We start from the raw sequence: 111,124 nt of genomic DNA, 5'->3' as shown, positions 1-111,124 counted from the left end.
GGCCCAGTATTGCTGGAGGGCGAGGATCAAGTCTTGGAAGGTACGCACGGCTGGCGTAGGCTGGCTCACGAAATTCACCTGTTTCTTGGGCTGCGATTTAAAGAGCGGGAGTATACCCGATTCATTGCTGCGCACGCCCCCTGGAGCCTTATGCCACGCTGCTTTTGGTGTTCCGAAGATCCGCTGTACATGGCTTATCACGATCAGGAGTGGGGCACGCCGCTACGCGATGCGCAGGGATTGTTCGAGTTGCTTTTGCTCGAAGGGTTCCAGGCCGGGCTTTCCTGGATCACTGTGCTGCGCAAACGCGAGCATTATCGTCAGGTGATGTTTGGTTTTGATGTCCAGCGCGTGGCGCAGATGAGCGATGCCGAAATCGACGAATTGATGCTCGATCCGGGCATCATCCGCAACCGCCTCAAGCTCAACGCGGCCCGGCGCAATGCCCAGGCCTGGCTGGCGCTGGAGGATCCGGTGGAATTTCTCTGGTCGTTCGTCGGTGGCACGCCGGTGATCAATCATTTCAGGGATCGCAGCGAAGTGCCGGCCGTCACGCCGATCGCTGTGGAAATGAGCAAAGGCCTGAAAAAAGCCGGTTTCACCTTCGTCGGGCCGACCATTTGCTACGCGCTGATGCAGGCCTCGGGCATGGTCATGGATCACACCCGGGACTGCGACCGCTACGCGCAGTTGGCGAACGGCGGTTAGAATGGCCGCCTCGCGCACAGCACAAGATCAGGAGTGACCTGTGGATAAGTTGAAAGGCGCCTTGCTGGTAGGCGCTCTGCGGCTGTTTGCCCTGCTTCCGTGGCGGGCCGTGCAGGCCGTGGGCTCGGCAATTGGCTGGGTCATGTGGAAAACCCCGAACCGTTCCCGCGACGTGGTACGGATCAACCTGTCCAAGTGCTTTCCGGACATGGACCCCGCCGAGCGCGAACGTTTAGTCGGACAGAGCCTTAAGGACATCGGCAAGTCCCTGACCGAAAGCGCCTGCGCCTGGATCTGGCCGGCCCAGCGTTCCATCGACCTGGTGCGCGAGGTCGAAGGCCTCGACATTTTGAAGGACGCCCTCGCCTCCGGCAAAGGCGTGGTTGGCATCACCAGCCATCTGGGCAATTGGGAAGTGCTCAATCACTTCTATTGCAGCCAGTGCAAACCGATCATTTTCTACCGCCCGCCAAAATTGAAGGCGGTGGACGAGTTGCTGCAAAAGCAACGGGTGCAACTGGGTAACAAGGTCGCTGCTTCCACCAAGGAAGGCATCCTCAGCGTCATCAAGGAAGTGCGCAAAGGTGGTGCAGTGGGCATTCCCGCCGACCCGGAACCGGCCGAATCCGCCGGGATCTTCGTGCCGTTCTTCGCCACCCAGGCACTGACCAGTAAATTCGTACCCAACATGCTCGCCGGCGGCAAAGCGGTCGGCGTGTTCCTGCATGCGCTGCGCCTGCCCGACGGTTCCGGCTACAAAGTGATCCTCGAAGCCGCGCCAGAGGCCATGTACAGCACCGATACGGCGGAATCCTGTGCGGCCATGAGTAAAGTGGTCGAGCGTTATGTCGGGGCCTACCCGAGCCAGTACATGTGGAGCATGAAGCGCTTCAAGAAGCGGCCACCGGGTGAAGAGCGCTGGTACTGACTGACTTGGCACACTCTGTGGATAACCTTGTAGGAGCGAGCTTGCTCGCGATGGACGTTAACGATGATGCGGGCTGCCTGGCTGAACGCGGCGCCCTTGCATCCATCGCGAGCAAGCTCGCTCCTACACGTATCCACCATCCGTTCTCAAGGGCGCAGAAGATGTCCGAACACCGCAAGTCATTCCGCATCAAGATCAGTCACGAAAACATCGGCGAATGCCTGGGTCAGACGCGCAACCTGTCGACCACCGGGGTTTACGTCAAGCATCCGAAACTGTCGGCGTTGCCCCGGGGTGCAGTGGTCTACGGGCAGGTGCAAGACTTACCCACAGGCGCACCGCGGGTACGCATGGAAGTGGTGTTGGTGGATGCCGAAGGGATTGGCTTGCGCTATCTCTGAACGTTGCGGTCCAGCTTTTTCAGAAACACCGTCATTTCCTTTTCTGCCTGCTTGTCGCCATGGTTGCGAGCGGCTTCCAGGCCTTGTTCCCAGGCCTGCCGCGCGGCCGTAAGGTCCGCCAGCGCCAGATGGGCCTTGCCCAGCAGTTTCCACGCCGCCGAATACTTCGGATCGAATTCGACGCAGCGTTGAAAATGCTCCGCCGCCTTGGCGTTCTCCCCCAGATCCAGATAACCCTTGCCCAGGCCGAAGCGCAGCAAAGCGTTATCCACACCCTTGGCGAGCATTTTTTCCAGGGATTCGATCATCGGTGGATTCCTTTTCTGCGGGTATCAGGGGATGTTTTTTTCGCCTTTGACACCGCCATCGCTGGCAAGCCAGCTCCCACAGGGTTCTCTGGTGTACATCATATTTGTAAACAACCAAAAAACTGTGGGAGCTGGCTTGCCAGCGATAGGGCCAATGCAGGCACTGAAAAAATCCGGATCAGAAGAAGCTCAACCCCACATGGAACAACTTCTCCACATCGCGAATATGCTTTTTATCCACAAGGAACAGAATCACATGGTCGCCCGCTTCGATCACGGTGTCATCGTGGGCGATGATCACTTCTTCGTCGCGGATAATCGCACCGATGGTAGTGCCCGGCGGCAGGCCGATGTTCTCGATGGCTTTGCCGATCACCTTGCTTGATTTCGCATCGCCATGGGCAATCGCCTCGATGGCTTCCGCCGCGCCACGGCGCAGCGAGTGCACGCTGACGATGTCGCCCCGGCGCACGTGGGCCAGCAAGGTGCCGATGGTCGCCAGTTGCGGGCTGATGGCGATGTCGATGTCGCCGCCCTGGATCAGATCGACATAGGCCGGGTTGTTGATGATGGTCATCACCTTCTTCGCACCGAGGCGCTTGGCCAGCAGCGACGACATGATATTGGCTTCGTCGTCGTTGGTCAGGGCGAGGAACAGGTCCGCGTCGGCGATGTTCTCTTCCATCAGCAGGTCGCGGTCCGAGGCGCTGCCCTGCAACACCACGGTGCTGTCGAGGTGGTCCGAGAGGTGACGGCAGCGTGCCGGGTTCATCTCGATGATCTTGACCTGATAACGGCTTTCGATGGCCTCGGCCAGACGCTCGCCGATCTGCCCGCCACCGGCGATGACAATGCGTTTATAGGTCTCGTCGAGACGGCGCATTTCGCTCATGACCGCGCGAATGTTCGCTTTGGCGGCGATGAAAAACACCTCGTCGTCGGCCTCGATCACGGTATCGCCCTGGGGCAGGATCGGCCGGTCGCGGCGGAAAATGGCGGCCACGCGGGTTTCGACGTTCGGCATGTGCTCACGCAACTGTCGCAGTTGCTGGCCCACCAGCGGCCCGCCGTAATAGGCACGAACCGCGACCAGTTGCGCCTTGCCTTCGGCGAAGTCGATCACTTGCAAGGCGCCTGGATGCTGGATCAGACGCTTGATGTAGTTGGTGACCACTTGTTCCGGGCTGATCAGCACGTCCACCGGAATCGCTTCGTTCTGGAACAACTGCTCTTCGCGGGTCAGATACGCGGCTTCGCGAACCCGGGCGATCTTGGTCGGGGTGTGGAACAGGGTGTGGGCGACCTGGCAGGCGACCATGTTGGTTTCGTCGCTGTTGGTCACGGCGACCAGCATGTCGGCGTCGTCGGCGCCGGCCTGGCGCAGCACGGTCGGAAACGAACCGCGGCCCTGCACCGTGCGGATGTCCAGGCGGTCGCCAAGGTCGCGCAGGCGTTCGCCATCGGTGTCGACCACGGTGATGTCGTTGGCTTCGCTGGCCAGGTGTTCCGCCAGCGAACCGCCGACCTGCCCTGCGCCGAGGATGATGATTTTCATCCGGTCACTCCATTGAATCCGTTTAACCGCGCGCGGCGGCGATCTTGATCAGCTTGGCGTAGTAGAACCCGTCGTGGCCGCCTTCCTGGGCGAGCAGCTGGCGACCATGGGGCTGCTTGATGCCGGCCGCCGTGGCGAGGTCCAGTTCGCGGGCGCCCGGCGTGCGGGCGAGGAACGCTTCGATGACTTCGGTGTTCTCGGTCGGCAGCGTCGAGCAGGTGGCGTATAGCAGAATGCCGCCGACTTCCAGGGTGTTCCACATGGCGTCGAGCAGCTCGCCTTGCAGCAGCGCCAGCGCGGCGATGTCGTCGGGCTGGCGGGTCAGCTTGATGTCCGGATGACGACGGATCACGCCCGTCGCCGAGCATGGCGCGTCCAGCAGGATGCGCTGGAACGGCTTGCCGTCCCACCACGCCTGAGTGTCGCGGCCGTCGGCGGCAATCAGTTCGGCGCTCAGTTTCAGGCGTTCGAGGTTTTCCCGCACCCGCACCAGACGCTTGGCTTCCAGGTCTACCGCCACCACCCCGGCCAGTTTTGGCTCGGCTTCGAGAATATGGCAGGTCTTGCCGCCGGGTGCGCAGCAGGCGTCCAGTACCCGTTGGCCCGGTGCCAGGTCGAGCAGATCAGCGGCCAGTTGCGCCGCTTCGTCCTGCACGCTGATCCAGCCCTCGGCGAAACCCGGCAGGCTGCGTACGTCGGCGGCGGTTTCGAGCACGATACCGTCACGGCTGTAGACACAGGGTGTGGCGGCAATACCGGCATCGGTCAGCAAACCGAGGTAGGCATCCCGGCTGTGATGGCGACGGTTGACCCGCAGGATCATTGGCGGATGCGCGTTGTTGGCGGCGCAGATGGCTTCCCATTGCTCTGGCCAGAACGCCTTCAGGGATTTCTGCAGCCACCGCGGGTGGGCCGTGCGCACCACCGGATCGCGTTCCAATTCCGCGAAAATCGTTTCGCTTTCGCGCTGAGCGTTACGCAGGACTGCGTTGAGCAAGGCCTTGGCCCATGGCTTTTTCAACTTGTCGGCGCAACCGACCGTCTCGCCAATCGCGGCATGGGCCGGGACGCGGGTGTAGAGCAACTGATAGAGGCCGACCAGCAGCAGCGCCTCAACATCGGCATCGGCAGCCTTGAACGGCTTTTGCAGCAACTTGGCCGCCAGTGCCGACAACCGTGGCTGCCAGCGTGCGGTGCCGAACGCCAGGTCCTGGGTGAAGCCGCGATCACGGTCCTCGACCTTGTCCAACTGCGTTGGCAGCGAACTGTTGAGCGAGGCTTTTCCGCTCAGGACGGCGGCAAGTGCCTTGGCGGCGGCCAGACGCGGATTCATTGAGCGTCCGCCGCTTGACCGAGGACAGTGCCGGTGGCGAATTTCTCACGGCGGCTGTTGAACAGGTCGCTGAAGTTCAGCGCCTTGCCGCCGGGCAATTGCAAACGGGTCAGGCACAACGCCTGCTCGCCGCACGCGACGATCAGGCCGTCCTTGCTGGCGCCGAGGATTTCACCGGGTGCACCTTTGCCTTCGGCCAGGTTCGCGGCCAGCACTTTCAGGGCTTCGCCATTCAAGGTGCTGTGGGTGATCGGCCATGGGTTGAAGGCACGGACCAGACGCTCCAGTTCAACCGCCGGACGAGTCCAGTCGATGCGAGCTTCGTCCTTGTTCAATTTGTGCGCGTAGGTGGCCAGGCTGTCGTCCTGCACTTCGCCTTCCAGCGTACCCGCGGCGAGGCCGGCAATCGCCTGAACCACGGCCGGAGGCCCCATTTCGGCCAGACGGTCGTGAAGGCTGCCGCCAGTGTCTTCGGCGCTGATCGGCGTAGTGACTTTAAGCAGCATCGGCCCGGTGTCGAGGCCGGCTTCCATGCGCATCACGGTCACGCCGCTTTCGGCATCACCTGCTTGCACGGCACGCTGGATCGGCGCCGCACCGCGCCAGCGCGGCAACAGCGAAGCGTGGCTGTTGATGCAGCCCAGGCGCGGAATATCCAGCACCACTTGCGGCAGGATCAGGCCGTAGGCGACCACCACCATCAAGTCCGGTTTCAGCGCGGCCAGTTCGGCTTGCGCGTCTTCGTTGCGCAGGGTTGGCGGCTGCAACACCGGGATGTTGTTCTCCAGCGCAAGCTGCTTGACCGGGCTCGGCATCAGTTTTTGCCCGCGACCGGCCGGACGATCCGGTTGGGTGTAGACCGCGACGATCTCGTAAGGGCTGCTCAGCAGGGCCTTGAGATGTTCGGCGGCGAATTCCGGGGTGCCGGCAAAGACAATGCGCAGTGGCTCAGTCATGGGTGACGTCTCTTGAAAAGAAAAAGGCTTGCCGCAGCAAGCCTTTGAAGATGGGCATCAGGCGTTCTGGCGATGAAGCTTTTCCAGTTTCTTCTTGATGCGGTCGCGTTTGAGCGTGGACAGGTAATCGACGAACAATTTGCCATTGAGGTGGTCGCATTCGTGCTGGATGCACACCGCGAGCAAATCTTCGGCGATCAGTTCGTATGGCTTGCCGTCGCGGTCCAGTGCCTTGACCTTGACCCGTTGCGGGCGATCGACGTTTTCGTAGAAGCCCGGCACCGACAGGCAGCCTTCCTGGTACTGGCCCATGTCGTCGGTCAGCGGTTCGAGCTCGGGGTTGATGAACACTCGCGGCTCGGTGCGGTCTTCGGAGAGGTCCATCACGACGATACGTTTGTGCACGTTGACCTGGGTAGCGGCGAGGCCGATGCCAGGCGCTTCATACATTGTTTCAAACATGTCGTCGACCAACTGACGCACTTCGTCGTCCACTACGGCCACTGGCTTGGCGATAGTGCGCAGACGCGGATCAGGGAATTCGAGGATGTTTAAAATGGCCATAAGCTTGATCAGTGCACGTGTGAAGTAAGGTCGGGTCGATGGCCTGGCGGGTCCGAAGAAATGCAGGCTACCGTTGTAAAACGTAGCTCCCTTCTGTTGACAAGCAAGTTTTGACAAGCAAGCCGGGAGCGAGCCACTGACGGCTCTGGCGTTTTACGCGAATGCACATAATAAAGGGATTCACCGCATGAGGAAATCACTACTCGCCCTGCTGCTCCTGGCTTCGGCAGGCTGGGCGTACGGGCAGGGGCAACTTCGGGAAGATATTCCCACCATAAAGCTGTCGCCTCAGGTTCGCAGCAGCCCGGTGGCCGAGGTTATCCCCGGCATTGCGCTCAAATCGATCAACAGCTTTCTGCTGAGCAACCGCATCGTCGACAAGGCCGAGGATTTCACCAAGGCGCCTTACATCGTCGCTGGTGATTCCGAACGGGTGCTCAGCGGCGCGGGTGACCGCATCTTTGCCCGCGGCCAATTCGATCCGGCGCAACCGGCGTACGGTATCTTCCGCCAAGGCAAGGTCTACACCGATCCGCAGAGCAAGGAAATCCTGGGGATCAACGCCGACGACATCGGCGGCGGCGATGTCGTCGCCATCGAAGGTGACGTCGCTACCCTGGAGTTGCAACGCACGACCCAGGAGGTCCGCCTCGGCGATCGCTTGTTCAGCGGTGAAGAGCAGGCGATCAACTCGACCTTCACGCCCAGGGCACCGAGCCACGAAATCAACGGTTTGATCATCGATGTTCCGCGCGGGGTCACGCAGATCGGCGAGTTGGACGTGGTTACCCTGAACAAGGGGCTGCGCGACGGTCTGGTCGAAGGCAATCTGCTGGCAGTGATGAAAACCGGCGAAACAGTGCGGGACCGGATCACCGGTCAGCCGTTGAAAATTCCCGATGAGCGCGCCGGTCTGCTGATGGTTTTCCGTACCTACGACAAACTCAGTTATGGGCTGGTGCTCAGCGCTTCACGCTCGCTGTCGGTGATGGACAAGGTACGAAATCCGTAAGAGTGCTTCACAAGTTACCAACAGAGTTATCCACAGCTTATTCCCGTTTGTATGGGTGCTCATAACGATCAAGGATGATCCATGTCGCTGTCTGCCGTTACACCGGTTTCCCCCGCGGAACTGGAAGCTCGTTTACGTCTGCACCGTTTGCCGGAACTCGGCCCGGCGCGTTTCAAGAAGTTGCTCGAAGCCTTCGGCTCGGCATCCAAAGCCCTCAGTGCACCCGCCAGTGCCTGGCGCGCGCTGGGTTTGCCGCTGGCCTGTTCCGAGGCCAGGCGTAGCGCTGAGATCCGTGACGGCGCCAGTCATGCATTGGCTTGGCTGGAGCATCCGGCCCAGCATTTACTGATGTGGGACCAACCGGACTACCCGGCGCTGCTGGCACAAATCAGTGATGCACCACCGCTGTTATTTGTCGCCGGCGATCCGGGCATTCTAGAAAAACCACAACTGGCGATGGTCGGCAGCCGTCGTGCGTCCCGACCAGGGATGGACACCGCTGCCGCGTTTTCCCGCAGCCTGGCGGGTGCCGGTTTTGTCATTACCAGCGGCCTGGCCCTGGGCATTGACGCCGCCGCACATCAGGCCGCATTGGATGTCGGCGGGCAAACGGTGGGTGTGCTCGGCACGGGGCTCGAGAAGTTTTATCCACAGCGAAATAGACGCCTGGCGGACGCCATGATCGCCTCGGGCAGCGCGGTACTTTCGGAGTTTCCACTGGATGCCGGCCCCAGCGCCGGCAATTTCCCCCGGCGCAACCGGATCATCAGTGGTCTGTCCCTCGGGGTGCTGGTGGTCGAAGCCAGTGTCGCCAGCGGTTCACTGATCACCGCGAGGCTGGCGGCGGAACAGGGGCGCGAGGTGTTTGCGATGCCCGGGTCGATCCATCATCCCGGTGCCCGCGGCTGCCATCAGTTGATTCGCGACGGTGCGGTGCTGGTGGAAACCATCGAACATATCCTCGAAGCCTTGCGCGGCTGGCAACGACTGCCGTTATCCACAGAATCCTTTACCCCTGAAACGACTCACCCCCTGTTGAAGTTGCTGCATGCCGCACCTCTGACCAGTGAAGCATTGGCCGATGCAAGCGGCTGGACCTTGCCGAAAGTGCTGGCGGCGTTGACTGAACTTGAAATGGACGGTCGCGCTATTTGCGAAAGCGGGCGTTGGTTTGCACGGGTGAGCTAGGTTTTATAAACAAGATCGGTAAACTGCGCAGAGCCTTATTCTGGAGAGTTTTTCATGGTCAACAGTTGGCGTGTGCAACAAGCCGCGCAAGCAATTCGCGCCGGGGCGGTGATTGCCTACCCAACCGAAGCAGTCTGGGGCCTGGGTTGCGACCCGTGGGACGAGGAAGCGGTAGAGCGTCTGCTGCTGATCAAGGGGCGGTCCGAGGATAAAGGGCTGATCCTGGTCGCGGACAACATCCGACAGTTCGATTTCCTCTTCGATGACTTCCCCGAGTTGTGGATGGACCGCATGGCCAGTACCTGGCCAGGTCCGAACACTTGGCTGGTGCCGCACCAGAACCTGCTGCCGCAATGGATTACCGGCGTGCATGAAACCGTGGCGCTGCGGGTCAGTGATCACCCTCTGGTGCGGGACTTGTGCGCACTGGTCGGGCCGCTGGTGTCGACGTCGGCCAACCCGCAGGGACGCCCGGCGGCACGCACGCGGCTTCGCGTCGAGCAGTACTTCCGTGGTCAGTTGGATCTGGTACTGGGTGGCAATCTGGGCGGGCGCAAGAACCCGAGCGTGATTCGCGATCTGGCGACCGGCAAGGTTGTGCGCCCGGATTAAGACCGGGTTGACCTCCTTCGCGAGCAAGCCCGCTCCCACACTGGATCTGTGAACGACACAGATCCAGTGTGGGAGCGGGCTTGCTCGCGAAGGGGCCCTACCAGTCAACGACCCATTCAGGGCAACAGAACAACCGAACCCGTCGTACGCCGTGCCGACAACTCGGTCTGCGCCTTCGCCGCGTCAGCCAGTGGAAAACGCTGACTGATGTCCACGGTCAGCTTGCCGCTGATGATCATCTCGAACAACTCGTCGGCCATGCGTTGCAGGTTCTCGGCGTTGTTCGCATAAGTGCCCAGGGTTGGCCGGGTCACGTACAGCGAGCCTTTCCCCGCCAGGATCCCCAGGTTCACGCCGTCGACCGCACCGGACGCATTGCCGAAACTCACCACCAGGCCACGCGGTGCGGCGCTGTCGAGTGATGTCAGCCAGGTGTCCTTGCCAACGCCGTCGTACACCACCGGGACTTTTTTGCCGTCGGTCAATTCCAGCACGCGCTGGGTGACGTTTTCATGGCTGTAGTCGATGGTCGCCCAAGCGCCGTTGGCCTTGGCCAGTGCGGCTTTCTCGGCCGAACTGACCGTACCGATCAGCTTCACGCCCAAAGCCCTGGCCCATTGGCAAGCCAGGGAACCGACACCACCGGCTGCAGCGTGGAACAGGATGGTTTCGCCACCCTTGAGTTCATAAGTCTGACGCAGCAGGTACTGCACGGTCAGGCCCTTGAGCATCACGCCTGCGGCCTGTTCGAAGCTGATGGCGTCCGGCAGTTTTACCAGATTGGCCTCGGGCAACACATGAACTTCGCTGTAGGCGCCCAGAGGGCCGCTGCCATAGGCCACGCGATCGCCGATCTTGAAGCGGGTCACGTCGCCGCCGACCGCCTCGACCACGCCCGCACCCTCCGCGCCGAGGCCCGATGGCAGGGATGGCGGCGGGTACAGGCCGCTACGGTAATAGGTGTCGATGAAGTTCAGGCCGATGGCCTTGTTGGTCACGCGCACTTCCTTCGGACCTGGCTCGGCGGGTTGGTAATCCACATACTCGAGCACTTCGGGACCGCCATGGGCGCGAAACTGGATACGCTTTGCCATCAGAACTCTCCATAGGTCGTTTTGCCAAGCGCCCTATCGGACTCCTAAGCTTGATTTTCGTCAACTGCGAAGGGGTAACTTGCGATGTTATGCTACGCGCCCATTTGCGCAGGCTGAGCTCCAATGGAGCGCCGCGTTGTTTTGCCCGATTCAAGGTGATGACATGACGACCCGCACCGAGGCCGTAAAAGCCTACCTGCTCGACCTGCAAGACCGTATCTGCGCCGCCCTGGAAGCCGAAGACGGTGGCACGCCATTCGTCGAAGACGCCTGGACCAGGCCGGCCGGCGGTGGCGGTCGCACCCGCGTGATTGAAAACGGCACGGTGATTGAAAAGGGTGGCGTGAACTTTTCCCACGTCTTCGGCAGCGGTCTCCCACCCTCAGCCAGCGCCCACCGGCCGGAACTGGCGGGCCGTGGCTTTGAAGCCTTGGGCGTGTCGCTGGTGATTCACCCGCACAACCCCCATGTGCCGACTTCCCACGCCAACGTGCGCTTTTTCATCGCTGAAAAAGAAGGTGAAGAACCGGTCTGGTGGTTTGGCGGCGGCTTCGACCTGACCCCGTATTACGGCAATGAAGAAGACTGCATCCACTGGCATCGCATCGCCGAGCAGGCCTGTGCACCGTTCGGCCCGGACGTCTACTCGCGTTACAAGGCCTGGTGCGACAGCTACTTCCACATCAAGCATCGTCACGAGCCGCGTGGCATCGGCGGGTTGTTTTTCGACGACCTGAACGAGTGGGATTTCGACACCAGCTTCGCCTTCATGCGTGCCATCGGCGACGCGTACATCGATGCGTACCTGCCGATCGTGCAGCGCCGCAAGAATGACGCGTTCACGGCCAAGCAGCGCGAGTTCCAGGAGTTCCGCCGTGGCCGCTACGTTGAATTCAACCTGGTCTACGACCGCGGCACATTGTTCGGCCTGCAATCGGGCGGGCGTACCGAGTCGATCTTGATGTCGCTGCCACCGCAAGTGCGCTGGGGCTACGACTGGAAGGCCGAGCCTGGCAGCGAAGAAGCGCGCCTGACCGAGTACTTCCTGCAGGACCGCGATTGGTTGGCCGAAGCTTGAACGAGGAATCCTGATGGACCGTTATGTCGTATTCGGTAACCCGATTGGCCACAGCAAGTCACCGTTGATCCACCGCCTGTTCGCCGAGCAGACCGCGCAAAAGCTGGACTACAGCACAATGCTGGTGCCACTCGACGACTTTTCCACCTGTGCCCGGACGTTTTTCCTTGAAGGACGCGGCGCCAATGTGACGGTGCCGTTCAAGGAAGAGGCCTACCGACTGGCGAACAGCCTGACGGCGCGGGCGCAGCGCGCCGGTGCGGTCAATACCTTGAGTAAACTGGCCGATGGCAGCCTGCTGGGCGACAACACCGACGGTGCCGGGCTGGTGCGGGACCTGACGGTCAACGCCGGATTCAGCCTCAAGGGCAAACGCATCCTGCTGCTTGGCGCTGGCGGCGCAGTGCGCGGCGCCCTGGAGCCGTTGCTGGCCGAGCAACCGGCTTCGGTGATCATCGCCAACCGCACGGTGGACAAGGCCGAGCTGCTGGCGGAGCTGTTCTGCGATCTGGGGCCGGTCTCGGCCAGTGGCTATGACTGGTTGCAGGAGTCGGTGGACCTGATCATCAACGCGACTTCCGCGAGCCTCACGGGCGATGTGCCGCCGATTGCGCCCAGCCTGATCGAACCGGGCAAAACGGTGTGCTACGACATGATGTACGGCAAGGAGCCGACCTCGTTCTGCCGCTGGGCCAGCGAGCACGGGGCTGCGGTGGCGATGGATGGCTTGGGGATGCTGGCCGAGCAGGCCGCGGAGGCGTTTTTCCTGTGGCGCGGCGTGCGACCGGATACAGCGCCGGTGTTGGCTGAACTTCGCCGGCAATTGGCCCTATAACCAACTGTAGGAGCGAGCTTGCTCGCGAAAAACCCGAGGGCACCCTGGGCATCTGGTTTTGCGCGTTATCGTTCACGACCTTCGCGAGCAAGCTCGCTCCTACAGGGGGCGATCTGTTTAATCCTCAAACCGGATCGGGCATTTCTCGGCCCCTTCCAGCTTCCTCAGTTCTTCCACCACCTGCGGCCGGGCCCGGCGCAAGGTCAGGCTGCGGTCCTGGCGCAGCAATCGTCGCGCCTCTTGGTGCAGCATTTCCACCCCTGAGTAATCGATGAAGTTGATCTGCTGTGCCTCGATCACCACGCGCGCGCCGTGCATGCGTTGCAGGCGTACTTGCAGGTAGTGGCTGGCACCGAAAAAGATCGAACCGCCAACCCGCAGAATGTCCTCCTCGCCATCACGTACATGCTGCACCCGTGGCTGCGATGTGCGTTTGAGATAGAAAAAAAGCGAGGCCAATACGCCGGCGTAGATTGCCGTTTGCAATTCCAGCAGCAGCGTGGCGACGCAGGTCAGCGCCATGACCACGAACTCGGCGCGGCTGACCCGCAACAACGCGCGAATGCCGCGATGGTCCACCAGTCCCCAGGCGATCAACAGAATGCTGCCGGCCATGGCCGGAATCGGGATTTGTTCGATCAACCGCGCGCCGAATAGGGCGAACATCGCCACCCACAGTGCCGAAAAAATCCCTGCCAGCGGTGAGCAGGCGCCGGCCTCGTAGCTGAGACCCGAGCGGGTGAAGGAGCCAGCGGACAGCGATCCGGAAAAAAACGCGCCGACCATGTTCGACAAGCCCTGGGCGCGAACTTCCTGGTTGGCGTCGAGTAATTGCTGCGAACGTGCAGAGATCGAGCGGGCAATCGACAGACTGGTGACCAGTCCGAGCATGCCAACCGCCACGGCGCTGGGCAGCAAGCGCAGGATCAGGTCGAGGTCCAGTAGCAACGGACTGAAAGGCGGCAGCTTGCCGGTGAAGGCGCTGACCAGTTGCACGTGCCCGAATATCGACGGCCAAAGCCAGACGAGCAATCCACCAAGAATCAGGGTGATCAAGAGCGTCGGCCAGCGTGGCAGCAACAGCTTGAGGATCACGCCGACCACCACAGTCGCCGCGCCCAGCGCCAGCGAAGGTTTGTCCATTTCGCCGAGATGGCGCAACAACGTGATGAAACTGTCCAGCGCGGTGGCTTGGCTGGGCAGGTCCAGTCCCAGCAGGTTAGGCAATTGACCGATGGCAATCACCACGGCAGCCCCAAGGGTGAAGCCGAGCACCACCGAGTGCGAGACGAAATTCACCAGCGCGCCAAACCGCAGCAAACCCAGCAGCCACTGGAAGATGCCGGCAAGAAACGTCAGCAACAGGATCAACATGACGTAGTCCTGCGAGGCCGGAACGGCCAGAGGACTGACGCTGGCGTACAGGACAATCGAGATGGCCGCCGTAGGACCACAGATCAAATGCCACGACGAGCCCCAGAGGCAGGCGATCAGCACGGGGATGATTGCGGCATAGAGGCCGTATTCCGGAGGGAGGCCGGCAATCAGCGCGTAGGCAATGGATTGCGGCAACGCCAGAATCGCGCCGCTGAGGCCGACGACCAGGTCGCGCCCGACACTGGCACGGGTTTGCTTGGGCAGCCAACTGAGGAATGGAAAGAGTGAATGGCGGCTTGGCAGGGCCATGGGGCCTCTCGGTTGGGGTTTTACGAAAGAGTATCAGGACCAGGCAAACATTGTGGCGAGGGGGCTTGCTGTGGCGAGGGGGCTTGCCCCCGATCGATTGCGAAGCAATCGTAAACCATTGCATGCGGTTTACCTGATAAACCACAGTTGCTGGCTTTGGGACGGCTGGGCCGTCCAACGGGGGCAAGCCCCCTCTCCACACAAATCCAAATCGACTCTGGTTAGAGTTTGGCTTTGACCGCCGGCAGCGCGTCCTTGCCATCCACGGTCTTCACACCATCAAGCCACTTGTCCAACACCGCCGGGTTGGCCTTGATCCACGCCCTGGCGGCGTCGGCGTTGCTGACCTTGTTGTTCACCACCTCGGCCATGATGCTGTTCTCCATGTCCTGGGTGAAGCTCAGGTTGGTCAGCAGCTTGCCGACGTTCGGGCAGGCCTGTGCATAACCTTTGCGGGTCAGTGTGTGCACGCTGCCGGTGTCACCGAAGTACTTCTCGCCGCCCTTGAGGTAATGCATTTTCAGCTGCACGTTCATCGGGTGCGGGGTCCAGCCGAGGAAGGTCACGAATTTCTGCTTTTTCACCGCGCGGGACACTTCCGCCAGCATGGCTTGCTCGCTGGACTCGACCAGTTTCCACTGGCCCATGTCGAAATCGTTTTTCTTGATGATCTCTTGCAGCGAGATGTTCGCCGGTGCACCGGAGCCGATGCCGTAGATCTTGCGGTCGAACTTGTCGGCATATTTGTTCAGGTCGGCAAAGTTATGCACACCCGCGTCCCACACATAGTCTGGAACGGCAAGGGTGAATTCGGTGCCGTCGAGGTTCTTCGCCAGTTGCGTGACATCGCCGTTGGCGACGAATTTGTCATAGAAACCCTGCTGCGCTGGCATCCAGTTACCCAGGAACACATCGACCTGGCCATCCTTGAGCCCGCCAAAAGTGATCGGCACCGCGAGGGTGTCGACCTTGGCCTTGTAGCCCATGCCGTCCAGCAGGAACCCGGTGATGGCGTTGGTCGCGGCGATGTCGCTCCAACCCGGGTCGGCCATCTTCACGGTCTCGCAACTCTGATCGGCAAACGCCGATGCGCTGCCCAGAGCCAGGAGCCCGACCGTCAGTACTGTGGATAACCTTTGCATGGACTTCCCCTTAACGTTATTGGTTTTGGCAGGGTTGTGGATAACGTGCTTTACGTTCCAGATCGTCGAGGTCGATGTGGTTGCGCATGTATTGCTGACTGGCGTCCACCAGCGGCTGGTGATCCCAGCTCTTCAGCTTGCCGAGGGTCAACGCCTCGGCCACGAAACGCCGGCGTCGCTGGCTGGCGAGCACCTGCTGGTGGATGGCTGGAATATTCCACTTCGCCCGCGCCTCAGCGAGAAAGTCGTCGAACAGCTGACGATGTTGCGGCGAATGGCTGAGTTCTTCCAGTTCGCGAGGGTCATTGTGTACGTCGAAGAGCAGGCAAGGGTCGTCTTCGCTGTAGATGAATTTATAGGCACCGCGGCGGATCATCATCAGCGGGCTGATGGTGCCTTCGGCCATGTATTCGCCGAACACTTCATCGTGACCACCCTGCCCTTGCAGGTGCGGCACCAACGAACGGCCATCCAGCGGCAAGCCCGGTTCCAGCGAGCCGCCGGCCAGTTCGACGAATGTCGGCAACAGGTCCGCCGTGGAAACACTGGCGTTGACCCGGCCAGCGCCATACTGCCCCGGTGCGCTGATCAGCAGCGGCACCCGTGCGGCCATTTCATACCAGTGCATTTTGTACCAGAGGCCGCGCTCGCCGAGCATGTCGCCGTGGTCACCGGAAAACACGATGATGGTGTCATCGATCAGCCCTGTATCCTCGAGGGTTTGCAGGAGTTTGCCGACGTTGCTGTCGACATAGCTGCACGCGCCGAAATAGGCACGGCGGGCATCGCGGATCTTATCCACAGGCAGTGGCTTGTCCCACAGGTCATAGACCTTGAGCAATCGCTGCGAGTGCGGATCGAGGTCATGCGGGTCCGGGGTTGCAGGCAGTGGGATATCGGCGTCGTCGTACAAATCCCAGAAAGCCTTGGGAATCGTGTACGGATCGTGTGGGTGAGTCATGGAAACGGTCAGGCAGAACGGCTGGTCGCCCTCCTCGCGGATATGGTCGAACAGGTACTGCTGGGCCTTGAATACCACCTCTTCGTCGAAATCCAGTTGGTTAGTGCGCACGCACGGGCCGGCTTGCAGAACCGAGGACATATTGTGGTACCAGGTCGGACGCACGTCCGGCTCATCCCAGTTCACTGCCCAGCCGTAGTCGGCCGGGTAGATGTCACTGGTCAGGCGCTCTTCGTAGCCGTGCAACTGGTCCGGCCCGCAGAAATGCATCTTGCCCGACAGGGCGGTGCGGTAACCGAGGCGGCGCAGGTAATGGGCATAGGTCGGTACGTCGGCGGGGAAGTCGGCGGCGTTGTCGTAGGCGCCGATCTTGCTCGGCAATTGGCCGCTGACCAGGGTGAAACGCGACGGTGCGCACAGTGGGCTGTTGCAATAAGCCGAGTCGAACACCACGCCTTGTGCGGCGAGGCGGCTGAGATGGGGCAACTTGATGGGCGACGGGCCGTAGAACGGCAACATTGGCGCGGCCATTTGATCGGCCATGAGGAAAAGAATGTTCTTGCGCTTCATGTGATCGCGGCATTCCATAGTGGATGTTTATGCGAGAGTGCTGGCTTCGAGAATGAAACCCAAGCTCTTCGCGGTAAAGCCCATGCACGGCAATGACTAGGATAAGCACAGCTTATGTATGACGCCCTGGGTGACCTGTCACTGGATCTGCTTCGTGCCTTCGAAGCGGCAGCCCGCCAGCGTAGCTTTACCGCAGCGGCGGTTGAGCTGGGCACCACGCAGCCGGCCATCAGCCAGCAGATCAAGCGCCTTGAAGAACAACTGGCGACCCGATTGTTCGACCGCATTTATCGCGGTATCGAACTGACTGAGGCCGGGCTGATACTTTTTCAGCAGGTTCAACTCGGATTGCAGAATATCGACGCAGGATTGAGCGCAATCAGCGCACAGCAACAGCATGAGGTGCTGCAGGTGGCCACGGATTTTGCCTTCGCCGCCTATTGGTTGATGCCGCGTCTGCACCGCTTTCACGCGGCCAATCCGCAGGTGGATGTCAGCCTGGTCACCAGTGAACGCAGCCATAACATGCTACGTACCGATATCGATGTGGCGGTACTGTTCGGCGATGGCCGCTTCAAGCAGGGTGAAAGCCATTGGCTGTTCAGTGAGGAAGTGTTTCCGGTGTGCAGCCCGCAGTTGCTGGGCGAGCGTTCCCTGCCCTTGCCCCCCCAGGCCTTGCTCGAGTTTCCGTTGCTGCATCTGCGGGGGGAAAACAGCAGTAACTGGTTCGACTGGAGCGGTGTATTCCGCGAGTTGGGCATCACCTCGCCCCCGGCGCCCGGTCAACTGCGTTTCGACAACTACACCTTGCTGATTCAGGCGGCGATTGGTGGTCAGGGTGTGGCCATCGGTTGGCGCCACCTTGTGGATAACTTGCTGGCGCAAGGACTGTTGTGCCGACCGATCGGCGAAACGGTGATGTCCCGACTGGGCTATTACGTGGTTTTGCCCCAGCGTAAACGGCGCGGGGTGTTGATCCAGCAGTTTGTGGATTGGTTGATGGCTGAACAGGCGGGCAGCGCGGAGTCATTGACGGGGTTGGCGTTTCCTTCGATTGCGGTTTGAGGGTCACAAGATCGCAGCCTTCGGCAGCTCCTACAGGGGCAGCCCGATTCAAGGTTCCGAGGTTGCGATGAAACTGACGTGTTCGCCGATGTGCAGTTTCAGGTGCAATTCATCGGTAATACCCACGGCGGTGCGGGCCAATCTCCCGAGCGGTTCGGCCAGCCCCGGCTCGAGGTTGCCGCCGGGGTTGGCGAAATGTTCGATGGTCAGCCCCGGTACCCCGCGCGGTTCGTTGACCAGCGTCCACTGCAAAGGACTGCTTTGCAGCGCCTCGCGGATTTCCTCTGCGGCGTGACGTTGCAGGCTGTCCTCGAGCTCCGGCTCGTCCAGCACCCCGAAATCCCCCACCAGAAACAGCCGGGCAACGCCTGCCCCCTGGAGGCCTTCAATCAAGGCGTCAACTGCCAGCACTTGCTCGACCGGACCCGGTACGATGGTTTTTTCCACGTGTTCGCTGTTGAACGGTAAGCCTGGAGCGTCCAGTAAACAGATGACCACGGAGCTGCCGGCCACACTCTGCTTGACCCGTTGCGCGTCGAACAGGTCGCCAGTCTTGGTGCGCAGCCCCGGACGGGGTGCCAGCGCATTGAGGTCATCGAGAATCGCGATCACTTCATGCTGGCGCCTTAGCATTTCAGCCATCAGCGCACTGCCCAGGCTACTCATGGCACCATAAAGCACCACTTTCACAACGGGGGTTTCGGCATTTTTCATGGCTGAACCCTTTTCCCAGCGTCTATATGACGTGTGACCCGCAGGAAAGGGTGAGGGTTCGAACAGCTTTCAGAGGGATTGCAATGCAGCAGATCACGGGCTATCACGCCCATGTTTACTTCGATGCCGACTCGATCGGGCAGGCGCGGGCGCTGTGTGAGCAGGCGGCGCAATTGTTTCCAGTGAAAATGGGCCGTGTGCACGAGCGCCCGGTCGGCCCGCACCCGGACTGGAGCTGTCAGTTGGCATTCGAGCCGCAGGTGCTGGGCGACGTGCTGCCGTGGCTGGCGCTCAACCGCAAGGGCCTGGTGGTGTTTTTACACCCGGACACCGGCGACGATCTGCGCGACCACACCGAGCATGCGATCTGGATGGGTGCGATTCGACCGCTGGACCTGTCTATTTTTTGATCAGAGTGTTTCTTCAGCCTCGCCGGGCAAGTGTTCGTCCAGATGCAGCCACGGCAGGCGGCTGTCGGTCCAGATGTGCCGCTGCGCCGGTGCCTGCTCGGGGTGGTCGAGGGTGGCGATGGTCAGGTCGATGCTGTCCGGGCTCAGGTGCGTTACCACCGCCAGCTGCGCCCCGCAGTGACCGCAAAAATAACGTGCGCAGGTGGATGAAGAGTCGTACCGCGACGGCGTCCCGGCCAGCCATTGAAAGGCGGATGCCGGCACGGTGATCCAGGTGGTCACGATGCCGCCGCTGACCCGTCGGCAAATCGAACAATGACAGTGGACGATATCGTGAAGTGGCCCGCTGAATTGATAGCGCAGCTGCCCGCAGTGGCAACCGCCGGTGTGAACATTGTTCATGACATTCCTCCTGCTGCGTAATGACTGACGCCTTCGCGAGCAAGCCCGCTCCCACATTGGCTTTGTGGGAGCGGGCTTGCTCGCGAAGGCCGTAACCCGGTTCACCTCCCTGCCCTGGTCCGACGACCGGTCATGCATCCGGTCAAAGCTTTCAATTGCGAAAGCTGGCTGAAAGCTTCCCCGATTAGGATCGCCGCCACTACCGGCAAAAGACCGGTGGCCAATGCGAGTGTTCGATTGCTCGCCAGGCCCATTTAACAACAACAATGGTGATTCTGATGTCCTCTTCTACCCGCCACTTCGCTGTGCCTCCGTCCGTACCTCTCGTGCTTCCCGTTCTGCGCTGATCCCGCCCGATCCGCCCATTCCTTAGCCGCGCTACGCCTGGAGTACTCCCATGCTGACTTTCCTTGGCTTCGCCATGGTCATCACGTTTATGTTCCTGATCATGACCAAGCGCCTGTCCGCGCTGATCGCCCTGATCCTCATTCCAATCATCTTCGCCCTGTTCGGCGGCTTCGGTCCCAAAATCGGCCCGATGATGCTCGAAGGCATCACCAAGCTCGCGCCGACCGGTGTGATGCTGATGTTCGCTATTTTGTATTTCGCCCTGATGATCGACTCCGGCCTGTTCGACCCGGCCGTGCGCAAGATCCTCAAAATGGTCAAGGGTGACCCGCTGAAGGTTTCGGTCGGCACCGCTGTACTGGCGCTGGTCGTTTCCCTCGATGGTGACGGCGCGACCACCTACATGATCTGCGTGGCCGCCATGCTGCCGCTCTACAGCCGCATCGGCATGAGCCCGCGGATCATGGCCGGCCTGATCATCCTCGCCGGTGGCGTGATGAACATGACCCCATGGGGCGGCCCGACCGCCCGTGCCGCCAGCGCACTGCACGTGGACCCGTCGGCTATTTTCGTCCCGATGATCCCGGCGATGCTGGCCGGTGTGGTGGCGATCCTGGCCATCGCTTACTTCTACGGCAAACGTGAGCGTGCGCGCCTGGGCGAACTGCACTTGGTGGGCGATGAAATCGACCACAGCGAAATCAGTGTTTCGCAGTTCCCGGATGCCCGTCGTCCGAAGCTGATCTGGTTCAACGGCGCCCTGACGCTGGGTCTGATGTGCACCCTGATCGCCGGCCTGTTGCCGTTGCCGGTGTTGTTCATGGTGGCGTTCAGTATCGCCATGATCGTCAACTATCCTTGCCTGCAACAGCAGAAGGATCGCGTCGCGGCTCACGCTGGTAGCGTACTGGCCGTGGTCGGGCTGATCTTTGCGGCCGGCATCTTCACCGGTATCCTGTCGGGCACCGGCATGGTCGATGCCATGTCGAAAAGCCTGTTGTCGGTGATTCCGGATTTCCTCGGCCCGTACCTGGCGGTGATCACGGCGTTGGTAAGCATGCCGTTCACCTTCTTCATGTCGAACGATGCATTTTATTACGGCGTGTTACCGGTACTTGCCGAAGCCGCCAGTCACTACGGTATAACCGCGGTGGAAATGGCACGTGCCTCGATCGTCGGTCAGCCCGTCCACCTGTTGAGCCCGCTGGTTCCATCGACCTATCTGTTGGTGGCCCTGGCCGGTATCGATTTCGGTGACCACCAGCGCTTCACCCTGAAGTGGGCAGTGCTGGTTTGTATCTGCATACTGATTGCTGCACTGCTGTTGGGGACTTTCCCGATGTTCAGCACTCTATAAGCCCAAGACTCACCACGTCGGGTCCAGGCTTCGCTGTTTGAAGCCCGGGCCCTTTGTGGTTTAACAATCGCTCAAAGGAATACACATGGAATGGCTGACCAACCCTGAAATCTGGGTTGCCTTCTTTACCCTGACCGCCCTGGAAATCGTTCTGGGCATCGATAACATCATCATGATTTCGATCCTGGTCAGCCGCATGCCCAAACATATGCAGGCGCGCACCCGGATTTTCGGTCTGGCGCTGGCCATGATCACGCGAATCCTGCTCCTGCTGTCGATCACCTGGGTCATGCGCCTCACCGCCGACCTGTTCGTCGTGTTCGGCCAGGGCATCTCCGGACGTGACCTGATCCTGTTCTTCGGTGGTCTGTTCCTGCTGTGGAAGAGCTCGCAAGAGATGTACCACGCCCTGGAAGGTGAAGACGAAACCAACGAAGAGCCTTCGGGCAAGGGCGGCAACTTCCTCTACACCATCATCCAGATCGCGATCATCGACATCGTGTTCTCGCTGGACTCGGTCATCACCGCGGTCGGCATGGTCTCCCACGTACCGGTCATGGTCGCGGCGATCATCGTGGCGGTGTTGGTGATGATGTGGGCTTCCGGCACCATCAGCGAGTTCATCGACAAGCACCCGTCGCTGAAGATGCTGGCGCTGTCGTTCCTGTTGATCGTCGGTACCGTGCTGATTGCCGAATCCCTGGACGTGCACGTGCCAAAAGGCTACGTCTACTTCGCCATGGCGTTCTCGCTGGCGGTGGAAGCGATCAACATCAAGATGCGCACGGCCATCGCGAAAAAGAAGAAACAGCAGGATCCGGTAAAGCTGCGCAAGGACATTCCGGGTCAGTAACCCTGTAGGAGCGAGCTTGCTCGCGATGGACTCGAGCGCGCCGCGTTAACCTCGTAAACACGCGTTTTCGTTAACGACCATCGCGAGCAAGCTTGCTCCTACATAAAATCGGGGCCTTCGGGCCCCTTTTTCATGCCTGCATGAATCGGATTTCATGACAGTTTTGTTTCAATCCCTTCTTTGGCTGTGCGATGCTGGCGCGCAGACCGTTAGCCAACTACAGCTTAAGTACAGAACGTAGAACGTCGCGCGGTACCGTCAATTTGCTCCTTTGGGGCGCTACACCACAGGGGGTCATTATGCTCACCCTGCTCAATTTGCTTTCCGCCGTGGCCCTGCTGATCTGGGGCACGCACATCGTCCGAACCGGCATCCTGCGGGTCTACGGCACCAATTTGCGCCATGTCATCAGCCATAACATGGCCAACCGCTGGCTGGCTTTCGCCTCCGGGATCGCCGTTACGGCGATGGTCCAGAGCAGCAACGCCACTGCCATGCTTGTCACCTCCTTTGTCGGCCAGGGCCTGATGGCGCTGACCCCGGCGCTGGCCACCATGCTTGGTGCGGACGTCGGTACGGCGCTGATGGCACGGGTGCTGACGTTCGATCTGTCGTGGCTGTCGCCATTGCTGATTTTTGTCGGGGTGATTTTCTTTCTGTCGCGCAAACAGACCCGGCTCGGGCAGTTGGGCCGTGTTGCCATTGGCTTGGGGTTGATCATTCTGGCGTTGCAACTGATTGTCGAGGCAGCGCATCCGATTACCCACGCCAAAGGAGTGAAGGTGATTTTCGCCTCGCTCACCGGCGACATCCTGCTCGATGCCCTGGTCGGGGCGCTGTTCGCGATGATTTCCTATTCCAGCCTGGCCGCCGTGCTGCTGACCGCGACCCTGGCGGGTGCCAGTGTGATCAGCCTGCCGGTGGCCATCGGGCTGGTGATCGGCGCCAATATCGGCAGCGGCATACTCGCCTTCCTCAGCACCAGCATGCAGAACGCCGCCGGACGCCAAGTGGCGCTGGGCAGCCTGCTGTACAAACTGGTTGGTCTGTTATTGATCATTCCGGTGCTCGACCCGTTGGTGCACTGGCTCGATGGCCTGGATTTCAGCCCTCAGGAAATGGTCATTGGTTTTCACCTGCTCTACAACACCGTGCGCTGCCTGATCCTGTTGCCCAGCCTCAAACCGATGGCCAGGTTTTGCGCCTGGGTGCTGCCGGAGCGCCCGCTGGCCAACGGCACTGCCAAGCCCCGGCATCTTGACCCCACGGCCTTGGTCACACCGGGTCTGGCGCTGGCCAACGCAGCCCGGGAAACCTTGCGCATGGGCGACCTGATCGACAACATGCTCGAAGCCATGCTCGACGTGTTGCGTGGCAAGCAAACCGCCGTCACCCAGGAAGTCCGCCGCCTGTGCGACGATGTCGAAGCGCTCTACAGCGCGATCAAGTTGTACCTGGCGCAAATGCCCCGGGAAGACCTCAGCGATCAGGACAGCCGGCGCTGGGCGGAAATCATTGAGCTGGCGATCAACCTGAAACTCGCCAGCGACTTGATCGAACGTATGCTGCGCAAGATTCAGCAGCAGAAAACCTCGCAACGCCGGTCGTTTTCCGAAGTCGGGCTGGACGAACTGACCGGACTGCACACGCAGTTGATTTCCAGCCTGCGGCTCGGGATGTCGGTGTTTCTCAGTGGTGACCCGGAAAGTGCGCGCCAACTGGTGCGTGAAAAACGTCGTTTCCGCGCACAGGAACGGCGCCTGGCCCACGCTCATGTCAGCCGCTTGCAACGTAAAATCGTGCAAAGTATCGAAACCAGCTCGTTGCACCTGGAGCTGATCGCTGACATGAAGCGTCTGAATTCGCTGTTTTGCAGCAGTGCCTACGTGGTGCTGGAAACATCGGACACCGGTGCGCTGGTGGTCGACGATTTGAGCGACACCACTCATTCACCCTGAACGTCCACAGTCGCCTGAAGTCTGTTGAACTTACGCTGGTCGTATGGAAGCTTGTTATGCGTTGTCTGTTGTTCGCCTGCCTGTTGCTTGGTTCACTCCCGTCATTCGCCCTGGATCGCTTTCAGGTCGAGGGCTACACGCTGCGCAATGGTTTGCAGTTGCTGCTCAAACCCGGCACTGATCGCGGGCATGTGGCAATCCGGCTGGTGGTCGGCGTTGGCCTGGACGATTTCGGCTGCGAAGAAAAGGAACTGCCGCATCTGCTGGAGCACCTGCTGTTCAGCGGGATCGACGCCAGTGGCGAAGGTGGCCTGGAGGAGCGCATGCAGGCCTTGGGCGGTGAGTGGAATGCCTTCACCAGCAATGCCGATACGACTTTCGTCATCGAGGCTCCGGCGAAAAACCAGCGCAAGGTACTCGACCTGTTGCTGGCGCTGTTGACCCAGACCCGCTTCGACGACAGCGCCATCAACGCGGCCAAGCAAGTGGTCGAGCGTGAAGATGGCGGTCACTACTCGCACCTGCAGCGCTGGCTCGATCGCCAGGACCTCGGCCACACGGCCAGCAACCAGCTGGCCGTCGAGTTGGGCCTCAAATGCCCGGAGCGTGCGCAAGTCGATGACTTGACCCGTGAACAACTGGAGCAGGTGCGCAAGGACTGGTATGCGCCGAACAACATGACCCTGATTGTGGTCGGCGACCTCGACAAGTTGCTGCCAGCCTATCTGGAACGGGCCTATGGCGCGTTGGAAGCGATCACCCCCGGCGAGCATCCGCCGCTGCCGCAAATCCAGGCCAGCGCCGCCCATGAGCGCACCTTGCCCCACGGTCTGGTCGGCAACGGCGCCAAGTTGCACTGGTTGGTGCCGGAGCCGGTGCTGGAAGATGGGCACGACCAAACCTTCGATTTACTCAAGGACTATCTGGATTGGGCGCTCTATCGCCAGCTGCGCCTGGCTCATGGTTTGTCTTACGGCCCGTGGGCGGAACGCGAAGTGTTCGGCGGCGTGGGTTTCATGAGCCTCAATGCCGACCTTGAACGCGACGACGTGCCCGAGGCCGAACAAATGCTCGATGACTTGAAGGCCGGACTGCTCAGGGACGGCCTCAATGCCGACACCTTCAACCGCCTGAAGCAGGCCGCGATTGCCCGCCAGGCCTGGGCCGTACAAGGCAACAGTGCGTTGGCCGACTACTACTGGAGCGCCATCGGCGACTACGAGGACGGCCGTTTCACCAACCCGGCCAGGGAGCTGCAGGGGGTGACGCTGGAAGAGGCGAACAAGGCGGTGCGTGAACTGCTGTTGCAGCCGGGGTATTTGCGGATCGAGAAGCCGTTGTTCAGTTATGACCAGTTGATGTGGTTGGTGGTTGGTGGGGCGGGCTTGATCGTGTTGATGCTGGTGGGCTGGCGTTTGCATCGCAGGAAGTAATCATTCTGTTTGGCAAGAAAACTCCCTGTGGGAAACACAATCCCCCTGTGGGAGCGAGCTTGCTCGCGATGAGGCCATGTCATTCAACATCAAAGTTGACTGATCCGCCGCCATCGCGAGCAAGCTCGCTCCCACAGGTTGCGTGGTGCAACTGACCCCAAACTCTCGCCACAGGGCCGCACCAGCGGTACCCTGTCGAGGTTTTTTCCTACAACCACTGTGAACCCGCCGAATGCAAAACCTGACCCGTTTCGTACAGCGCATCCTCGAATTGATGAAGCGCTACCCTGGGGTCATTGCGCTCGCAGGTTTCATCTCCGGGGTAGGCAGTTTCATCCTGGTCGATCGCCAGCAAGGCCTGGCGAGCTGGATCACCACCATCATGCTGATCAGCTGGATCTGGTTGATGCTGGAGAACAGCCTGACCAAGCTGTTCGCGCGCATCTTCAAGCGCGAAATCCCGGAACCCTTGCTGCGTTACGCAACGCAGATGATCCATCAGGAAAGCCTGTTTTTTGTCCTGCCGTTCTTCTTCATCACCACGACGTGGAACAGCGGCCAGTTGTTTTTCACGGGACTGCTGGGCATCGCGGCACTGATTTCGATCATCGACCCGCTGTACTACAAGTGGCTGGCGCCACGGCGCTGGGCATTTCTGGCCCTGCACACCCTGACCCTGTTCGCTGCGCTGCTCACCGCGTTGCCGGTGATCATGCACCTGACCACCGCGCAAAGTTTCAAATGGGCACTGGGTATCTCGGTACTGCTGTCGTTCCCGAGCCTGGCGTCGATCTTCCCGATTCGCACCCTGCGCAGTGCGCTGGCGATTTTGAGTATCACTCTGGGCATTGGCGCCGTCGGGTGGGAGCTGCGCTCGTGGGTGCCGCCGGCGACGCTGTGGATGACCGATGTGGCCATCAGTACGCAAATGCAGGACCGCACGCCTGGCGCCAGCCTCGAGGAAGTCAGCGCCGAGCAGATCCGCAATGGCGGGCTTTATGCCTACACCGCGATCAATGCCCCGCGTGGCCTGGACGAGCGGATTTATCATGTCTGGCAGTTCAACGGTAAAGAGGTCGACCGCATTCCGCTGGATATTCACGGCGGGCGCAAGGAAGGCTACCGGGCCTGGACCCACAAGGAGAATTTCCCGGGCAACCCGGCCGGTAAATGGCAGGTCCGGGTGTTGACCGAAGATGGCCAGGTCATCGGCGTGCTGCGTTTCAACGTCAAGGACAGCACAGCGATCAAAGAAAAGTAGTGCGGTTCGTGCTATTACGTAGAGCTGCCTAATCACTGAACAAGCACGGAGCTTATGATCAGCAGCACGATGGCCGGCAACGCCCGATTGGACACGTCGCTCACCCCTGCACGGTTGCGGGTGACGGGCGACTGGACGCTCGCCCATTACGCGGATCTCAAGCTGTTGAGCGAAAAACTCCACGGCCAATACGACGCCAACACCCCCATCGACCTCAATGGTCTCGGCGCCCTCGACACCGCCGGCGCCTCGCTGTTGGTCGAGCTGCTCGGCTCCGAGCGCCTCGGTCGCTCCGCCGAACATCCTGATTGCACACTCTCCGCCGCCGATCGGGCGTTGCTGCAAACCGTCTACTGCTCGTTGACCGATTTCTGCGTACCGATCAAGGAACCGGAAGTCAGCGTTTCCATTCAGTTGCTGACCCGCATTGGTCGGGCGGTGGACACCGTCTGGCAGGACACCCTGCAACTGCTGGGTTTCGTTGGCCTGATCATCGAAACCATCGTCCGCGGCCTGTTCCGTCCCAAGCGCTGGCGCGTCACGCCGATGATCGCCCACATCGAACAGACCGGTCTCGACGCCGCGCCCATCGTTGCGTTGCTGACTTTTCTGGTAGGCGCCGTCGTGGCGTTCCTCGGGTCGACGGTGTTGGCCACCTTCGGCGCCACGGTCTTCACCGTGGACCTGGTGGGGTTTGCCTTCCTGCGCGAATTCGGTGTGTTGCTGACCGCAATCCTGATGGCCGGGCGCACCGCCAGTGCGTTCACGGCGCAAATCGGTTCGATGAAGGCCAACGAGGAAATCGACGCCATCCGCACCCTGGGCCTCGACCCCGTGGAGTTGCTGGTGGTGCCGCGGGTCCTGGCGTTGCTGATCGCACTGCCGATGCTGACCTTCCTGGCGATGCTGTCGGGGATTATCGGCGGTGCCGTAGTCTGCGCGGTGGCACTGGATATCTCGCCGGCGATGTTCCTGTCGCTGCTGCAAACGGACATCGGCGTTCAGCACTTTCTGGTGGGGATCGTCAAAGCGCCAGTGTTCGCCTTCCTCATCGCCGCCATCGGTTGCCTTGAAGGCTTCAAGGTCAGTGGTAGCGCCGAGTCTGTGGGCGCGCACACCACGTCGAGTGTGGTGCAGTCGATTTTCGTGGTGATCGTGATGGATGCGGTCGCCGCGATGTTTTTCATGGAGATGGGTTGGTGAGTCGTATCCCCAGAGCGCCCTCCGAGGCGGTGATTGAAGTCCGTGGACTGTGCAACCGCTTTGGAAGCCAGAGCGTGCACGAGAACCTCGACCTGGACTTGTACAAGGGCGAGATTCTCGCCGTGGTCGGCGGCTCCGGCAGCGGCAAATCGGTGTTGCTGCGCAGCATTGTCGGGCTGCGCGAGCCCAGCGAAGGGGTGGTGAAAGTCTTCGGCAAGAACCTGCCAACCCTGTCCGAGCACGAGCGCTCGCTGGTGGAACGGCGATTCGGCGTGCTGTTTCAGAAAGGCGCGCTGTTCTCTTCGCTGACCGTGACCGAGAATGTTGCCCTGCCGCTGATCGAGCACGCCGGCTTGAGCCGCAGCGACGCCGAGCATCTGGCGGCGGTGAAAATGGCCCTGGCCGGGTTGCCGCTGTCGGCGGCGGAGAAGTACCCCGCGTCGCTGTCCGGCGGCATGATCAAGCGTGCCGCGCTGGCCCGGGCATTGGCGCTGGACCCGGATATCCTGTTTCTCGACGAGCCCACCGCCGGTCTCGACCCGATCGGCGCTGCCGCGTTCGACCAATTGATCCTGACCCTGCGCGATGCCTTGGGCCTGAGTGTCTTTCTGGTGACCCACGACCTCGACACGCTCTACACCATCACCGACCGGGTGGCGGTGCTGGCGCAGAAAAAGGTGCTGGTGGCGGACGCCATCGACAAGGTCTCGGAAACCAACGATCCGTGGATTCACGAATACTTCCATGGCCCTCGCGGCCGCGCGGCGTTGACGGCCGCCCAACAGCTCAACGAGGTCTGACATGGAAACCCGAGCCCATCATGTATTGATCGGCCTGTTCACCGTGATTGTGGTGACGGCCGCGCTGTTGTTCGGCCTGTGGCTGGCCAAGTCCAGTGTCGACACCGAGTTCAAGGACTACGAGGTCGTATTCAACGAGGCGGTCAGCGGTTTGTCCAAGGGCAGTTCGGTGCAGTACAGCGGGATCAAGGTCGGCGATGTGATCTCGCTGCGCCTGGACCCGAAAGACCCGCGCCGAGTGTTGGCACGAATTCGCCTGGCCGGCGATACCCCGGTCAAGGAAGACACCCAGGCCAAACTGGCCCTGACCGGCGTCACCGGAACCTCGATCATCCAGCTCAGCGGCGGTACGCCACAGAGTCCGACGCTCAAGGGCAAGGACGGTAACTTGCCGACCATTGTCGCCTCGCCCTCGCCTATCGCCCGCCTGCTCAATGACAGCGAAGACCTGATGGCCGGGGTGAGCACGCTGATGCACAACGCCAACCTGATGTTCTCCACGGAAAACATCGAGCGCATCAGCAACACCCTGGAGCATCTGGAGCAAACCACCGGCACCATCGCCGATCAGCGCGGTGATATCCGCCAGGCCATGCAGCAACTGGCCTCGGTGGGCAAGCAGGCCAACAACATGCTGGAGCAGACCACGACGCTGATGCGCAATGCCAACGGGCTGCTCAACGAGCATGGCAAGGAAGCGCTGGGCAGCGCCGAGCAGGCGATGAAGTCGCTGCAGGAAAGCAGCGCCACCCTCAACACACTGATCAGCGCCAATCAGGCTTCGCTCAACAGTGGCATGCAAGGCCTCAATGGCCTGGGCCCGGCTGTGCGCGAGATGCGCGAAACCCTGTCCTCATTGCGCGTCATTACCAAACGTCTGGAGGCCGACCCCAGCGGTTACCTGCTGGGCAGTGACAAGACCAAGGAATTCACGCCATGAAGCTGATTCGGATTGCCCTCCTCGCTGGCTTCACGCTGATCGGTTCGTGCTCGATCCTGCCCAAGCCAGAGATTTTCGAGGTCTATCGATTGCCCTCAGCCCAGAGCAGCACGCCGGCCAGCCATGGCACGCCGCAGCATTGGTCGCTGCGCCTGACCAAGTTCCAGTCCAGTGAAGCGTTGAACAGTCCGAACATTGCAGTCATTCCTCAGGGCGACGTGATCAGCCACTACAAGGGCTCGCGCTGGAGCGACCCGGCACCGGTGCTGGTGCGCAATCGCCTGCTGCAAGGTTTCCAGCATGACGGACGGGTGATACTGCTGAGCACCGATGACAGCATTTTCCAGACCGATCTTGAATTGGGCGGCAGCCTGCAGGCGTTCCAGACTGAGTACCAGGGTCCGAATGCCAGCGTGGTCGTACGTCTGGATGCATTGCTGGTGCGCAGTTACGACCAGCGCATCCTCGCCAGCCGCCGCTTTGAAGTGCGCCAGCCGGTGAGCAATGTGCAGGTCCCGGCGGTGGTGGTCGGGTTCGGTCAGGCGAATGATCAGTTGACCACGCAAGTGGTGGATTGGGCGGTGGAGCAAGGACAGAAACTCGCGCCGCCACCTCGACCATGAAGGCCTGCGCAATTCCTTTGTAGGAGCGAGCCTGCTCGCGAAAAACCTGAGAGCGCCGCGGGGCATCAGGCTTCCAGCGTTATCGTTCACGACCATCGCGAGCAGGGAGACGTCGTATCAGTGCAAAAACGCCTGATGCAACTCAGCCAGCGTTTCAAAGTGATACGCCGGCGCTTCGGCGCTCAGTTCTTCGTGGCTGCCGAACCCGTAACCCACCGCTGCTGCGTCCAGGCCGTTGCTGCGCGCGCCGATGAGGTCGTGCTTGCGGTCGCCGATCATCAGGGTATTGGTCGGGTCCAGCTTTTCTTCGGCCATCAGGTGAGCAATTAGCTCGACCTTGTTGGTCCGGGTGCCATCCAGTTCGCTGCCGTAAATCACCTTGAAGTGTTTGGCAAAGTCGAAATGCCGGGCGATTTCACGGGCGAACACCCAGGGTTTCGAGGTCGCGATGTACAGCTGCCGGCCTTGTCCGCTCAGGGTTTCCAGTAGCGGCGTGACGCCGTCAAACACACGGTTCTCGTAGAGTCCGGTGACCTTGAAGCGCTCGCGGTAGAAATTCACCGCCTCCCACGCCCTGGCTTCATCGAAGTCGTAGAACTGCATGAAGGCCTGCAACAGTGGCGGGCCGATGAAGTGTTCGAGTTTGCCCAGATCCGGCTCATCGATACCCAGTTTGCCCAGGGCGAACTGGATCGAACGGGTGATGCCCTCGCGCGGGTCGGTCAGGGTGCCATCGAGGTCGAACAAAACGGTTTGGTAATGCATGTTGAGTCCTGAATAAGGGGGCCGGGTCAAAGCTGGTCGTAACCTTCGGCCAGATGCAGGTCCTTGAGCTTCACGTAGTTCGCCGCGCTGTAGGTGAAAAAGGCGCGTTCCTTGTCCGTCAGCGGGCGGATCTGCTTCACCGGGCTGCCCACATACAGGAAGCCGCTTTGCAGATGCTTGCCCGGTGGCACCAGGCTGCCGGCACCGATGATCACGTCATCGTCGACCACCGCACCGTCCATGACGATGCTGCCCATGCCGATCAACACCCGACTGCCCACCGAACAGCCATGCAGCATGACCTTGTGGGCGATGGTCACGTCATCGCCGATCAGCAACGGAAAGCCATCAGGGTTGAACGGGCCGGCGTGAGTGATGTGCAACACACAACCATCCTGCACGCTGGTGCGCGCGCCGATGCGGATGCGGTGCATGTCGCCACGGATCACCGTCAGCGGCCAGACCGAGCTGTCTTCGCCGATTTCGACGTCGCCGATCACCACCGCCGAGCCATCGACAAAAGCGCCTTTACCCAGCAGCGGCGTGTGGTTCTGATACTTGCGAAGGTTCACGATAGGGTTTCTCTCTGTTGCTGATAGCTGCGGTGAACGTCGATTGTAATTAAGATGGCTACATGTTTCTCCAGCCAAGGTATCAACCGTGAGCGTGAACAACCCTCTTTTGCAGTCCTATGACCTGCCGCCGTTCTCCGCCATCCGCGCCGAACACGTACGACCGGCCATTGAACAGATCCTGGCTGACAACCGCGCCGCCATCGTCGAGATCCTCAAGACCCAGGCCAAGCAGCCAACGTGGGCCGGCCTGGTGCTGGCGATGGACGAACTCAACGACCGCCTGGGTGCCGCCTGGAGCCCGGTCAGCCACCTCAATGCCGTGTGCAACAGCGCCGAACTGCGTGAAGCCTACGAGTCGTGCCTGCCTGCCCTGAGCGCCTACTCCACCGAAATGGGCCAGAACCGCGAGCTGTTCCAGGCCTTCGAAGCTCTGTCCAGCAGTCCTGAAGCCGCCGGTTTCGACGTGGCGCAGAAAACTATCCTGGAACACTCCCTGCGTGACTTCCGTCTGTCGGGTATCGACCTGCCGGAAGCCGAGCAGAAACGTTACGCCGAAGTGCAGAGCAAGCTGTCGGAACTGGGCAGTCGTTTCTCCAACCAGTTGCTCGATGCCACTCAGGCGTGGACCAAGCACGTCACCGATGAAGCCGCCCTCGCCGGCCTGACCGATTCGGCCAAGGCGCAAATGGCTGCCGCGGCACAGGCCAAGGACCTGGACGGCTGGCTGATCACCCTGGAATTCCCGAGCTATTACGCGGTGATGACCTATGCCCAGGACCGTGCACTGCGCGAAGAAGTCTACGCGGCTTACTGCACCCGTGCGTCGGACCAGGGGCCGAATGCTGGCCAGAACGACAACGGCCCGGTCATGGAAGAAATCCTCGACCTGCGCCAGGAGTTGGCAAAGCTGTTGGGTTTCAGCAGTTTCTCCGAGCTGAGCCTGGCGACCAAAATGGCTGAGTCCAGCGATCAGGTGCTGAGCTTCCTGCGCGACCTGGCCAAGCGCAGCAAGCCGTTCGCCGCTCAGGATCTGGAACAGCTCAAGGCCTACGCTGCCGAGCAAGGTTGCCCGGACCTGCAAAGCTGGGACAGCGGTTTCTACGGCGAAAAACTCCGTGAACAACGTTACAGCGTTGCTCAGGAAGCCCTGCGTGCCTACTTCCCGATCGACAAGGTGCTCAGCGGCCTGTTCGCCATCGTCCAGCGCCTGTACGGCATCGAGATTACCGAACTCAAAGGCTTCGACACCTGGCACCCGGATGTGCGCCTGTTCGAAATCAAGGAAAACGGCCAGCACGTCGGCCGCTTCTTCTTCGACCTCTATGCTCGCGCCAACAAGCGCGGTGGTGCCTGGATGGATGGCGCCCGCGACCGTCGCCGCACGGCTGGCGGCGTGCTGCAAAGCCCGGTGGCGAACCTGGTGTGCAACTTCACCCCGGCTGACAGCGGTAAACCTGCGCTGCTGACCCACGATGAAGTCACTACCCTGTTCCATGAATTCGGTCACGGCCTGCATCACCTGCTGACCCGCGTCGAGCATGCTGGTGTGTCCGGCATCAACGGTGTGGCCTGGGATGCTGTCGAACTGCCAAGTCAGTTCATGGAAAACTGGTGCTGGGAGCCGGAAGGCCTGGCGCTGATTTCCGGTCATTACGAAACCGGCGAGCCACTGCCTCAGGACTTGCTCGGGAAAATGCTCGCGGCGAAAAACTTCCAGTCCGGCCTGATGATGGTCCGCCAACTGGAGTTCTCGCTGTTCGACTTCGAACTGCACGCGACTCATGGCGACGGCCGCAGTGTGCTGCAAGTGCTCGAAGGCGTGCGGGACGAGGTCTCGGTGATGCGTCCGCCGGCCTACAACCGCTTCCCCAATAGTTTTGCGCACATCTTCGCTGGCGGTTATGCCGCGGGTTACTACAGCTACAAATGGGCTGAAGTGCTCTCGGCCGATGCGTTCTCGAAGTTCGAAGAAGAAGGCGTGCTCAACGCCGACACCGGCCGTGCCTTCCGCGAAGCGATCCTGGCCCGTGGCGGTTCCCAGGAGCCGATGGTGCTGTTCGTCGACTTCCGTGGCCGTGAGCCATCGATTGACGCACTCTTGCGCCACAGCGGCCTGAGTGAGGACGCGGCAGCATGAGTGAGGGACCTGTGATTACGAAAAAACGCTTTATCGCCGGGGCAGTCTGCCCGGCATGCAGCGAGCCGGACAAGTTGATGATGTGGAACGAAGACCAGGTCCCGCACCGGGAGTGCGTGGCCTGCGGTTACTCCGACACACTCAATGAGCAAGGACTGTCGGTACCCAAGGAGCTTGGCACGCGGGTCAACACCACCGCACCCAAAGCCCCGGACACCAAGGTTCAGGCGGTTCAGTTCTTCCCGAATCCGAAGCTGAAGAAAAAGCCCGACGAGCAGCACTGAGTGAAAAAGCCCCCATTGCGTCATGCAACGGGGGCTTTTTTGGGTTCTTTCACTGGTTTGGACTCGGACGCGGTCTTTTGTAGGAGCTGGCTTGCCAGCGATGGTCGCTAACGGTAACGCGTGTGAACTGGATAAACGCGGCGCACTTGAGCCCATCGCCGGCAATCGAGCGTCGACCGGCTGCTCCTACAGTTTCCCGGGATTGCGTGAAGAACTTTTTATTCGATATGAGCGGACTTGAACCAGCTCTTCATCGAGCACGCGGCGAACGGGCTGGTGCTGCAATCGCCATTGGCCAGCGCAGTGCGGAGCTTGTCGACATCCGCCTGCATCATGTAACGAATGCCATCCTTGAAGTGGGTGCTGTCACCAAAGCCACCACGAGTCATTTCGCTCAGCGCATCTTCCTTGCTCCATCCTTGCACCACCACCCGGTACATCGCCGCCATCAGCCCGGTGCGGTCAGAGCCGTGCTTGCAGTGCATCAACACCGGACCTTGGACTTCGGCGGTTTGAATGGTACGCAGGGCCTTGATGACATCCGCGTCATCGACATGATTGGTGCGATAGGGCAACTGCACCTGCACAATACCGGGCTTGGTTAACCAACTGGCGTCAGATTCAGGCAGGAAACTGATCACCGTCCCGACCTTGAGTTTTTCCAGCAACGGCACCACTCCGCTGTCGGGCAGCGCGCTGCGATAGAGTGTCGGGGACATTTGAAAGAGGTTGTATTGCACCTCGACCGGTTGAGCCCACTCTGCCGGACGGGACGACGCAGTGTCGTCAGCGAAGACCGGTGTCAGGTTGAGAAGTGCGACCACCGACAGGCACATCGCAGGGATAAAGCGCGGTAGGGACATGCTTGAGTGACCGTTCAGGGAGAGGGCTGGCAATTGGCATCCAGAATCGCCGTTGAGCGGTCAAAGCAGCGTGAGGGGGGTGTCAATGAATTGTGAAACGAGAATGGCAGCTGCATCACGTCGTCTCCCCGTCTTCGGCTTATACCGGCTTACAACTTCAATCTTAGAAATGCCTTGGCCAATTCTTCCAGTTCGGGAGTGTCACCGTAACTGGGAGCTGAAGATGGATAAATCCTCGTGATGACAAAATTCATACCTTGATCAAAAGATCTGGCGTTGATTAAGTAATTGAATGTCGGTCCCTCATCATCTTCTATATCCAGTACCTCCATCCGCACCCAGATTGTCTGAGGCGGAATAGGTGGAGTCGGTTTATCCGGATCAAAGATATCCACGAGGTCTTCTGGCCCCGAATACATGAAAATTCCATGATCAAAACCAATTATCGGTTGTCGAAAAAAGGCCAGGCCAAGTTGGGTTATGAGTTCTATGTCTTTCTCGTCGATATTGTTATCCGGCGTGACATTCATATTCGACCAAGGATCGAAGTCGAGATTGTATTCGTCAGCATCAGTACTAATATGCAATGTAAAGTTTGTGAAATTAACGCCAGCAGCACTCACTCTAACTATCTTTATAATTATTTCATTACTTTCTGAAGTTTCCACTCTTTGCAGATAAATACCCGTATGGCCTGGTATCCACATATCATTCCCCCGTTATACCTGAGCAGCGCATGGATACCATGCGCTGCAGTTTGTAGCCCGGTCATCAACACGTCGAAACCTTGGCGGTCACTTCCATCAAGGCTTGACGATATTTGCATACGCTTTGGCCAGCGCCAACAACTTTGCCTTGTCGTTGTGGTCGATGTCGCCATCGCCATCCACGTCTCGGGCAGTACCAATACTGAAAGATTGGCCACCGTCATAAGACGACGCGGTGTAAATCGTAGAGTCCAAAAGTTTCTCAGAAGGAGTGCCACTAGCATCCAGACTTGATTCTTTTAGAGCGAATTGCATGGAAACCAAGACTTCATCGGGGTCAACAATGGTAGGCCCAAGTTTTTGCAGAAAAATGCCACGACGATTGAAGTACGACATAATTAAATCCTTTTAAATGATATCCATATTTATTTTTTCAGCGACTCAGACAATACAGAACAATTTAACTTTCAGACTATTACTAATATGTAACCCCCAGTTGCGAAAGCTTTGAAGGTATTGAGCTTATCCACCCATGAATGGCTACATGTTGTTTAAGGAAAAAGGTGCCGAACGGCACTGGCACACCGATCTGTCTCGATATACTGTATGTGCATACAGCAATAAGGATTTCCCCATGCACACGCCATTGCCCCCGCGTGGCCGCGGCACCGCAACCAACCCGCACAACCGCTTTGCCCCCAGCCATTCGGTGGCGGAGGACGATGGCTGGTATCAGGAAGTGCCCGTCACCCAGGGCACCGAGGTGCGCATTGAAACGGCGAAAACCATCATTACCCGTAACACGTCGCCGGATTTGCCCTTCGATCGCTCGATCAATCCCTATCGCGGCTGCGAGCACGGTTGCATTTATTGCTATGCGCGCCCCAGCCATGCCTATTGGGACATGTCGCCCGGGCTGGATTTCGAGACAAAACTGATCGCCAAGACCAACGCCGTGGATGTGCTGGAGGAGCAGTTGTCCAAACGTGGCTATCAATGTGCACCGATCAACCTCGGCTCCAATACCGACCCGTATCAGCCGATCGAGCGCGAATACCAGATTACCCGCAAGACCCTTGAAGTGCTGCTGCGCTATCGGCACCCGGTGACCATCGTGACCAAGGGCTCGCTGATTCTTCGTGACCTGGACCTGCTGACCGAGCTCGCCAGCAAAAGACTGGTCGCGGTCATGATCAGCCTGACCACTCTGGACGACGAACTCAAGCGCATCCTTGAACCCCGCGCCGCAGCGCCCAAGGCGCGGTTGCGGGCCATCCGGGTGATGCGCGAGGCGGGTATCCCGGTTGGCGTTCTGTGTTCACCGATGATCCCGATGATCAATGACAGTGAACTCGAAAGTCTGCTAACCGAGGCCCATGCGGCCGGGGCGCAGAGTGCTGCTTACATGATGCTGCGCTTGCCGCTTGAAGTGGCGCCTCTGTTCGAGGAATGGTTGGCGACCCACTACCCTCAACGGGCGGCGCATGTGCTGAGCCTGATTCGCCAGAGCCGTGGCGGTGAACTCTACGACAGCCGCTTTGGTGCTCGAATGCGCGGCGAAGGTCCCTTCGCCGACCTGCTGGCACAGCGCTTTGCCAAAACCATCAAGCGCCTGGGGCTCAATCATCGGGAAGGCTTCGACCTGGACTGCAATGCCTTTTGTCCGCCCGGTCGCCAAATGTCGTTGATTTGAGGACAATTGGCCTATGGTTGAGTACTGAAGATCGCGCTCGTGCCTTAGGCTGGTCACGTTTTTTGTGACCTGGAACACGCATTCTAGAGCGTTTTATTCAGTTTCAATTAAGATTCGGCCGCTACCTTGTTCATCGAGTGACTGATGGGTCGAGATGTTTGGCCTGGATGTTTTTTAACCAGCCACTGGCTTCGCACCGGACCGCATGGGATGACTCCCTGAGCCCGCCAATGAGGATGAATTGATGAGTGACAAGGATAAACAGCCGTTGGCTGCGTCGGCTTCAGCCCAACCCGAGGCCGAAACCGCCGATGCAGCGTTGCAGCATATCGTTGACGGTTTTTTGCATTTTCATCATGAGATCTTTCCTCAGCAGGAAGAGCTCTTCAAGAAACTCGCCACGGCCCAGCGGCCACGAGCGATGTTTATCGCCTGCGCCGATTCGCGCATCGTTCCTGAATTAATCACACAAAGCTCCCCGGGCGATCTGTTCGTGACCCGTAACGTCGGCAACGTTGTGCCGCCTTACGGGCAAATGAACGGTGGTGTTTCCACGGCCATCGAGTACGCCGTACTGGCCCTGGGGGTGCATCACATCATCATCTGCGGGCATTCCGACTGCGGCGCCATGCGCGCGGTACTCAACCCGGACAGTCTGGAGAAAATGCCCACGGTCAAAGCCTGGCTGCGTCATGCCGAAGTGGCCAAGACCATGGTGCAGGAGAACTGCAACTGCTCTAACGAAAGCGAAAGCATGCACATCCTCACCGAGGAAAATGTGATCGCCCAATTGCAGCACCTGCGTACTCATCCGTCGGTTGCCTCGCGCATGGCCAACGGTCAGCTGTTTATCCACGGCTGGGTCTACAACATCGAAACCAGCGAAATCAAAGCGTACGACGCCGATCAAGGCTGTTTCCTGCCGCTCAATGGCAGCCTGCCAATTCCCGTGGCGACGCCCAAAGCGCGCTTCTAACTCCTCCTAAATCGTTGTGTGGTTTAGCCGAGGCTGCCGTTCAGGCAGCCTGGCTTTGCCATGCCTGAAGAAAACTTCGGGAGACTCACCATGCGTGCTGCTCGACTCAAAGCTGTTCTGCCACGGGAGCTGTTGGCTTCGGTGGTCGTGTTTCTTGTCGCCCTGCCCCTGTGCATGGGCATCGCCATTGCCTCGGGGCTGCCACCCGCCAAAGGCTTGATCACCGGGATCATCGGCGGTCTGGTGGTCGGCTGGTTGGCCGGCTCGCCGTTGCAAGTCAGTGGCCCGGCGGCGGGGCTGGCCGTTCTGGTCTTCGAACTGGTCCGCCAACACGGTATCGCCATGCTTGGGCCCATCCTGTTACTGGCGGGTTTGCTGCAACTGGTGGCGGGTCGATTGAAGCTGGGATGCTGGTTTCGAGTGACGGCGCCTGCGGTGGTGTACGGCATGCTGGCCGGGATTGGTGTGCTGATCGTCCTGTCTCAAGTGCATGTAATGCTGGATGCCGTACCCAAACCCTCGGGCCTGGATAACCTGGCAGCCTTCCCGGCGGCGCTGGCTCAGGCATTGCCCACGTTTGGCTGGCAAGCCGGTTTGCTCGGGCTGTCGACGATTGCTGTCATGTGGCTGTGGGAAAAATTCCGTCCGCAATCCCTGCGCTTCATTCCCGGGGCGCTACTGGGTGTCGGTCTGGCCACGCTTGCCAGCCTGGCGCTGGCGTTGCAGGTCAAACGGGTTGAGGTACCGGCCAACCTGACGGAGGCCATCGATTGGCTGAAGCCGGTGGACCTGCTCAACCTGGCCGATCCGACATTGCTGATCGCGGCGTTTGCCGTGGCCTTTATCGCCAGCGCCGAAACCTTGCTCTCAGCCGCGGCAGTTGATCGGATGCACAGTGGTCAGCGCTCGGACTTTGACCGGGAATTGTCGGCGCAAGGTATCGGCAACATGCTGTGTGGCCTGCTTGGGGCGTTGCCGATGACCGGCGTTATCGTGCGCAGTTCGGCGAATGTTCAGGCCGGAGCAACCACCCGGTTTTCGACCATATTCCACGGCCTGTGGCTGCTGGCGTTCGTACTGTTGCTGTCCAGCGTCCTGCAACGCATTCCGGTGGCAAGCCTGGCGGGTGTGCTGGTGTACACCGGTTTCAAACTGGTGGATCTCAAGGTCTTTCGGGGTTTGGGACGGTATGGTCGGGCGCCGATGTTCACTTACGCGGCAACCGCGTTGGCCATCGTTTTTACCGACCTGCTGACGGGCGTGTTGATAGGCTTTGGCCTGACCCTGGTGAAACTGGCGCTGAAAGCTTCGCGCTTGAAGATCAGCCTGATCGACCTGCCTCGGGAAGGGGAAATGGAGTTGCGTCTGACGGGCGCGGCGACTTTCCTCAAAGTACCGGCGCTGACCCGGGTGTTGGGCAGCATTCCGGTGGGTACGACGGTGCATGTGCCGCTCAATAACCTGAGCTACATCGATCACTCGTGTCTGGAATTGCTGGAGGAATGGGGACGAGCCAATGCGGGCAAGGGTTCGAAGCTGTTGATTGAGTCGCGGGGGCTGAAGCGTCGGCTCGAGGGGCGGGTGCGGACGAATACCGGCGTCGGTGCGGCTGGCTGAACTTTTGTGGGAGCGGGCTTGCTCGTGAAAGCGGCATGTCAGTCGACATCAACGTTGACTGATTGACCGCATTCGCGAGCAAGCCCGCTCCCACAGGTTTCAGGGATCAAGCCGCCGGCTGATCCAGCTCCAGACCTACGCCCAGGCGGCGGGACATGCACGGCCAGCGTTTCCATGCGGCGCCGGTGTCCGGGCTACTGAGCTTTTCGCGGTAGGTTTCCACCGACTCCAGGGCAAAACTCTCTTCGTTGAGCATCTCGTCGATGGCGTGATGCACCGCCTCATCCAGTTGGTTGGCGAACTCCTCACCGATCAATTGGTGAGCAATCAGGTTGGCGACAGTCATGTCCAAGGGGATCAGTGGCTGGCCGAAATGCTTGATGTACAGATCGTTGACCTCTTCGACAAACCGGTGCGCCAGATAGGCTTCATCCAGCAGGCTGTCGAGCCCGACATGGCCGGCCATGATGGCTGGCGGCTGGAGGAAGTACTGTTCGGCGATTGTCAGGACCGGTTTGATCTGTGACTCAATGCCCGCTTCCCTGGCGACTTCATTGGCTGCATCCAGCAGATCGGGTACTTCTTCGATGTAGGCGGTGACAAATCGCGTCAGCACGCCATTGGCGTCCGCTTCCGGCAATTGGATGGCCGGGTGTAGATGAGGCAATTTACTTTCCAGCTGACGCGTCAGCAGGCCGGTCTCGGCTTCGTGTTGTTGGGCTTTTTGGATCTGCTCGCGCAATGCGGCGGTGTTCATGAAAACTCCAGGAAACAAGGCAATGAAATAGGGAAGACATAACTTAGCTGGCTTACGAAAAATGCTAAGACGCATTTGTCATAATTATTTCATCCTTGAGACGACCCCGTTATATCGGTTTGCCACCATTCGTCTGCATCCTTCTCCATTCGTGCCCTGCAATGCAAGTTAATGCTGTTTCAGATGATTTACGCCTTCGCATTGCGAGGTCGGAGGTGCTGTCTATACTCGGGGTGGAATGGAGTTAGCTGATGACGCCCGACTGCATATGCAGCAAGGCCCGGTGCTCAAGTTCGTAGTCTGATGCAGCCGCTCCCTTGCCGCAGGTGAAAGCCGGCGGGATAACAAGAACGATAAGGGGAACCCGCAATGATGCGACATCCACATGTCTGGATGGGCCTCCTGTTGTGGTCGATTTTCAGTCAGGCACAAGCGGCCTGGACTGTGAATATGGCGCCTGGAGCGACTGAAATCAGTCACGCAGTATTCGACCTGCACATGACCATTTTCTGGATCTGTGTGGTGATCGGCATCATCGTTTTTGGTGCCATGTTCTGGTCGATGATTCTCCACCGGCGCTCGACCGGGCAGGTGGCCGCCAAATTTCATGAAAGCACCACCGTCGAAATCCTCTGGACCATCGTGCCCTTCCTGATCCTGGTGGCCATGGCGGTTCCCGCTACCGCGACCCTGATCAAGATGTACGACGCCAGCGAGCCGGAGATCGATATCCAGGTCACCGGCTACCAGTGGAAGTGGCACTACAAATACCTGGGCCAGGACGTCGAGTTCTTCAGCAACCTGACCACTCCCCAGGATCAAATCCACAACAAGGAAGCCAAGGGCGAGCACTACCTGCTCGAGGTCGACAAGCCATTGGTGCTGCCGGTCGGCACCAAAGTGCGCTTCCTGGTGACTTCCGCCGACGTGATCCACTCCTGGTGGGTGCCGGCTTTCGCGGTCAAGCGCGATGCGATACCCGGGTTCGTCAATGAAGCCTGGACCCGCATCGACAAGCCCGGCATCTACCGTGGCCAGTGCGCCGAGTTGTGCGGCAAGGATCACGGCTTCATGCCGACCGTGGTCGAGGTCAAGGAAAAGGCCGACTACGAAAAATGGCTGGCCGATCGCAAGGTCGAGGCCGCGCAGCTCAAAGAGCTGACCAGCAAGGAATGGACCCTCGACGAGCTCAAGGAGCGCGGTGACAAGGTCTATCACACGACCTGCGTGGCCTGTCACCAGGCCGAAGGTCAGGGCCTGCCGCCGATGTTCCCGGCACTCAAGGGCTCGAAAATCGCCACCGGACCGAAAGAAGGTCACCTGAGCATTGTCTTCCACGGCAAGCCTGGCACCGCCATGGCCGCGTTCGGCAAACAGCTCTCGGAAGTCGATATCGCAGCGGTCGTGACCTATGAACGTAACGCCTGGGGCAACAACAAGGGCGACATGGTCACGCCAAAAGAAGTGCTGGAGCTGAAACAGGCGGAAAGCAAATGACCCGGTCTATTGCGCACGTAAGGAACCGGTCGGGGCTACGCATCCCGACCTGCCCAGCCCATCTGTTTGCAGGAGACAGGACATGACTGCTGTAATCGATGAACATGTTCATACCGCCACCGACCACGCCCACGGCCCCGCCAAAGGCCTGATGCGATGGGTGCTGACCACCAACCACAAGGACATCGGCACCCTGTACCTGTGGTTTGCGTTTTCCATGTTCCTGCTCGGCGGCTCGTTCGCGATGGTGATTCGCGCCGAGTTGTTCCAGCCGGGGCTGCAGATCGTCCAGCCGGAATTCTTCAACCAGATGACCACCATGCACGGTCTGGTGATGGTCTTCGGCGCGGTGATGCCGGCCTTCGTCGGCCTCGCCAACTGGATGATCCCGCTGATGATCGGCGCGCCGGACATGGCCCTGCCGCGAATGAACAACTTCAGCTTCTGGCTGTTGCCGGCGGCGTTCCTGCTACTGGTTTCGACGCTGTTCACCCCCGGTGGCGGACCGAACTTTGGCTGGACGTTCTACGCGCCGCTGTCGACGACCTACGCACCGGAAAGCGTGACCTTCTTCATCTTCGCCATTCACTTGATGGGGATCAGCTCGATCATGGGGGCGATCAACGTGATCGCCACCATCCTCAACCTGCGCGCCCCCGGCATGACGTTGATGAAAATGCCGCTGTTCGTCTGGACCTGGCTGATCACCGCGTTCCTGCTGATCGCGGTGATGCCGGTGCTGGCCGGTTGCGTGACGATGATGCTGATGGACATCCACTTCGGCACCAGCTTCTTCAGCGCCGCCGGTGGCGGAGACCCGGTGCTGTTCCAGCACGTGTTCTGGTTTTTCGGCCACCCCGAGGTGTACATCATGATCCTGCCGGCCTTCGGTGCCGTCAGCTCGATCATTCCGGCCTTCTCGCGCAAGCCGCTGTTCGGCTACACCTCGATGGTCTACGCCACGGCGAGTATCGCGTTCCTGTCGTTCATCGTCTGGGCGCACCACATGTTCGTGGTCGGCATTCCGCTGGTGGGCGAGCTGTTCTTCATGTACGCCACCCTGCTGATTGCGGTGCCAACGGGCGTGAAGGTGTTCAACTGGGCCAGCACCATGTGGCAGGGTTCGCTGACGTTCGAGACACCGATGCTGTTTGCCGTGGCGTTCGTGATCCTGTTCTCCATCGGCGGTTTCTCCGGATTGATGCTGGCCATCGCCCCGGCGGACTTCCAGTACCAGGACACCTACTTCGTGGTCGCGCACTTCCATTACGTGCTGGTACCGGGGGCGATCTTCGGGATCTTCGCCTCAGCCTACTACTGGTTGCCGAAATGGACCGGCCACATGTACGACGAAACCCTCGGCAAGCTGCATTTCTGGTTGTCGTTCATCGGCATGAACCTGGCTTTCTTCCCTATGCACTTCGTGGGGCTGGCGGGCATGCCGCGACGGATTCCGGACTACAACCTGCAGTTCGCCGACTTCAACATGGTGTCGTCGATCGGCGCATTCATGTTCGGGGCCACGCAGATCTTCTTCCTGTTCATCGTGATCAAGACCATTCGCGGCGGCCCGCCGGCACCAGCCAAACCGTGGGATGGGGCTGAAGGCCTGGAGTGGAGCATCCCGTCGCCGGCGCCGTATCACACCTTCACCACGCCGCCGGAAGTGAAATGAACACCTGGCCCTTTGTAGGAGCGAGCTTGCTCGCGATGGTCGTCAACGATAACGCTGGAAGCCTGATACCCCGCGGCGTTCTCCGGTTTTTCGCGAGCGGGCTCGCTCCTACAGGGGTTGGTGTAGAGGTTTGCAATCATGGCTGACTCGATTTCGCTGAAGAAACTGGTCACCCGTCTATTGCTGGTCGTGGGGGCAATGTTTGTGTTCGGGTTTGCGCTGGTGCCGATCTACGACGTGATGTGCAAGGCCTTCGGCATCAATGGCAAGACCGCCGGGCAGTACGAGGGGGAGCAGACGGTCGACACCTCGCGGCAGGTGCGTGTGCAGTTTCTGTCGACCAATTCCGCCGATATGCCGTGGGATTTTTACCCCAAGCATGACGAACTGACGGCTAACCCGGGGGCGGTGAACGAGATGATCTTCATCGCCCACAACCCTACCGATAAGCCGATGAGTGCCCAGGCCGTGCCGAGCATTGCGCCAAGCTCCGCGGCGGCGTATTTCCACAAGACCGAATGTTTCTGCTTTACCCAGCAAGTGCTGCAGCCCGGTCAACGGATCGAGATGCCGGTACGTTTCATCGTTGACCGTGACATGCCCAAGGATGTGAAGCACCTGACGCTGTCTTACACGCTGTTCGATATCACCGCCCGACATCCACCGGTAGCTGTAAACACTGGCGGCTGAGCGTGCCCGATAAGGAGAACAATAAATGGCAACTCATGAGCATTATTACGTACCGGCCCAGAGCAAATGGCCAATCATCGCCACGGTCGGCATGTTCGTCACGGTGTTTGGCCTGGCCACCTGGTTCAACGATCTGAAAGCGGCGCGCCCGGAATCCCACGGGCCTCTGATCTTTTTCGTCGGCGGGTTGCTGCTGGCCTACATGCTGTTCGGTTGGTTCGGCACGGTGATCAAGGAAAGTCGCGGCGGTTTGTACAGCGCGCAAATGGATCGTTCGTTCCGCTGGGGCATGAGCTGGTTCATTTTCTCGGAGGTGATGTTCTTCATCGCCTTTTTCGGCGCACTGTTTTATGTGCGTCACGTCTCCGGGCCGGCGCTTGGCGGTGAAGGCACCAAAGGCATCGCGCATATGCTGTGGCCGAGCTTCCAGTTCACCTGGCCGCTGCTGGACAACCCCGACTCGAAACTGTTTCCGCCGCCCAAGGAGGTCATCAGCCCCTGGGGCCTGCCGCTGCTCAACACCGTGTTGCTGGTGAGCTCCAGCGTGACCGTGACCATCGCCCACCACGCCTTGAAAAAGGGCCATCGCGGCGCACTGAAACTCTGGCTGGCGCTCACCGTAGTGTTGGGTTGTGCATTCCTCACCTTCCAGGCCGAAGAGTACATGCACGCCTACCGCGAACTGGGTCTGACCCTGGGTTCGGGCATCTACGGCGCGACGTTCTTCATGCTCACCGGGTTCCACGGCGCCCACGTGACCATCGGCACCATCATCCTGTTCGTGATGCTGATGCGGGTGATGCGCGGGCACTTCGACAGCGAGCACCAGTTCGGCTTCGAAGCGGCGAGCTGGTACTGGCACTTCGTGGATGTGGTGTGGATCGGGTTATTCGTTTTCGTCTACGTACTGTAGGAGCGAGCTTGCTCGCGAAGGTATGTCAGTCGAAATCAACGTGTCTGACACACCATCGCCAGCAAGCTGGCTCCTACACGGCTACCAGGGGGCATGAGAAACCAGCTGGCCGCTGAAAAAACCCCAGGTGATCAGACCGAGGGTAATGGCGGCCAGCGTGACACGCACACTCAAGGCAATGACGAGGCGGTTTGAGCGGCTGTCGTCCTTGACCAGAAAAAACAGGCCGCTGAACAGGCTGACAACCGTGGCAATCAGCATCAGGACGATGGCTTCTTTGAGCATGGTGGGACTCCGGGGGACAGGCGATGCACTTGAGTATAGCTATCGCGATGACCGACTTTCTGGCGATGCCATGAAGCGCTTTCGGCCGGGTATCGTGCCAACGCTGGTGGTCGCGCTGTTGCTGCCGCTACTGGTGTCCCTGGGGTTCTGGCAATTGAGCCGGGGCGCGGAGAAAAGCGCGCTGCTGCAAACCTACGCCGAGCGCCGGGCCTCCGAGCCGATGGCCAGCACCGAACTGCAATACACCGCTGACCCGGCTTTCCGTCGGATTCGCCTGCACGGCCGCTTCGATGCCGAACACAGCCTGTTGCTCGACAACAGTCAACGTAATGGCAGGGTCGGCGTCGAGCTGTTGCAACCCTTTCATGATCAGGCCAGGGGGCTCTGGCTGCTGGTCAATCGCGGCTGGCTGCCATGGCCGGAACGCCGCACACCCGTGCAATTCAAGACACCTGCTGAGGCCGTCAGCCTCGACGCGTGGGTCTACGTGTCCCCCGGTGCGCCGTTTCAGTTGCATGCAGACCCGGCAACAGCGACGTGGCCGAAGCTGATTACGGCCGTTGAACCGGCCAGTCTCTGGAAGTCGCTGAACCGCGAAGGCTTTGCCTTTGAGCTACGCGCCGAAACCGGTCCGGCCACCTATCAGGCCGACTGGCCGGTGGTCGCCATGGGCCCTGAAAAACATATCGCTTATGCCGTGCAGTGGTTCGCCATGGCGATCGCCCTGTTCGGTCTTTATCTCTATCTCGGCTGGCACAACGCAAAGGAGAAACACCATGGGAGCGGCCATGAATCCACCCAGCATGTCTGAGGCGAAACCTTCGGTGAACCGGCGCAAGGGCCGTATGCAACTGCTGCTGATTTTGCTCGGGGTGATCGGTCCGATGATCCTTGCCACCGGCATGTACAAGCTGAATTTCTGGGTGCCCGAGGGCCGCAGTTATCACGGCGAACTGATCGGCAACGGTCAGACCCGCGCGGACATTGGCGTGCAGGCCCAGGAAGAGCGTTGGCAGATCCTGGTGACCGCGCCCAAGGATTGCGCGGTGGACTGCCAGCAACTGGTGTACCTGGCGCGGCAGATCCAGATCGGCCTCGGCCGCGATGCGTCCCGCGCCAGCCATGCATTGGCCTGCGCGCAGACGCTGAACAGCGATTACGAGACTAAACTTCAACGCGAGTACCCGCAGTTGCAACGCTATCCACTGGACTTGCCTGCCTACACAAAAGGCGCTCAGGGCAATGACGCGCCGCACCTGTGGATCATCGACCCCCACGGCAATCTGGTGCTGCGCTACGACCCGTCGGTGAAGGGCAAGGACCTGCTGAACGATCTGCGCCACCTGCTGAAACTGTCGAACATCGGATAAGGGCATCGTCATGGCCAAGCCTGGATTTCGCCTCGCGTTGTTTGCCACCTTGCTGGCACTGATCGTGGTATTGCTCGGCGCCTACACCCGCCTGACCCACGCCGGCCTCGGCTGTCCGGACTGGCCTGGCTGCTACGGTTTCATCAGCGTGCCGAAAAGCGAAGCCCAGCTGGCTCATGCCGAATTGCATTTCCCGGACGCTCCGGTCGAGGCCCACAAGGGCTGGAACGAGATGATCCACCGCTACTTCGCTGGCACGCTGGGCGTGTTGATCGCGGTGTTGGCCGGTCGTGCGTGGTTGCATCGCCGTCATCCGGGGCAACCGGTGAAGTTGCCATTGTTTCTGTTGGCGGTGGTCTTTGGCCAGGCCGCGTTCGGCATGTGGACGGTAACGCTCAAGCTCTGGCCGCAGGTGGTCACCGGGCATTTGCTTGGTGGCTTCGCGACCTTGAGCCTGTTGTTTCTGCTGACCTTGCGCCTGTCCGGCGTACTGCCGGCGCTGACCGTGCCACGACGTTTGCAGCACTGGGCGACGGCGGGGCTGTTGCTGGTGATCGGGCAAATCGCCCTCGGTGGCTGGGTCAGTTCCAACTACGCCGCCGTGGCCTGCATCGACTTTCCCACCTGTCACGGCCAATGGCTGCCGCCTGCCGATTTTGCCAATGGCTTTCATCTGACCCAACACATCGGTCCGAATTACCTCGGCGGGCAACTGGACAGCGACGCCCGTACGGCCATCCACCTGACCCATCGCATCGGCGCCTTGCTGGTCACCCTGGTGTTGCTCGGTCTGGCATGGCAATTGAGGGCGGTCGGCATGACACGCCTGGCAGGCCTGGTGCTTATCGCCCTTGGCGCACAAATCACCCTGGGCATCAGCAACGTGCTGTTCCATCTGCCGCTGCCGCTGGCCGTCGCGCATAACGCCGGCGGCGCGGCGCTGTTGCTGACCATGGTGCTGGTCAATTACCACGCCCGAACCAGTCTGGTCCGGGTCAAGCAGCCAACGCGCTGGCGCTTCAGCCTGCGTAAACACTCAGCCGGGCCCATAACAATAAAAGGAGAGATGCCATGGCGATTCTGATCGGCGAACGTCCCAGTCAGGCGATCTGGCGTGACTACCTGGAACTGACAAAACCCAAAGTCGTGGTGCTGATGCTCATCACTTCACTGGTGGGGATGTTCCTCGCGACCCGTGCCGGGGTGCCGTGGACGGTGCTGGTATTCGGCAACCTGGGCATCGCCCTGTGTGCCGGTGGCGCCGCGGCGGTCAATCATGTGGTGGACCGGCGCATCGACGCGGTGATGGCGCGCACCCACAAACGGCCGCTCGCCGAAGGCCGGATCTCTCCGACTGCTGCGCTGACGTTCGCGCTGGTATTGGCGGCCCTCGGGCAAGCCATGCTGCTGGCGTTTACCAACCCGCTGACCGCGTGGCTGACCCTCGCCTCGCTGCTTGGCTATGCGGTGATCTACACCGGATTCCTCAAGCGTGCGACCCCGCAGAACATTGTCATCGGCGGTCTGGCCGGTGCCGCGCCGCCCTTGCTCGGCTGGACCGCCGCCACCGGTCACGTCAGCGCCGAACCGCTGCTGCTGGTGCTGATCATCTTCGCCTGGACCCCGCCGCACTTCTGGGCGCTGGCGATCCATCGCAAGGAGGAATACGCCAAGGCCGACATCCCGATGCTGCCGGTCACCCATGGCGAGCACTACACCAAGATTCATATCCTGCTGTATACCTTTGCGCTGCTCGCCGTCAGCCTGATGCCCTACGTGATCCACATGAGCGGTATGCTCTACCTGGTCTGCGCGCTCGGGCTGGGGGCGCGGTTTCTGCAATGGGCCGTGGTGTTGTACCGTGGCACTCGGCCGCACGCGGCGATCAACACGTTCAAGTACTCTATTTACTACTTGTTCCTGCTGTTTATCGCCCTGCTCGTAGACCACTACCTACTGTTGAACCTATGACTCGAACCCAGAAAACCGTCTTCATCCTCGTCGCCCTGGTCGCACTGATCCTGGGCCTGACCGTCAACAAGGTACTGTCCGGAAAAAACCAGGGCGATCCGACGGCGCTGATCGACGCCGGTATCATTTTGCTGCCGCAGAGCCGCAATCTGCCGGACGTGACGATGACCAATCAGGACGGCCAGCCGGTCGCGGTCAATGAATTGAAGGGTAAGTGGAGCCTGTTGTTCTTCGGCTACACCTTCTGCCCGGACGTCTGCCCGACCACCCTCGCCCAGCTGCGACAGATCAAGAGCGAGTTGCCGCCCGAGGCGGTGGACAAGCTGCAGATCGTACTGGTCAGCGTCGATCCCCATCGCGACACGCCTCAGCAGCTCAAGCAGTACCTGAGCTACTTTGACCCGCAGTTTGTCGGCCTCGCGCCAAAGTCGATCGATGAGCTGCAAAAGGTCGCCAACGCGGTGAGCATTCCGTTCATTCCGGCGGACACCAACAAGCCAAACTACACCGTCGACCACAGTGGCAACCTCGCGGTGATCGGGCCGGACGGCACGCAGCGTGGCTTCATCCGGGCGCCGTTGAACAACGCGAAGCTGGTGGCGCAGTTGCCGGTGATGCTCAAGCGTAATTAAGCGACTCTCCCTCTGTAGGAGCCGGCTTGCCGGCGATGGCGTCGCTGAGATCGCCATCGCCGGCAAGCCGGCTCCTACAGAGGCGGGGTTTCAGGCATAAAAAATGGGGCGCATTCAATGCGCCCCATTTTTTGTTCAAGCTTCAGATCAGAACGCCGGCACCACCGCGCCTTTGTACTTCTCGAGGATGAAGGCCTTCACTTCCGGGCTGTGCAAAGCGGCAACCAGCTTCTTCATCGCTTCGCTGTCCTTGTCATCCGGGCGAGCCACCAGGATGTTCACGTACGGCGAGTCGCTGCCTTCGATGACCAGCGCGTCCTTGGCCGGATCGAGCTTGGCTTCCAGCGCGTAGTTGGTGTTGATCAGCGCCAGGTCGACCTGGGTCAGCACGCGCGGGATGGTCGCGGCTTCCAGTTCGCGGATTTTCAGGTCCTTGGTGTTCTCGGTGATGTCCTTCACGGTCGACAGGATGTTGTTCGAATCCTTCAACTTGATCAGCCCGGCCTTGGCCATCAGCAACAGTGCACGGCCGCCGTTGGTGGCGTCGTTCGGGATCACCACGTTGGCGCCGCCAGGCAGTTCAGCGAGGGTCTTGTACTTGCTGGAGTAAGCGCCCAGGGGTTCCAGGTGCACGCCGGCGACGGAGACCAGGTTTGTGCCCTTGGCCTTGTTGAACTCATCCAGGTACGGCTGGTGCTGGAAGAAGTTGGCGTCCAGGCGCTTTTCCGCAACCTGCACGTTTGGCTGGATGTAGTCGGTGAAGACCTTGACCTTCAGGTCAACGCCTTCCTTGGCCAGGGTCGGCTTCACGAACTCGAGGATCTCGGCGTGTGGCACCGGGGTGGCCGCGACGGTCAGGGTGTCAGCCGCGTGGGCCGAGAAGGCGGCAACGGCGGCGAAGGCGACGAGTAGTTTTTTCATTCAGCTAACTCCTTGTGAGGCGCCCGCTTGGCGCCTGCCAGCGAATGGCCGGCTCATGTCTTACTTACGGGAAAAGTGGACGACCAACTTGTCGCCAACGGTTTGTAGTACCTGGACCAGGACCAGCAGCAACACCACCGTCACGACCATCACATCGGTCTGGAAACGCTGGTAACCGAAGCGGATCGCCAGGTCACCCAGACCACCGGCGCCGACGACACCCGCCATCGCCGTGTAGGACACCAGTGTAATTGCGGTCACCGTAATCGCCGCGAAGATGCCCGGACGAGCCTCAGGCAGCAACGCATTGGTGATGATCTGTCGCGTGGTCGCACCCATGGCCTGGGTGGCTTCGATGATGCCGCGGTCCACTTCACGCAGGGCGGTTTCCACCAGCCGCGCGAAAAACGGCGTGGCACCCACCACCAGCGGCGGGATCGCACCGGCAACACCGAGGGATGTACCGGTGATCAACACGGTGAACGGAATCATCACGATCAACAGGATGATGAACGGCAGTGAACGCAGAACGTTCACCACCAGCGACAACATCGCGTAGACACCTTTGGCTTCCAGCAACTGGCGCGGGCTGCAGAGGAACAGCAGCACGCCCAGCGGCAAGCCGAGCAGCACGGTGAACAATAGCGAACCGCCGAGCATCAGCAGGGTGTCGCCAGTGGCCAGCCAGATTTCGAGCCAGTCGATATTGGCGAAGAAACTTGTCAGGGCTTCCATTAGCGCAGCACCTCCATGTGGACGTCAGCTGCGGTGAAGCGGGCGAACGCCGCTTCCATGTCACCGCCGGTCACGGCCAGGGTCAGTTGCCCGTAAGGGATGTCTTTGATGCGGTCGATACGACCGGCCAGGATGCTGTAGTCCACACCGGTTTCCCGGGCGACGGTGCCCAGCAACGGCGCGTAGGTCGCTTCGCCCTGGAAGGTCAGACGCACGATGCGACCCGGTACGTGAGCGAAGTCGTCACGCTGTTCGCTTTCGTCGATCTGCTCGTCTTCCTGCACAAAGCGTTTGGTCGTCGGGTGCTTCGGATGCAGGAACACCTCGGCCACCGAGCCTTGCTCGACGATCACGCCGGCGTCCATCACGGCAACCTGGTCGCAGACCCGGCGGATCACGTCCATTTCGTGGGTGATCAACACGATGGTCAGTTTCAGCTCGCGATTGATCTCGGCCAGCAATTGCAGGACCGATGCAGTGGTTTGCGGGTCGAGGGCGCTGGTGGCTTCATCGCACAGCAGGATTTTTGGCTTGGTCGCCAGGGCGCGGGCAATGCCGACACGCTGCTTTTGCCCGCCGGACAATTGCGCCGGGTACTTTTTCGCGTGGTCGGACAAACCGACCCGCGCCAGCAACTCGGCCACGCGCGAATCGATCTCGCTGCGCGACAGTTCGCCGGCCAGGGTCAGTGGCAGTGCGACGTTGTCGGCGACGGTCTTGGAGGCCAGCAGGTTGAAGTGCTGGAAAATCATCCCGACCTGCTGACGGAAGCGGCGCAGGCCGTTGGCGTCGAGTGCGGTGACTTCTTCACCGTCGACGGTGATCTTGCCGCCACTGGCGTTTTCCAGGCGATTGATCAGACGCAGCAGGGTACTTTTTCCTGCGCCGGAATGACCGATCAAGCCGAAAACCTGTCCGTTCTCAATCGTCAGACTGGTCGGATGCAGCGCGGGGATTTCCTTACCGGCGACGCGGTAGGTTTTATGGACGTTTTGAAACTCGATCACGTAGCGAACCTTGTGGGGCGCGTTGGAAAAGGGTCAGCGGTTAGCCGGGCGCGCATTTTAGCCTGTCCGTATAGAGGTTCTTAGCATTTATTTCGCATTTGTCCTGTCATTTGGCAATAACGCGATCAAAGGTCAGAAAAAAGGAACGGCTGAATAAGCTCGTCAGTCACTACTTAGGCCATTGGAATATGCCTGAGGAGTTCACGCCCGATGAATACCAAGAAGCCTGCCGCCACCAAGAGCGTCCTGGCCGGGACCGATACCCCGGACCGCCACAACACCAACGCCAAGCTCGACAGCCTGGAAACATTTCGCTCCGATGCCACTGAGCAGGCCTTGCGCACCAATCAGGGCGTGAAGGTGGCGGACAACCAGAACACCCTGAAGGCCGGGGCTCGCGGACCGTCGCTGCTGGAAGACTTCATCATGCGTGAAAAGATCACGCATTTTGATCACGAGCGCATTCCCGAACGCATCGTTCACGCTCGCGGCACCGGCGCCCATGGTTATTTCCAGAGCTATGAAAACCACTCGGTGCTGACCAAGGCCGGTTTCCTGCAGGACCCCGCAAAGAAAACCCCGGTGTTCGTGCGCTTTTCCACGGTACAGGGGCCGCGAGGGTCGGGCGATACCGTGCGTGATGTGCGGGGTTTCGCCGTGAAGTTCTTCACCGACGAAGGCAACTTCGACCTGGTGGGCAACAACATGCCGGTGTTCTTCATACAGGATGCGATCAAGTTTCCCGACTTCGTGCACGCGGTCAAACCCGAGCCGCATAACGAGATCCCTACCGGTGGCTCGGCCCACGACACGTTCTGGGACTTCGTTTCGCTGGTGCCGGAGTCGGCGCACATGGTGATGTGGGCAATGTCCGACCGGGCGATCCCGAAAAGCCTGCGCAGCATGCAGGGCTTCGGCGTGCACACCTTTCGCCTGATCAATGCCGAGGGCAAGTCGCGCTTCGTTAAATTCCACTGGCGCCCTACGGCCGGCACTTGCTCCCTGGTGTGGGACGAAGCGCAGAAGCTTGCGGGAAAGGACGCCGACTACCATCGGCGTGATCTGTGGGAGTCGATTGAGATCGGCGACTACCCGGAATGGGAGTTGGGGGTGCAGGTCATCGAAGAGGAAAATGAACACGCCTTCGATTTCGACATTCTCGACCCGACCAAGCTGATCCCCGAAGAACTCGTACCCATCACGCCGCTGGGCAAGATGGTGCTGAACCGCAACCCGGACAACTTCTTCGCCGAAACCGAGCAGGTCGCCTTCTGCCCCGGGCATATCGTTCCGGGGATCGATTTCTCCAACGACCCCCTGCTGCAAGGTCGATTGTTTTCCTACACCGACACGCAAATCAGCCGACTCGGCGGGCCGAACTTTCACGAGATCCCGATCAACCGTCCGGTGTCGCCGTTCCACAACGGTCAGCGGGATGCGCAGCACCGCACCACCATCGACAAGGGACGTGCGTCTTATGAGCCGAACTCCATCGATGGCGGCTGGCCAAAGGAAACACCTGTTTCGGCGCAGGATGGGGGATTCGAGAGTTATCCGGAGCGCATCGACGCCAACAAGATTCGCCAGCGCAGCGAGTCGTTCGCCGACCACTTCTCCCAGGCTCGCTTGTTTTTCCACAGCATGAGTGAGCATGAGCGGGAGCACATCATCTCGGCCTACAGCTTTGAGTTGGGCAAGGTTGAGCGTGAGGCGATCCGCGCCCGGGAAGTGAACGAAATTCTCGCCAACATCGATCTGGAGTTGGCCAAGCGCGTGGCGCAGAACCTTGGATTGCCTGCGCCGGCTCGAGGAACCGTCGAGGTGCGTAAAACCGCACCGGATCACTCTCCGGCATTGAGCCAGGCCAATCTGTTGCCGGAGAACATCAAGACGCGAAAAGTCGCGATTCTGGCGGCCAATGGCGTTGATAGCGCTGCGATTGATGCGATGAAGAAAGCGCTTGCAGCAGAGGGGGCTCACGCGAAATTACTGGGGCCGACCTCTGCACCCGTGAAAACCGTCGATGGCAAAACTCTGCCTGTCGATGCTTCGATGGAGGGCTCGCCGTCGGTGGCATTCGACGCGGTGTTCGTGCCGGGCGGAGCCGCCTCGATCAAGGCGCTGAGTACGGACGGCGTGGCGTTGCATTACCTGCTGGAGGCATACAAACATCTCAAGGCTATCGCCTTGCAGGGTGAAGCGAAGCAGTTGCTGGATGTATTGAAGCTGGAGGCTGATGCGGGATTGATCGTGGGAACGGATGCGAAGTTGATCAAAGGGTTTTTCGCCGCGATCGGGCAGCATCGGGTCTGGGACAGGGAGGCGAAGGCCAGGGCGATTCCGGCCTGAATACGTTTATGGCCAGAAAGGCCGCCTTCGCGAGCAAGCCCGCTCCCACATTGGATCTGTGCCCGCCACAGAACTCCTGTGGGAGCGGGCTTGCTCGCGAAGCTTTTTAGGGTTTACGCGGACTCAGAACCATCTGCGCCGGAACACTGCGCAAAATCTGCCGCTCCAGCTTCAGGTCAAACTCGGGATCGAGTTTTTTCACCCGTTTTGTCAGCAATGTCGCCAGCCAAGGGTAATCATTGGTGCGTGGAGCCTGAATACTCACGTCGCACTGAAAATTCACCACATCGGCGGCGATGGCATCCAGTTGGCGACGCAGTTTGCCCATATCGTTGATATTCAGCGAGACCGTAGTGCTTTCAGCCGTCAGATCGATGACCTTGGCTTTTGGCTTGGCTTCGGCAGCCTTCAGGGCCGCTTCGGCTTTTTCCAGCTCGGCCTTGCGCGCCTGGGCTATCGAGCCGTTGACTCCGCCGGTCAGTGCCGGAGCCTTGGGCATCAACGCGCGGGCACGGCTCAGGGCGGTCGCAGCGGCATCCACATCACCCTTTTGCAGCACGATCTGGCTGCGGCGCAGATAGGCTTCGGCCAGCTGCCGCTGGTACTGCTCAAGAGACGCATCGTTGGGCGATTCGGTCTGCAAGGCCGCCAATTGGTCTTCGGCGGTGGCCAGTTCATCGCTGGCGATGTTTTGTTCCAGCTGTACGATGGCCGTGGCCCGCGCATTGGCGGCCTCGGTGGCCGCCGGTGGCGTGCTTTGGCAGGCGCCCAGCAGCAAAGAAAATGCGACAAGGAGCAGATAACGGGAGGCGAACGACTTCATTCCTGCGACTCTCTATTTGCGCAAAAAACGAGCAAGTCTACACCCCTCGACGGGGCAGAACAAAACTCAGCAGAAACAGCGCGGCGGCTGCCACCACAATCGATGGACCGGCCGGGGTGTCCTTGAACCAGGACAACGCCAGCCCGCCACACACGGCGAGTATGCCCAGCAGGCTCGCACCCAGTGCCATCTGCTCCGGCGAGCGGGCGTGACGTTGTGCCGCAGCCGCCGGGATGATCAGCAGCGAAGTGATCAGTAACACGCCGACGATTTTCATCGCCACGGCAATCACCACGGCGATCAGCAGCATCAGCGCCAGGCGCAATCCGGCCACCGGAAGGCCTTCGACCCTGGCCAGTTCTTCATGCACCGTGATCGCCAGCAATGGCCGCCACAATGCAACCAGCAAGGCCAGCACGGCTGCGCTGCCGCCAAGAATCCAGGCCAGATCGGTTGGACTGATTGCCAGCAGGTCACCAAACAGATAGGCCATCAGGTCGATCCGCACTTCGTGCATGAAGCTTAGTACCACCAGGCCCAGAGAGAGCGTGCTGGGTGCGAGAATTCCCAAAAGCGTGTCGGATGCCAAGGGCTGGCGTTGTTGCAAGGTCACCAGTAACACCGCCAGCAGCAGGCAGCCAACGGTGACGGCAACCGTCGGGCTGACATCCAGCAGGAAGCCCAGGGCCACGCCGAGCAATGCCGCGTGGGACAGGGTGTCGCCAAAATAAGCCATGCGCCGCCAGACCACGAAAGACCCCAGCGGTCCTGCGACAACGGCCAGGGCCAGGCCTGCAAGCAGGGCGTAGAGCAGAAAATCAGCCATGCTTGCAGCCATCTCCGTGAACATGGGGTTGGCCCGATGCGGGCGCCTTGACCACCGAGCCATGCAAGTCGTGGGCGTGGTCGTGATGGTGGTGATAAATCGCCAGGCTTTGTGCGTTTTTTCCGAACAGCTCGACGAACGCCGGATCGCCGCTGACCTGCTCGGGATGGCCTGAGCAGCAGACGTGACGATTGAGGCAAACCACCTGATCCGTGGTACTCATCACCAGATGCAAATCGTGGGAGACCATCAGCACACCGCAACCGTGACGGTCGCGCAGGCGGGTGATCAGGCTGTACAGCTCAGCCTGGCCGGCCACGTCGACACCCTGTACCGGTTCGTCGAGTACCAGCAGTTCCGGTTCGCGCAACAAGGCCCGGGCCAGCAATACGCGTTGCATTTCGCCACCGGAAACGCTTTGCACCGGGCTGTCGATGACCTGTTCGGCGCCCACTTCCTTGAGTGCCGCCAAGGCCATCGCGCGGTCTACGCCCGGCACCAGGCGCAGGAAGCGCAATACCGACAGCGGCAGGGTCGGGTCGACATGGAGTTTTTGCGGCATGTAGCCGACCCGCAGTTTCGGCTTGCGCCAGACGTTGCCGCTGTCGGGTTTCAACAGACCGAGTACGGCACGTACCAGTGTGGTTTTGCCGGCGCCATTGGGGCCGATCAGGGTCACGATCTGCCCCGGCTCGACACTCAGCTCAATGTTGTCCAGCACCGGTTGCCCGGCGAACGTGACGGCAACCTGCTCTAGACGGATCAGCGCGTTGCTCATCAAGCCCCCTGGCAACCCGAGCACAAACCGACCACTTCGACGGTCTGGCCTTCGACGATAAACCCGACATCCCTGGCGCTGGCGATGATCGCGTCGCTGATGGACTTCTGCTCGAGCTCGATGGCGGCGTGGCACACACGGCAGATCAGGAACTGACCCTGGTGTGCATGTTCCGGATGATTGCAGCCGACGAAGGCGTTGAGCGAGGAAATCCGATGGACCAGGCCGTTTTCCAGCAGGAAGTCCAGCGCGCGGTAAACCGTCGGCGGCGCGGCGCGGCGACCGTCCTGTTCACTGAGGACCGCAAGAATGTCATAGGCCCCCAGCGGCTTGTGGCTTTGCCACACCAGTTCCAGCACCCGCCGGCGCAATGCGGTCAGGCGCAGGCCTTGACGAGCGCACAGGGCATCGGCCTCGGACAAAGCGCTGTGAACGCAATGCGAGTGGTCGTGGGGGCGGCTGGCAATCGGTGTTTTTAGCATGAGCGGCGACGAGTTTTGTGAGAGACGTTATTATGTTACCCGTTCTCGCCTCTTCGAGTGGTCATCGTGTCCCGTCTTTTTTCTATCTTTGTCGCATTTTTCGCAAGTTTTCTGCTGATCGGTCCGGCGCAGGCCGATGTCAAGGTCCTCACCAGCATCAAGCCACTGCAGTTGATCGCCGCAGCGGTGCAGGACGGCGTGGCGATTCCTGAGGTCTTGCTGCCACCGGGTGCCTCGCCGCACAACTATGCGCTGCGCCCTTCCGACGTACGCAAGGTGCAATCGGTGGACCTGCTGTACTGGATCGGCGCGGACATGGAAGGTTTCCTGCCTCGCGTGCTCAATGGTCGTACGCTGCCCAGCGTCGCCGTGCAGGATTTGCCAGGCATGAAACTGCGCCGTTTTGCCGAAGATAGCCACTCCCACGCCGAAGAAGCCGACGATCACGACCACGATCATCGCCCAGGCAGCCTGGATGCACATTTGTGGCTGTCGCCAGTCAACGCCCGGGTCATCGCCACGAAAATGGCGACTGACCTGAGTGCCGCCGACCCTGACAATGCCGTGCGCTATCAGGCCAACCTGAAAGCCTTCGACGAGCGTCTCGAGGCGTTGGATGCGCGCCTGAAGAAGCGCCTGGCCGATGTTCAGGGCAAGCCTTACTTCGTGTTCCACGAAGCGTTCGATTACTTCGAAGACGCCTACGGCCTCAAGCACGTGGGTGTGTTCAGCGTTGCGGCCGAAGTGCAACCCGGTGCCCAGCATGTCGCGGCGATGCGCGCGCGCTTGCAGGAAGTCGGCAAGACCTGCGTGTTCAGCGAACCACCGCTGCGTCCGCGCCTGGCGGAAACCCTGGTGGCGGGTTTGCCGGTGAAGCTGGCGGAACTGGATGCGTTGGGCGGGTACACGCCGGCGACGGCCCAGGGCTATGAGCAGGTGCTGGAGAAATTGGGGAATGATCTGGCGGGGTGCCTGGAGTCGTTGTAGCCCCGTACCCGTAGGAGCCGGCTTGCCGGCGATAGCGTCCTGAAGTGCGCCCTCGCCGGCAAGCCGGCTCCTACAAATGTGATTCACATTAAAGGGCGAAAGGCAACGGCGTATTGACCGTCTGCCGCTGTGCCAGGCGCAGCTGGAACTCCATCGGATCGTGAATCAACACGTCCTGCCCGGCGAACGACTCCGCCGCGATCAAGCGTGACAACCAGAACCGTACGCAAGCCACCCGCAGCATGGTTGGCCACAACTCGGCTTCGGCAGCGGTGAACGGTCGCAAGGCCGCATAAGCGCCCAGCAAGGCCCGTGCTCGTGGTCCATCGATCACGCCCTCGTCGTCCGAGCACCAGTCGTTCAAGGCAATCGCCACGTCGTAGAGCATCGGCCCGGAGCAGGCGTTGTAGAAGTCGATCAGTCCGGTCAGGTGTGTGCCTTCGAACATCGCGTTGTCGCGGAACAGGTCGGCGTGAATGTTCGCCCGCGGCAGAGCGAGGATTTTTTCTTTCTGTTGGGTGATTTCTTCCAGCGCCCGTTGCAGCAGGTCTTTCTGTTCGGCACCGAGGTGCGACAGGAACTGCGTGCCCTCCTCCAGCATCCAGTCCAGGCCGCGATCGGTTTTGCGCTTGATCATGTTGGCCTGGGTCGCCAGGTGCAGATGACCGAGCAACTCACCGACCTGCGCGCAATGTTGCGCATTGGCTTGCTTGATGTGCTTGCCGGCCAGGCGTGGTTGCAGCAACGCAGGTTTGCCCGCCAGTTCGCGCAAGGCCACGCCGTCCGTGGTGCGCAGGGCATAAGGCACTGGCAGGTCGGCGCCGTGCAGCACGTCGAGCAGCTCGATGAAGAACGGCATTTCCTGAACCGGACCGCGCTCGACCAGGGTCAGGACAAATTCGCCCTGCTCCAGGCTGATAAAGAAATTGGTGTTTTCGCTACCGGCGGCAATCCCCTGGAAATCAAGCAGGCGGCCGAGGCCATAAGGGGCGAGAAAAGCTTCCAGCTCGGGCCGAGCCAGGGGGGTGAACACAGACATGTTTAAACTGCCAGTACGGGCGCCGCTGTTGAGCCAGCGCCGATTAAAGTTAAGGACGACTTACCACTTAAAAATTTCCCACGCCGGAATCAGCATATCCGGGTAATCAGAGCGGATGAAGTTACCTTCTGATCCGTCGGCACGTACCAGGAAATACGGCTTGCCGCCCTTGGGCGTGACTTTGATCGCATACAGAAAACCGTTTTGGCGGTATTCCTGGATGAGCTTGTCCCCTTCCGTGCGGATCGTGACATCTGGCTCCGGTGTCGGCGCATCGTCCGCCGCCATGACGGCCAATGGGGCGATTGCAAACAAGCCAGCCAGCAACAGGCGATTTAGTGTGCGCATGATAACCTTGTCCCTTTGTCGTCAACGGTCCCGCTATTCTAGCGCCGGACCCGCCGAAAAGGTTGATCCTGCTCATGAGCCAAGCCCCCCTCGTCCTGGTGGACGGTTCTTCTTACCTGTACCGCGCCTTTCACGCGCTGCCACCGCTGACCACGTCCAAAGGCCTGCCGACCGGTGCGGTCAAGGGCGTGTTGAACATGCTCAAGAGCCTGCGCAAGCAATATCCGAACAGTCCGTTCGCCGTGGTGTTCGACGCCAAGGGTGGGACTTTTCGCGATGACATGTACGCCGAATACAAGGCCAACCGTCCGAGTATGCCTGACGACATGCGCGTGCAGATCGAGCCGCTGCACCAGAGCGTGATCGCCCTGGGCTTCCCGCTGCTGTGCGTCGAAGGCGTCGAGGCTGATGACGTGATCGGCACCCTGGCCCGCAGCAGCGCGGCGGCGGATCGTCCGGTGATCATCTCCACGGGCGACAAGGATATGGCGCAACTGGTCGATGGTCACATTACCTTGGTCAACACCATGACCGGAAGCAGCATGGACGTGGAGGGCGTGAAGGAGAAATTCGGCGTCGCTCCGGAGCAGATCATCGATTATCTGGCGCTCATGGGCGATTCTTCCGACAACATTCCGGGTGTTCCGGGGATTGGCCCGAAGACAGCTTCAGGCCTGCTGGTCGGTGTGAACGGCGGTCTGACCGAGCTCTATGCGCAGCTCGACATCGTGCCGACACTGCCGATTCGTGGTGCCAAGACTCTGCCGGCCAAGCTCGAAGAGCACAAGGAAATGGCTTTCCTGTCCTATCAGTTGGCGACCATCAAGGTCGACGTGCCGCTGGACATTGGCCTCGACGACTTGCAAATGGGCGCGGAAGATCCGGCGAAACTCTACGAGTTGTACAGCCTGCTGGAGTTCAAGAGCTGGCTGAACGACCTTGATCGCGACGCCAAACGCCTGGAACTGAGCGCTGCCGCCGAGCCTGCACCGGCCGCGGATCTGTTCAGCGAACCAGAGGCCGAAGCACCGGTCGCCGCTGCTGAAGCCGCCTACGAAACCATCCTCGATCAGGCGCGTTTCGATGCCTGGCTGGAAAAGCTGAACAACGCCAAGCTGTTGGCCTTCGACACTGAAACCACCGGCATTGACGCGCAGCAGGCGCAACTGGTGGGTCTGTCGTTCGCGGTTCAGGCTAACGAAGCGGCCTACATCCCGTTGACCCATTCCTACATCGGCGTGCCGCAGCAGCTGGACCGCGACACGGTCCTGCGCGCGCTCAAGCCGATTCTGGAAGACCCGAACAAGCTCAAGGTCGGCCAGCACGCCAAGTTCGACATGAACATCCTGGCCAACTGCGCCATCGGCGGCGTACAGGACAACGGCATCACCGTACGCGGCATCGCCTTCGACACCATGCTCGAGTCCTACGTGCTCAACTCAACGGCCACGCGCCATGACATGGACAGCCTGGCGCAGAAGTATCTGGACCACACCACGGTGAGTTTCCAGGACATCGCCGGCAAGGGCGTGAAACAGCTGACGTTCGATCAGATCGCCCTTGAGCAGGCCGGGCCTTACGCCGCCGAAGATGCGGACATCACCCTGCGTCTGCACCAGGCCCTGTTCGAAAAACTCTCGGCCATTCCGAGCCTGGCCAGCGTGCTGACCGACATCGAAATCCCGTTGGTGCCGGTGCTGGCGCGCATCGAGCGCCAGGGCGCATTCGTCGACGCCGCCCTGCTGGGTGTGCAAAGCATCGAACTGGGCGACAAGATGGTCGCACTTGAACGCGAAGCCTTCGAGATTGCCGGCGAGGAATTCAACCTCGGTTCGCCCAAGCAGCTCGGCGTGATCCTGTACGAGAAACTCGGCCTGCCGGTGCTGAAAAAAACTGCCAAGGGTCAGCCGTCCACCGCCGAAGAAGTGCTGGCCAAGCTGGCGGAAGACGACTACCGATTGCCGAAAGTGCTCATGGAATATCGCTCCATGAGCAAGCTGAAAAGCACCTACACCGATCGTTTGCCGGAGCAGATCAACCCGCGCACCGGTCGGATCCATACGTCGTACCACCAGGCTGTCGCCTCCACCGGGCGCCTGTCCTCCAGCGATCCGAACCTGCAGAACATCCCGGTGCGCACCGCCGAAGGGCGCCGTATCCGCCAGGCCTTCGTGGCCCCGGCCGGCTACAAGCTATTGGCGGCGGACTACTCGCAGATCGAGTTGCGGATCATGGCGCACCTGTCACGGGATGAAGGGCTGATGAACGCCTTCCGCCACAATCTGGACGTGCACACCGCGACCGCCGCCGAAGTGTTCAAGGTCGAACTGGCCGACGTGACCTCCGACCAGCGCCGCAGCGCCAAGGCGATCAACTTCGGCCTGATCTACGGCATGGGGGCGCAGAAGCTCGGCAAGGACATCGGCGTCGACACCAAGACCGCCAAGGCCTACATCGATACCTACTTCGCCCGATACCCTGGCGTTCGCCAGTACATGGACCGCACGCGGGCCCAAGCCGCCGAGCAAGGTTATGTCGAGACGTTCTTCGGTCGTCGCCTGTACCTGCCGGACATCAACTCCAACAAGCCGCAAGAACGCGCCGCCGCCGAACGCACGGCGATCAACGCACCGATGCAAGGCACCGCGGCGGACATCATCAAGAAAGCCATGGTCGCGGTGGATAACTGGCTGACCGCGTCCGGCCTCGACGCCAAAGTCATCTTGCAGGTGCACGATGAACTGGTGCTGGAGGTGCGTGAAGACCTGGTCGACCAGGTTCGCGAGGAAATTCGCGTACACATGAGCGAAGCCGCGAAACTGGATGTGCCGTTGCTGGTCGAAGTGGGTGTTGGAAATAACTGGGATGAGGCTCACTGAGCCTTCCTGTAGGAGCGAGCTCGCTCGCGATGGAGTGTCAGGCACATCGATTTCGACTGAAATTCCGTCGCGAGCAAGCTGCTTCCTACGCAAAAATGTCGTGTGCTGCTGCGGCATGGTGCCGCGGCAGAAGAGCGCAAACAGCTTAGTCCGGAAGGCTATCGGAATTATTTCAAAGCTATTTGAAAAAAATCTGAACTAATCTTGCGAAGTACCACTCAGAGGTACTGAATGGCTGGTGAAGCCCTTCGATGCTCCTATGTTGTGTTAAGTGTTGGCAGATATCTGGACTCCGCCCTAGCGGTCTAGAGCTTGAACCCCGGAACTTCTCCCTCCCCATATGAAGTCCGGGGTTTTTTTTGCCTGAAAACTGCCTGTGGCACGCTCATGCTGCGTTAAAAGCGCGGCTGAGCGCACCACAAACAGTTTTTGATTTTTATTGGGCTGCTACCTCGGCGCCCTTGTCCGCCAGCTCCATCCAGCCTGCCAGTACGGTATAGGCTTCTTCCAGGCCCATGCGTTTCGGGGCCGAGAACAGCTGAATCGTCACCAGATCGCCCCAGCCCTTGCGGATTTCCGCCTGAACCTTGAGCAGCGTGTTCTTGGCCGCGCCATAGGTCAGCTTGTCCGCTTTGGTCAGCAGAATGTGCATCGGCATGCCGGCAGCCACGGCCCAATCGAGCATCAGCAGGTCGAAATCGGTCATCGGATGGCGGATGTCCATCATCAGGATCAGGCCTTTCAAACTCTCTCGACCACCCAGGTACGCTTCCAGGTGACGCTGCCAGTGTTGCTTGAGCGGGATCGGTACTTTTGCATAACCGTAGCCCGGCAGGTCGACCAGACGGCGTTCATCGTCTAGCTTGAAGAAATTCAACAGTTGCGTGCGCCCCGGGGTTTTCGAGGTGCGCGCCAGGCTGGCGTGGGTCAGGGTGTTCAAGGCACTCGACTTGCCGGCGTTGGAACGCCCGGCGAAGGCGACTTCGAAGCCCTCGTCATCCGGACATTGGTCGACTTTGGCGGCGCTGAGCATGAAGGTGGACTGTTGGCACAGACCGAGTATGGGATTCTTGAGTTGCATGGGATTTCCGATGTGGGCGGCGCCAGGAATGGGTGCGGCAAGCAGTGTCGCTTCCGTTTCAGTGACGCCAGTATATAATGCCGCAGATTTTGTGTGCGCTTTGTCCCAGCGTAGGATGAAGTTCACGAGAGCGACAGACCTTGATTGCGCACTAGAACGCAGCACGCTCTCAACCCTGAAAAGGTCGTTTTATGACGAAATGGCTGCTAGCTGCCGGTGTCTTGATGCCGCTTTACAGCGCTCAGGCTACACAGGATCCGGAAGCTGTGTACAACCGTGTTTGTGGTGCCTGTCATTCCGGCCAATTACCCATGGCGCCGAAAAAAGGCGATCAGGATGCTTGGACGCCGAGGTTGGCGAAAGGTATGGAGACGCTGGTGCAACACGTGACCCAGGGTTTCAAGGCGATGCCGCCGCGTGGTTTGTGCATGGACTGCAGTGCCGAGGATTACCAAGCCATCATCCATTGGATGAGCGAGTAAGCCCGGTCCATAACTCTTAACCCTTAGCCGTAGTTGGATTAGCTGATGAAGAAATTGATCGTGAGTCTGCTGTTGACCGTGGGCATCTCCGGCATGGCCCATGCTGCAGGTGAGGCAGTACAACCGGGTGATGCAAAAGCCGGTCAGGCCAAAGCCGCCGTCTGTGGCGCCTGCCACGGCCCGGATGGCAACAGCATGGCGCCAAACTTTCCAAAACTGGCGGGTCAGGGTGAACGCTACCTGACCAAGCAATTGCACGACATCAAGTCGGGCAAGCGCACCGTTCTGGAAATGACCGGCCTGCTGACCAACCTGAGCGATCAGGACCTGGCGGATATCGCCGCCTACTTCGCCAGCCAGAAAGGCAGCGTCGGTGCCGCCGATCCTAAAGTCGTCGCTCGCGGTGAAGCCCTGTTCCGTGGTGGTGACCTGGCCAAGGGCCTGCCAGCCTGCACCGGCTGCCACTCGCCAAATGGCGCAGGTAACGCACCAGCGGGCTTCCCGCACCTGGGTGGCCAGCACGCTCAATATGTCGCCAAGCAACTGACCGATTTCCGCAAGGAAGAAGGCGGCCGCACCAACGACGGCGATACCAAACCTATGCAGAGTATTGCCAAGAAGCTGAGCGACGAAGACATCGCCGCGGTTTCCAGCTACATCCAGGGCCTGCACTAAGGCCGGCGGATCGGGCGTTGAACGGGGTACATATCGCCTGCAACGTTAACGCTCGATTAATCCGTTGCAACGAGTATAAAAAGGGTGGCCTTGGCCGCCCTTTTTTGTGGCCGCTGCCGTTACACTACAGAACTCAAGCCCGCCAGGACCTGTCTGAAAACACGTCGCGCGAGGCGAAAAATTTGTCCAGGAGTGAAGCATGCGTAATCTGATCATCAGCGCCGTTTTTGCCGCTGCCAGCCTGTTCGGCATGACTGCCCAGGCCGCTGAAGCCCCCGCCGCACCTTATGTCGAACTGAGCAATCCGGTTCCGGTCGCCGTGCCTGGCAAGATCGAAGTGGTAGAGCTGTTCTGGTACGGCTGCCCGCATTGCTATGCCTTCGAACCCGTGATCAATCCCTGGGTCGAGAAGCTGCCTTCGGACGTGAACTTCGTGCGCATTCCAGCCATGTTCGGTGGCCCGTGGGACGCTCACGGCCAGATGTTCCTGACCCTTGAAGCCATGGGTGTCGAGCACAACGTTCACGCTGCGGTGTTCAACGCGATTCAGAAAGAGCACAAGAAACTGACCGACAAGAATGATATGGCCGACTTCCTCGCTACCCAAGGCGTGGACAAGGACAAGTTTCTTGCGACTTTCGACTCTTTCGCTATCAAGGGCCAGATCGTCAAGGCTCGCGAGCTGGCCAAGAAGTATGAAATCTCCGGCGTTCCAACCATGGTCGTCAACGGCAAGTACCGCTTTGACGTAGGCTCCGCCGGCGGTGCCGAACAGGCCCTGCAACTGGCCGACAAACTGATCGACAAAGAGCGAGCGGCTAACAAGGCTGCCGCCAACTAAGGGCAGTCACTGCCATGCGCCGATGGGGTACTGAACGCATTGTTGGCCTGCATGATCCGCGGGTCAATGAGCATCATCTGGAGTCCACGGGCCTGCCCGCAGACAGTCGTCTGCGCTTGCTCAGTTTCAATATCCAGGTAGGCATCAGCACCGAGCGCTACCGGCATTACCTGACGCGGGGCTGGCAGCATCTGCTGCCGCACACCGGGCGTGCCGACAACCTGCAGAAGATCGGCAATCTGCTGGGCGACTTCGATCTGGTCGCCTTGCAGGAGGCCGATGGTGGCAGCCTGCGTTCAGGCTACGTCAATCAGGTTGAGCATTTGGCCCAGCTCGGCGCCTTCCCCTATTGGTATCAACAACTCAATCGCAATCTCGGCCGCCTGGCCCAGCACAGCAATGGCGTGCTCAGCCGATTGCGCCCGTGGGCCATTGAAGATCATCCGCTGCCGGGCCCAAAGGGGCGCGGAGCCATCCTGGTACGCTTCGGCGAAGGCCCGGAAGCACTGGTGGTCGTCATGATGCACCTGGCGCTGGGCGCCCGTGCGCGCAGCCTGCAACTGGCGTACATCCGCGATCTGATTGGCGACTACAAACACCAGGTACTGATGGGCGACATGAACACCCATGCCAGTGACCTGCTGCAAAATTCCGCGTTGCGCGATCTCGGCCTGCTCGCGCCGCAGATGGAAGCAACGTTCCCCAGCTGGCGTCCACAGCGCTGCCTGGACCATATCCTGCTGAGTCCGAGCCTGACCCTGGAAAAGGTCGAGGTGCTGGCACAGCCCATTTCCGATCACCTGCCGGTCGCGGTAGAGATTCGTCTGCCGGGTTCGCTCACGGCCGATGCATTGCCCGCATTGAGTCCTGCCCTTCGCGGAACCCATGAATGAGCGACGAAACACAGCGCTGGAAAGAGAAATACCTCAAAAGCATCGAACAACAGGAAAAGCTCGAACGTCGCTGGGACGCGCGGCTCGACTTGCTGCGCCGTGGACTGGTGCGCAGCACCCTGGCGGCGGAAGGTACTGACCGCGCGGTTGACCAATGCATGAAGGAAATGCGCGAGGTCGTGCGTACCGACGACATGGACGCCGGCCTGGCCGCGCTGATTCCACGTCTGGAAAAAGCCGTGCTCGACTCCGAACAGCGTCGGGAAACCCGGATCAACCAGACCAGCGCCGCCCTGACCGCACTGGTCACTCAACTGCAAACATTGCCGCTGCCACGGGATGTGAGCCGGCCACTCAAGAGCTTCGCCAAGCAATTGGATGCGCGGGTCAGTCAGGCGCGTGAGATACCCTTGTTGCTCAGCGAGCTGAGCGGCTTGCAAGGCAAGGCCCTGAGCCAGCTGGAAGCCCCGGCGGAGCCTGGTCGGCCGGGCTTGCTCCAGCGGTTGTTCGGCGGTCGTGAAGCAGAAGGGGCGGTGGCATCAACGACGGCTTCTCCTGCGCCGACGGCCCCCGCAGCCGAGAGCCCTGCGGCGGTTATCGAGTCGGCCCCGGTTGCGATTGAGACGGCAACGGCTGAGCGAGTTGCAGAGGGGGCTGCGGCGACCGAGCCAGTCGAGGCTTCCTCTGCTCCGGCGGTCGTGGCCCTGGCACCTGCGGCCGCGCAGCCTCAACCCGCCATGGCAGGCGCGGCAGAAACCGAGTCAGCCGAGAAGCCGACTCCGGAAACACCTCTTGAGTCGCTAGTGAATCCCGACGAGCTGACCGCGCCAGCATCGCCGGATAGCCTGGCCGTGCTTGCGAATCCGACAGCGGAGGTGGTCGCCGCGGATCAGCCTCTACCCGGGCACGACACTTTCTACGCACTCCCGGACTCCCCTGAGCCCTCCTACAGCTCGGTGGCCAGCCACATCGAAGACACGCTGCTGGGGCTGCTCGAAGACCTGACATTGCCCGAGCGTCATCGCCCGCAAGCCGAATCGATGCGCGATCGTCTGAAAAACGGTCTGAACTGGTACGAATTACTCCCGATCCTCGACGACTTCGCCACGTTGATGCTGGCTATTACCGACAGCGGCCAGCATGAGTTCGAAGCCTACCTGCAACGACTGAACGAGCGCCTCGAATCGTTCCAGAGCAACTTGCAGGCCGCCACCGCAGGACACGCCGACAACCGTTCGGCTGCGCGGCAGATGGACACACAGATCCGCGAACAGGTTGATGGCTTGCAAAGCAGCATGCAGGAAGCCGCAGACCTGGAAGATCTCAAGCACGTTCTGGAAAACCATCTCGAAGGCTTGCTGGGCACCATGGACCAGCACCAGAAACAACGCGATGAGCGCGAGCAAGAGGTCGCTGCACGCCTGCACAGCCTGGCCGAGCGCGTCGCCCATATGGAGCAGGAGGCCCAGGGTTACCGTGAGCATCTTGAAGAGCAACGGCAGAAGGCGTTGGTCGACCCGCTGACCGGCCTGCCCAACCGTGCGGCCTGGAGCGAGCGCCTGGATCATGAAGTCAAACAATGGCAGCAACATGGCAATACCCTGTTGCTGGCCATGCTCGACCTCGATCATTTCAAGCGCATCAACGATAACTACGGGCACCTGGCCGGTGACAAGGTGCTGAAGATCATTGCCAGCGTGTTGCGCAAGCGTCTTCGCGGAACGGACTTCATTGCCCGGTTCGGCGGCGAAGAGTTTGTGCTGTTAATGCCATCCACGGTGCCGGCGGCGGGGCTGAAGTTGCTGGAAAGCCTGCGTGCCTCCATCGAGGCCTGTCCATTCCACTTCAAGGGAGAGCCGGTGACCATTACCGTGTCTGGAGGAATGTCGGCGTTCAGGCCGGGTGAGCATAGCGATCAAGTGCTTAAAAGAGCCGATCAGGCGTTGTACCGTGCAAAAAATGCCGGACGCAACCGCGTGGAGCCGGGCTGAAGATTATTTGTTCCATTTTGTTTAATTCGCGGCGATTGCCGTCAGCCCGCAAGGCATTACGTTACACTGTTGCATTATTGTCTTGTGTGTACTGCCTTTCGCCATGAAATATCTTGCTCTGATCGTGTCACTTCTTGTGCTGGCCGGCTGCGCCAGCGGTCCCCGTTTTGACACCAGTCATCCTTCAGCCAATTACGACAGCCGTGTGCAGTTCGTGGTGGTGCATTACACCAACGCCTCGCTGGAGCGTTCGCTGCAACTGCTGACCCACGGCGAAGTCAGCAGTCATTACCTGATCGGTGACGACAAGGGCGCCACTATCTACAAGCTGATGGATGAAAACGTTCGCGCCTGGCACGCCGGGGAGAGCGAATGGAATGGCCGGACCTGGCTGAATTCCAGTTCCATTGGTATCGAAATCGTCAACCCGGGATTCAAGGACACTCCAACCGGGCGCGTGTGGTACCCCTACACCGAAGATCAGGTCCAGTCCTTGATCGTATTGCTCAAGGACATCAGCAAGCGCCAGGGCATCAAGCCTCGCGACATCATCGGCCATAGCGATATTGCGCCGTTGCGTAAACTGGACCCGGGGCCGCTGTTCCCCTGGAAGCGTCTGGCTGCCGAAGGCCTGGGTATCTGGCCGAACGAACAGGCGGTCGCGCGCCAGCAAATGCTGTTCGCCGATCAGTTACCGAGTATCGGCTGGTTTCAGGCGCAATTGGCCCGCCTGGGTTATGCCTCGCCACAAACCGGCGAGCTCGATGTTGCGACACGGCATGTGATAGCGGCATTCCAGATGCACTTCCGCCCGGCTCGCTTCGATGGCACTCCGGATGCGCAAACAGCCGCGCTGCTTTTGGTGTTGAACCAGACAAAATAATGGCGCCCGCCCGGCGGTCAGGGCTTTTTCCCAATCAGCAGCTATAACTCATTGGTAATCCATCGGATATTACGCAATGACTGCTGCTCGAGAGACCTTCCGTAGTTGGTTCCATCGCCCCTGGTTCCTGGGGCTGATGTCGGCTGTCTTGAGCGCAACGTTATTGATGGCTGGCAGCCTGTTCGTCGCCATTCATCAGGTCGAGCAAAACGAAAGCGAAGAAATGAATGCTCAGGGTGAGCGCTTTCTCGCCCGCCTGGAACAGCTCTTCGGGCAACTGCGTGAAAGCCTGGACGACCTTGAAGCGCAACCGTTGCGCGGTTGCGATGCTGAAATGATCGCGACCTTGCAACAGGTTACGTTCAATTATCGCTTCGTCTACGAAGCCGCCTACATGGACTCCTCGCGGATCTGCTCCAATCGCCCTCGCCAGGAAGGGCTGTCGCTGATTCGAGCGCCAGACATCAAGGGCCCGACCTACAGCTATTGGCTCAACACTACCACCGAACCCGATGAAAACCGCGCCGCCCTGATGCTGGGGCGCGGGAATTTCCGGGTCGCGACCTCTCGCGGGCATTTGACCGATATGGTCGACCTGTCGCCGGGCAGCAGCCTGCTGGTCGTCCTGGACCATGGTACGCGCGCGATTCCGGTATTGGGCTCCTCCCAGATCTGGCCGCCGGTCGAGGCCTGGCCACCGAAAAACCGTGATGCGCTGCAGATCACCCAGACACGCCTGATATACCGCATGCCCACCGACAACCCGGAGTATCAATTGGTGTTGATCAGCCTGCGTACGGGCATGCATATCCCGTCGGTCTGGTGGTGGCTGCTGCCGGCCAGTATTGCGCTGGGCATATGCGTCGGGTTCCTGGTGTTCCTGTTGGTGCAACAGCGGCAGTCGCTGGATGCCGAACTGGCCGGAGCGATCCGACGGGGCGAGTTGCAGGTGCTGTATCAACCGATCTTCGACCTCGATAGCCGCAACTGTGTCGGGGCTGAAGCGCTGCTGCGCTGGCGCAGACCGGACGGTACCCTGACCAGTCCCGACCTGTTCATTCCGATGGCGGAGGACACCGGGCAGATTCGCCAGATGACGGATTTCGTCTTGCAACGTTTGCTCGAGCAACTCGGCCAGTTGCTGCGTGCCAACCCGCAACTGTACATCTCGGTCAATCTCGCGGCGTGTGATGTGATGGTTCCGCGCATCGGCCAGGTGATGGCGAGGCTGCTGACCCTGCACCGCGTCGCTGCGCGGCAAATCGCCTTCGAGGTTACCGAGCGTGGGCTGGTCGATGTGGTGGTGGCCCGGGAAAACCTGCAATCGCTGCGGGATGTCGGGCACCAGGTGTTGATCGATGATTTTGGCACCGGCTACTGCAGCCTCGCCTATTTGCAAACCCTGCCGGTGGACTGCCTGAAAATCGACAAGGCGTTCATTGATGCGTTGGGCCATGACGCTGCCAGCAGCGGTGTGGCTCCGCACATCATTCACATGGCCCAGTCGCTGCATTTGAAGGTGATTGCCGAGGGCATCGAACATGAGGCCCAGGCTGAGTTCCTGAGCAGTGAAGGCGTGAAGTTCGGCCAGGGCTGGCTGTTCGCCCACGCGCTGAGCGCGGTTCAGTTCATTGAATTGATAACCCGGGGGCGACGTCGGGCGGGCGGCCGGCGCCTGGATGACGAAGCGTGACTGCGATCTAAACCGTCAGCGCCATGTAGAACTGAGTGCCCTGCCCCGGGCGTGAATAGACGCCCATCCGCCCGCCATGCAATTGCACGATTTCCTTGCACAATGCCAGGCCGAGACCGGCTCCGCCTTTCTTGCGTCCGACCTGCACGAACGGCTCGAAGATCCGCCCCTGCTGACCGTAGGCAATGCCTTCGCCATTGTCCTCGACACTGACGATGACCCGATCGCCGTGGCGCCGGGCGTGCAGGCGTATCCGCCCGCCGGAACCGGTGTGACGCAAGGCGTTGTCGAGCAAATTATCGAGCACCCGCTCCAGTTGTGGCTGATCGGCCTGCAAACGCGGCAAAGACCCCTGCACTTCCACCAGCAGACTGATGTTCTTCTCGGCGGCCGATGTGGCAAAGCGTGATTGAGCCTGTTCCAGCAGCGCCTCGATGGAACACGGCGCCAGGGTAAGTTTCTGCAAACCGTTCTGGTAACGGGAAAAATTCAGCAGGTCATTGATCAACTGCATCAGCCGCTGCATCTCTTCATTCACGGTATCGAGCAGGTCGGCTTCCCGGGAGTCCGGGGCAAAATGCGCACGCTCGCGAAATAATCCGAAGGCCATGTGCATGCCGGTGACCGGGGTGCGCAATTCATGGGAGGCGCGCAATACAAATTCGCTGCGTACCCGTTCGAAGGCTCGCTGCTCCGTGACGTCATGCAGCACCATCACGGCACCGAGAATATGGCCCTGGGTGTGGCTGACCGGGGTCAGGCTATAGGTCAGCAGTCGCGACTCGCCGTCGACTTCGACACTCAAATCCTCCGGCGCCCGCTCCAGGGTGCCGCCGCGTAGCACCAGTTGCAACTGCTCATTGAGTTCGGGGCGCTCCAGCGCCGTGCCCAATCCCTGTCCCAGGCGATCGGACTCCCAGCCCAACTGACGCTGGGCCACAGGGTTAAGGTGTTCCAGATGGCCCTGACGGTCGATCATCAGCAGGCCGTCGTCGATGCTGTCGAGCACGGCCTGCAAACGCTGCTGGCCGGCCAGCAATTCATCGACGTTGGTGGCCTGATGTTCACGCAGCGCCTGGGCCATGATCCCGAAACGCCGGGTCAGCTGGTTGAGCTCCACTGCCGAGGAGATCGGCAGGGTGACATCGAAATTGCCCTGGCCGATATTGTCCGCTGCCTTGGCCAAGGCTTCGATGGGTGCCCCGAAACGCCGGGCAATGGCCTGCGCGGTCACGAAGCCGATGACCAGCACCGCCAGCCCCACCAGGCCAAGTGACCCGGCAATCAGCAGTGCCCGCTCCCGGGCCTGGCGCTCGGTATCGTTGATGTTATCCAGCGCACGCTTGTGCTCGGCGATCAGACCATTGCGCAGTGCGTTGAATTTTTCCGTCAGGTTGTCATGGCTGCTGAGCACATTCGAGGGATCCGGGGACGCTTCATAAGCTTCGATAAAGCGCTCGTAGTCAGCCTTGGCTTTTCTGAAGCCGTACTCGCTCGCATTCTGCGCGGGTTCCTGGGCAATGCCTTCCTCCAGCAATTGGAAGTAACGCTGCTTCGAGGCGGCGAAAGCGGCGGAGTCAGGCTTCTCGCTGAGCATGATGATCAGTTGATCACCCAGGGTTTGACGCAGCTTGAGACCCAGGTCCAGGGTAATGAAGTTACTGCGGATCAGTGCTTCCTGGCTGCCGGCCATCTGCATCACGCTGACCAACCCGAGCAGGAGCCCGAGCAAGGCGACGGTGATCAGTGCGGAGATGCTCAGGAAAAGCCGGGTCCGCAATTTCATCGCCAGTTTCATCGGCTATTGCTCACAAGTTGTACTGCTTGCGTTTGCGGTACAGCGTCGAGGCATCGATGCCCAGGGTTTTTGCCGCTTGATCCAGGGTGTCGGCGGTGGCGAGGACCGCGCCGATGTGGGCCTTTTCCAGCTCATCCAGGCTCAACGCTGCGCCGATGCGCGGTGCATTGTTGACCGGGGTTTCGGCCATGCCCAGATGACTGATTTCGACCCGCTCCTGCGGACAGATGATGCTCGCGCGCTCGATCACGTTGCGCAGCTCACGGATGTTGCCCGGCCAGCGATAGCCCAGTAGGGCCTCCCGGGCCTCGTCGCTTAACACGCGCGCGGGACGGGCATACTCCTTGACGAAACGCGCCAGGAAACGATCGGCCAGGTTGAGAATATCTTCACGGCGTTCGCGTAGCGGTGGCAGGTGCAGGGTAATGACATTCAGGCGATAGAGCAGGTCTTCACGGAAACGACCATCTCGGACCATGTCCTCGAGGTTGAGGTTGGTGGCTGCAAGGATGCGCACATCGGCACGGCGGGTCACCGGGTCACCGACGCGCTCATATTCTTTGTCCTGAATGAAACGCAGCAATTTCGGCTGCAATGTCAGCGGAAAGTCGCCGATTTCGTCGAGAAAAAGAGTCCCGCCGTCCGCCTGGTTGACTCGGCCCAGGGTGCTTTCGCTGGCGCCGGTAAAGGCACCGCGACTGTGGCCGAAGAGTTCGCTTTCCATAAGCTCGGCGGTCAGCGACGGGCAGTTGATTGTGACGCAGGATTTCTTCGCGCGTTTGCTCCAGCCGTGAATGGCTTGGGACAACTCGCCCTTGCCGGTGCCGGATTCACCGAGAATCAGGATATTGGCATCGGTCGTAGCCACCTGGCGCGCGGTTTCGAGTACCACTTTCATGGCCGGGCTGTGGGAGTCCAGACCATCCTTGGGCTTGCGTACTTCACCTTCCAGGGCTTCCAGCCGCGCCGACAGCTGCCGCACTTCCAGTTGCTTGGCGGTTGCCAGCCGCAATTGATCGGGGCTGCACGGCTTGACCAGATAGTCGGCCGCACCGGCCTGAATCGCATCCACCGCCGTGTCGACGGCTGAGTGCGCAGTGACGATCACCACCCGCATCCAGGGCGCCTGGATACGCATCTGGGCCAGCACATCGAGGCCGTTGTCTTCACCCAGACGCAGATCGAGGAAGCACAGGTCGAAGACCTGGCGCTGCAACAGGGCTTCTGCCTGCGCGGCGCTGGTGGCGGTGGCTACGCTGTAGCCTTCGTCTTCAAGGCAGTAACGGAAAGTACGCAGGATGGCGGACTCATCATCCACCAGCAGAATGCGGCCTTGGTGCTCAGTGGCTGATTCCATTTTCCTACGCTCCTTAATGAATGATCTTGATTGGGTCCCGGAGAAATCGGGCAAGTTGCATGATTGATTCTGAGCCATTCCTGTCATGGCAGGGTAGCGTTCATCCGATGTATCGGTTAGCTAGCTGATGTAGCGCGTCTTTTAATAGAAGCCCAGTTTCCGACAGCAGCCAGCGTGTATTTCTGACATCCGCGTCCTCCTCTCAATTCAAAAAATTTACACCTTCCTTCAAACGAATCGTGCAATACGCACGACTGCACAAGTGGCATCGTGCAGGATGCGTCCGATATGATTTTCTTGATGATCGTAAGATATTGATATTAAAGGTAATTAATTCGATTCAATGCTGGCATGCGGGCTGCAAATGTCTGGTTAACCAGGGCATTCAAAAACAAACGCCCGCTATCGAATACCGACCCGAGTGGTAGGAGCTCCAGGATGAACCGTCAACGTGCCGCCCACCTGCATCTCTCGCCTGTGCATATTCAGCAAGGACTGTTTGCTGTTCTGGCGCTGCTGCTCACGCTTATCGGCGGCCAACAGTTTCTGCGCTGGGAGCAGGGTCAGCAGCCGCAAGCGCCACAACTGTCGATTCAGCATCCGACCCAAACCCATTTCAGTGCTGTTGGCAGCCTTCAGGCCGATAGCACCCCGATGCGCATGATGGACGTCGACCAGGCCGGGCCTGCAGGTGAGATACGTCATCAAGAGCGCTGGGTGTTCTAGGTAAAAAATTTCCGCCGCAGCGATGTGCCGGGAAACGCAACACCTCTAAATAGAAGCGTAAGGAGAATCACCATGTTGAGCTGGGCAATCACATTCCTGATCATTGCCATCATCGCCGCAGTACTGGGCTTCGGTGGTATCGCGGGCACCGCCACGGGGATCGCCAAGATTCTGTTTGTCGTGTTCCTGGTGATGTTCATTGCTTCCTTCTTCTTTGGCCGTCGCGGTCGAGGCTGACATGAACGGTTTGTTCAAGACGCTGGCAGCCGCCCTGCTATCAGGGCGGTAGTGCCATGGCATGGGGGCTGAGGTTTCTCTCCGGCATGCCTGAGGCCCTCATGCAGGGCTTGTTGATAGAACAGAATTTGTACACGAAGGAGGTCACAGCGCCTCTTTCTATCTGCGTCACCTGAGGAGGGCTGGCGCATGACCAAGGGGTCGGGACGTTCTGCCTGTTTCAGGGGCGGAGTGACCTACGGGTACAGGGAGTACCTGCGCAAGGGCCGGGTCAGGAAAAGCTGCTGCGCAAGTTCGCCGGACCACCATGGCTCGACGAGCTTGCGAAGGGCTGGATCACGCAACACCTTGAAATAGAGCGCTCGTCTCGATTTCATCACTCTTATCGCGTCTTTGTCCCTGTTACGTCGGAAATTACTTTTCCCGGTGTTTCACAGGCGACCGTATATCGAGAAAAATCCCTTTTTTTTGGCTGCGATTTTTCGCTTTGTCCTGCGGGATTCTGCTGAAAAATCAACGCTCGGCCACTGCTCAAAAAACATTCAATCTGCTCTGTGATGACCGGTTCACGGCGCTTATGCCTGACGAAATGTCGCAATCGAACCGATTGCGACGTTGCGTTCAGCGGAAAAACCTCATGCCGATTCGGCATAGGGTAGGCGTTTACGGCATTAGACGGCGCTTCCTTGCATCGGAATAGTTGCGCCTTTTTTCGCCTGCCAGAGAGCCGCAAACACGCGCTCCGGGGCACCTTATACGGGGGGTAGATGCACTAGACTTTTTCGCCACGAGCGTTCCAGTTCGCGCATCTCCCTGAGTCAAACGCAAGTAAGGGTAAAGATATGAAGAAGGCAAAGCTTAGCCTCGCCTGGCAGATCCTCATCGGTCTGGTATTGGGGATAGCAATCGGTGCGCTGCTCAACCATTTCAGTGCCGAAAAAGCCTGGTGGATCAGCAACGTCCTGCAACCAGCAGGCGATATCTTTATCCGTCTGATCAAGATGATCGTGATCCCGATCGTCATCTCCTCTTTGATCGTCGGCATTGCTGGCGTCGGTGACGCCAAGAAGCTGGGACGCATCGGCTTCAAGACCATCATCTACTTCGAAATCGTCACCACCATCGCCATCGTGGTCGGTCTGCTGCTGGCCAACCTGTTCCATCCGGGTGCCGGCATCGACATGAGCACCCTGGGCACTGTGGACATTTCCAAGTACCAGGCGACTGCCGCCGAGGTCCAGCATGAACACGCGTTCATCGAAACCATCCTCAACCTGATCCCGTCGAACATCTTCGCGGCCATGGTTCGCGGCGAAATGCTGCCGATCATCTTCTTCTCCGTATTGTTCGGTCTCGGGCTGTCGAGCTTGCAGGCGGACCTGCGCGAGCCGCTGGTGAAGATGTTCCAGGGCGTGTCGGAAAGCATGTTCAAGGTCACTCACATGATCATGAACTACGCCCCGATCGGCGTGTTCGCACTGATCGCGGTGACCGTGGCCAACTTCGGTTTCGCGTCGCTGTTGCCGCTGGCCAAACTGGTGATCCTGGTTTATTTCGCCATTGCCTTCTTCGCTTTCGTGATCCTGGGCCTGATCGCTCGACTGTTCGGCTTCTCGGTGATCAAGCTGATGCGCATCTTCAAGGATGAGCTGGTACTGGCCTACTCCACCGCCAGTTCCGAAACCGTGCTGCCGCGCGTGATCGAGAAGATGGAAGCCTACGGCGCGCCAAAAGCCATTTGCAGCTTCGTGGTACCGACCGGCTACTCGTTCAACCTCGACGGTTCGACCCTGTACCAAAGCATTGCAGCGATCTTCATTGCCCAGCTGTATGGCATCGATCTGTCGATCAGCCAGCAACTGCTGCTGGTCCTGACGTTGATGGTCACCTCCAAAGGCATCGCCGGCGTACCGGGCGTGTCCTTCGTGGTCCTGCTGGCCACCCTCGGCAGCGTCGGTATTCCTCTGGAAGGCCTGGCGTTCATCGCCGGTGTCGACCGCGTCATGGACATGGCCCGTACCGCACTGAACGTGATCGGCAACGCCCTGGCTGTTCTTGTAATCGCTCGTTGGGAAGGCATGTACGACGACGCCAAGGGCCAGCGTTACTGGAACTCCCTGCCGCACTGGCGTAGCAAGGAAAAGCTGCCGGCGGGTGAAGTTTCCAAAAACTGATACACCCCCTGTAGTAGCCGGCTCGCCGGCGATGAACGATAACGCGGAGCGACAGGTGCACCGCGGTGTGGCAATCGCCAGCAAGCCGGCTCCTACAGATGTGTGGAATTTCAATGAACCCCGGATAAATCCGGGGTTTGTCGTTTCTGGCCACCCCGCTATCATTCGCGGATCTTTTGGGGGATTTGACTGATGCTCAATGGCCTTTGGCTTGGCTTCTTCATCGTGGCAGCCGTTTCGGCGCTGGCGCAGTGGCTGATTGGTGGCAACGCCGGGATATTCGCGGCGATGGTGGAGAGCATTTTTGCCATGGCCAAGCTGTCGGTCGAGGTCATGGTGCTGCTGTTCGGCACCCTCACCCTCTGGCTGGGTTTTCTGCGCATTGCCGAGAAGGCCGGCATCGTCGAATGGTTGGCCAAGGCCTTGGGGCCGTTGTTTTTGCGCCTGATGCCTGAAGTCCCGCCGGGTCATCCGGCCATCGGCCTGATCACCCTGAATTTCGCCGCCAACGGCCTCGGTCTGGACAACGCCGCCACGCCTATTGGCCTGAAGGCCATGAAAGCGCTGCAAGAACTCAACCCCAGCGCTACCGTCGCCAGCAACGCACAGATCCTGTTCCTGGTGCTCAACGCCTCTTCGCTAACCCTGCTGCCGGTGACGATCTTCATGTATCGCGCCCAGCAAGGCGCGCCTGACCCGACGCTGGTGTTCCTGCCGATCCTGCTGGCGACCAGTTGCTCGACCATTGTCGGCTTCCTGTCGGTGGCGTTCATGCAGCGCCTGCGCGTCTGGGATCCGGTGGTGCTGGCCTACCTGATCCCCGGTGCCCTCGCCCTCGGTGGTTTCATGGCGTTGCTGGCGACCCTTTCGGCGACCGCGCTGGCCGGCTTGTCATCGATCCTCGGCAACCTGACGCTGTTTGGCCTGATCATGCTGTTCCTGCTGATCGGCGCGCTGCGCCAAGTGAAGGTGTACGAGGCCTTTGTTGAAGGTGCCAAGGAGGGTTTCGACGTCGCCAAGAACCTGCTGCCTTATCTGGTGGCGATGCTCTGCGCGGTGGGTGTCCTGCGGGCCTCCGGGGCGCTGGACTTCGGCCTGGACGGGATTCGTCATCTGGTGGCGTGGGCCGGTTGGGACACGCGCTTCGTTGATGCGCTGCCGACGGCGATGGTCAAACCCTTCTCCGGCAGTGCCGCCCGGGCGATGCTGATTGAAACCATGAAGACCTCGGGCGTGGACAGCTTCCCGGCGCTGGTCGCGGCGACAATCCAGGGCAGCACCGAAACGACGTTCTATGTGCTGGCGGTGTACTTCGGTGCCGTTGGCATCCAGCGCGCACGCCATGCGGTTGGCTGCGCATTGCTGGCGGAGCTTGCCGGGGTGCTGGGTGCAATCGGCGTTTGCTACTGGTTCTTTGGTTGATCGGCGCCGTCAGCCAGCGTCTTGAGCGCGGCCTTGCGCTCTTCCGTCGGCAAGCCACCTAGCTTTTCCACGGCGGCATAGAACCTGGGCCAATCGCCATCCACCTGATGGAACAGCGCATCAAATGCCGGTACCCACTGGTCGTACAAGCCAAACGGCAATAACCGGGCATTGTTCATGGGGGCATGGACCCAGGCGTCGTAGCGTTTGTCTCCAGCCCACTGACTGTCACGCAGTTGCCGGTATTCGCTGCGCAAGCGCTCGAACTCGGCCGCCTTGCGCTGGCGCATCTGTTCGGTTGGCAACGGCAAGGCGTAGAGCTTTTCCAGCCGGGCGCGGGTTTCCAGCACCAACTCAGTGAACTGGTCGCGCTGACGCGCCTGCGCATTGTTGTCCGGTGGCAGGTGGCGATAGGCACGCCATTGGCGAGTACCTTCCTGCTCGACGAAGGTGGCAAAGGATTCGTTGAACTCAGTGTCGTCCTTCACATAGAAGCGCTGATGGGCCAGTTCGTGAAAAATCAGCGTGGCCAGTCGCTCATCTCCCCAGCCCATCATCGAACTGATGATCGGGTCGTTGAACCAGCCGAGTGTCGAATAGGCCTCGACGCCGCCGATCGACACGTCCATGCCCTGCAAGCGTTGCAAGGCTGCTTCGCCGCGCGCTGCGCTCTGACTGTAGTACCCGCGGTAGGCCACGCAGCCGGCGATGGGAAAGCAGTGGTTTACAGGCTTGAGAGAAAATTCCGGCGTGACGAAGACATTCCAGACGACGAAGGGACGGCCAATGTCCGCGTACAAGCGGTAACTTTGGTTATCCGGCAGGTGCAATTGCCGGCTGGCGAACGTTCGGGCCTTTTGTGATTGTTCCAGGTGTATACGCAGTTTTTGGTCGCGCGCCGGGTCGGCAATCACGCTGGAAACCGGCTCCCTGGCCCGCAGCAACTGCAGTTGGCCGCTGGCCAGTTGGCTGTAATAGCTGATGCTGGTGCAACCGTTGAGCAACAAAAACAACACGCCCGGAAACAAAACGCGAAAAACGCGATCAAGTAACCCAAGGCTAGGAAGCGGCCTGAACACAATAATTCTTCCTTGGAGAGTCTTCTCGCAAGACTATCCCGCCTGACTGGAGCTCCGCTATGCGCACGATGATACTGACAGGAAGTCTGCTGTTGCTGGCCGGCTGTGCCGGATTCGGAATACCCCGCCATGATCCTGCGCAAGCCTGGATCGACCTGGACTCGAAGCAAGAAGATACGGCGTTGCAGGCACTGGAGGTCGATGACAAGGCCACCGACGACAAGCGCTACTTCGAGGTTCAGCCCGGTAGCCATGAATTGACAGTCCGCTACCAGTTTCCGGTGCAGCCCACCAACATCGGCCCCGACGCCGAGCCGTTGTGGCGCGATTGTCAGTTGAACGTGAAATTCAAGGATTTCAACGCCGGCGAACGTTATCAACTGCAAGCGGGGAACATCGGTTTTCGGCCGTGGGCCAAGCTCTATGATCAGCAGCGAAAAGTGATCGGCCAGGGCACCCCTGCGGGCTGTCAACGAACCTGATCGGCGTTATGCTGGGTGCATATCCCCCGGGACATCCATCATGCGCAGGTTGATGCTGTTACTCGCCGTCGGTGTCGTCGCGGGCTGTCAAAGCCCGATGCCGACACCTGATCCAAAAATGGCCTGGGTTGATTTCTCGACGCCCTTCCCTAACGACAAGTTGTTGATGGCCGAACGCCTGGACAAACAACGATTGCGCGATGGGCGTTATTTTGAAGTGATGCCCGGCAGCCACGAGCTGATCGTGCGCTTCGACTTTGAAGTTCCCGGCGGCGGATTGGGCATGATGAGCGGTCCCTCTGAACGGCTGTGCTACCTGACCATCCGTTACGATCATTTCGAGGCCGGTCAGCGGTACGTGCTCGAAGGCCGCTCCATTGCGCTTACCCCCGGCGCCCGGCTGTACAACGCCAAGCGCGAGATCGTCGCTGAAGACGTCGAAGCCTACTGCCTGATGTGAGATGTCAGCGGTCGTTCTTCTGGTAGATGATTTTTTTGGTGCCGTTTTCGCACGAACCCACGACCATGTTCTGGTCGTGCACTTCGTCGTTGGTGACGACTTCAAGCGTGTAGGAAGTGACGCCACTGGCCTGGATCTTGGCTTCGATCTCGGCCTTGAGCTCTTCGCAGGGTTTCGGTGCTGCGAGGGCCGACGTGGCCAGTGCGCAGCAGATAACCGCCAGGGCAAAACGTTTCATGGTTGAAGCTCCTTTGAGGCAGCACGCCTATTCACAGGTTTTTGCTGCTGTCATTTATTCGACCATATTATTGGCGGGCAAATCTGTCACGACACAAAAAAGATCGCAGCCTTGGGCACCTCTTGCCGAATGATCCCGGCAGGTTACGCAAGGCTGCGATTTTTTCTTTGCAAAAATGAAGATCTAGCTGACCAATGTTGCCTCCAGGCTGATCTTGGCATTCAGCACTTTGGACACCGGGCAGCCCTCTTTGGCCTTGTTGCTGAGTTCTTCGAACTGCGCCTGGCTTGCCCCGGGGATTTTCGCCTGCAGAATCAATTTTACTGCGGTGATCGCAAAGCCGCCGTCCACTTGATCCAGAGTGACTTCTGCCTGGGTATCGATGCTATCGGCCTTCAGGCCGGCGTCACCGAGAATCATGGAGAACGCCATGGAGAAACAGCCGGCGTGGGCAGCGCCGATCAACTCTTCCGGGTTGGTGCCCCGGCCGCCTTCGAAGCGCGCCTTGAAGCCGTAGGGGGCTTCCCGGAGCACGCCTGTTTCTGTGGAAATCGAGCCGATGCCGGTTTTCAGATCACCTTCCCAATGGGCCGATGCTTTCTTGACGATAGCCATGCCTGTCTCCTAAAGGTCGGCGCGAAAGGTCGCGCCTGCGGGGTTTTCGGTTGCCAGGGTTGTGAGGATAGACGAAGGGGCAAAGTTCACTTCGTCCGATCAATCTGCTTTTTTCGCGGGATTTTTTACCGAGCTATTGAAACTCGGGTATATGCCCACATTGCATGAACACGCTTTTGGATTCGGCAGGTTTGCGTTCGCAAGAACAAACCTGCGCCCTCAATTGGAGAAGCAGGTTTATGAAACGACTGTCCGATATCAAGTTCTCGACCCTCGATCTGGTGCCGGTGCGCGAGAACGGCAGCGCGGCCCAGTCGCTGCGCAACTCGCTGGACCTGGCGCAGCATGTCGAGAAGTTCGGTTACAACCGCTTCTGGGTGGCTGAGCACCACAACATGGACGGCATCGCCAGTTCCGCGACTTCGGTACTGCTCGGTTATCTGGCCGGTGGCACGTCGACCATTCGAGTCGGTTCAGGCGGGGTGATGTTGCCCAACCACGCACCCTTGGTGATTGCCGAGCAGTTCGGCACCCTGGAAAGCCTTTATCCGGGCCGGATTGATCTGGGCCTGGGGCGCGCCCCCGGTTCCGACCAGATGACCGCACGTGCCTTGCGCCGCGAGCGCTCTGGCAGTGCCGACGACTTCCCGGAAGATGTGGCGGAACTGGTGCGCTACCTCGGACCACGTACCCCGGATCAACGGATCATCGCCATGCCGGGAACCGGGACCAATGTGCCGGTCTGGTTGTTGGGGTCCAGCCTGTTCAGTGCTCAACTGGCCGGTGAACGCGGTTTGCCCTACGCCTTCGCTTCGCATTTCGCGCCGCGTTATATGCATGAAGCGATTCGGGTCTACCGCAATCACTTCAAGCCCTCAGCCGTTTTGGACAAACCTTACGTAATGCTCGGCGTGCCTTTGGTGGCGGCCGATACCGACGAGCAGGCCGATTACCTGGCGACTTCGGTGTTCCAGCGGATTCTCGCCCTGATGCGCGGCCAAAGCCTGGTACAGCGTCCGCCGGTGAAGACCATGGACGGCCTGTGGCTGCCCCATGAGAAAGAGGCTGTGCACGATTTTCTTGGGTTGGCCATGATTGGCAGCCCACAGAAAATCCGCGCCAAACTCGAGGTCTTGATCGAACAGACCCAGGCTGACGAGCTGATTTTCACCTGTGACCTGTATGAGCATTCGGATCGCGTGCATTCCTACGAGCTGCTGGCGCAGGTCATGCGAGGCTGATACTCAAACGGCAGGCATGAAAAAGCCGGCGCCAGGGCGTCGGCTTTTTCAATCAGGCGAGGACCGGCCTACTTTTTGTAGACGATCACTTTGGCGCCCTTTTCGCATTTACCAACAACTTTTCCGCCAGCGGCGCTACCTTTATCGACAATCTCCAGCGAATAACCGGAAACGCCCTTGGCATCAAGTTTCGCTGCGATTTCGGCTTTCAGCTCTTCGCATGGCTTGCCACCATCCGCCAATGCGGTCCCCGCAAGGCTCAACAAACCTACCGCCAACATAAACTTCTTCATCGGTTGCATTCCCTGGTCGGATCATAGGGGTAACCAGCCGTCAGCCGGACGCACTCATGCAGCGCTTTGCCATTCCCTATGGCATTCGGCCGGCGTGCAAGTTCAGAAGACTAGCCCAAAGTCAGCTGCTGGCAATCCGGAATCCGACTTTCAGGGTCACCTGAAAGTGCGCAGCCTTGCCGTCCCTGATGTGCCCACGGGTCTCGGTGACTTCAAACCATTCCATGTACTTGATGCTTTTGCTGGCTTCGGTCAGTGCGTTGTTGATCGCATCTTCGATACTGCTGGTGGACGAGCCGACCAGCTCGACTTTCTTGTAGGTGTGATGGTCAGACATGGCGTTCTCCTTGGCGTGTGAATTACAGCCTAGCAGTGATTTTTCCTATTTCTTCTGTTGGCCGTTCTGAGAGTGAAGTTCAGATTTTCTGCACTTTCTCGAACCCCTGAAGTCCCAACCAACACACGCCACTCATCACCAGTGCAGGAGAGCCACCATGGCCAACACCTCGTTACGCAAAGCCTCATTGCAAAGCATGGAAGCCGAGATCGAGAGTCTGCTCAAGTCTTTGGAAAACCTGAAGGACGACGCCTCGGACGAGTCGCGTAAAACCCTCAAGACCCTGAAAAGCAACGCCGAGAATGCCTTGAAGCACTCGCGGCACCTGCTGGCCGACGCCTATGAAGAGGTCAAGGTCAAAACCCGCGAAACCGGGATTGCCACCCGGGACTACGCCCAGGAGCACCCTTGGACTACAGCTGGTGTCGCCGTGGGCGCATTGGGCCTGTTGGCCGCTTATCTGTTGTGCAAGCGTGATTAATCCGCCCGGCGCAGCTCGTTTTTCAGCCACTGCGCCAGTTGCCGGGCGCGCCCGTCCGCGGCGCGCTTGGGTAGCCACAACGCCAGTTGTGCCGGGGTTTCACTGAAGCCCCATGGCGCAACCAGGCGGCCGGCTTTCAAGTCCTCCGTCACCAAGGGTTCGGGGGCAATCGCCACGCCCAGGCCCGCGACGGCGGCTTCCAGCAAATAATACAAATGTTCAAATCCCTGGCCGTACTTCAATGCCCTGACGTCGAGGCCGCATTGTTGCGCCCAGTTTGGCCAGGCTTGCGGGCGTGAGGTGGTGTGCAGCAAGGGTTCGTTCAGCAGTGCGCTTTCCGGCGCTTGCTTGAGCCGCTCATAGCCGGCGAGCCGGGGGCTCATGACCGGACCGATACGTTCGCTGGCCAGCTCGAAAACCTGCATGTCCGCCGGCCAGGGGGGCTCGGCAAAGACCAGCAAGGCATCCAGTCCCGGTCTTCGCGGATCGAGATCGCCTTCTCCGGCCGACAGGTGCAGGCGCAGGTCCGGCAGGTCGGCATTGAGTCTCCCCAGTCGCGGGATAAACCAGCGCGCCAGCAGGCTTCCCGAGCAACCGAGCACGAACGGGGCGTCGGCCGTGCTTTGTGTGAGTTCGGCGCAGACGCTGCGCAGGCGCTCGAAGGCTTCGCTGCTGGCGTCACGCAGGCGTAAGCCGGCATCTGTGAGTTTCAGGCCGCGACCTTCCTTGATGAACAGGCTGACGCCGAGGTGTTCTTCAAGCACTTTGAGCTGCCGGCTGACCGCCCCATGGGTGACATGCAGCTGCTCGGCCGCCTGACTGACGCTGTTCAAGCGGGCAGTGGCTTCGAAGGCGCGAAGCGCGTTCAGCGGAGGAAGGTCATGGCTCATGGGATATGTGAGTTTTCCTGACAGATTGTGGCGATCTTATCGGTTTTCAGACCGGGGTGTCAGGGGTAGAGTGAAGCCCACTGTCTCTTTATGCATCACTTCACGCATTCAACTGGAGCGCCAAATGACCCAGACTAATCTGCGCAACGGCCCTGATGCCAACGGCCTGTTTGGCGCGTTCGGTGGCCGCTACGTTGCCGAAACCCTGATGCCGTTGATCCTCGACCTGGCCCGTGAATATGAGTTGGCCAAGGAAGATCCTGCATTCAAGGAAGAACTGGCCTACTTCCAGCGCGACTACGTCGGACGTCCAAGCCCGTTGTACTTCGCCGAGCGTCTGACCGAGTTCTGTGGCGGCGCGAAGATCTATCTCAAGCGCGAAGAGCTGAACCACACCGGTGCGCACAAGATCAACAACTGCATCGGCCAGATCCTGCTGGCGCGACGCATGGGCAAGAAGCGCATCATCGCCGAGACCGGCGCCGGTATGCACGGCGTGGCGACGGCCACCGTGGCTGCGCGTTTCGGCCTGGATTGCGTGATCTACATGGGCACCACTGACATCGAACGCCAACAGGCCAACGTGTTTCGCATGAAGCTGCTGGGCGCCGAGGTTATCCCGGTGGTCGCCGGCACCGGCACGCTGAAGGATGCAATGAACGAAGCCCTGCGTGACTGGGTGACCAATGTCGACAGTACCTTCTACCTGATCGGCACCGTGGCCGGTCCACACCCTTACCCGGCGATGGTCCGCGACTTCCAGGCCGTGATCGGCAAGGAAACCCGCGAGCAGTTGCAAGCCCAGGAGGGTCGCCTGCCGGACAGCCTGGTGGCGTGCATTGGCGGTGGCTCCAACGCCATGGGTCTGTTCCATCCGTTCCTCGACGACAAGAGTGTCGAGATCATCGGCGTTGAAGCGGCCGGTTACGGCATCGAGACCGGCAAGCATGCGGCCAGCCTGAACGGTGGCGTTCCTGGCGTGCTGCACGGCAACCGCACTTTCCTGCTGCAGGACGACGATGGCCAGATCATCGACGCTCACTCGATCTCCGCTGGCCTCGACTACCCGGGCATCGGCCCGGAACACGCCTGGTTGCACGACATCGGCCGCGTTCAGTACACCTCGGTGACCGACGACGAAGCCCTCGCTGCATTCCACCAGTGCTGCCGCCTGGAAGGGATCATCCCGGCGCTGGAAAGCGCCCATGCCCTGGCTGAAGTATTCAAGCGCGCACCGACCCTGCCAAAGGATCACCTGATGGTGGTCAACCTGTCCGGCCGTGGCGACAAAGACATGCAGACCGTGATGCACCACATGGAACAATCTAAGCAGGAGAAACACTGATGAGCCGCCTGCAAACGCGTTTTGCCGAACTCAAGGAACAGAACCGCGCCGCCCTGGTGACTTTCGTGACTGCCGGCGACCCGGGTTATGACACCTCCCTGGCCATCCTCAAGGGCTTGCCGGCGGCTGGCGCCGATGTGATCGAGCTGGGCATGCCCTTCACCGACCCGATGGCTGACGGCCCGGCCATCCAGCTCGCCAACATCCGTGCGTTGGGTGCCAAACAGAATCTGGCGAAAACCCTGCAAATGGTTCGCGAGTTCCGCCAGGACAACAACGAAACGCCGCTGGTGCTGATGGGGTACTTCAACCCGATCCACATGTACGGTGTACCGCGCTTCATTGCCGAAGCCAAAGAGGCCGGCGTTGATGGGCTGATCGTGGTCGACCTGCCGCCGGAGCATAACGGCGAGCTGTGCGACCCGGCGCAGACTGCGGGCCTGGACTTCATTCGCCTGACCACGCCAACCACCGACGATGTGCGCCTGCCGACCGTTCTCAACGGCAGCTCCGGTTTCGTCTACTACGTGTCGGTAGCGGGTGTGACCGGCGCCGGTGCCGCAACGCTGGAGCACGTCGAGGAAGCAGTCGCCCGTCTGCGCCGCCATACCGACCTGCCGATCAGCATCGGTTTCGGTATCCGGACTCCGGAACAGGCAGCGTCCATTGCACGCCTGGCTGATGGTGTGGTGGTGGGCTCGGCGTTGATCGACCAGATCGCCAATGCCACGTCCCCGGAACAAGCCGTGGATGGCGTGCTCAGCCTGTGCTCGGCATTGGCCGAAGGCGTGCGTAAGGCCCGCGTCAGCTGAAGGCACCGTTCCTGATTCAGAGACTGAACAGCAAAACGCTGTAAACCTTGTGGGAGCGAGCTTGCTCGCGATAGCGGCGTGTCAGCCAACATCAATGCTGGATGTGCAGCCCTCATCGCGAGCAAGCTCGCTCCTACAAGATTGCGGTTCAAGGCAACTCTATGCCGCCTGCTGCCTTGTGCAGTGTGCGCAAATGCTCGCCAATCTGCTTCACGTTGGCTTCGTTGGCGGCCATTTCGGCGGCACGGCCAGGTTCGAGCAACGCTCTCACTTCCTTGTCCAGGTCTCCGGACAGCGCCAGGAGCTGCTTCTGGCGCTGGCTGCTTTCCGATTCCAGATGCTCCCACTCGCTCGGCTGTGGCAAGCCATAACCGTTGGTGCCCAGCAGTTCCGCCGGACGGCTGAGGAAGCCACTGTTGGCGAGAATGTCCTTGAGTGTCTCGTTGGCCTTGTCCATGCCGCCATTCTGCAGTTCCCGGGCGCCCAGATAGCGCTGCTTCACTTCATCCTGAGCCAGCAGCAACTGCTGACGGAAACTGGCCTGTTCCAGCAGGAGCAACGCCGCGCTGGTGCGCAGGTCCGCCTGCTCGAACCATTGCCGACGTTCCGCGGCTTTCAAGTCCAGCCACTCTTCGACGGTTTCCTGTTTGATCGGCAAGTGCTTTTTCAGGATTTCGAACATCGCCTGATAGCGTTCGCGGAAGGAATCGAAACGATAACCCAGGCGCAAGGCTTCCCGCTGATCGTCCAACACACTGGTGTCCGCCAGCCCTCGACCTTTGAGCACTTCCAGCAAACCGTTGGGCATGATGTTGTCGAGTCCGACCAATTTCGGGTTGTTGGTTCCGCCACGCAGCAATTTCAGTTCTTCCACCGCGCAGTTGTTCGACAGGAAGAAGTAGTTGCCGTCGTAGCTCCAGTGCATCTCGGCGGCACGTTCCACCACGTCTTCAATCTCTGGGCGCGACAGGTTCAGGGGCACGGAGGCCAGGCTGCGCAGTTCGGTCTTGGTATATTCGTCGATGACCTGGGACAGCGGCAGGATAAACAGCCGCGACGGGTATTTGCCGACCAGGCCATCCCAGCTCGACAACTGCACGTCGCCGACGAAGGCGCGATACGACAGCACCAAGTGCTGGTCCAGGTCCAGTCGACAATCCGGGCCACGGGGGCGGCCCGGCGCGCAGATCACCAAACGCAGCATGCTGTGGCCCCAGCGGCTGAACAGGTTCTGGTTAGCCTCGGCCAACAGGTAGTCAACGGCATAGACCCGCTCCGGATCGACCTGCCCCAGTGGTGTCTTGGCGAAGTCGTTGCCGGCATTGAGGAACGCGACGGTTTTGCTGCAGGTGTCACTGGCGGCGGGCGCCCAGCCGAAATGCTCTTTGTAGTAGCGGTACAGTGCGGGACGGCGGCAAGCGTAGCTCGGGTCGAGGAGGAAATACTCCATGTTGACCGCGACGAACTCCATGGGACTGCTGGTCTCGTAGATATCCGGACTGCGGGCGATCTGGCGATTGTGCTGTTCGCGTTCACCCCGACGGCCTACGTATTGCTGCCAGCCCGCCAGGTCGAGCAGGCGCGGATCGTCGCTGAGGGTAAAGCGCCGATCGGACTGACCCCGACATTGGTCGGGTATGCCAACCAGCCCTGAGCTGTTGTTGCGTCGGGTGCAGCGCTGAATCAGCTTGCGCTCGTCATCCGGCCACAGGCGCGAACGGTCGTAGATGTGAGTCAGCTCGTGCAACACAGTGGCCAGCATCTCCCGGCGCACGGTGCCATGGGGACGATGGGTTTTTTTGCTCGCGGCGCTGCCATCCGTGAGGCCGGCCAGCAGGTTGCGGTTCAGATCGAGCTCGGACACCAGCGATGCCTGGCCGTAGGCATTGCGCGGCATGTCATCGGTCCAGCCGACGACGATACGCCGGTCCAGCTGCTCGATGAAGCGTGGTGGCAGCGCCTGCATGGCTTCATCAAGCAACGCCTGGCTGGCTTGCTGTTGCGCGGGCGTCAGGCCTTCGGTCTTGAGTTGTAACTGCAGGCCTGCGTGGGCCGTGTTGCCGAGCAGCAACAGGGCCCCGGTCAGCAGCCAGGCGCGTGGACACCTCACAGTGCGAGGATGGCTTCGGCGAGATCCTGATCGCTGGCGTCGCGCGCTTCGGGCACGCGGGTGCGCAGCAAGTTGAAAGCGGACTCCAGGTGAGCGCCACGAATGTCGCCATCGCTGGCGACGAAACTGGCGGCGTCGTCCTGGGCTTCGCGCACGATTTTCGAATCGCGAATGGACGTGGTGGTGTCGGAGGTGAAATCGAGGGTGCGCTGGGTCGCACGGATCAGGATGTTACTGGTGGCAACCAGAGTATGTGCCTGGGCCACATCGGCCAACAGCAGCAGGCCGAGGATGGCAGCAATCAGCGGGTTACGCATGGAACGAACTCCAGAAAAGCGGGGATAACTATTGGACGAGAATTGCTTGCGCCAGTTCAAGGTCGCTGGCATGAAGTTTTGCCTGGGTCTGGCGCAGATACCGAAGGGCCGACTCCAGTCGTGCGCCTCTCAGTTGGCCGTCACTGGCAATGAATGCCGCGGCATCATCGTGGGCGGCGAGCAGTAGTTTATGGTCGAAGGGGGCGGAGGTCACGAGGCTTGTGGCGTAACCACTGGCGACGGTGCCCTGGGTGGACAGGTTGAAAGCGTCATAAGCGTCGGCTGATGCGCAGCAGCCCAGGGTGAGAAAGACTGGAATGATCAGGAAGCGGGAAGGAAAACGCATGAGACTCGACAGTTGAAAGTGAGTCCCAAGGCTAGCGCAAGGGCCGACCTAGAGCCAGTGCCGAAACATTGGGGCACGCCGGGCGTGCCCCATGTCTGTACCGCCGCTTAGATGGTCAGGATCGCCTGAGCCAGTTGTGCGTCTGTTGCACTCAGTTGCGGCGCCTTATGGCGAATGTGATCGAGGGCGCTTTCCAGCTTCACACCGCGGATGGAGCCTTCGCTGGCGACGAAGCTGGCGGCGTCGTCACGGGCAGCGAGGACGATCTTGTCATCCTTGAACGACGACGAAACGATGTTGGTGGTTGCATCGGACGTGGCCTTGAGCGCGTTGACCACAGCATCCGTGGTCACGATGAAGCTGGAGGCTTGGGCACTGGCAGCCACGGCAAACAGGGCCGCGGCGCTAAGCAGGCGAAGACGGGACATGGGGTAACTCCTTTTGGTAGACCATTTGAAATATGGCGCAGTGTCTGCAAAGTCAGACGTCAGGCACTCGGCGTTCGCCACGTTCTGGATTGATATTAGGCCTGTCTGTGTCGGTTCGAACAGTCCTGGCCCTGCACGCAGGAAGTCAGCGCCAGAACGGTTTATCCAATTCATTGATGCGGTCGGCGTGGCTGATACCCAGATCCGCTAACTGGCGATCATCGAGTTGAGCCAGCAAACGTCGCGTTCTCGCCCTTTCCAGGCCAGCGCAGAGCCCCTTCAGCAGTCCTCGGAGCCTCTGCTGGCCAGGTCTCGATTGAACCGAAGGAATGGAAAAATCCTGTACGTTCTTCATGGCACGGTCCCTGTCCTGATAAGTGGAGAGCTCCATGCTGACACCCGCCGAATATCCACTACAGACACACAGTAGCAATATTGTACTCATGCAGTTTGTAGTTTTTGAAAACTGTACTGGTTATCAGGTTTCTCTTCTGTAATACCGGGTTTGCCAAGCCAAAACGACAAAACCCGTCGTGGTTGCCCACGACGGGTTTTGTTTTTTCAATTCGGGTTGCTGGCGGTGGACCTTAAGGTCAGAGCCAGCGACGCTGACTTAGCGCCAGAACGGCTTGCTCAGCTCTTCATAGCGTTGTGCTTCGCTAATCCCGGCGTCAGCCAGCAGACGCGAATCCAGGCGAGCCAGTTGATGGCGGCTGGTAATGCGGCGCTGCCACAACATCAGGTTGGCGATAACGCGCAGAGGCAGGGAAGCCTGGGTTTTTGCAGCAGTGTCTTCGAAGAACAGATCGGAACTGAGTGTACGTTCCATGGTGGTCATCCTTCCGCTTGTGGCGGGATTAGGTAGTGGTTTAACTGGTGCCCATGATCCTCTTGTTTGCCTAGTCTCTGTAGATACAGTTCATCTGTATTGTGAGAGCTCAGTTAACTGTTTATAGGGGGTGTACTGGTCGAAATTGAGGCAACTGTACCTGTCTGCACTGTTTGAGTGCAAAAATGCTGTTTTACTCCGATGAGGTAGGAATTTTCCGTAGGAAATGACCAGTACAGCAGTACAGTTTTTTTCATGTTGCGAGGGTGGCAAGCGCAAGCTGGCGAAACTGTGTTTGCGCCAGCTGCTATCTGTAGCAATTACTTCTTCAGCATGTGCCCGGTTTCTTCCAGGTTTATGTGCCAACTGAGTGCGTCACGCAGGATGTGCGGGGTGTGTCCGCCGATGGCGCACGCTGCAGTGAAGTAATCATTCAGCGCCTGGCGGTAATCCGGGTGCACGCACTTGTCGATGATGACCCGGGCACGCTCCCGGGGCGCCAGGCCTCGCAAGTCTGCCAGGCCCACTTCGGTCACGAGGATGTCGACATCATGTTCGGTATGGTCAACGTGGCTGACCATCGGCACCACGCTGGAGATTGCGCCGCCCTTGGCGATCGACTTGGTCACGAACACGGACAGGTGTGCGTTGCGCGCAAAGTCGCCGGAGCCACCGATGCCGTTCATCATCCGGGTGCCGCAGACATGGGTGGAGTTGACGTTGCCGTAGATGTCGAACTCCAGCGCCGTGTTGATGCCGATGATGCCGAGGCGGCGCACGACTTCCGGGTGGTTGGAGATTTCCTGCGGGCGCAGGACCAGCTTGTCCTTGTAACGCTCCAGGTTGCCGAACACATCGGCGTTGCGCCGGCTCGACAGGGTGATCGAGCTGCCCGAAGCAAAACTCAGCTTCCCGGCGTCGATCAGGTCGAAAGTCGAGTCCTGCAGCACCTCGGAATACATCGTCAGGTCTTCGAACGGCGAGTCGATCAGGCCGCACATCACCGAGTTGGCGATGGTGCCGATACCGGCTTGTAGCGGACCGAGCTTGTTGGTCATGCGTCCGGCGGCCACTTCCTGTTTGAAGAAGTCGATCAGGTGGTCGGCAATGGCTTGGGTCTCAGCGTCTGGCGCCAGCACCGTGGAGGGTGAGTCAGCCTGATGGGTGACCACGATGGCGACGATTTTTTCCGCTGGAATCGGGATGGCGGTGCTGCCAATGCGGTCGTCGACTCTGACCAATGGAATCGGAGTGCGGGTCGGGCGATAGGTCGGGATATAGATGTCGTGCAAACCTTCGAGGTTTGGGTTGTGCGCCATGTTGATCTCGACGATCACGTGCTTGGCGAAAATCGCGAAGCTGGCCGAGTTGCCTACCGAGGTGGTTGGCACGATATGCCCTTGCTCGGTGATCGCAACGGCTTCGATCACGGCAATGTCCGGCAGCTTCAATTGCTGGTTGCGCAATTGCTCCACGGTTTCCGACAAGTGCTGGTCGATGAACATGACTTCACCGGCGTTGATCGCCTTGCGCAGGGTGCTGTCGACCTGAAACGGCATGCGTCGCGACAGCACGCCAGCTTCGGTCAGCTGCTTGTCGAGGTCGTTGCCCAGGCTTGCGCCAGTCATGAGGCTGATCTTTAGCGGCGTGACCTTTGCGCGCTCGGCCAGCGCCTGGGGAACGGCCTTGGCTTCGCCGGCGCGAGTGAAGCCACTCATGCCGACGGTCATGCCGTCCTCAATCAGAGCGGCAGCGTCGGCAGCGCTCATCACTTTGTCCAACAACGAAGGCAGGCGAATACGGTCACGGTACATGGATTGTTATCTCGGGCAACAGGTAGCAGGACGTGCAGTCTAGTGAATTGCGCCGACTTCTGTCCCGCTACCAAGGTCGCAAACGAGGCGTCTATTCCGGGCCTTTGAAGCAAAACACCGTTACCGGATCGGTAATAAAAGAATAGTTTGTCCGACGATTTGCGCAAACAAAAACGCCCCGACGAGTCGGGGCGTTCTGTGTACCGCAGAGGATTAGTCGACGGCTTTTACCATGTCTTCGATGACCTTTTTGGCGTCACCGAACACCATCATGGTTTTGTCCAGGTAGAACAGTTCGTTGTCCAGGCCGGCATAGCCGCTGGCCATCGAACGCTTGTTGACGATGATGGTCTTGGCCTTGAACGCTTCGAGGATCGGCATGCCGGCAATCGGCGATTTCGGATCGTTCTTCGCGGCCGGGTTGACCACGTCGTTGGCGCCCAATACCAGCACCACGTCGGCCTGACCGAACTCGGAGTTGATGTCTTCCATCTCGAACACCTGGTCGTAAGGCACTTCGGCCTCCGCCAGCAACACGTTCATGTGCCCCGGCATACGACCGGCAACCGGGTGGATCGCATACTTCACGGTCACGCCGCGATGGGTCAGCTTCTCGGTCAGTTCCTTCAACGCATGCTGCGCCCGTGCTACCGCCAGGCCATAGCCCGGAACGATGATCACGGTGTCGGCGTTGGTCAGCAGGAAAGTCGCGTCGTCAGCCGAGCCGGATTTCACCGGCCGGGCTTCCTTGGCGCCTGCCGGACCGGCGTCGGCTGTATTGCCGAAACCGCCGAGCAGTACATTGAAGAAGGAGCGGTTCATCGCCTTGCACATGATGTACGAGAGGATCGCACCGGACGAACCTACCAGCGAACCCGCGATGATCAGCATCGAGTTGTTCAGCGAGAAGCCGATACCTGCCGCTGCCCAGCCGGAGTAGCTGTTGAGCATCGACACGACCACTGGCATGTCCGCGCCACCGATCGGGATGATGATCAGCACACCCATGATGAAGGCCAGGGCCAGCATCAAGGCGAAGGCGCTGAGGTCGCCGGTCAACATGAAGGTGATGCCCAGGCCCAGGGTGGCCACGCCGAGCAGCAGGTTCAGTTTGTGTTGACCGGTGAACTGTACCGGTGCGCCCTGGAACAGGCGGAACTTGTACTTGCCCGACAGCTTGCCGAAGGCGATGACCGAACCGGAGAAGGTGATCGCACCAATGGCCGCGCCGAGGAACAGCTCCAGGCGGTTACCGGCCGGGATCGCGTCACCCAGTTGCGCAACGATACCCAACGACTGCGGCTCGACGACCGCCGCAATGGCGATGAACACCGCGGCCAGGCCGATCATGCTGTGCATGAAGGCGACCAGTTCGGGCATCTTGGTCATTTCAACGCGTTTGGCCATGATCGAACCGGCAGTGCCGCCGATCAGCAGGCCGACGATCACGTAGACGATACCGTCATGGGCCAGCTCGGCACCGAGCTTGTAGATCAGGCCGACCGTGGTGAGGATCGCCAGGCCCATGCCGAGCATGCCGAACAGATTGCCGCGACGCGACGTGGTGGGATGCGAAAGGCCCTTGAGCGCCTGGATAAAGCAGACCGAGGCGATCAAATACAGGGACGTAACCAGGTTCATGCTCATGCTTGCTGCACCTCAGCCTTGACTGCTTCGGCCTTGGCAGCCGGAGCTTTGGCCGCTTTCTTCTTGAACATTTCCAGCATGCGGCGGGTCACCAGGAAGCCACCAAACACGTTGACCGCGGCCAGGGCCACGGCCAGGGTGCCCATGGTCTTGCCCAGCGGGGTCACGGTGAGGGCGGCGGCGAGCATGGCACCGACGATCACGATGGCCGAGATGGCGTTGGTGACAGCCATCAGTGGCGTGTGCAGTGCAGGTGTAACGTTCCAGACCACGTGGTAGCCGACATAGATGGCCAGCACGAAGATGATCAGGTTGTAGATACCGTGAGAGATCAGCATGTCTTCCATTGTTTTTATCCTCAGCCGTTCTTGCGCACGATCTGGCCGTCGCGGCACATCAGGCACGCGGCGACGATATCGTCTTCAAGGTTGATCACCAGTTGTCCTTCTTTATCGAACAACAGTTTCATGAAGTCCAGCAGGTTGCGTGCGTACAGCGCCGAAGCATCGGCCGCCACTGCGCCCGCCAGGTTGGTCGGGCCAACGATGGTCACGCCATTTTCGACGACCACCTGATCGGCCACGGTCAGCGGGCAGTTACCGCCCTGGGCTGCCGCGAGGTCGATGACCACCGAACCCGGTTTCATCTGTGCCACGGTTTCTGCGCTGAGCAGCGTCGGTGCCTTGCGGCCGGGAATCAGCGCTGTGGTGATAACGATGTCAGCTTGTTTGGCGCGCTCGTGCACGGCTGCGGCCTGGCGCTGCATCCAGCTGGCCGGCATCGGCCGGGCGTAACCACCGACACCAACGGCGCATTCACGCTCTTCGTCGGTCTCGTAAGGCACGTCGACGAACTTCGCACCGAGGGATTCGATCTGCTCTTTCACCGCTGGACGCACGTCGGAGGCTTCGATCACCGCACCCAGGCGTTTTGCCGTGGCAATGGCCTGCAACCCGGCCACACCGGCACCAAGGATCAGCACGCGCGCCGCTTTCACGGTGCCCGCAGCCGTCATCAACATCGGCATGAAACGAGGGTAATGGTGGGCGGCCAGCAAGACAGCCTTGTAACCGGCAATGTTGGCTTGCGACGACAGCACATCCAGGCTTTGGGCGCGGGAGGTGCGTGGTGCAGCCTCCAGGGCGAAGGCGGTAATGCCGCACTCGGCCATCTTGGCGATGGTTTCGTTATTGAACGGATTGAGCATACCCACCACAACGGTGCCGCTTTTAATCAGCGCCAACTCGCTGTCGCTGGGGGCGACCACCTTCAAAATCAGCTCTGCTCCAAACGCATCATTGGCGCTGCCAATGGTTGCGCCTGCCGCTTCATAGGCACTGTCGACAACGCTGGCATTAACGCCGGCGCCGCTTTGTACAGTGACCTTATGACCCTGGCTGATCAGCTTCTTGATGGTTTCCGGGGTTGCAGCAACCCGTGTTTCACCGGTCTGGGTTTCGAGAGGAACACCAATGTGCACGTCAAATCTCCTGCGTGATCTTATTGAGTAAACCCATGCACTACGGATGGTGCGGCTGGGGCGGCCGATCAGCACGGTCCCGCCAAATCAGGGCGGGGCGCGGCATTTTGCAGGCGAACTTTGTGCCCTTCAAGGGATTATGACGGGTGACGGAAAATTAACTACAAGTCACCCCGTGACCGAATGTCGCAACCAACCGGCTCGATCCCATGCAGGCCGTGCTTTACAAGGATTCTGGCCGAAATTGAAGAATTTATACATCGGCCGTATGAATGATGCGGCATCGTCTCGAAATAGTGGCGCAAAGCCGCATGATCAGGCGCTTGTGGGACGTTTGTACGACTTCGCGATACAGTTTGCTGACATGCGACAAATACGTATATCTGTAGGGCTTTGTTTTTGCTGACTACGCGGTCAAGTAATGTTGGGAGGCCTTTACTCCTCTAGGCTGTAGCTGTGCGCCTGATTTACCAGCCAGTCACGAAATGCCCTTAAAGACGCGGATTCGACCTTTCGCTCAGGAATCATCAGGTAATAAGCCTTGATGCTGGACAGTGTTTGCGGGTTGGCGATCACCAGGCGTTTTTCTTTCAACTCCCTTTGAATCAGGAAAGGCGGAATCAGGGCAATGCCCATGTCATGCATGGCCGCTTGGGCGAGCATGGAGAATAGCTCGTAGCGGGGGCCTGTCATGTCTCGCGGGACATTCAGGTGTTGGGAATCGAACCACTGGCGCCAAGCATAAGGACGGGTGGTTTGTTGCAGCAGGGGCAAATCGGCGATTTCGCCGGGCGTAAGAGTGGTCTTGTTTCCGAGCAGGTTGGGGCTGCAAACGGGCATCGGATTTTCACCCATCAGCCTGTGGGATTCTGTACCCGACCAATCCGCGTCGCCGAAGTAGATCGCGGCATCGAAGTCAGTGTCGGCGAACAGAAACGGGCGTGTGCGGTTGGTCAGGTTGACCGTCACTTCCGGGTGCTTGTGCTGGAAGTCCTTGAGTCGTGGCAGCAGCCATTGGGTACCGAAGGTCGGAACCACAGCCAATTCGATTACGTTGGTGCCCTGCTGGCCCATCACGGACAGGGTGTCGCGCTCAACCGCATCCAGTTGAGTGGCGACCCGCCGGCTGTAGGAAAGTCCGGCCTCCGTCAGCTTCACTCCACGCCGCGAACGTCGGAACAGTTCTACGCTGAGGAACTCTTCAAGGCTGGCGATCTGTCGGCAAATCGCCCCCTGGGTCAGCGAAAGCTCGTGGGCGGCCTTGGTGAAGCTTTCATGGCGTGCTGCGGCCTCGAAGCTGATCAGGGCGGTGGTGCTGGGTATCTTCCTGCGCATGTACGTCAACCTCACTAATGCATCGCATAAAAGCTCTTTTGCGACGTTTCGGAGTGAGAAATTAGCACAACAGTATGCGAAATCCTCGTTTGCCGTGGCGCCGATCCAGGCCTAGGATCACTCCACGTTATTTGACCCGATTCGAGAGGACACACTCATGGGCGGTAAAGCTAGCTTCAACTGGATCGATCCCCTGCTGCTGGATCAACAGCTCACTGAAGAAGAACGCATGATTCGCGACACGGCTGCGCAGTTCGCTCAGCAGAGCCTTGCGCCGCGCATTCTTGAAGCTTTCCGCCATGAGAAGACCGACCCGGCGATCTTCCGTGAAATGGGCGAAGTGGGTCTGTTGGGCGCAACCATCCCCGAGCAATACGGTGGCAGTGGCCTCAACTACGTCAGCTATGGCCTGATCGCCCGTGAAGTCGAGCGTATCGACTCCGGTTATCGCTCGATGATGAGCGTTCAGTCCTCGCTGGTGATGGTGCCGATCAATGAGTTCGGTACCGAAGCGCAGAAGCAGAAGTACCTGCCGAAACTGGCCTCGGGCGAGTGGATCGGCTGCTTCGGCCTGACCGAGCCTAACCACGGTTCCGACCCGGGCGCGATGATCACTCGTGCGCGCAAAGTGGAAGGCGGCTACAGCCTCACCGGCAGCAAGATGTGGATCACCAACAGCCCGATTGCCGATGTGTTCGTGGTCTGGGGCAAGGACGATGCTGGCGATATCCGCGGCTTTGTTCTGGAGAAAGGCTGGAAAGGCCTGAGCGCTCCGGCGATTCACGGCAAGGTTGGCCTGCGGGCATCGATCACCGGTGAAATCGTCATGGACAACGTGTTCGTGCCCGAAGAGAACATCTTCCCGGATGTCCGTGGCCTGAAAGGTCCTTTCACCTGCCTCAACTCGGCACGTTACGGCATCTCCTGGGGCGCACTGGGTGCGGCCGAGTTCTGCTGGCACACCGCTCGCCAGTACACCCTGGATCGTCAGCAGTTCGGTCGCCCATTGGCAGCCACTCAGTTGATCCAGAAGAAACTGGCCGACATGCAGACCGAAATCACCATGGCGCTGCAAGGTTGCCTGCGGTTGGGTCGTATGAAGGATGAAGGCACGGCGGCGGTCGAAATCACTTCGATGATGAAGCGCAACTCCTGCGGCAAGTCCCTGGACATCGCGCGCATGGCTCGCGATATGTTGGGCGGCAATGGCATTTCCGATGAGTTCGGCGTTGCTCGCCACCTGGTGAACCTGGAAGTGGTAAATACCTATGAAGGTACGCACGACGTCCATGCACTGATCCTCGGTCGTGCGCAAACCGGCATCCAGGCGTTCTATTAACAGGAGGACGTCCATGGGCGCGCTATCGCATCTACGGGTACTGGATTTATCGCGGGTGCTGGCCGGGCCTTGGTCCGGGCAGATCCTGGCCGACCTCGGCGCTGAAGTGATCAAGGTCGAGCGCCCCGGTAACGGTGATGACACGCGCGCCTGGGGGCCGCCGTTCCTTAAAGACGCCTATGGAGAGAACACCAGCGAGGCCGCCTATTACCTGTCGGCCAATCGCAACAAGCAATCGGTCACGATCGACTTCACTCGCCCTGAAGGGCAGAAGCTGGTGCGTGAACTGGCGGCCAAGTCGGACATTCTTATCGAAAACTTCAAGGTTGGTGGTCTGGCGGCCTATGGCCTGGACTATGAATCACTGAAGGCGATCAATCCGGACCTGATCTATTGCTCGATCACCGGGTTTGGCCAGACCGGTCCTTACGCCAAGCGTGCGGGTTATGACTTCATGATCCAGGGGCTGGGCGGTCTCATGAGCCTCACGGGGCGACCTGAAGGCGAAGAAGGTGCGGGGCCGGTGAAGGTTGGCGTGGCGCTGACGGACATCCTGACCGGGCTGTATTCGACTGTCGCGATCCTGGCTGCGCTGGCGCATCGGGATCACGACGGCGGTGGTCAGCATATCGACATGGCGCTGCTGGACGTGCAGGTGGCCTGTCTGGCCAACCAGGCCATGAACTACCTGACGACAGGCAATGCGCCGAAACGCTTGGGTAATGCTCATCCGAACATTGTGCCCTATCAGGACTTTCCTACGGCGGATGGCGATTTCATCCTTACCGTCGGGAACGACGGGCAGTTCCGCAAGTTCGCGGAAGTGGCCGGTCAGCCGCAGTGGGCGGACGATCCGCGTTTTGCCACCAACAAGGTGCGGGTGGCGAACCGTGCGTTGCTGATTCCGCTGATCCGCCAGGCAACGGTGTTCAAGACCACCGCTGAATGGGTGGCGCAGCTGGAGCAGGCGGGCGTGCCATGCGGGCCTATCAATGACCTGGCGCAGATGTTTGCCGACCCTCAGGTCAAGGCTCGCGGCTTGGCCATCGAGCTGCCACATGCGCTGGCGGGAATGGTGCCTCAGGTGGCAAGCCCTATTCGTCTGTCCGAAACCCCGGTGGAGTACCGGTTTGCGCCACCTCTGCTGGGTGAACATACGCAGGAGGTATTGCATCGGGTCCTGGGGCTGGATGCTGGAGCGGTGTCTGCGCTCAAGGCGTCTGGCGTGCTCTGATTGCTCTCTTCTATATAGGGGAGCGCTTTTGCTTCTCTATTATAGGCCTCAAATCAGGCGTTTTAGCGCTTTCTGCAAGTTATTGATAGAAAAGCAAAATCAGTGCTTGACGGCAGATTTGAGATGTCTATAATTCGCCCCACTTCCGGCGCAGTCGAAACGGAAAACTCCTTGGTAAACAAAGAGTTACGCAGTTTTCGGCAGCGGGTTGCTTCAGGTCATCGAAGCGCAAAAGAAGTTGAAAAAGAGGTGTTGACAGCAGCGAGTAACGCTGTAGAATTCGCCTCCCGCTGACGAGAGATCGAAAGCGCAAGTGGTTGAAGTTGTTAAGGATTCCTTGAAAACTTCTGAAAAAAATCACTTGACAGCAAATGAGGCTGCTGTAGAATGCGCGCCTCGGTTGAGACGAAAGATCTTAACCAACCGCTCTTTAACAACTGAATCAAGCAATTCGTGTGGGTGCTTGTGGAGTCAGACTGCTAGTCAACAGATTATCAGCATCACAAGTTACTCCGCGAGAAATCAAAGATGTAACCAACGATTGCTGAGCCAAGTTTAGGGTTTTCTCAAAACCCAAAGATGTTTGAACTGAAGAGTTTGATCATGGCTCAGATTGAACGCTGGCGGCAGGCCTAACACATGCAAGTCGAGCGGATGACAGGAGCTTGCTCCTGAATTCAGCGGCGGACGGGTGAGTAATGCCTAGGAATCTGCCTGGTAGTGGGGGACAACGTTTCGAAAGGAACGCTAATACCGCATACGTCCTACGGGAGAAAGCAGGGGACCTTCGGGCCTTGCGCTATCAGATGAGCCTAGGTCGGATTAGCTAGTTGGTGAGGTAATGGCTCACCAAGGCGACGATCCGTAACTGGTCTGAGAGGATGATCAGTCACACTGGAACTGAGACACGGTCCAGACTCCTACGGGAGGCAGCAGTGGGGAATATTGGACAATGGGCGAAAGCCTGATCCAGCCATGCCGCGTGTGTGAAGAAGGTCTTCGGATTGTAAAGCACTTTAAGTTGGGAGGAAGGGTTGTAGATTAATACTCTGCAATTTTGACGTTACCGACAGAATAAGCACCGGCTAACTCTGTGCCAGCAGCCGCGGTAATACAGAGGGTGCAAGCGTTAATCGGAATTACTGGGCGTAAAGCGCGCGTAGGTGGTTCGTTAAGTTGGATGTGAAAGCCCCGGGCTCAACCTGGGAACTGCATTCAAAACTGACGAGCTAGAGTATGGTAGAGGGTGGTGGAATTTCCTGTGTAGCGGTGAAATGCGTAGATATAGGAAGGAACACCAGTGGCGAAGGCGACCACCTGGACTGATACTGACACTGAGGTGCGAAAGCGTGGGGAGCAAACAGGATTAGATACCCTGGTAGTCCACGCCGTAAACGATGTCAACTAGCCGTTGGGAGCCTTGAGCTCTTAGTGGCGCAGCTAACGCATTAAGTTGACCGCCTGGGGAGTACGGCCGCAAGGTTAAAACTCAAATGAATTGACGGGGGCCCGCACAAGCGGTGGAGCATGTGGTTTAATTCGAAGCAACGCGAAGAACCTTACCAGGCCTTGACATCCAATGAACTTTCCAGAGATGGATTGGTGCCTTCGGGAACATTGAGACAGGTGCTGCATGGCTGTCGTCAGCTCGTGTCGTGAGATGTTGGGTTAAGTCCCGTAACGAGCGCAACCCTTGTCCTTAGTTACCAGCACGTTATGGTGGGCACTCTAAGGAGACTGCCGGTGACAAACCGGAGGAAGGTGGGGATGACGTCAAGTCATCATGGCCCTTACGGCCTGGGCTACACACGTGCTACAATGGTCGGTACAGAGGGTTGCCAAGCCGCGAGGTGGAGCTAATCCCACAAAACCGATCGTAGTCCGGATCGCAGTCTGCAACTCGACTGCGTGAAGTCGGAATCGCTAGTAATCGCGAATCAGAATGTCGCGGTGAATACGTTCCCGGGCCTTGTACACACCGCCCGTCACACCATGGGAGTGGGTTGCACCAGAAGTAGCTAGTCTAACCTTCGGGAGGACGGTTACCACGGTGTGATTCATGACTGGGGTGAAGTCGTAACAAGGTAGCCGTAGGGGAACCTGCGGCTGGATCACCTCCTTAATCGACGACTCAGCTGCTCCATGAGCTCCCACACGAATTGCTTGATTCATTGAAGAAGACGAAAAGAAGCAGCCCGAAATTGGGTCTGTAGCTCAGTTGGTTAGAGCGCACCCCTGATAAGGGTGAGGTCGGCAGTTCGAATCTGCCCAGACCCACCAATTTTGTGTGGGAAACGCCTGTAGAAATACGGGGCCATAGCTCAGCTGGGAGAGCGCCTGCCTTGCACGCAGGAGGTCAACGGTTCGATCCCGTTTGGCTCCACCACTACTGCTTCTGATTGTATAAAGCTTAGAAATGAGCATTCCATCGGTTCGATGGTGAATGTTGATTTCTAGTCTTTGACTAGTTCGTTCTTTAAAAATTTGGGTATGTGATAGAAAGATAGACTGAACGTTACTTTCACTGGTAACGGATCAGGCTAAGGTAAAATTTGTGAGTTTAATCGCGAATTTTCGGCGAATGTCGTCTTCATAGTATAACCAGATTGCTTGGGGTTATATGGTCAAGTGAAGAAGCGCATACGGTGGATGCCTTGGCAGTCAGAGGCGATGAAAGACGTGGTAGCCTGCGAAAAGCTTCGGGGAGTCGGCAAACAGACTTTGATCCGGAGATGTCTGAATGGGGGAACCCAGCCATCATAAGATGGTTATCTTGTACTGAATACATAGGTGCAAGAGGCGAACCAGGGGAACTGAAACATCTAAGTACCCTGAGGAAAAGAAATCAACCGAGATTCCCTTAGTAGTGGCGAGCGAACGGGGACTAGCCCTTAAGTGGCTTTGAGATTAGCGGAACGCTCTGGAAAGTGCGGCCATAGTGGGTGATAGCCCTGTACGCGAAAATCTCTTAGTCATGAAATCGAGTAGGACGGAGCACGAGAAACTTTGTCTGAATATGGGGGGACCATCCTCCAAGGCTAAATACTACTGACTGACCGATAGTGAACTAGTACCGTGAGGGAAAGGCGAAAAGAACCCCGGAGAGGGGAGTGAAATAGATCCTGAAACCGTATGCGTACAAGCAGTGGGAGCAGACTTTGTTCTGTGACTGCGTACCTTTTGTATAATGGGTCAGCGACTTATTTTCAGTGGCGAGCTTAACCGAATAGGGGAGGCGTAGCGAAAGCGAGTCTTAATAGGGCGTCTAGTCGCTGGGAATAGACCCGAAACCGGGCGATCTATCCATGGGCAGGTTGAAGGTTAGGTAACACTGACTGGAGGACCGAACCGACTACCGTTGAAAAGTTAGCGGATGACCTGTGGATCGGAGTGAAAGGCTAATCAAGCTCGGAGATAGCTGGTTCTCCTCGAAAGCTATTTAGGTAGCGCCTCATGTATCACTGTAGGGGGTAGAGCACTGTTTCGGCTAGGGGGTCATCCCGACTTACCAAACCGATGCAAACTCCGAATACCTACAAGTGCCGAGCATGGGAGACACACGGCGGGTGCTAACGTCCGTCGTGAAAAGGGAAACAACCCAGACCGTCAGCTAAGGTCCCAAAGTTATGGTTAAGTGGGAAACGATGTGGGAAGGCTTAGACAGCTAGGAGGTTGGCTTAGAAGCAGCCACCCTTTAAAGAAAGCGTAATAGCTCACTAGTCGAGTCGGCCTGCGCGGAAGATGTAACGGGGCTCAAACCATACACCGAAGCTACGGGTATCACCTTCGGGTGATGCGGTAGAGGAGCGTTCTGTAAGCCTGTGAAGGTGAGTTGAGAAGCTTGCTGGAGGTATCAGAAGTGCGAATGCTGACATGAGTAACGACAATGGGTGTGAAAAACACCCACGCCGAAAGACCAAGGTTTCCTGCGCAACGTTAATCGACGCAGGGTTAGTCGGTCCCTAAGGCGAGGCTGAAAAGCGTAGTCGATGGAAAACAGGTTAATATTCCTGTACTTCTGGTTATTGCGATGGAGGGACGGAGAAGGCTAGGCCAGCTTGGCGTTGGTTGTCCAAGTTTAAGGTGGTAGGCTGAGATCTTAGGTAAATCCGGGATCTTAAGGCCGAGAGCTGATGACGAGTTACCCTTTGGGTGACGAAGTGGTTGATGCCATGCTTCCAAGAAAAGCTTCTAAGCTTCAGATAACCAGGAACCGTACCCCAAACCGACACAGGTGGTTGGGTAGAGAATACCAAGGCGCTTGAGAGAACTCGGGTGAAGGAACTAGGCAAAATGGCACCGTAACTTCGGGAGAAGGTGCGCCGGTGAGGGTGAAGGACTTGCTCCGTAAGCCCACGCCGGTCGAAGATACCAGGCCGCTGCGACTGTTTATTAAAAACACAGCACTCTGCAAACACGAAAGTGGACGTATAGGGTGTGACGCCTGCCCGGTGCCGGAAGGTTAATTGATGGGGTTAGCTAACGCGAAGCTCTTGATCGAAGCCCCGGTAAACGGCGGCCGTAACTATAACGGTCCTAAGGTAGCGAAATTCCTTGTCGGGTAAGTTCCGACCTGCACGAATGGCGTAACGATGGCGGCGCTGTCTCCACCCGAGACTCAGTGAAATTGAAATCGCTGTGAAGATGCAGTGTATCCGCGGCTAGACGGAAAGACCCCGTGAACCTTTACTATAGCTTTGCACTGGACTTTGAATTTGCTTGTGTAGGATAGGTGGGAGGCTTTGAAGCGTGGACGCCAGTTCGCGTGGAGCCATCCTTGAAATACCACCCTGGCAACTTTGAGGTTCTAACTCAGGTCCGTTATCCGGATCGAGGACAGTGTATGGTGGGTAGTTTGACTGGGGCGGTCTCCTCCTAAAGAGTAACGGAGGAGTACGAAGGTGCGCTCAGACCGGTCGGAAATCGGTCGTAGAGTATAAAGGCAAAAGCGCGCTTGACTGCGAGACAGACACGTCGAGCAGGTACGAAAGTAGGTCTTAGTGATCCGGTGGTTCTGTATGGAAGGGCCATCGCTCAACGGATAAAAGGTACTCCGGGGATAACAGGCTGATACCGCCCAAGAGTTCATATCGACGGCGGTGTTTGGCACCTCGATGTCGGCTCATCACATCCTGGGGCTGAAGCCGGTCCCAAGGGTATGGCTGTTCGCCATTTAAAGTGGTACGCGAGCTGGGTTTAGAACGTCGTGAGACAGTTCGGTCCCTATCTGCCGTGGACGTTTGAGATTTGAGAGGGGCTGCTCCTAGTACGAGAGGACCGGAGTGGACGAACCTCTGGTGTTCCGGTTGTCACGCCAGTGGCATTGCCGGGTAGCTATGTTCGGAAAAGATAACCGCTGAAAGCATCTAAGCGGGAAACTTGCCTCAAGATGAGATCTCACTGGGACCTTGAGTCCCCTGAAGGGCCGTCGAAGACTACGACGTTGATAGGTTGGGTGTGTAAGCGCTGTGAGGCGTTGAGCTAACCAATACTAATTGCCCGTGAGGCTTGACCATATAACACCCAAGCAATTTGACTACTCGAAAGAGCATCAGATTGCGGTGTGTGAAGACGAAACGAACCGAAAGTTCGAGAGACTCGCAAAACACCAGACTATCACCTACCCAATTTGCTGAAGCGAGGCCACCTGGCCGCGACTCAGTACCCGAATTTCTTGACGACCATAGAGCGTTGGAACCACCTGATCCCATCCCGAACTCAGAAGTGAAACGATGCATCGCCGATGGTAGTGTGGGGTTTCCCCATGTGAGAGTAGGTCATCGTCAAGATTAAATTCCGAAACCCCTATCTGCGTATGCAGGTAGGGGTTTTGTTTTAGTAGAAGTCACTAGTTTTCACTGGCACGTTGATGTTCTAACGGGCTGGTCACAGAATTTCTTGACGACCATAGAGCGTTGGAACCACCTGATCCCATCCCGAACTCAGAAGTGAAACGATGCATCGCCGATGGTAGTGTGGGGTTTCCCCATGTGAGAGTAGGTCATCGTCAAGATTGAATTCCAAAACCCCTGTCTGCTAACGCAGACAGGGGTTTTGTCGTTTCGGGGGTACTGAAAAGCCCGTTGTGGAGCCTCTCCACAACGGGCTTTCTCACGTCTTGCACTTACCGCCGCGGGTTACTTAGGCGTTTTTCTGGCCTGGACTTCAGGGCTGTTGAGGTAGCGCGTAATGACCTCGACCCCTCGGTTCAGATGATGTTCGAGCAGCTTCACGGAGCGTTCTACGTCCCGTTCTTCGGCAGCCCGCAACAGTGCCTGGTGGTCGTCCTGGGACAGTTTGCCCAGGCCCATGGCTTCCAGGTTGAAACGCAGGAAGCGCTCTTCCTCGTTCAGGCCGTCTTCAACCAGTTTCAACAGCCGTCGATTGGGCGCCCGGCTGTAAAGCGCCATGTGGAACAGGCGGTTGAGCCGGCCCATTTCGGTGTAGTCGCTTTGCGTTTCGAGTTCGTCGATGTAGCGGGCAGCCTGCTTGAGATCTTCGTCCTGGAGCAATGGCACCGAGAGACGCAGGGCCTCGGACTCCAGCAGGATGCGCAGCGCGTAGGTTTCCACGGCGTCTCCCTGGACCAGCGGCGCGACCACGGCGCCCTTATGGGCCACCACGTTGAGCAACGACTGTGCTTCGAGCTGGCGCAAGGCTTCGCGTACGGGCATGCGGCTGACGCCGAACAGGTCGGCGAGGTCCTGCTGGCGCAGGGCCGCACCGCAAGGGATGCGCCCGTCAAGTATCGCCGCGCGCAGGGTTTCTTCGATCACCGAGCGCGCCAGATGTGCGGGAATCGGCCCGTTGACCTTGATACTGCTGAGAGGGTTGGGCTTTTGTGTCACTAAACGCACCCTGAATAATGATTTTTTTTGGATCCAAATGACACTAGTAACTGCCTGACAGCTTGTCAAACAAGTGAACGAATGCCTTTCCTGCAGTTTAGCGCGCCGCCAGTGATCTCACCGTGCCATTGTCTTTTTCCGGACTAACCTTCACCATTCGAACGACTCTCTCCTGCCTACCCAGGATGCCTCGCATTGGCGGCATGTTTAACGATCCCCCGGATTTTACGCTGGCTGTGCAGCGCATTGCTGCTGGCGGGCGTGATGCTGGGCTGCTTGAGTGCCGATTGGGACTTTTCCCTGATCAGCCGGCGGGCGCAGGCATTGTACGGACCTTTGGGAGAGGGGCAGCAGCGCATTAACGATTGGCAATACTTGTTGGCCAGTCAGAAGCAGATCGGCGAGTCGGAACAACTCAACGTGGTCAATCGCTTCTTCAACAAACAGCTGCGATACGTTGAAGACATCGACCTGTGGCATGAAGTCGACTACTGGGAAACCCCGATCGAAGCCCTGTGGAAAGGCGCCGGCGACTGTGAAGACTACGCTATTGCCAAGTACTTCAGCCTGCGTCACCTCGGTGTAGCCAGTGAAAAACTGCGTATTACCTACGTCAAGGCACTGACCCAGAACCGCGCGCACATGGTGCTGACCTATTACTCGAGTCCGGAGGCCGAGCCCCTGGTGCTCGACAGCCTGATTGATGCAATCAAGCCGGCCAGCCAACGAAAGGATTTGCTGCCGGTCTACTCTTTCAACGCAGAGGGATTGTGGTTGCCGGGTGCCAAAGGCAACAAAAAGGTCGGCGATACCAAACGTCTGTCGCGCTGGCAGGATGTGTTGAAAAAAATGCAGGCCGAAGGATTCCCGGTCGAGACGACTAACTAGGAGCACGTGCTCAGATGTCTTTGTTCAAACAGCTGTTGATTGCTATCTGTCTGTTCCTGGTGGTCGCCTTCACCGGCAGTTTCATGGTCAGTCTGGAGAGCTCGCGCACTCAGTACGTCAACCAGTTGCGTTCCCATGCCCAGGACGCCGCGACCGCGCTGGCGCTTTCCCTGACCCCGAATATCGACGACCCGGCGATGGTCGAGTTGCTGGTCAGCTCGATCTTCGACAGCGGTTACTACGCGAGCATCCGCGTGGTCGATCTGAAGACCGACCAACCCCTGGTTGAGCGCACGGGCATTCCGGCGGTCAACAACGTTCCGGACTGGTTCGTCAAACTGATCGGCCTGGAGCCCGCCGGTGGTGATGCGATCGTCAGCCGCGGCTGGGAGCAGGCTGCCCGGGTCGAGGTTGTCAGCCATCCGATGTTCGCGCTGGCCAAGTTGTGGCAAAGCGCCTTGGGCAGCCTGGGCTGGTTGCTGCTATGCGGCGCCGTCAGTGCGGTGCTCGGCGCGCTGTTGCTGCGCCAGCAATTGCGACCGCTGGATTACATGGTCAAGCAATCCCACGCCATCGCCCGACGGGAGTTCCTCAGCCTGCCGGAATTGCCGCGCACTCCCGAGCTTCGCCGGGTCGTGCAGGCCATGAACCAGATGGTCGAGAAGCTCAAGGCGCTGTTCCAGGAACAGGCCGAGCGTAGTGAAAAACTGCGGGTCGAGTCTTATCAGGATTCGTTGACCGGGTTGGCCAACCGGCGCTATTTCGAGATGCAGCTGAATGCGCGGGTGAGCAACCCGGAGCAGGCCAGCTCCGGTTATCTGCTGCTGTTGCGGGTCAAGGATCTGGCGGGCCTCAACCAGCGTCTCGGTGGCCAGCGCACCGATGAAGTGCTCAAGGCCGTCGGTGAGCAACTGACTCGCGAATGCGCCAAGTATCCGGAAACCCAGAACCTGGTGACCCGTATCCGTGGCGGCGAATTTGCCGTGCTGGCGCCGGGGCTGGTGCGCGAGGAAGCGCTGCAACTAGCGCAAAACCTCGACAGCGCCCTGGCCAGTCTGCACGCTACCGGCGCCACTGATGTGGCTGCCGTGGCGTCTATCGGCCTGGCGCCTTTTGCTCACGGTGACTCGCCGCAAGCCGTGCTCAGCCTCGGTGATCAGGCGCTGGCCCAGGCCGAAGGTCAGGGCGAGCAGAATTGGGCCTGCCTCGAACACAGCCTCTCGGCCAGTGTCGGCGACGATCACCACGCCTGGCACCTGATGCTTGACCAGGCGCTGACACAGCGACGCTTCGAGCTGTATTTCCAACCGGTAGTGGCCGCCCAGGACACGCAACTGGTGCTGCATTACAAAGTGCTGTCGCGACTGCTCGACGAACACGGCCAGACCATCCCCGCCGGGCGTTTTCTGCCTTGGCTGGAGCGCTTCGGCTGGACCGCGCGCCTGGATCGGTTGATGCTCGAACGGGTGTTGGCGCAAATGAGCGAACATGAGGAGTCGCTGGCGCTGAATCTGTCGTCGGCGACCCTGGGCGACTCGCAGGCGCAAAACAAAATCTTCGAGCTACTGCGTGCGCATTCCAACCTCGGCCCGCGTCTGACCCTGGAGATTGGCGAAGAGCAACTGCCTGATCAGGCGGTGCTGGAGCAGTTGACCCGGCGCCTGCGCGAACTCGGCTTCTCACTGAGCCTGCAACGTTTTGGCGGACGCTTCAGCATGATCGGCAACCTGGCGCGGCTGGGGCTGGCGTACCTGAAAATCGATGGCAGCTACATTCGCTCGATTGACCTGGAGAGTGACAAACGCCTGTTCATCGAGGCGATCCAGCGAGCGGCGCACAGCATTGATTTGCCGCTGATTGCCGAGCGAGTCGAGACGGAGGGCGAGTTGTCGGTGATTCGCGAGATGGGGCTATACGGTGTGCAGGGTCAGTTGTTCGGCGAGCCCAAGCCCTGGAAGTAACTCTTTAGAGCTGGATTGTCAGTGATGCCGTCATCGCGGGCAAGCCCGCTCCCACAGGTTTCGAGGTTGTTCACAAAATCACGGCAATCACCATCCACTGTGGGAGCGGGCTTGCCCGCGATGAGGCTGGGACAGTCACTGAAGATCAATGATCAGATCAGCCCGGTCTCTTCATCATCGATCAAATGGCTCAAGCCTCCCAAGGCTTCACGGGCCTGGTTTCGGTCCATGAGTTTAGCCTGGGCCGCCGTCGGCAGGTCGGTGACGCGGATCACGCCTTTCTGGGTCAGCACCTGAATCAAGTCATCGAGTACCCGGATCATTTCCAGGTCACTTTGCTTGAGCTGTTTGAGGCTGTTCTCCACCGCCGCATTGGCAAACCAGGCCTGGATTTCATGATGGTCGGCCGGCAGCGTTTCCGTGGCCTCGGCGTAGGCGGCGGGTTCCACGCGTACCAACAGGCCTTGCGCATCGCGTTGCACGTAAAACATTGAGCATCCCTCAGAATTGAACCAGCGTCATGCTGTCAGCAGCATAGGTCAACTGCGCGCCAGTATGTGGCGCAGCGACGAAATCGTCACCGGCCAGTGGACACAAACGTGACGACCGCCCCCAGCAGGGGCGGCCGTTTTCATGCATCAGCTGTTGTTGTGATCGATTTTGATGGTCGGGTCGCTACCGGCAATCAGGTTGTGCAGGTTGGCGCTTGACCAGTTGTTGCCCTCCAGCTTGATCGTCACGTCCGGCGTGGCGGCTGCGGCGTTGCCAGCGTTGAACTGACCGGTCGAGCTGACTTGCAGCGACGACACGCCATCGACCGTAGTGATCTTCAGGAAGTTGTCGATGGTGCTGCCGGTTTCGCCCTGCAACAGATCGCGCAGGTCGATCCGGTCGCCTTCGCTGGCCTTGAAGTCCTTGATCACGTCGGTGCCTGTGTCGCCCGCTTTCCAGACGAAGGTGTCGCCACCGGAACCACCGATCAGGATGTCGTTGCCCTGTCCGCCGATCAACGTGTCGTTGCCGGTGCCGCCGAGCAGGATGTCATTGCCCTTGCCACCGTCGAGGTTGTCGTTACCACCCGAGCCGAACAGGATGTCATTGCCCGCACCGCCCAGCAGGGTGTCGTTGCCGTCATGGGCGCCA

The 111,124-nt window shown here is 59.5% G+C and carries 108 protein-coding genes, 2 tRNA genes, 4 rRNA genes and 1 pseudogene (1 of these 115 cut by a window edge); 63 read left to right on the top strand and 52 right to left on the bottom strand.

The window, feature by feature from the left end; translation table 11 throughout:
- Positions 1-69: the 5' portion of a glycine--tRNA ligase subunit alpha gene (glyQ, locus tag AB7M25_RS00575; RefSeq protein ID WP_003187265.1), read on the bottom strand. 885 nt of this gene lie to the left of the window's left edge; only the first 69 of its 954 coding nucleotides appear in the window; it begins with the start codon at positions 67-69; its stop codon lies off the left edge, out of view.
- An 81-nt stretch (positions 70-150) separates the two neighbouring features.
- On the opposite strand from glyQ, the gene AB7M25_RS00570 reads away from it, so the two are divergent.
- From AB7M25_RS00570 to AB7M25_RS00560, 3 genes are all read left to right on the top strand, one after another.
- On the top strand, positions 151-708 hold the full coding sequence (locus AB7M25_RS00570) for a DNA-3-methyladenine glycosylase I (RefSeq protein ID WP_429386841.1): 558 nt from the start codon (positions 151-153) through the stop codon (positions 706-708).
- 40 nt (positions 709-748) lie between these two features.
- Positions 749-1,636: a lysophospholipid acyltransferase gene (locus tag AB7M25_RS00565; protein WP_008018389.1), complete on the top strand. Its 888-nt coding sequence runs from the start codon at positions 749-751 to the stop codon at positions 1,634-1,636.
- A 161-nt stretch (positions 1,637-1,797) separates the two neighbouring features.
- Positions 1,798-2,037 carry a PilZ domain-containing protein gene (locus AB7M25_RS00560; RefSeq protein WP_015092855.1) on the top strand — a complete coding sequence of 80 codons (240 nt, stop codon included), beginning with the start codon at positions 1,798-1,800 and terminating at the stop codon, positions 2,035-2,037.
- Here AB7M25_RS00560 and AB7M25_RS00555 read toward each other — a convergent pair.
- The 5 genes from AB7M25_RS00555 to def form a co-directional block, all read right to left on the bottom strand.
- Positions 2,028-2,345, bottom strand: coding sequence for a tetratricopeptide repeat protein (locus AB7M25_RS00555; protein ID WP_429386837.1), 318 nt, complete (start codon positions 2,343-2,345; stop codon positions 2,028-2,030). The two genes, AB7M25_RS00560 and AB7M25_RS00555, sit on opposite strands and share 10 nt — an antisense overlap.
- 178 nt (positions 2,346-2,523) lie before the next feature.
- On the bottom strand, positions 2,524-3,900 hold the full coding sequence (gene trkA / locus AB7M25_RS00550) for a Trk system potassium transporter TrkA (RefSeq protein WP_046042728.1): 1,377 nt from the start codon (positions 3,898-3,900) through the stop codon (positions 2,524-2,526).
- Positions 3,901-3,922: 22 nt separating this feature from the next.
- Positions 3,923-5,233, bottom strand: coding sequence for a 16S rRNA (cytosine(967)-C(5))-methyltransferase RsmB (gene rsmB, locus AB7M25_RS00545; RefSeq protein ID WP_429386831.1), 1,311 nt, complete (start codon positions 5,231-5,233; stop codon positions 3,923-3,925).
- Positions 5,230-6,189, bottom strand: a complete 960-nt coding sequence (gene fmt / locus AB7M25_RS00540) for a methionyl-tRNA formyltransferase (RefSeq protein WP_454236876.1) — start codon at positions 6,187-6,189, stop codon at positions 5,230-5,232. The genes rsmB and fmt overlap by 4 nt, the downstream gene beginning before the upstream one ends.
- A gap of 57 nt (positions 6,190-6,246) precedes the next feature.
- A complete protein-coding gene (gene def, locus AB7M25_RS00535) occupies positions 6,247-6,753 on the bottom strand; it encodes a peptide deformylase (protein WP_007969867.1) in 507 nt (168 codons plus the stop codon).
- 271 nt (positions 6,754-7,024) lie between these two features.
- Here def and AB7M25_RS00530 point away from each other — a divergent pair.
- From AB7M25_RS00530 to AB7M25_RS00520, 3 genes and pseudogenes are all read left to right on the top strand, one after another.
- Positions 7,025-7,765: pseudogene (locus tag AB7M25_RS00530) on the top strand (peptidoglycan-binding protein); the annotation flags it as partial.
- An 81-nt stretch (positions 7,766-7,846) separates the two neighbouring features.
- Positions 7,847-8,953 (top strand): DNA-processing protein DprA, encoded by a 1,107-nt coding sequence (dprA, locus tag AB7M25_RS00525; protein ID WP_429517583.1) that lies wholly within the window; start codon positions 7,847-7,849, stop codon positions 8,951-8,953.
- 54 nt (positions 8,954-9,007) lie between these two features.
- Positions 9,008-9,565, top strand: a complete 558-nt coding sequence (locus tag AB7M25_RS00520) for an L-threonylcarbamoyladenylate synthase (protein ID WP_007969864.1) — start codon at positions 9,008-9,010, stop codon at positions 9,563-9,565.
- Positions 9,566-9,681: 116 nt separating this feature from the next.
- Here the strand turns inward: AB7M25_RS00520 and AB7M25_RS00515 are convergent, their stop codons facing one another.
- Complete coding sequence (locus tag AB7M25_RS00515; RefSeq protein WP_454236875.1) at positions 9,682-10,659, bottom strand: NADPH:quinone reductase; 978 nt, start codon at positions 10,657-10,659, stop codon at positions 9,682-9,684.
- 163 nt (positions 10,660-10,822) lie between these two features.
- Here AB7M25_RS00515 and hemF point away from each other — a divergent pair, with 163 nt between their 5' ends.
- Positions 10,823-11,737, top strand: a complete 915-nt coding sequence (gene hemF, locus AB7M25_RS00510; protein WP_104450455.1) for an oxygen-dependent coproporphyrinogen oxidase — start codon at positions 10,823-10,825, stop codon at positions 11,735-11,737.
- A 13-nt stretch (positions 11,738-11,750) separates the two neighbouring features.
- The gene (gene aroE / locus AB7M25_RS00505) at positions 11,751-12,572 is read left to right on the top strand and encodes a shikimate dehydrogenase (protein WP_429386816.1); all 822 of its coding nucleotides are present in this window, start codon (positions 11,751-11,753) and stop codon (positions 12,570-12,572) included.
- 117 nt (positions 12,573-12,689) lie between these two features.
- On the opposite strand, the gene AB7M25_RS00500 is transcribed toward aroE, so the two are convergent.
- The 3 genes from AB7M25_RS00500 to betC all read right to left on the bottom strand — a co-directional run bounded on the left by AB7M25_RS00500 (position 12,690) and on the right by betC (position 16,931).
- Positions 12,690-14,258 (bottom strand): SulP family inorganic anion transporter, encoded by a 1,569-nt coding sequence (locus AB7M25_RS00500; protein ID WP_429517586.1) that lies wholly within the window; start codon positions 14,256-14,258, stop codon positions 12,690-12,692.
- A 221-nt stretch (positions 14,259-14,479) separates the two neighbouring features.
- Positions 14,480-15,400 carry a choline ABC transporter substrate-binding protein gene (gene choX / locus AB7M25_RS00495; protein ID WP_429386810.1) on the bottom strand — a complete coding sequence of 307 codons (921 nt, stop codon included), beginning with the start codon at positions 15,398-15,400 and terminating at the stop codon, positions 14,480-14,482.
- A 16-nt stretch (positions 15,401-15,416) separates the two neighbouring features.
- The gene (gene betC / locus AB7M25_RS00490) at positions 15,417-16,931 is read right to left on the bottom strand and encodes a choline-sulfatase (RefSeq protein ID WP_454236874.1); all 1,515 of its coding nucleotides are present in this window, start codon (positions 16,929-16,931) and stop codon (positions 15,417-15,419) included.
- 114 nt (positions 16,932-17,045) lie between these two features.
- On the opposite strand from betC, the gene AB7M25_RS00485 reads away from it, so the two are divergent.
- On the top strand, positions 17,046-17,996 hold the full coding sequence (locus tag AB7M25_RS00485; protein ID WP_429386804.1) for a choline sulfate utilization transcriptional regulator: 951 nt from the start codon (positions 17,046-17,048) through the stop codon (positions 17,994-17,996).
- A gap of 48 nt (positions 17,997-18,044) precedes the next feature.
- Here AB7M25_RS00485 and AB7M25_RS00480 read toward each other — a convergent pair whose 3' ends face one another.
- Positions 18,045-18,710: an NAD(P)-dependent oxidoreductase gene (locus tag AB7M25_RS00480; RefSeq protein WP_429517590.1), complete on the bottom strand. Its 666-nt coding sequence runs from the start codon at positions 18,708-18,710 to the stop codon at positions 18,045-18,047.
- 83 nt (positions 18,711-18,793) lie between these two features.
- Here AB7M25_RS00480 and AB7M25_RS00475 point away from each other — a divergent pair, with 83 nt between their 5' ends.
- The gene (locus AB7M25_RS00475; protein ID WP_015092870.1) at positions 18,794-19,120 is read left to right on the top strand and encodes a DOPA 4,5-dioxygenase family protein; all 327 of its coding nucleotides are present in this window, start codon (positions 18,794-18,796) and stop codon (positions 19,118-19,120) included.
- Here the strand turns inward: AB7M25_RS00475 and AB7M25_RS00470 are convergent, their stop codons facing one another.
- On the bottom strand, positions 19,121-19,522 hold the full coding sequence (locus tag AB7M25_RS00470; protein WP_015092871.1) for a GFA family protein: 402 nt from the start codon (positions 19,520-19,522) through the stop codon (positions 19,121-19,123).
- Positions 19,523-19,919: 397 nt separating this feature from the next.
- Between AB7M25_RS00470 and AB7M25_RS00465 the strand changes: the two genes are divergently transcribed.
- The 9 genes from AB7M25_RS00465 to AB7M25_RS00425 all read left to right on the top strand — a co-directional run bounded on the left by AB7M25_RS00465 (position 19,920) and on the right by AB7M25_RS00425 (position 30,298).
- Positions 19,920-21,227, top strand: a complete 1,308-nt coding sequence (locus AB7M25_RS00465) for a CitMHS family transporter (protein ID WP_116579845.1) — start codon at positions 19,920-19,922, stop codon at positions 21,225-21,227.
- Positions 21,228-21,312: 85 nt separating this feature from the next.
- Entirely contained in the window at positions 21,313-22,080 is a 768-nt protein-coding gene (locus AB7M25_RS00460; RefSeq protein ID WP_007969844.1) for a TerC family protein, read from the top strand.
- Between the two features lie 299 nt (positions 22,081-22,379).
- Positions 22,380-24,038 carry a Na/Pi cotransporter family protein gene (locus AB7M25_RS00455; RefSeq protein WP_454236873.1) on the top strand — a complete coding sequence of 553 codons (1,659 nt, stop codon included), beginning with the start codon at positions 22,380-22,382 and terminating at the stop codon, positions 24,036-24,038.
- 56 nt (positions 24,039-24,094) lie between these two features.
- Entirely contained in the window at positions 24,095-25,471 is a 1,377-nt protein-coding gene (locus AB7M25_RS00450) for a M16 family metallopeptidase (protein WP_429386793.1), read from the top strand.
- A gap of 232 nt (positions 25,472-25,703) precedes the next feature.
- Positions 25,704-26,732 (top strand): DUF5924 family protein, encoded by a 1,029-nt coding sequence (locus tag AB7M25_RS00445; RefSeq protein WP_454236872.1) that lies wholly within the window; start codon positions 25,704-25,706, stop codon positions 26,730-26,732.
- Positions 26,733-26,786: 54 nt separating this feature from the next.
- Entirely contained in the window at positions 26,787-27,935 is a 1,149-nt protein-coding gene (locus AB7M25_RS00440) for an MlaE family lipid ABC transporter permease subunit (protein WP_454236871.1), read from the top strand.
- Positions 27,932-28,735 (top strand): ABC transporter ATP-binding protein, encoded by an 804-nt coding sequence (locus AB7M25_RS00435; RefSeq protein WP_104450393.1) that lies wholly within the window; start codon positions 27,932-27,934, stop codon positions 28,733-28,735. The genes AB7M25_RS00440 and AB7M25_RS00435 overlap by 4 nt, the downstream gene beginning before the upstream one ends.
- 1 nt (position 28,736) lies before the next feature.
- Positions 28,737-29,675: an MlaD family protein gene (locus tag AB7M25_RS00430; RefSeq protein WP_429386785.1), complete on the top strand. Its 939-nt coding sequence runs from the start codon at positions 28,737-28,739 to the stop codon at positions 29,673-29,675.
- On the top strand, positions 29,672-30,298 hold the full coding sequence (locus AB7M25_RS00425) for an ABC-type transport auxiliary lipoprotein family protein (protein ID WP_454236870.1): 627 nt from the start codon (positions 29,672-29,674) through the stop codon (positions 30,296-30,298). The genes AB7M25_RS00430 and AB7M25_RS00425 overlap by 4 nt, the downstream gene beginning before the upstream one ends.
- Before the next feature lie 117 nt (positions 30,299-30,415).
- On the opposite strand, the gene AB7M25_RS00420 is transcribed toward AB7M25_RS00425, so the two are convergent.
- A complete protein-coding gene (locus AB7M25_RS00420; RefSeq protein ID WP_454236869.1) occupies positions 30,416-31,063 on the bottom strand; it encodes an HAD family hydrolase in 648 nt (215 codons plus the stop codon).
- A 26-nt stretch (positions 31,064-31,089) separates the two neighbouring features.
- Entirely contained in the window at positions 31,090-31,635 is a 546-nt protein-coding gene (locus AB7M25_RS00415) for a gamma carbonic anhydrase family protein (RefSeq protein WP_056726737.1), read from the bottom strand.
- 88 nt (positions 31,636-31,723) lie between these two features.
- Between AB7M25_RS00415 and prlC the strand changes: the two genes are divergently transcribed.
- Both prlC and AB7M25_RS00405 read left to right on the top strand, forming a co-directional pair.
- A complete protein-coding gene (gene prlC / locus AB7M25_RS00410; protein WP_429386779.1) occupies positions 31,724-33,775 on the top strand; it encodes an oligopeptidase A in 2,052 nt (683 codons plus the stop codon).
- Positions 33,772-34,059, top strand: a complete 288-nt coding sequence (locus AB7M25_RS00405; RefSeq protein WP_007969831.1) for a YheV family putative zinc ribbon protein — start codon at positions 33,772-33,774, stop codon at positions 34,057-34,059. The genes prlC and AB7M25_RS00405 overlap by 4 nt, the downstream gene beginning before the upstream one ends.
- A 218-nt stretch (positions 34,060-34,277) precedes the next feature.
- Here the strand turns inward: AB7M25_RS00405 and AB7M25_RS00400 are convergent, their stop codons facing one another.
- From AB7M25_RS00400 to AB7M25_RS00390, 3 genes are all read right to left on the bottom strand, one after another.
- The gene (locus tag AB7M25_RS00400; protein WP_429386774.1) at positions 34,278-34,922 is read right to left on the bottom strand and encodes a phosphatase domain-containing protein; all 645 of its coding nucleotides are present in this window, start codon (positions 34,920-34,922) and stop codon (positions 34,278-34,280) included.
- 149 nt (positions 34,923-35,071) lie between these two features.
- Complete coding sequence (locus AB7M25_RS00395; protein WP_454236868.1) at positions 35,072-35,629, bottom strand: hypothetical protein; 558 nt, start codon at positions 35,627-35,629, stop codon at positions 35,072-35,074.
- Between the two features lie 96 nt (positions 35,630-35,725).
- Positions 35,726-36,025 (bottom strand): hypothetical protein, encoded by a 300-nt coding sequence (locus AB7M25_RS00390; RefSeq protein WP_429386768.1) that lies wholly within the window; start codon positions 36,023-36,025, stop codon positions 35,726-35,728.
- Between the two features lie 238 nt (positions 36,026-36,263).
- Between AB7M25_RS00390 and AB7M25_RS00385 the strand changes: the two genes are divergently transcribed.
- The 3 genes from AB7M25_RS00385 (at position 36,264) to AB7M25_RS00375 (ending at position 39,915) form a co-directional block, all read left to right on the top strand.
- Positions 36,264-37,322, top strand: coding sequence for a PA0069 family radical SAM protein (locus AB7M25_RS00385; RefSeq protein WP_429386765.1), 1,059 nt, complete (start codon positions 36,264-36,266; stop codon positions 37,320-37,322).
- A gap of 244 nt (positions 37,323-37,566) precedes the next feature.
- On the top strand, positions 37,567-38,298 hold the full coding sequence (locus AB7M25_RS00380) for a carbonic anhydrase (protein ID WP_007969824.1): 732 nt from the start codon (positions 37,567-37,569) through the stop codon (positions 38,296-38,298).
- A gap of 90 nt (positions 38,299-38,388) precedes the next feature.
- Positions 38,389-39,915, top strand: coding sequence for a SulP family inorganic anion transporter (locus AB7M25_RS00375; protein WP_429386762.1), 1,527 nt, complete (start codon positions 38,389-38,391; stop codon positions 39,913-39,915).
- Positions 39,916-40,021: 106 nt separating this feature from the next.
- Here AB7M25_RS00375 and AB7M25_RS00370 read toward each other — a convergent pair whose 3' ends face one another.
- On the bottom strand, positions 40,022-40,672 hold the full coding sequence (locus AB7M25_RS00370) for a hypothetical protein (RefSeq protein WP_429386759.1): 651 nt from the start codon (positions 40,670-40,672) through the stop codon (positions 40,022-40,024).
- Positions 40,673-41,041: 369 nt separating this feature from the next.
- Here AB7M25_RS00370 and coxB point away from each other — a divergent pair, with 369 nt between their 5' ends.
- A complete protein-coding gene (gene coxB, locus AB7M25_RS00365; RefSeq protein WP_007969821.1) occupies positions 41,042-42,169 on the top strand; it encodes a cytochrome c oxidase subunit II in 1,128 nt (375 codons plus the stop codon).
- An 82-nt stretch (positions 42,170-42,251) separates the two neighbouring features.
- A complete protein-coding gene (gene ctaD, locus AB7M25_RS00360) occupies positions 42,252-43,844 on the top strand; it encodes a cytochrome c oxidase subunit I (protein WP_007969820.1) in 1,593 nt (530 codons plus the stop codon).
- On the opposite strand, the gene AB7M25_RS00355 is transcribed toward ctaD, so the two are convergent.
- A complete protein-coding gene (locus AB7M25_RS00355; protein WP_454236867.1) occupies positions 43,811-43,984 on the bottom strand; it encodes a hypothetical protein in 174 nt (57 codons plus the stop codon). The two genes, ctaD and AB7M25_RS00355, sit on opposite strands and share 34 nt — an antisense overlap.
- Here AB7M25_RS00355 and AB7M25_RS00350 point away from each other — a divergent pair.
- Positions 43,983-44,534 carry a cytochrome c oxidase assembly protein gene (locus AB7M25_RS00350; protein ID WP_429386755.1) on the top strand — a complete coding sequence of 184 codons (552 nt, stop codon included), beginning with the start codon at positions 43,983-43,985 and terminating at the stop codon, positions 44,532-44,534. The two genes, AB7M25_RS00355 and AB7M25_RS00350, sit on opposite strands and share 2 nt — an antisense overlap.
- Before the next feature lie 25 nt (positions 44,535-44,559).
- Positions 44,560-45,447: a cytochrome c oxidase subunit 3 gene (locus tag AB7M25_RS00345; protein WP_429386752.1), complete on the top strand. Its 888-nt coding sequence runs from the start codon at positions 44,560-44,562 to the stop codon at positions 45,445-45,447.
- Positions 45,448-45,528: 81 nt separating this feature from the next.
- On the opposite strand, the gene AB7M25_RS00340 is transcribed toward AB7M25_RS00345, so the two are convergent.
- Positions 45,529-45,732: a twin transmembrane helix small protein gene (locus AB7M25_RS00340; RefSeq protein ID WP_454236866.1), complete on the bottom strand. Its 204-nt coding sequence runs from the start codon at positions 45,730-45,732 to the stop codon at positions 45,529-45,531.
- Between the two features lie 70 nt (positions 45,733-45,802).
- On the opposite strand from AB7M25_RS00340, the gene AB7M25_RS00335 reads away from it, so the two are divergent.
- From AB7M25_RS00335 to AB7M25_RS00315, 5 genes are read left to right on the top strand one after another with little or no spacing between them, the layout of a single operon-like run.
- Positions 45,803-46,543, top strand: a complete 741-nt coding sequence (locus tag AB7M25_RS00335; RefSeq protein WP_454236865.1) for an SURF1 family protein — start codon at positions 45,803-45,805, stop codon at positions 46,541-46,543.
- Positions 46,509-47,102, top strand: coding sequence for a hypothetical protein (locus AB7M25_RS00330; RefSeq protein WP_429386745.1), 594 nt, complete (start codon positions 46,509-46,511; stop codon positions 47,100-47,102). Before AB7M25_RS00335 ends, AB7M25_RS00330 begins: the two co-directional genes overlap by 35 nt.
- Before the next feature lie 10 nt (positions 47,103-47,112).
- The gene (locus AB7M25_RS00325; protein WP_429386743.1) at positions 47,113-48,186 is read left to right on the top strand and encodes a COX15/CtaA family protein; all 1,074 of its coding nucleotides are present in this window, start codon (positions 47,113-47,115) and stop codon (positions 48,184-48,186) included.
- The gene (gene cyoE / locus AB7M25_RS00320) at positions 48,174-49,073 is read left to right on the top strand and encodes a heme o synthase (protein ID WP_015092898.1); all 900 of its coding nucleotides are present in this window, start codon (positions 48,174-48,176) and stop codon (positions 49,071-49,073) included. The genes AB7M25_RS00325 and cyoE overlap by 13 nt, the downstream gene beginning before the upstream one ends.
- Entirely contained in the window at positions 49,070-49,705 is a 636-nt protein-coding gene (locus AB7M25_RS00315; protein WP_429561131.1) for an SCO family protein, read from the top strand. The genes cyoE and AB7M25_RS00315 overlap by 4 nt, the downstream gene beginning before the upstream one ends.
- A 147-nt stretch (positions 49,706-49,852) precedes the next feature.
- Here the strand turns inward: AB7M25_RS00315 and AB7M25_RS00310 are convergent, their stop codons facing one another.
- From AB7M25_RS00310 to AB7M25_RS00300, 3 genes are read right to left on the bottom strand one after another with little or no spacing between them, the layout of a single operon-like run.
- Positions 49,853-50,626 (bottom strand): MetQ/NlpA family ABC transporter substrate-binding protein, encoded by a 774-nt coding sequence (locus tag AB7M25_RS00310; RefSeq protein ID WP_454236864.1) that lies wholly within the window; start codon positions 50,624-50,626, stop codon positions 49,853-49,855.
- 60 nt (positions 50,627-50,686) lie between these two features.
- Entirely contained in the window at positions 50,687-51,361 is a 675-nt protein-coding gene (locus AB7M25_RS00305; protein ID WP_104450411.1) for a methionine ABC transporter permease, read from the bottom strand.
- Entirely contained in the window at positions 51,361-52,368 is a 1,008-nt protein-coding gene (locus AB7M25_RS00300) for a methionine ABC transporter ATP-binding protein (protein ID WP_007969809.1), read from the bottom strand. Before AB7M25_RS00300 ends, AB7M25_RS00305 begins: the two co-directional genes overlap by 1 nt.
- 210 nt (positions 52,369-52,578) lie before the next feature.
- Between AB7M25_RS00300 and katE the strand changes: the two genes are divergently transcribed.
- Positions 52,579-54,717 carry a catalase HPII gene (katE, locus tag AB7M25_RS00295; protein ID WP_454236863.1) on the top strand — a complete coding sequence of 713 codons (2,139 nt, stop codon included), beginning with the start codon at positions 52,579-52,581 and terminating at the stop codon, positions 54,715-54,717.
- Between the two features lie 106 nt (positions 54,718-54,823).
- Here the strand turns inward: katE and AB7M25_RS00290 are convergent, their stop codons facing one another.
- Genes AB7M25_RS00290 through zur form a run of 4 tightly spaced genes read right to left on the bottom strand, consistent with a single transcriptional unit; the run spans position 54,824 to position 57,626 of the window.
- Positions 54,824-55,540, bottom strand: coding sequence for a PA5502 family lipoprotein (locus tag AB7M25_RS00290; protein WP_429560949.1), 717 nt, complete (start codon positions 55,538-55,540; stop codon positions 54,824-54,826).
- Positions 55,541-55,577: 37 nt separating this feature from the next.
- Positions 55,578-56,366, bottom strand: a complete 789-nt coding sequence (gene znuB / locus AB7M25_RS00285) for a zinc ABC transporter permease subunit ZnuB (RefSeq protein WP_015092904.1) — start codon at positions 56,364-56,366, stop codon at positions 55,578-55,580.
- Positions 56,359-57,144, bottom strand: a complete 786-nt coding sequence (gene znuC, locus AB7M25_RS00280) for a zinc ABC transporter ATP-binding protein ZnuC (protein WP_095967855.1) — start codon at positions 57,142-57,144, stop codon at positions 56,359-56,361. Before znuC ends, znuB begins: the two co-directional genes overlap by 8 nt.
- A complete protein-coding gene (gene zur, locus AB7M25_RS00275; protein WP_429389721.1) occupies positions 57,144-57,626 on the bottom strand; it encodes a zinc uptake transcriptional repressor Zur in 483 nt (160 codons plus the stop codon). The genes znuC and zur overlap by 1 nt, the downstream gene beginning before the upstream one ends.
- Before the next feature lie 66 nt (positions 57,627-57,692).
- Between zur and AB7M25_RS00270 the strand changes: the two genes are divergently transcribed.
- Positions 57,693-58,613: a zinc ABC transporter substrate-binding protein gene (locus tag AB7M25_RS00270; protein WP_454236862.1), complete on the top strand. Its 921-nt coding sequence runs from the start codon at positions 57,693-57,695 to the stop codon at positions 58,611-58,613.
- An 88-nt stretch (positions 58,614-58,701) separates the two neighbouring features.
- Here the strand turns inward: AB7M25_RS00270 and AB7M25_RS00265 are convergent, their stop codons facing one another.
- Positions 58,702-59,652 (bottom strand): homoserine kinase, encoded by a 951-nt coding sequence (locus AB7M25_RS00265; RefSeq protein WP_429560948.1) that lies wholly within the window; start codon positions 59,650-59,652, stop codon positions 58,702-58,704.
- 60 nt (positions 59,653-59,712) lie between these two features.
- Positions 59,713-60,000 (bottom strand): DUF2782 domain-containing protein, encoded by a 288-nt coding sequence (locus AB7M25_RS00260; protein ID WP_104450417.1) that lies wholly within the window; start codon positions 59,998-60,000, stop codon positions 59,713-59,715.
- Positions 60,001-60,074: 74 nt separating this feature from the next.
- Here AB7M25_RS00260 and polA point away from each other — a divergent pair, with 74 nt between their 5' ends.
- On the top strand, positions 60,075-62,879 hold the full coding sequence (polA, locus tag AB7M25_RS00255) for a DNA polymerase I (RefSeq protein ID WP_454236861.1): 2,805 nt from the start codon (positions 60,075-60,077) through the stop codon (positions 62,877-62,879).
- 436 nt (positions 62,880-63,315) lie between these two features.
- Here polA and yihA read toward each other — a convergent pair whose 3' ends face one another.
- Positions 63,316-63,960 carry a ribosome biogenesis GTP-binding protein YihA/YsxC gene (yihA, locus tag AB7M25_RS00250; RefSeq protein ID WP_429389714.1) on the bottom strand — a complete coding sequence of 215 codons (645 nt, stop codon included), beginning with the start codon at positions 63,958-63,960 and terminating at the stop codon, positions 63,316-63,318.
- 191 nt (positions 63,961-64,151) lie between these two features.
- Between yihA and AB7M25_RS00245 the strand changes: the two genes are divergently transcribed.
- The 7 genes from AB7M25_RS00245 (at position 64,152) to AB7M25_RS00215 (ending at position 71,418) form a co-directional block, all read left to right on the top strand.
- The gene (locus AB7M25_RS00245; RefSeq protein WP_104450419.1) at positions 64,152-64,442 is read left to right on the top strand and encodes a c-type cytochrome; all 291 of its coding nucleotides are present in this window, start codon (positions 64,152-64,154) and stop codon (positions 64,440-64,442) included.
- Positions 64,443-64,487: 45 nt separating this feature from the next.
- The gene (locus tag AB7M25_RS00240; RefSeq protein ID WP_429389712.1) at positions 64,488-65,117 is read left to right on the top strand and encodes a c-type cytochrome; all 630 of its coding nucleotides are present in this window, start codon (positions 64,488-64,490) and stop codon (positions 65,115-65,117) included.
- Positions 65,118-65,316: 199 nt separating this feature from the next.
- The gene (locus tag AB7M25_RS00235) at positions 65,317-65,958 is read left to right on the top strand and encodes a thiol:disulfide interchange protein DsbA/DsbL (protein WP_429389710.1); all 642 of its coding nucleotides are present in this window, start codon (positions 65,317-65,319) and stop codon (positions 65,956-65,958) included.
- 14 nt (positions 65,959-65,972) lie between these two features.
- Complete coding sequence (locus tag AB7M25_RS00230) at positions 65,973-66,851, top strand: endonuclease/exonuclease/phosphatase family protein (protein WP_429389709.1); 879 nt, start codon at positions 65,973-65,975, stop codon at positions 66,849-66,851.
- Complete coding sequence (locus tag AB7M25_RS00225) at positions 66,848-68,842, top strand: GGDEF domain-containing protein (protein WP_429560946.1); 1,995 nt, start codon at positions 66,848-66,850, stop codon at positions 68,840-68,842. The genes AB7M25_RS00230 and AB7M25_RS00225 overlap by 4 nt, the downstream gene beginning before the upstream one ends.
- A gap of 103 nt (positions 68,843-68,945) precedes the next feature.
- On the top strand, positions 68,946-69,725 hold the full coding sequence (locus AB7M25_RS00220; protein WP_429389705.1) for an N-acetylmuramoyl-L-alanine amidase: 780 nt from the start codon (positions 68,946-68,948) through the stop codon (positions 69,723-69,725).
- 76 nt (positions 69,726-69,801) lie between these two features.
- A complete protein-coding gene (locus tag AB7M25_RS00215; protein WP_218480909.1) occupies positions 69,802-71,418 on the top strand; it encodes an EAL domain-containing protein in 1,617 nt (538 codons plus the stop codon).
- A 7-nt stretch (positions 71,419-71,425) separates the two neighbouring features.
- Here AB7M25_RS00215 and AB7M25_RS00210 read toward each other — a convergent pair whose 3' ends face one another.
- Positions 71,426-73,216, bottom strand: coding sequence for a KinB sensor domain-containing domain (locus AB7M25_RS00210; RefSeq protein ID WP_454236860.1), 1,791 nt, complete (start codon positions 73,214-73,216; stop codon positions 71,426-71,428).
- 10 nt (positions 73,217-73,226) lie between these two features.
- A complete protein-coding gene (gene algB / locus AB7M25_RS00205) occupies positions 73,227-74,573 on the bottom strand; it encodes a sigma-54-dependent response regulator transcription factor AlgB (protein WP_429389701.1) in 1,347 nt (448 codons plus the stop codon).
- 438 nt (positions 74,574-75,011) lie between these two features.
- Here algB and AB7M25_RS00200 point away from each other — a divergent pair, with 438 nt between their 5' ends.
- The 4 genes from AB7M25_RS00200 (at position 75,012) to AB7M25_RS00185 (ending at position 79,132) form a co-directional block, all read left to right on the top strand.
- Positions 75,012-75,299: a hypothetical protein gene (locus AB7M25_RS00200; RefSeq protein ID WP_429560944.1), complete on the top strand. Its 288-nt coding sequence runs from the start codon at positions 75,012-75,014 to the stop codon at positions 75,297-75,299.
- 72 nt (positions 75,300-75,371) lie between these two features.
- Complete coding sequence (locus AB7M25_RS00195) at positions 75,372-75,536, top strand: DUF1328 domain-containing protein (RefSeq protein WP_003177151.1); 165 nt, start codon at positions 75,372-75,374, stop codon at positions 75,534-75,536.
- Positions 75,537-76,378: 842 nt separating this feature from the next.
- Positions 76,379-77,710 (top strand): glutamate/aspartate:proton symporter GltP, encoded by a 1,332-nt coding sequence (gene gltP, locus AB7M25_RS00190; RefSeq protein ID WP_429389697.1) that lies wholly within the window; start codon positions 76,379-76,381, stop codon positions 77,708-77,710.
- A gap of 192 nt (positions 77,711-77,902) precedes the next feature.
- A complete protein-coding gene (locus AB7M25_RS00185; RefSeq protein WP_429389695.1) occupies positions 77,903-79,132 on the top strand; it encodes a nucleoside recognition domain-containing protein in 1,230 nt (409 codons plus the stop codon).
- Here AB7M25_RS00185 and AB7M25_RS00180 read toward each other — a convergent pair.
- Positions 79,114-80,211, bottom strand: a complete 1,098-nt coding sequence (locus AB7M25_RS00180; protein WP_218472893.1) for an aminopeptidase — start codon at positions 80,209-80,211, stop codon at positions 79,114-79,116. The genes AB7M25_RS00185 and AB7M25_RS00180 overlap by 19 nt on opposite strands.
- 59 nt (positions 80,212-80,270) lie before the next feature.
- Between AB7M25_RS00180 and AB7M25_RS00175 the strand changes: the two genes are divergently transcribed.
- A complete protein-coding gene (locus tag AB7M25_RS00175; protein WP_007969774.1) occupies positions 80,271-80,693 on the top strand; it encodes a PA0061/PA0062 family lipoprotein in 423 nt (140 codons plus the stop codon).
- Between the two features lie 40 nt (positions 80,694-80,733).
- Entirely contained in the window at positions 80,734-81,153 is a 420-nt protein-coding gene (locus AB7M25_RS00170; protein ID WP_429389692.1) for a PA0061/PA0062 family lipoprotein, read from the top strand.
- A 4-nt stretch (positions 81,154-81,157) separates the two neighbouring features.
- Here AB7M25_RS00170 and AB7M25_RS00165 read toward each other — a convergent pair whose 3' ends face one another.
- A complete protein-coding gene (locus AB7M25_RS00165; RefSeq protein ID WP_429389690.1) occupies positions 81,158-81,391 on the bottom strand; it encodes a DUF1161 domain-containing protein in 234 nt (77 codons plus the stop codon).
- A gap of 183 nt (positions 81,392-81,574) precedes the next feature.
- Positions 81,575-82,006, bottom strand: coding sequence for an OsmC family protein (locus AB7M25_RS00160; RefSeq protein WP_116579880.1), 432 nt, complete (start codon positions 82,004-82,006; stop codon positions 81,575-81,577).
- A 239-nt stretch (positions 82,007-82,245) separates the two neighbouring features.
- Between AB7M25_RS00160 and AB7M25_RS00155 the strand changes: the two genes are divergently transcribed.
- Positions 82,246-83,247: an LLM class flavin-dependent oxidoreductase gene (locus tag AB7M25_RS00155; RefSeq protein ID WP_008002158.1), complete on the top strand. Its 1,002-nt coding sequence runs from the start codon at positions 82,246-82,248 to the stop codon at positions 83,245-83,247.
- A gap of 68 nt (positions 83,248-83,315) precedes the next feature.
- Here AB7M25_RS00155 and AB7M25_RS00150 read toward each other — a convergent pair whose 3' ends face one another.
- Together AB7M25_RS00150 and AB7M25_RS00145 are read right to left on the bottom strand one after the other, a co-directional pair.
- Entirely contained in the window at positions 83,316-83,540 is a 225-nt protein-coding gene (locus AB7M25_RS00150; RefSeq protein WP_104450432.1) for a DUF1161 domain-containing protein, read from the bottom strand.
- A gap of 121 nt (positions 83,541-83,661) precedes the next feature.
- The gene (locus tag AB7M25_RS00145) at positions 83,662-83,877 is read right to left on the bottom strand and encodes a dodecin (RefSeq protein ID WP_015092929.1); all 216 of its coding nucleotides are present in this window, start codon (positions 83,875-83,877) and stop codon (positions 83,662-83,664) included.
- Positions 83,878-84,034: 157 nt separating this feature from the next.
- On the opposite strand from AB7M25_RS00145, the gene AB7M25_RS00140 reads away from it, so the two are divergent.
- On the top strand, positions 84,035-84,358 hold the full coding sequence (locus AB7M25_RS00140; protein WP_104450433.1) for a DUF883 family protein: 324 nt from the start codon (positions 84,035-84,037) through the stop codon (positions 84,356-84,358).
- On the opposite strand, the gene AB7M25_RS00135 is transcribed toward AB7M25_RS00140, so the two are convergent.
- Positions 84,355-85,248: a LysR family transcriptional regulator gene (locus AB7M25_RS00135; protein ID WP_429389687.1), complete on the bottom strand. Its 894-nt coding sequence runs from the start codon at positions 85,246-85,248 to the stop codon at positions 84,355-84,357. The genes AB7M25_RS00140 and AB7M25_RS00135 overlap by 4 nt on opposite strands.
- Positions 85,249-85,372: 124 nt before the next feature.
- Here AB7M25_RS00135 and trpB point away from each other — a divergent pair, with 124 nt between their 5' ends.
- Both trpB and trpA read left to right on the top strand, forming a co-directional pair.
- A complete protein-coding gene (gene trpB / locus AB7M25_RS00130) occupies positions 85,373-86,593 on the top strand; it encodes a tryptophan synthase subunit beta (protein WP_008002146.1) in 1,221 nt (406 codons plus the stop codon).
- On the top strand, positions 86,593-87,405 hold the full coding sequence (gene trpA / locus AB7M25_RS00125; protein ID WP_454236859.1) for a tryptophan synthase subunit alpha: 813 nt from the start codon (positions 86,593-86,595) through the stop codon (positions 87,403-87,405). The genes trpB and trpA overlap by 1 nt, the downstream gene beginning before the upstream one ends.
- Positions 87,406-87,553: 148 nt before the next feature.
- On the opposite strand, the gene AB7M25_RS00120 is transcribed toward trpA, so the two are convergent.
- The 11 genes from AB7M25_RS00120 to AB7M25_RS00070 form a co-directional block, all read right to left on the bottom strand.
- Positions 87,554-89,515, bottom strand: a complete 1,962-nt coding sequence (locus AB7M25_RS00120; protein ID WP_429560941.1) for a DUF7844 domain-containing protein — start codon at positions 89,513-89,515, stop codon at positions 87,554-87,556.
- Positions 89,512-89,832: a DUF2388 domain-containing protein gene (locus AB7M25_RS00115; RefSeq protein WP_007969755.1), complete on the bottom strand. Its 321-nt coding sequence runs from the start codon at positions 89,830-89,832 to the stop codon at positions 89,512-89,514. Before AB7M25_RS00115 ends, AB7M25_RS00120 begins: the two co-directional genes overlap by 4 nt.
- Positions 89,833-89,860: 28 nt before the next feature.
- Complete coding sequence (locus AB7M25_RS00110) at positions 89,861-90,178, bottom strand: DUF2388 domain-containing protein (protein ID WP_429389681.1); 318 nt, start codon at positions 90,176-90,178, stop codon at positions 89,861-89,863.
- Positions 90,179-90,285: 107 nt separating this feature from the next.
- Entirely contained in the window at positions 90,286-90,606 is a 321-nt protein-coding gene (locus tag AB7M25_RS00105; RefSeq protein WP_007969752.1) for a DUF2388 domain-containing protein, read from the bottom strand.
- Between the two features lie 145 nt (positions 90,607-90,751).
- On the bottom strand, positions 90,752-90,961 hold the full coding sequence (locus AB7M25_RS00100) for a DUF1127 domain-containing protein (protein ID WP_429389679.1): 210 nt from the start codon (positions 90,959-90,961) through the stop codon (positions 90,752-90,754).
- A 258-nt stretch (positions 90,962-91,219) separates the two neighbouring features.
- Positions 91,220-91,435 carry a DUF1127 domain-containing protein gene (locus AB7M25_RS00095; RefSeq protein WP_007969750.1) on the bottom strand — a complete coding sequence of 72 codons (216 nt, stop codon included), beginning with the start codon at positions 91,433-91,435 and terminating at the stop codon, positions 91,220-91,222.
- A gap of 320 nt (positions 91,436-91,755) precedes the next feature.
- Positions 91,756-93,249 (bottom strand): acetyl-CoA hydrolase/transferase family protein, encoded by a 1,494-nt coding sequence (locus AB7M25_RS00090; RefSeq protein WP_429389678.1) that lies wholly within the window; start codon positions 93,247-93,249, stop codon positions 91,756-91,758.
- 213 nt (positions 93,250-93,462) lie between these two features.
- Positions 93,463-94,896 (bottom strand): NAD(P)(+) transhydrogenase (Re/Si-specific) subunit beta, encoded by a 1,434-nt coding sequence (locus AB7M25_RS00085; RefSeq protein WP_007969748.1) that lies wholly within the window; start codon positions 94,894-94,896, stop codon positions 93,463-93,465.
- Positions 94,893-95,243: an NAD(P) transhydrogenase subunit alpha gene (locus tag AB7M25_RS00080; RefSeq protein ID WP_053152987.1), complete on the bottom strand. Its 351-nt coding sequence runs from the start codon at positions 95,241-95,243 to the stop codon at positions 94,893-94,895. The genes AB7M25_RS00085 and AB7M25_RS00080 overlap by 4 nt, the downstream gene beginning before the upstream one ends.
- 11 nt (positions 95,244-95,254) lie before the next feature.
- The gene (locus tag AB7M25_RS00075) at positions 95,255-96,376 is read right to left on the bottom strand and encodes a Re/Si-specific NAD(P)(+) transhydrogenase subunit alpha (protein ID WP_007969746.1); all 1,122 of its coding nucleotides are present in this window, start codon (positions 96,374-96,376) and stop codon (positions 95,255-95,257) included.
- Positions 96,377-96,811: 435 nt separating this feature from the next.
- Complete coding sequence (locus AB7M25_RS00070) at positions 96,812-97,711, bottom strand: LysR family transcriptional regulator (protein WP_429389675.1); 900 nt, start codon at positions 97,709-97,711, stop codon at positions 96,812-96,814.
- Between the two features lie 157 nt (positions 97,712-97,868).
- On the opposite strand from AB7M25_RS00070, the gene AB7M25_RS00065 reads away from it, so the two are divergent.
- From AB7M25_RS00065 to rrf (AB7M25_RS00030), 8 genes are all read left to right on the top strand, one after another.
- Positions 97,869-99,050 carry an acyl-CoA dehydrogenase gene (locus tag AB7M25_RS00065; protein ID WP_007969743.1) on the top strand — a complete coding sequence of 394 codons (1,182 nt, stop codon included), beginning with the start codon at positions 97,869-97,871 and terminating at the stop codon, positions 99,048-99,050.
- 13 nt (positions 99,051-99,063) lie between these two features.
- The gene (locus tag AB7M25_RS00060; protein ID WP_429519396.1) at positions 99,064-100,284 is read left to right on the top strand and encodes a CaiB/BaiF CoA transferase family protein; all 1,221 of its coding nucleotides are present in this window, start codon (positions 99,064-99,066) and stop codon (positions 100,282-100,284) included.
- Between the two features lie 585 nt (positions 100,285-100,869).
- A 16S ribosomal RNA gene (locus AB7M25_RS00055) occupies positions 100,870-102,406 on the top strand.
- Positions 102,407-102,487: 81 nt separating this feature from the next.
- A tRNA-Ile gene (locus tag AB7M25_RS00050) sits at positions 102,488-102,564 on the top strand.
- A 30-nt stretch (positions 102,565-102,594) separates the two neighbouring features.
- Positions 102,595-102,670, top strand: a tRNA-Ala gene (locus AB7M25_RS00045).
- A gap of 236 nt (positions 102,671-102,906) precedes the next feature.
- Positions 102,907-105,800 (top strand): 23S ribosomal RNA (locus AB7M25_RS00040).
- 157 nt (positions 105,801-105,957) lie between these two features.
- A 5S ribosomal RNA gene (gene rrf, locus AB7M25_RS00035) occupies positions 105,958-106,073 on the top strand.
- Positions 106,074-106,181: 108 nt separating this feature from the next.
- Positions 106,182-106,297: ribosomal RNA gene (gene rrf, locus AB7M25_RS00030) — 5S ribosomal RNA — on the top strand.
- The 16S, 23S and 5S rRNA genes sit together here with 2 tRNA genes alongside, the layout of an rRNA operon.
- Positions 106,298-106,421: 124 nt before the next feature.
- Here the strand turns inward: rrf (AB7M25_RS00030) and AB7M25_RS00025 are convergent.
- Positions 106,422-107,132, bottom strand: a complete 711-nt coding sequence (locus AB7M25_RS00025) for a GntR family transcriptional regulator (RefSeq protein WP_429387342.1) — start codon at positions 107,130-107,132, stop codon at positions 106,422-106,424.
- A gap of 195 nt (positions 107,133-107,327) precedes the next feature.
- Here AB7M25_RS00025 and lapG point away from each other — a divergent pair, with 195 nt between their 5' ends.
- Positions 107,328-108,020 (top strand): cysteine protease LapG, encoded by a 693-nt coding sequence (gene lapG, locus AB7M25_RS00020; RefSeq protein ID WP_429518338.1) that lies wholly within the window; start codon positions 107,328-107,330, stop codon positions 108,018-108,020.
- A gap of 14 nt (positions 108,021-108,034) precedes the next feature.
- Complete coding sequence (lapD, locus tag AB7M25_RS00015; RefSeq protein WP_429387344.1) at positions 108,035-109,981, top strand: cyclic di-GMP receptor LapD; 1,947 nt, start codon at positions 108,035-108,037, stop codon at positions 109,979-109,981.
- 152 nt (positions 109,982-110,133) lie between these two features.
- Here the strand turns inward: lapD and AB7M25_RS00010 are convergent, their stop codons facing one another.
- A complete protein-coding gene (locus tag AB7M25_RS00010; protein ID WP_429387345.1) occupies positions 110,134-110,472 on the bottom strand; it encodes a tryptophan synthase subunit beta in 339 nt (112 codons plus the stop codon).
- Between the two features lie 147 nt (positions 110,473-110,619).
- A partial coding sequence (locus AB7M25_RS00005; RefSeq protein ID WP_454236858.1) for a type I secretion C-terminal target domain-containing protein occupies positions 110,620-111,124 on the bottom strand: 505 nt, incomplete at its 5' end.

It is taken from the genome of Pseudomonas sp. AP3_22 TE3818, assembly GCF_053628995.1.
Note: the sequence above shows the minus strand (reverse complement) of the source record. Positions and strands in the feature narration are given on the sequence as shown.

What these genes read in the sequence shown, in the direction of transcription:
- AB7M25_RS00570 (WP_429386841.1), top strand. Translation starts at nt 151, where the DNA reads ATGCCACGCTGCTTTTGGTGTTCCGAAGATCCGCTGTACATGGCTTAT.
- AB7M25_RS00560 (WP_015092855.1), top strand. Translation starts at nt 1,798, where the DNA reads ATGTCCGAACACCGCAAGTCATTCCGCATCAAGATCAGTCACGAAAAC.
- AB7M25_RS00555 (WP_429386837.1), bottom strand. Translation starts at nt 2,345, where the DNA reads ATGATCGAATCCCTGGAAAAAATGCTCGCCAAGGGTGTGGATAACGCT.
- trkA (WP_046042728.1), bottom strand. Translation starts at nt 3,900, where the DNA reads ATGAAAATCATCATCCTCGGCGCAGGGCAGGTCGGCGGTTCGCTGGCG.
- rsmB (WP_429386831.1), bottom strand. Translation starts at nt 5,233, where the DNA reads ATGAATCCGCGTCTGGCCGCCGCCAAGGCACTTGCCGCCGTCCTGAGC.
- fmt (WP_454236876.1), bottom strand. Translation starts at nt 6,189, where the DNA reads ATGACTGAGCCACTGCGCATTGTCTTTGCCGGCACCCCGGAATTCGCC.
- def (WP_007969867.1), bottom strand. Translation starts at nt 6,753, where the DNA reads ATGGCCATTTTAAACATCCTCGAATTCCCTGATCCGCGTCTGCGCACT.
- dprA (WP_429517583.1), top strand. Translation starts at nt 7,847, where the DNA reads ATGTCGCTGTCTGCCGTTACACCGGTTTCCCCCGCGGAACTGGAAGCT.
- AB7M25_RS00520 (WP_007969864.1), top strand. Translation starts at nt 9,008, where the DNA reads ATGGTCAACAGTTGGCGTGTGCAACAAGCCGCGCAAGCAATTCGCGCC.
- AB7M25_RS00515 (WP_454236875.1), bottom strand. Translation starts at nt 10,659, where the DNA reads ATGGCAAAGCGTATCCAGTTTCGCGCCCATGGCGGTCCCGAAGTGCTC.
- hemF (WP_104450455.1), top strand. Translation starts at nt 10,823, where the DNA reads ATGACGACCCGCACCGAGGCCGTAAAAGCCTACCTGCTCGACCTGCAA.
- aroE (WP_429386816.1), top strand. Translation starts at nt 11,751, where the DNA reads ATGGACCGTTATGTCGTATTCGGTAACCCGATTGGCCACAGCAAGTCA.
- AB7M25_RS00500 (WP_429517586.1), bottom strand. Translation starts at nt 14,258, where the DNA reads ATGGCCCTGCCAAGCCGCCATTCACTCTTTCCATTCCTCAGTTGGCTG.
- choX (WP_429386810.1), bottom strand. Translation starts at nt 15,400, where the DNA reads ATGCAAAGGTTATCCACAGTACTGACGGTCGGGCTCCTGGCTCTGGGC.
- betC (WP_454236874.1), bottom strand. Translation starts at nt 16,931, where the DNA reads ATGAAGCGCAAGAACATTCTTTTCCTCATGGCCGATCAAATGGCCGCG.
- AB7M25_RS00485 (WP_429386804.1), top strand. Translation starts at nt 17,046, where the DNA reads ATGTATGACGCCCTGGGTGACCTGTCACTGGATCTGCTTCGTGCCTTC.
- AB7M25_RS00480 (WP_429517590.1), bottom strand. Translation starts at nt 18,710, where the DNA reads ATGAAAAATGCCGAAACCCCCGTTGTGAAAGTGGTGCTTTATGGTGCC.
- AB7M25_RS00475 (WP_015092870.1), top strand. Translation starts at nt 18,794, where the DNA reads ATGCAGCAGATCACGGGCTATCACGCCCATGTTTACTTCGATGCCGAC.
- AB7M25_RS00470 (WP_015092871.1), bottom strand. Translation starts at nt 19,522, where the DNA reads ATGAACAATGTTCACACCGGCGGTTGCCACTGCGGGCAGCTGCGCTAT.
- AB7M25_RS00465 (WP_116579845.1), top strand. Translation starts at nt 19,920, where the DNA reads ATGCTGACTTTCCTTGGCTTCGCCATGGTCATCACGTTTATGTTCCTG.
- AB7M25_RS00460 (WP_007969844.1), top strand. Translation starts at nt 21,313, where the DNA reads ATGGAATGGCTGACCAACCCTGAAATCTGGGTTGCCTTCTTTACCCTG.
- AB7M25_RS00455 (WP_454236873.1), top strand. Translation starts at nt 22,380, where the DNA reads ATGCTCACCCTGCTCAATTTGCTTTCCGCCGTGGCCCTGCTGATCTGG.
- AB7M25_RS00450 (WP_429386793.1), top strand. Translation starts at nt 24,095, where the DNA reads ATGCGTTGTCTGTTGTTCGCCTGCCTGTTGCTTGGTTCACTCCCGTCA.
- AB7M25_RS00445 (WP_454236872.1), top strand. Translation starts at nt 25,704, where the DNA reads ATGCAAAACCTGACCCGTTTCGTACAGCGCATCCTCGAATTGATGAAG.
- AB7M25_RS00440 (WP_454236871.1), top strand. Translation starts at nt 26,787, where the DNA reads ATGATCAGCAGCACGATGGCCGGCAACGCCCGATTGGACACGTCGCTC.
- AB7M25_RS00430 (WP_429386785.1), top strand. Translation starts at nt 28,737, where the DNA reads ATGGAAACCCGAGCCCATCATGTATTGATCGGCCTGTTCACCGTGATT.
- AB7M25_RS00425 (WP_454236870.1), top strand. Translation starts at nt 29,672, where the DNA reads ATGAAGCTGATTCGGATTGCCCTCCTCGCTGGCTTCACGCTGATCGGT.
- AB7M25_RS00420 (WP_454236869.1), bottom strand. Translation starts at nt 31,063, where the DNA reads ATGCATTACCAAACCGTTTTGTTCGACCTCGATGGCACCCTGACCGAC.
- AB7M25_RS00405 (WP_007969831.1), top strand. Translation starts at nt 33,772, where the DNA reads ATGAGTGAGGGACCTGTGATTACGAAAAAACGCTTTATCGCCGGGGCA.
- AB7M25_RS00400 (WP_429386774.1), bottom strand. Translation starts at nt 34,922, where the DNA reads ATGTCCCTACCGCGCTTTATCCCTGCGATGTGCCTGTCGGTGGTCGCA.
- AB7M25_RS00395 (WP_454236868.1), bottom strand. Translation starts at nt 35,629, where the DNA reads ATGTGGATACCAGGCCATACGGGTATTTATCTGCAAAGAGTGGAAACT.
- AB7M25_RS00390 (WP_429386768.1), bottom strand. Translation starts at nt 36,025, where the DNA reads ATGTCGTACTTCAATCGTCGTGGCATTTTTCTGCAAAAACTTGGGCCT.
- AB7M25_RS00385 (WP_429386765.1), top strand. Translation starts at nt 36,264, where the DNA reads ATGCACACGCCATTGCCCCCGCGTGGCCGCGGCACCGCAACCAACCCG.
- AB7M25_RS00380 (WP_007969824.1), top strand. Translation starts at nt 37,567, where the DNA reads ATGAGTGACAAGGATAAACAGCCGTTGGCTGCGTCGGCTTCAGCCCAA.
- AB7M25_RS00375 (WP_429386762.1), top strand. Translation starts at nt 38,389, where the DNA reads ATGCGTGCTGCTCGACTCAAAGCTGTTCTGCCACGGGAGCTGTTGGCT.
- AB7M25_RS00370 (WP_429386759.1), bottom strand. Translation starts at nt 40,672, where the DNA reads ATGAACACCGCCGCATTGCGCGAGCAGATCCAAAAAGCCCAACAACAC.
- coxB (WP_007969821.1), top strand. Translation starts at nt 41,042, where the DNA reads ATGATGCGACATCCACATGTCTGGATGGGCCTCCTGTTGTGGTCGATT.
- ctaD (WP_007969820.1), top strand. Translation starts at nt 42,252, where the DNA reads ATGACTGCTGTAATCGATGAACATGTTCATACCGCCACCGACCACGCC.
- AB7M25_RS00350 (WP_429386755.1), top strand. Translation starts at nt 43,983, where the DNA reads ATGGCTGACTCGATTTCGCTGAAGAAACTGGTCACCCGTCTATTGCTG.
- AB7M25_RS00355 (WP_454236867.1), bottom strand. Translation starts at nt 43,984, where the DNA reads ATGATTGCAAACCTCTACACCAACCCCTGTAGGAGCGAGCCCGCTCGC.
- AB7M25_RS00345 (WP_429386752.1), top strand. Translation starts at nt 44,560, where the DNA reads ATGGCAACTCATGAGCATTATTACGTACCGGCCCAGAGCAAATGGCCA.
- AB7M25_RS00340 (WP_454236866.1), bottom strand. Translation starts at nt 45,732, where the DNA reads ATGCTCAAAGAAGCCATCGTCCTGATGCTGATTGCCACGGTTGTCAGC.
- AB7M25_RS00335 (WP_454236865.1), top strand. Translation starts at nt 45,803, where the DNA reads ATGAAGCGCTTTCGGCCGGGTATCGTGCCAACGCTGGTGGTCGCGCTG.
- AB7M25_RS00330 (WP_429386745.1), top strand. Translation starts at nt 46,509, where the DNA reads ATGGGAGCGGCCATGAATCCACCCAGCATGTCTGAGGCGAAACCTTCG.
- AB7M25_RS00325 (WP_429386743.1), top strand. Translation starts at nt 47,113, where the DNA reads ATGGCCAAGCCTGGATTTCGCCTCGCGTTGTTTGCCACCTTGCTGGCA.
- cyoE (WP_015092898.1), top strand. Translation starts at nt 48,174, where the DNA reads ATGGCGATTCTGATCGGCGAACGTCCCAGTCAGGCGATCTGGCGTGAC.
- AB7M25_RS00315 (WP_429561131.1), top strand. Translation starts at nt 49,070, where the DNA reads ATGACTCGAACCCAGAAAACCGTCTTCATCCTCGTCGCCCTGGTCGCA.
- AB7M25_RS00310 (WP_454236864.1), bottom strand. Translation starts at nt 50,626, where the DNA reads ATGAAAAAACTACTCGTCGCCTTCGCCGCCGTTGCCGCCTTCTCGGCC.
- AB7M25_RS00305 (WP_104450411.1), bottom strand. Translation starts at nt 51,361, where the DNA reads ATGGAAGCCCTGACAAGTTTCTTCGCCAATATCGACTGGCTCGAAATC.
- katE (WP_454236863.1), top strand. Translation starts at nt 52,579, where the DNA reads ATGAATACCAAGAAGCCTGCCGCCACCAAGAGCGTCCTGGCCGGGACC.
- AB7M25_RS00290 (WP_429560949.1), bottom strand. Translation starts at nt 55,540, where the DNA reads ATGAAGTCGTTCGCCTCCCGTTATCTGCTCCTTGTCGCATTTTCTTTG.
- znuB (WP_015092904.1), bottom strand. Translation starts at nt 56,366, where the DNA reads ATGGCTGATTTTCTGCTCTACGCCCTGCTTGCAGGCCTGGCCCTGGCC.
- znuC (WP_095967855.1), bottom strand. Translation starts at nt 57,144, where the DNA reads ATGAGCAACGCGCTGATCCGTCTAGAGCAGGTTGCCGTCACGTTCGCC.
- zur (WP_429389721.1), bottom strand. Translation starts at nt 57,626, where the DNA reads ATGCTAAAAACACCGATTGCCAGCCGCCCCCACGACCACTCGCATTGC.
- AB7M25_RS00265 (WP_429560948.1), bottom strand. Translation starts at nt 59,652, where the DNA reads ATGTCTGTGTTCACCCCCCTGGCTCGGCCCGAGCTGGAAGCTTTTCTC.
- AB7M25_RS00260 (WP_104450417.1), bottom strand. Translation starts at nt 60,000, where the DNA reads ATGCGCACACTAAATCGCCTGTTGCTGGCTGGCTTGTTTGCAATCGCC.
- polA (WP_454236861.1), top strand. Translation starts at nt 60,075, where the DNA reads ATGAGCCAAGCCCCCCTCGTCCTGGTGGACGGTTCTTCTTACCTGTAC.
- yihA (WP_429389714.1), bottom strand. Translation starts at nt 63,960, where the DNA reads ATGCAACTCAAGAATCCCATACTCGGTCTGTGCCAACAGTCCACCTTC.
- AB7M25_RS00245 (WP_104450419.1), top strand. Translation starts at nt 64,152, where the DNA reads ATGACGAAATGGCTGCTAGCTGCCGGTGTCTTGATGCCGCTTTACAGC.
- AB7M25_RS00240 (WP_429389712.1), top strand. Translation starts at nt 64,488, where the DNA reads ATGAAGAAATTGATCGTGAGTCTGCTGTTGACCGTGGGCATCTCCGGC.
- AB7M25_RS00235 (WP_429389710.1), top strand. Translation starts at nt 65,317, where the DNA reads ATGCGTAATCTGATCATCAGCGCCGTTTTTGCCGCTGCCAGCCTGTTC.
- AB7M25_RS00230 (WP_429389709.1), top strand. Translation starts at nt 65,973, where the DNA reads ATGCGCCGATGGGGTACTGAACGCATTGTTGGCCTGCATGATCCGCGG.
- AB7M25_RS00225 (WP_429560946.1), top strand. Translation starts at nt 66,848, where the DNA reads ATGAGCGACGAAACACAGCGCTGGAAAGAGAAATACCTCAAAAGCATC.
- AB7M25_RS00220 (WP_429389705.1), top strand. Translation starts at nt 68,946, where the DNA reads ATGAAATATCTTGCTCTGATCGTGTCACTTCTTGTGCTGGCCGGCTGC.
- AB7M25_RS00215 (WP_218480909.1), top strand. Translation starts at nt 69,802, where the DNA reads ATGACTGCTGCTCGAGAGACCTTCCGTAGTTGGTTCCATCGCCCCTGG.
- AB7M25_RS00210 (WP_454236860.1), bottom strand. Translation starts at nt 73,216, where the DNA reads ATGAAACTGGCGATGAAATTGCGGACCCGGCTTTTCCTGAGCATCTCC.
- algB (WP_429389701.1), bottom strand. Translation starts at nt 74,573, where the DNA reads ATGGAATCAGCCACTGAGCACCAAGGCCGCATTCTGCTGGTGGATGAT.
- AB7M25_RS00200 (WP_429560944.1), top strand. Translation starts at nt 75,012, where the DNA reads ATGAACCGTCAACGTGCCGCCCACCTGCATCTCTCGCCTGTGCATATT.
- AB7M25_RS00195 (WP_003177151.1), top strand. Translation starts at nt 75,372, where the DNA reads ATGTTGAGCTGGGCAATCACATTCCTGATCATTGCCATCATCGCCGCA.
- gltP (WP_429389697.1), top strand. Translation starts at nt 76,379, where the DNA reads ATGAAGAAGGCAAAGCTTAGCCTCGCCTGGCAGATCCTCATCGGTCTG.
- AB7M25_RS00185 (WP_429389695.1), top strand. Translation starts at nt 77,903, where the DNA reads ATGCTCAATGGCCTTTGGCTTGGCTTCTTCATCGTGGCAGCCGTTTCG.
- AB7M25_RS00175 (WP_007969774.1), top strand. Translation starts at nt 80,271, where the DNA reads ATGCGCACGATGATACTGACAGGAAGTCTGCTGTTGCTGGCCGGCTGT.
- AB7M25_RS00170 (WP_429389692.1), top strand. Translation starts at nt 80,734, where the DNA reads ATGCGCAGGTTGATGCTGTTACTCGCCGTCGGTGTCGTCGCGGGCTGT.
- AB7M25_RS00165 (WP_429389690.1), bottom strand. Translation starts at nt 81,391, where the DNA reads ATGAAACGTTTTGCCCTGGCGGTTATCTGCTGCGCACTGGCCACGTCG.
- AB7M25_RS00160 (WP_116579880.1), bottom strand. Translation starts at nt 82,006, where the DNA reads ATGGCTATCGTCAAGAAAGCATCGGCCCATTGGGAAGGTGATCTGAAA.
- AB7M25_RS00155 (WP_008002158.1), top strand. Translation starts at nt 82,246, where the DNA reads ATGAAACGACTGTCCGATATCAAGTTCTCGACCCTCGATCTGGTGCCG.
- AB7M25_RS00150 (WP_104450432.1), bottom strand. Translation starts at nt 83,540, where the DNA reads ATGAAGAAGTTTATGTTGGCGGTAGGTTTGTTGAGCCTTGCGGGGACC.
- AB7M25_RS00145 (WP_015092929.1), bottom strand. Translation starts at nt 83,877, where the DNA reads ATGTCTGACCATCACACCTACAAGAAAGTCGAGCTGGTCGGCTCGTCC.
- AB7M25_RS00140 (WP_104450433.1), top strand. Translation starts at nt 84,035, where the DNA reads ATGGCCAACACCTCGTTACGCAAAGCCTCATTGCAAAGCATGGAAGCC.
- AB7M25_RS00135 (WP_429389687.1), bottom strand. Translation starts at nt 85,248, where the DNA reads ATGAGCCATGACCTTCCTCCGCTGAACGCGCTTCGCGCCTTCGAAGCC.
- trpB (WP_008002146.1), top strand. Translation starts at nt 85,373, where the DNA reads ATGACCCAGACTAATCTGCGCAACGGCCCTGATGCCAACGGCCTGTTT.
- trpA (WP_454236859.1), top strand. Translation starts at nt 86,593, where the DNA reads ATGAGCCGCCTGCAAACGCGTTTTGCCGAACTCAAGGAACAGAACCGC.
- AB7M25_RS00115 (WP_007969755.1), bottom strand. Translation starts at nt 89,832, where the DNA reads ATGCGTAACCCGCTGATTGCTGCCATCCTCGGCCTGCTGCTGTTGGCC.
- AB7M25_RS00110 (WP_429389681.1), bottom strand. Translation starts at nt 90,178, where the DNA reads ATGCGTTTTCCTTCCCGCTTCCTGATCATTCCAGTCTTTCTCACCCTG.
- AB7M25_RS00105 (WP_007969752.1), bottom strand. Translation starts at nt 90,606, where the DNA reads ATGTCCCGTCTTCGCCTGCTTAGCGCCGCGGCCCTGTTTGCCGTGGCT.
- AB7M25_RS00100 (WP_429389679.1), bottom strand. Translation starts at nt 90,961, where the DNA reads ATGAAGAACGTACAGGATTTTTCCATTCCTTCGGTTCAATCGAGACCT.
- AB7M25_RS00095 (WP_007969750.1), bottom strand. Translation starts at nt 91,435, where the DNA reads ATGGAACGTACACTCAGTTCCGATCTGTTCTTCGAAGACACTGCTGCA.
- AB7M25_RS00090 (WP_429389678.1), bottom strand. Translation starts at nt 93,249, where the DNA reads ATGTACCGTGACCGTATTCGCCTGCCTTCGTTGTTGGACAAAGTGATG.
- AB7M25_RS00085 (WP_007969748.1), bottom strand. Translation starts at nt 94,896, where the DNA reads ATGAGCATGAACCTGGTTACGTCCCTGTATTTGATCGCCTCGGTCTGC.
- AB7M25_RS00080 (WP_053152987.1), bottom strand. Translation starts at nt 95,243, where the DNA reads ATGGAAGACATGCTGATCTCTCACGGTATCTACAACCTGATCATCTTC.
- AB7M25_RS00070 (WP_429389675.1), bottom strand. Translation starts at nt 97,711, where the DNA reads ATGCGCAGGAAGATACCCAGCACCACCGCCCTGATCAGCTTCGAGGCC.
- AB7M25_RS00065 (WP_007969743.1), top strand. Translation starts at nt 97,869, where the DNA reads ATGGGCGGTAAAGCTAGCTTCAACTGGATCGATCCCCTGCTGCTGGAT.
- AB7M25_RS00060 (WP_429519396.1), top strand. Translation starts at nt 99,064, where the DNA reads ATGGGCGCGCTATCGCATCTACGGGTACTGGATTTATCGCGGGTGCTG.
- lapD (WP_429387344.1), top strand. Translation starts at nt 108,035, where the DNA reads ATGTCTTTGTTCAAACAGCTGTTGATTGCTATCTGTCTGTTCCTGGTG.
- AB7M25_RS00010 (WP_429387345.1), bottom strand. Translation starts at nt 110,472, where the DNA reads ATGTTTTACGTGCAACGCGATGCGCAAGGCCTGTTGGTACGCGTGGAA.